The organism is Mycobacterium sp. SP-6446 (genome assembly GCF_001954045.1).
Classification (GTDB): Bacteria; Actinomycetota; Actinomycetes; order Mycobacteriales; family Mycobacteriaceae; genus Mycobacterium.
Window position 1 is genome coordinate 1 of record NZ_MBEM01000234.1, and the last position, 87,231, is coordinate 87,231.

General features: G+C 67.6%; 100 protein-coding genes. 71 read left to right on the top strand and 29 right to left on the bottom strand.

Features of this window, described 5'->3' with window-relative positions; genetic code table 11:
• The 16 genes from A5736_RS20995 to rplO all read left to right on the top strand — a co-directional run.
• A partial coding sequence (locus tag A5736_RS20995) for a DUF4436 domain-containing protein (RefSeq protein WP_076248359.1) occupies positions 1-732 on the top strand: 732 nt, incomplete at its 5' end.
• 36 nt (positions 733-768) lie between these two features.
• Positions 769-1,665 carry a formylglycine-generating enzyme family protein gene (locus A5736_RS21000; RefSeq protein ID WP_076248360.1) on the top strand — a complete coding sequence of 299 codons (897 nt, stop codon included), beginning with the start codon at positions 769-771 and terminating at the stop codon, positions 1,663-1,665.
• 209 nt (positions 1,666-1,874) lie between these two features.
• On the top strand, positions 1,875-2,834 hold the full coding sequence (locus tag A5736_RS21005) for a DUF4436 domain-containing protein (RefSeq protein ID WP_083667622.1): 960 nt from the start codon (positions 1,875-1,877) through the stop codon (positions 2,832-2,834).
• Positions 2,835-3,136: 302 nt separating this feature from the next.
• Positions 3,137-3,976 carry a DUF4436 domain-containing protein gene (locus tag A5736_RS21010; protein ID WP_083667624.1) on the top strand — a complete coding sequence of 280 codons (840 nt, stop codon included), beginning with the start codon at positions 3,137-3,139 and terminating at the stop codon, positions 3,974-3,976.
• 35 nt (positions 3,977-4,011) lie between these two features.
• Positions 4,012-5,484 (top strand): HNH endonuclease signature motif containing protein, encoded by a 1,473-nt coding sequence (locus tag A5736_RS21015; protein ID WP_076248362.1) that lies wholly within the window; start codon positions 4,012-4,014, stop codon positions 5,482-5,484.
• A 15-nt stretch (positions 5,485-5,499) separates the two neighbouring features.
• Positions 5,500-6,036 (top strand): DinB family protein, encoded by a 537-nt coding sequence (locus A5736_RS21020; RefSeq protein WP_076248439.1) that lies wholly within the window; start codon positions 5,500-5,502, stop codon positions 6,034-6,036.
• Between the two features lie 175 nt (positions 6,037-6,211).
• On the top strand, positions 6,212-6,580 hold the full coding sequence (gene rplN / locus A5736_RS21025) for a 50S ribosomal protein L14 (protein ID WP_076061527.1): 369 nt from the start codon (positions 6,212-6,214) through the stop codon (positions 6,578-6,580).
• Positions 6,581-6,898: a 50S ribosomal protein L24 gene (gene rplX, locus A5736_RS21030; RefSeq protein ID WP_076126235.1), complete on the top strand. Its 318-nt coding sequence runs from the start codon at positions 6,581-6,583 to the stop codon at positions 6,896-6,898.
• A complete protein-coding gene (gene rplE / locus A5736_RS21035) occupies positions 6,898-7,461 on the top strand; it encodes a 50S ribosomal protein L5 (protein WP_076126237.1) in 564 nt (187 codons plus the stop codon). The genes rplX and rplE overlap by 1 nt, the downstream gene beginning before the upstream one ends.
• Before the next feature lie 4 nt (positions 7,462-7,465).
• Positions 7,466-7,651, top strand: coding sequence for a type Z 30S ribosomal protein S14 (locus A5736_RS21040; RefSeq protein WP_011739072.1), 186 nt, complete (start codon positions 7,466-7,468; stop codon positions 7,649-7,651).
• Positions 7,652-7,670: 19 nt separating this feature from the next.
• Positions 7,671-8,069, top strand: a complete 399-nt coding sequence (gene rpsH, locus A5736_RS21045) for a 30S ribosomal protein S8 (protein WP_076061534.1) — start codon at positions 7,671-7,673, stop codon at positions 8,067-8,069.
• A gap of 17 nt (positions 8,070-8,086) precedes the next feature.
• Positions 8,087-8,626: a 50S ribosomal protein L6 gene (rplF, locus tag A5736_RS21050; RefSeq protein WP_076061536.1), complete on the top strand. Its 540-nt coding sequence runs from the start codon at positions 8,087-8,089 to the stop codon at positions 8,624-8,626.
• 38 nt (positions 8,627-8,664) lie between these two features.
• Positions 8,665-9,033, top strand: coding sequence for a 50S ribosomal protein L18 (gene rplR, locus A5736_RS21055; protein ID WP_139333486.1), 369 nt, complete (start codon positions 8,665-8,667; stop codon positions 9,031-9,033).
• 22 nt (positions 9,034-9,055) lie between these two features.
• Entirely contained in the window at positions 9,056-9,727 is a 672-nt protein-coding gene (rpsE, locus tag A5736_RS21060; RefSeq protein WP_076126241.1) for a 30S ribosomal protein S5, read from the top strand.
• Positions 9,724-9,930, top strand: a complete 207-nt coding sequence (gene rpmD / locus A5736_RS21065) for a 50S ribosomal protein L30 (protein WP_076126242.1) — start codon at positions 9,724-9,726, stop codon at positions 9,928-9,930. Before rpsE ends, rpmD begins: the two co-directional genes overlap by 4 nt.
• Positions 9,927-10,367, top strand: coding sequence for a 50S ribosomal protein L15 (rplO, locus tag A5736_RS21070; RefSeq protein WP_076126244.1), 441 nt, complete (start codon positions 9,927-9,929; stop codon positions 10,365-10,367). Before rpmD ends, rplO begins: the two co-directional genes overlap by 4 nt.
• Here the strand turns inward: rplO and A5736_RS21075 are convergent, their stop codons facing one another.
• On the bottom strand, positions 10,368-11,294 hold the full coding sequence (locus A5736_RS21075) for an LLM class flavin-dependent oxidoreductase (protein WP_076248364.1): 927 nt from the start codon (positions 11,292-11,294) through the stop codon (positions 10,368-10,370).
• A gap of 38 nt (positions 11,295-11,332) precedes the next feature.
• Here A5736_RS21075 and sppA point away from each other — a divergent pair, with 38 nt between their 5' ends.
• A complete protein-coding gene (gene sppA, locus A5736_RS21080; protein ID WP_076248366.1) occupies positions 11,333-13,138 on the top strand; it encodes a signal peptide peptidase SppA in 1,806 nt (601 codons plus the stop codon).
• Here the strand turns inward: sppA and A5736_RS21085 are convergent.
• From A5736_RS21085 to A5736_RS21095, 3 genes are read right to left on the bottom strand one after another with little or no spacing between them, the layout of a single operon-like run.
• A complete protein-coding gene (locus A5736_RS21085; protein WP_076248368.1) occupies positions 13,135-14,049 on the bottom strand; it encodes a class I SAM-dependent methyltransferase in 915 nt (304 codons plus the stop codon). The genes sppA and A5736_RS21085 overlap by 4 nt on opposite strands.
• A gap of 9 nt (positions 14,050-14,058) precedes the next feature.
• Positions 14,059-14,973, bottom strand: coding sequence for a class I SAM-dependent methyltransferase (locus A5736_RS21090; RefSeq protein WP_076248370.1), 915 nt, complete (start codon positions 14,971-14,973; stop codon positions 14,059-14,061).
• Positions 14,970-15,923: a class I SAM-dependent methyltransferase gene (locus tag A5736_RS21095; protein ID WP_076248371.1), complete on the bottom strand. Its 954-nt coding sequence runs from the start codon at positions 15,921-15,923 to the stop codon at positions 14,970-14,972. Before A5736_RS21095 ends, A5736_RS21090 begins: the two co-directional genes overlap by 4 nt.
• Before the next feature lie 97 nt (positions 15,924-16,020).
• Here A5736_RS21095 and A5736_RS21100 point away from each other — a divergent pair, with 97 nt between their 5' ends.
• Positions 16,021-16,797, top strand: coding sequence for an SDR family oxidoreductase (locus A5736_RS21100; RefSeq protein ID WP_076248372.1), 777 nt, complete (start codon positions 16,021-16,023; stop codon positions 16,795-16,797).
• Positions 16,794-18,008, top strand: a complete 1,215-nt coding sequence (locus A5736_RS21105) for a zinc-binding dehydrogenase (protein WP_076248374.1) — start codon at positions 16,794-16,796, stop codon at positions 18,006-18,008. Before A5736_RS21100 ends, A5736_RS21105 begins: the two co-directional genes overlap by 4 nt.
• Here A5736_RS21105 and A5736_RS21110 read toward each other — a convergent pair.
• Positions 18,005-19,039 (bottom strand): dihydrodipicolinate reductase, encoded by a 1,035-nt coding sequence (locus A5736_RS21110; RefSeq protein WP_076248376.1) that lies wholly within the window; start codon positions 19,037-19,039, stop codon positions 18,005-18,007. The genes A5736_RS21105 and A5736_RS21110 overlap by 4 nt on opposite strands.
• Before the next feature lie 690 nt (positions 19,040-19,729).
• Here A5736_RS21110 and A5736_RS21115 point away from each other — a divergent pair.
• Both A5736_RS21115 and A5736_RS21120 read left to right on the top strand, forming a co-directional pair.
• Complete coding sequence (locus A5736_RS21115; RefSeq protein ID WP_139333480.1) at positions 19,730-20,299, top strand: TetR/AcrR family transcriptional regulator; 570 nt, start codon at positions 19,730-19,732, stop codon at positions 20,297-20,299.
• A gap of 7 nt (positions 20,300-20,306) precedes the next feature.
• A complete protein-coding gene (locus A5736_RS21120; RefSeq protein WP_076248377.1) occupies positions 20,307-21,539 on the top strand; it encodes a cytochrome P450 in 1,233 nt (410 codons plus the stop codon).
• On the opposite strand, the gene A5736_RS21125 is transcribed toward A5736_RS21120, so the two are convergent.
• Positions 21,536-22,174, bottom strand: coding sequence for a class I SAM-dependent methyltransferase (locus A5736_RS21125; protein ID WP_371328400.1), 639 nt, complete (start codon positions 22,172-22,174; stop codon positions 21,536-21,538). The genes A5736_RS21120 and A5736_RS21125 overlap by 4 nt on opposite strands.
• Positions 22,175-22,248: 74 nt before the next feature.
• Between A5736_RS21125 and A5736_RS21130 the strand changes: the two genes are divergently transcribed.
• Positions 22,249-23,115, top strand: coding sequence for an AraC family transcriptional regulator (locus A5736_RS21130; RefSeq protein ID WP_076126266.1), 867 nt, complete (start codon positions 22,249-22,251; stop codon positions 23,113-23,115).
• Here the strand turns inward: A5736_RS21130 and A5736_RS21135 are convergent.
• The 3 genes from A5736_RS21135 to A5736_RS21145 are packed head-to-tail and all read right to left on the bottom strand — an operon-like array spanning position 23,088 to position 25,605.
• Positions 23,088-23,966 carry an MBL fold metallo-hydrolase gene (locus A5736_RS21135; protein WP_076248380.1) on the bottom strand — a complete coding sequence of 293 codons (879 nt, stop codon included), beginning with the start codon at positions 23,964-23,966 and terminating at the stop codon, positions 23,088-23,090. The two genes, A5736_RS21130 and A5736_RS21135, sit on opposite strands and share 28 nt — an antisense overlap.
• On the bottom strand, positions 23,966-24,628 hold the full coding sequence (locus tag A5736_RS21140; protein WP_369805122.1) for an L-fuculose-phosphate aldolase: 663 nt from the start codon (positions 24,626-24,628) through the stop codon (positions 23,966-23,968). Before A5736_RS21140 ends, A5736_RS21135 begins: the two co-directional genes overlap by 1 nt.
• Complete coding sequence (locus A5736_RS21145) at positions 24,625-25,605, bottom strand: NAD(P)-dependent oxidoreductase (RefSeq protein ID WP_076248382.1); 981 nt, start codon at positions 25,603-25,605, stop codon at positions 24,625-24,627. Before A5736_RS21145 ends, A5736_RS21140 begins: the two co-directional genes overlap by 4 nt.
• A 30-nt stretch (positions 25,606-25,635) precedes the next feature.
• Here A5736_RS21145 and A5736_RS21150 point away from each other — a divergent pair, with 30 nt between their 5' ends.
• Both A5736_RS21150 and A5736_RS21155 read left to right on the top strand, forming a co-directional pair.
• Positions 25,636-27,006 (top strand): FGGY-family carbohydrate kinase, encoded by a 1,371-nt coding sequence (locus A5736_RS21150; protein WP_076248442.1) that lies wholly within the window; start codon positions 25,636-25,638, stop codon positions 27,004-27,006.
• Between the two features lie 9 nt (positions 27,007-27,015).
• The gene (locus A5736_RS21155) at positions 27,016-27,681 is read left to right on the top strand and encodes a GNAT family N-acetyltransferase (protein ID WP_076126271.1); all 666 of its coding nucleotides are present in this window, start codon (positions 27,016-27,018) and stop codon (positions 27,679-27,681) included.
• Between the two features lie 16 nt (positions 27,682-27,697).
• Here the strand turns inward: A5736_RS21155 and A5736_RS21160 are convergent, their stop codons facing one another.
• On the bottom strand, positions 27,698-28,615 hold the full coding sequence (locus tag A5736_RS21160; protein WP_076126273.1) for a class I SAM-dependent methyltransferase: 918 nt from the start codon (positions 28,613-28,615) through the stop codon (positions 27,698-27,700).
• A 7-nt stretch (positions 28,616-28,622) separates the two neighbouring features.
• Positions 28,623-29,534, bottom strand: a complete 912-nt coding sequence (locus tag A5736_RS21165) for a class I SAM-dependent methyltransferase (protein ID WP_076248383.1) — start codon at positions 29,532-29,534, stop codon at positions 28,623-28,625.
• 186 nt (positions 29,535-29,720) lie between these two features.
• Between A5736_RS21165 and secY the strand changes: the two genes are divergently transcribed.
• From secY to A5736_RS21220, 11 genes are all read left to right on the top strand, one after another.
• On the top strand, positions 29,721-31,046 hold the full coding sequence (secY, locus tag A5736_RS21170) for a preprotein translocase subunit SecY (RefSeq protein ID WP_076126277.1): 1,326 nt from the start codon (positions 29,721-29,723) through the stop codon (positions 31,044-31,046).
• Positions 31,043-31,588 carry an adenylate kinase gene (locus A5736_RS21175; protein ID WP_076126279.1) on the top strand — a complete coding sequence of 182 codons (546 nt, stop codon included), beginning with the start codon at positions 31,043-31,045 and terminating at the stop codon, positions 31,586-31,588. Before secY ends, A5736_RS21175 begins: the two co-directional genes overlap by 4 nt.
• 2 nt (positions 31,589-31,590) lie before the next feature.
• The gene (gene map / locus A5736_RS21180; protein WP_076248385.1) at positions 31,591-32,394 is read left to right on the top strand and encodes a type I methionyl aminopeptidase; all 804 of its coding nucleotides are present in this window, start codon (positions 31,591-31,593) and stop codon (positions 32,392-32,394) included.
• Positions 32,395-32,457: 63 nt separating this feature from the next.
• The gene (locus A5736_RS21185) at positions 32,458-33,003 is read left to right on the top strand and encodes a sigma-70 family RNA polymerase sigma factor (protein WP_076061581.1); all 546 of its coding nucleotides are present in this window, start codon (positions 32,458-32,460) and stop codon (positions 33,001-33,003) included.
• A gap of 78 nt (positions 33,004-33,081) precedes the next feature.
• Positions 33,082-33,837, top strand: a complete 756-nt coding sequence (locus A5736_RS21190) for an anti-sigma factor (RefSeq protein WP_233148077.1) — start codon at positions 33,082-33,084, stop codon at positions 33,835-33,837.
• Positions 33,838-33,886: 49 nt separating this feature from the next.
• Positions 33,887-35,632: a thiamine pyrophosphate-binding protein gene (locus tag A5736_RS21195; RefSeq protein ID WP_076126287.1), complete on the top strand. Its 1,746-nt coding sequence runs from the start codon at positions 33,887-33,889 to the stop codon at positions 35,630-35,632.
• Positions 35,613-36,260 carry an SRPBCC family protein gene (locus tag A5736_RS21200; RefSeq protein WP_076248386.1) on the top strand — a complete coding sequence of 216 codons (648 nt, stop codon included), beginning with the start codon at positions 35,613-35,615 and terminating at the stop codon, positions 36,258-36,260. The genes A5736_RS21195 and A5736_RS21200 overlap by 20 nt, the downstream gene beginning before the upstream one ends.
• Positions 36,261-36,267: 7 nt before the next feature.
• The gene (locus tag A5736_RS21205) at positions 36,268-37,287 is read left to right on the top strand and encodes a 3-oxoacyl-ACP synthase III family protein (RefSeq protein ID WP_076248388.1); all 1,020 of its coding nucleotides are present in this window, start codon (positions 36,268-36,270) and stop codon (positions 37,285-37,287) included.
• Positions 37,287-38,333: a histidinol-phosphate transaminase gene (locus A5736_RS21210; RefSeq protein ID WP_076126519.1), complete on the top strand. Its 1,047-nt coding sequence runs from the start codon at positions 37,287-37,289 to the stop codon at positions 38,331-38,333. Before A5736_RS21205 ends, A5736_RS21210 begins: the two co-directional genes overlap by 1 nt.
• An 8-nt stretch (positions 38,334-38,341) precedes the next feature.
• A complete protein-coding gene (locus A5736_RS21215; RefSeq protein WP_076126291.1) occupies positions 38,342-38,839 on the top strand; it encodes a MarR family transcriptional regulator in 498 nt (165 codons plus the stop codon).
• A 2-nt stretch (positions 38,840-38,841) separates the two neighbouring features.
• Positions 38,842-39,390, top strand: a complete 549-nt coding sequence (locus tag A5736_RS21220; RefSeq protein WP_076248389.1) for a TIGR03086 family metal-binding protein — start codon at positions 38,842-38,844, stop codon at positions 39,388-39,390.
• Positions 39,391-39,405: 15 nt separating this feature from the next.
• Here A5736_RS21220 and mmsB read toward each other — a convergent pair whose 3' ends face one another.
• The 5 genes from mmsB to A5736_RS21245 all read right to left on the bottom strand — a co-directional run bounded on the left by mmsB (position 39,406) and on the right by A5736_RS21245 (position 44,441).
• Positions 39,406-40,281, bottom strand: coding sequence for a 3-hydroxyisobutyrate dehydrogenase (gene mmsB / locus A5736_RS21225; RefSeq protein ID WP_076126295.1), 876 nt, complete (start codon positions 40,279-40,281; stop codon positions 39,406-39,408).
• 12 nt (positions 40,282-40,293) lie between these two features.
• On the bottom strand, positions 40,294-41,454 hold the full coding sequence (locus A5736_RS21230; protein ID WP_076248391.1) for an acyl-CoA dehydrogenase family protein: 1,161 nt from the start codon (positions 41,452-41,454) through the stop codon (positions 40,294-40,296).
• Between the two features lie 6 nt (positions 41,455-41,460).
• Positions 41,461-42,981 (bottom strand): CoA-acylating methylmalonate-semialdehyde dehydrogenase, encoded by a 1,521-nt coding sequence (locus tag A5736_RS21235; RefSeq protein ID WP_076126300.1) that lies wholly within the window; start codon positions 42,979-42,981, stop codon positions 41,461-41,463.
• A gap of 73 nt (positions 42,982-43,054) precedes the next feature.
• Positions 43,055-43,546 (bottom strand): pyridoxamine 5'-phosphate oxidase family protein, encoded by a 492-nt coding sequence (locus A5736_RS21240; RefSeq protein WP_076248392.1) that lies wholly within the window; start codon positions 43,544-43,546, stop codon positions 43,055-43,057.
• 16 nt (positions 43,547-43,562) lie between these two features.
• The gene (locus tag A5736_RS21245; RefSeq protein ID WP_076248394.1) at positions 43,563-44,441 is read right to left on the bottom strand and encodes an SDR family oxidoreductase; all 879 of its coding nucleotides are present in this window, start codon (positions 44,439-44,441) and stop codon (positions 43,563-43,565) included.
• An 85-nt stretch (positions 44,442-44,526) separates the two neighbouring features.
• Here A5736_RS21245 and A5736_RS21250 point away from each other — a divergent pair, with 85 nt between their 5' ends.
• Genes A5736_RS21250 through A5736_RS21280 form a run of 7 tightly spaced genes read left to right on the top strand, consistent with a single transcriptional unit; the run spans position 44,527 to position 49,624 of the window.
• Positions 44,527-45,099 (top strand): TetR/AcrR family transcriptional regulator, encoded by a 573-nt coding sequence (locus tag A5736_RS21250; protein WP_076248396.1) that lies wholly within the window; start codon positions 44,527-44,529, stop codon positions 45,097-45,099.
• A gap of 32 nt (positions 45,100-45,131) precedes the next feature.
• The gene (locus tag A5736_RS21255; protein WP_076248397.1) at positions 45,132-46,565 is read left to right on the top strand and encodes an FAD/NAD(P)-binding protein; all 1,434 of its coding nucleotides are present in this window, start codon (positions 45,132-45,134) and stop codon (positions 46,563-46,565) included.
• A 32-nt stretch (positions 46,566-46,597) separates the two neighbouring features.
• Positions 46,598-47,137 carry an RNA polymerase sigma factor gene (locus tag A5736_RS21260; protein ID WP_076248399.1) on the top strand — a complete coding sequence of 180 codons (540 nt, stop codon included), beginning with the start codon at positions 46,598-46,600 and terminating at the stop codon, positions 47,135-47,137.
• On the top strand, positions 47,134-47,829 hold the full coding sequence (locus tag A5736_RS21265) for a Rieske (2Fe-2S) protein (protein WP_076126310.1): 696 nt from the start codon (positions 47,134-47,136) through the stop codon (positions 47,827-47,829). The genes A5736_RS21260 and A5736_RS21265 overlap by 4 nt, the downstream gene beginning before the upstream one ends.
• A gap of 21 nt (positions 47,830-47,850) precedes the next feature.
• Positions 47,851-48,318 (top strand): cupredoxin family copper-binding protein, encoded by a 468-nt coding sequence (locus tag A5736_RS21270; protein WP_076248400.1) that lies wholly within the window; start codon positions 47,851-47,853, stop codon positions 48,316-48,318.
• Entirely contained in the window at positions 48,315-49,247 is a 933-nt protein-coding gene (locus A5736_RS21275) for a metallophosphoesterase (RefSeq protein ID WP_076248402.1), read from the top strand. The genes A5736_RS21270 and A5736_RS21275 overlap by 4 nt, the downstream gene beginning before the upstream one ends.
• Positions 49,244-49,624 carry a hypothetical protein gene (locus tag A5736_RS21280; protein ID WP_076248404.1) on the top strand — a complete coding sequence of 127 codons (381 nt, stop codon included), beginning with the start codon at positions 49,244-49,246 and terminating at the stop codon, positions 49,622-49,624. Before A5736_RS21275 ends, A5736_RS21280 begins: the two co-directional genes overlap by 4 nt.
• On the opposite strand, the gene A5736_RS21285 is transcribed toward A5736_RS21280, so the two are convergent.
• The 5 genes from A5736_RS21285 to A5736_RS21305 are packed head-to-tail and all read right to left on the bottom strand — an operon-like array spanning position 49,621 to position 53,480.
• Complete coding sequence (locus A5736_RS21285; protein WP_254848428.1) at positions 49,621-50,082, bottom strand: lipoprotein LpqH; 462 nt, start codon at positions 50,080-50,082, stop codon at positions 49,621-49,623. The genes A5736_RS21280 and A5736_RS21285 overlap by 4 nt on opposite strands.
• 58 nt (positions 50,083-50,140) lie before the next feature.
• Positions 50,141-50,749: a dTDP-4-dehydrorhamnose 3,5-epimerase gene (gene rfbC / locus A5736_RS21290; RefSeq protein WP_076248407.1), complete on the bottom strand. Its 609-nt coding sequence runs from the start codon at positions 50,747-50,749 to the stop codon at positions 50,141-50,143.
• 1 nt (position 50,750) lies between these two features.
• Positions 50,751-51,746 carry a dTDP-glucose 4,6-dehydratase gene (gene rfbB / locus A5736_RS21295; RefSeq protein WP_076126322.1) on the bottom strand — a complete coding sequence of 332 codons (996 nt, stop codon included), beginning with the start codon at positions 51,744-51,746 and terminating at the stop codon, positions 50,751-50,753.
• Positions 51,747-51,755: 9 nt separating this feature from the next.
• Complete coding sequence (locus A5736_RS21300; protein ID WP_076248409.1) at positions 51,756-52,616, bottom strand: LLM class F420-dependent oxidoreductase; 861 nt, start codon at positions 52,614-52,616, stop codon at positions 51,756-51,758.
• A gap of 18 nt (positions 52,617-52,634) precedes the next feature.
• On the bottom strand, positions 52,635-53,480 hold the full coding sequence (locus tag A5736_RS21305; RefSeq protein WP_076248411.1) for an LLM class F420-dependent oxidoreductase: 846 nt from the start codon (positions 53,478-53,480) through the stop codon (positions 52,635-52,637).
• A gap of 225 nt (positions 53,481-53,705) precedes the next feature.
• Between A5736_RS21305 and infA the strand changes: the two genes are divergently transcribed.
• The 8 genes from infA (at position 53,706) to truA (ending at position 58,247) form a co-directional block, all read left to right on the top strand.
• Positions 53,706-53,927, top strand: a complete 222-nt coding sequence (gene infA, locus A5736_RS21310) for a translation initiation factor IF-1 (protein ID WP_003418601.1) — start codon at positions 53,706-53,708, stop codon at positions 53,925-53,927.
• 33 nt (positions 53,928-53,960) lie between these two features.
• Entirely contained in the window at positions 53,961-54,074 is a 114-nt protein-coding gene (gene rpmJ / locus A5736_RS21315; protein WP_003879483.1) for a 50S ribosomal protein L36, read from the top strand.
• Positions 54,075-54,219: 145 nt separating this feature from the next.
• The gene (gene rpsM / locus A5736_RS21320) at positions 54,220-54,594 is read left to right on the top strand and encodes a 30S ribosomal protein S13 (RefSeq protein ID WP_076126328.1); all 375 of its coding nucleotides are present in this window, start codon (positions 54,220-54,222) and stop codon (positions 54,592-54,594) included.
• A gap of 3 nt (positions 54,595-54,597) precedes the next feature.
• Complete coding sequence (gene rpsK / locus A5736_RS21325; RefSeq protein ID WP_076126330.1) at positions 54,598-55,017, top strand: 30S ribosomal protein S11; 420 nt, start codon at positions 54,598-54,600, stop codon at positions 55,015-55,017.
• Between the two features lie 15 nt (positions 55,018-55,032).
• Entirely contained in the window at positions 55,033-55,638 is a 606-nt protein-coding gene (gene rpsD, locus A5736_RS21330) for a 30S ribosomal protein S4 (RefSeq protein ID WP_076061623.1), read from the top strand.
• An 80-nt stretch (positions 55,639-55,718) separates the two neighbouring features.
• The gene (locus tag A5736_RS21335) at positions 55,719-56,762 is read left to right on the top strand and encodes a DNA-directed RNA polymerase subunit alpha (RefSeq protein WP_076126332.1); all 1,044 of its coding nucleotides are present in this window, start codon (positions 55,719-55,721) and stop codon (positions 56,760-56,762) included.
• A gap of 32 nt (positions 56,763-56,794) precedes the next feature.
• Positions 56,795-57,385, top strand: a complete 591-nt coding sequence (rplQ, locus tag A5736_RS21340; protein WP_076248412.1) for a 50S ribosomal protein L17 — start codon at positions 56,795-56,797, stop codon at positions 57,383-57,385.
• Entirely contained in the window at positions 57,357-58,247 is an 891-nt protein-coding gene (truA, locus tag A5736_RS21345) for a tRNA pseudouridine(38-40) synthase TruA (protein ID WP_076248414.1), read from the top strand. The genes rplQ and truA overlap by 29 nt, the downstream gene beginning before the upstream one ends.
• Here the strand turns inward: truA and A5736_RS21350 are convergent.
• Positions 58,244-58,825 carry a cutinase family protein gene (locus tag A5736_RS21350; protein ID WP_076126338.1) on the bottom strand — a complete coding sequence of 194 codons (582 nt, stop codon included), beginning with the start codon at positions 58,823-58,825 and terminating at the stop codon, positions 58,244-58,246. The two genes, truA and A5736_RS21350, sit on opposite strands and share 4 nt — an antisense overlap.
• A gap of 32 nt (positions 58,826-58,857) precedes the next feature.
• Entirely contained in the window at positions 58,858-59,706 is an 849-nt protein-coding gene (locus tag A5736_RS21355; RefSeq protein WP_076126521.1) for a cutinase family protein, read from the bottom strand.
• A gap of 206 nt (positions 59,707-59,912) precedes the next feature.
• Here A5736_RS21355 and eccB point away from each other — a divergent pair, with 206 nt between their 5' ends.
• Positions 59,913-61,304, top strand: a complete 1,392-nt coding sequence (gene eccB, locus A5736_RS21360; protein WP_076248444.1) for a type VII secretion protein EccB — start codon at positions 59,913-59,915, stop codon at positions 61,302-61,304.
• Here eccB and mycP read toward each other — a convergent pair.
• A complete protein-coding gene (mycP, locus tag A5736_RS21365) occupies positions 61,269-62,585 on the bottom strand; it encodes a type VII secretion-associated serine protease mycosin (protein ID WP_076248415.1) in 1,317 nt (438 codons plus the stop codon). The genes eccB and mycP overlap by 36 nt on opposite strands.
• Complete coding sequence (gene eccD, locus A5736_RS21370) at positions 62,576-63,955, bottom strand: type VII secretion integral membrane protein EccD (RefSeq protein ID WP_076248417.1); 1,380 nt, start codon at positions 63,953-63,955, stop codon at positions 62,576-62,578. The genes mycP and eccD overlap by 10 nt, the downstream gene beginning before the upstream one ends.
• 132 nt (positions 63,956-64,087) lie before the next feature.
• Here eccD and eccCa point away from each other — a divergent pair, with 132 nt between their 5' ends.
• The 11 genes from eccCa (at position 64,088) to A5736_RS21425 (ending at position 74,850) form a co-directional block, all read left to right on the top strand.
• Complete coding sequence (gene eccCa / locus A5736_RS21375) at positions 64,088-67,765, top strand: type VII secretion protein EccCa (RefSeq protein WP_076248419.1); 3,678 nt, start codon at positions 64,088-64,090, stop codon at positions 67,763-67,765.
• 7 nt (positions 67,766-67,772) lie between these two features.
• On the top strand, positions 67,773-69,026 hold the full coding sequence (locus tag A5736_RS21380) for a type VII secretion-associated protein (RefSeq protein ID WP_076248421.1): 1,254 nt from the start codon (positions 67,773-67,775) through the stop codon (positions 69,024-69,026).
• Between the two features lie 26 nt (positions 69,027-69,052).
• On the top strand, positions 69,053-69,370 hold the full coding sequence (locus A5736_RS21385) for a WXG100 family type VII secretion target (protein ID WP_076126347.1): 318 nt from the start codon (positions 69,053-69,055) through the stop codon (positions 69,368-69,370).
• Between the two features lie 6 nt (positions 69,371-69,376).
• Positions 69,377-69,679 carry a WXG100 family type VII secretion target gene (locus tag A5736_RS21390; RefSeq protein ID WP_139333481.1) on the top strand — a complete coding sequence of 101 codons (303 nt, stop codon included), beginning with the start codon at positions 69,377-69,379 and terminating at the stop codon, positions 69,677-69,679.
• 177 nt (positions 69,680-69,856) lie between these two features.
• A complete protein-coding gene (locus A5736_RS21395; RefSeq protein WP_076248424.1) occupies positions 69,857-70,063 on the top strand; it encodes a type II toxin-antitoxin system HicA family toxin in 207 nt (68 codons plus the stop codon).
• A 14-nt stretch (positions 70,064-70,077) separates the two neighbouring features.
• Entirely contained in the window at positions 70,078-70,449 is a 372-nt protein-coding gene (locus A5736_RS21400) for a HicB family toxin-antitoxin system (protein WP_139333482.1), read from the top strand.
• 215 nt (positions 70,450-70,664) lie between these two features.
• On the top strand, positions 70,665-71,108 hold the full coding sequence (gene rplM, locus A5736_RS21405; protein ID WP_076248426.1) for a 50S ribosomal protein L13: 444 nt from the start codon (positions 70,665-70,667) through the stop codon (positions 71,106-71,108).
• Entirely contained in the window at positions 71,105-71,602 is a 498-nt protein-coding gene (gene rpsI / locus A5736_RS21410) for a 30S ribosomal protein S9 (protein WP_076126357.1), read from the top strand. The genes rplM and rpsI overlap by 4 nt, the downstream gene beginning before the upstream one ends.
• 140 nt (positions 71,603-71,742) lie before the next feature.
• Complete coding sequence (gene glmM, locus A5736_RS21415; RefSeq protein WP_076248427.1) at positions 71,743-73,080, top strand: phosphoglucosamine mutase; 1,338 nt, start codon at positions 71,743-71,745, stop codon at positions 73,078-73,080.
• Between the two features lie 46 nt (positions 73,081-73,126).
• On the top strand, positions 73,127-73,456 hold the full coding sequence (locus A5736_RS21420; protein WP_076126361.1) for a type VII secretion target: 330 nt from the start codon (positions 73,127-73,129) through the stop codon (positions 73,454-73,456).
• Positions 73,457-73,458: 2 nt separating this feature from the next.
• On the top strand, positions 73,459-74,850 hold the full coding sequence (locus A5736_RS21425; protein WP_139333483.1) for a hypothetical protein: 1,392 nt from the start codon (positions 73,459-73,461) through the stop codon (positions 74,848-74,850).
• 4 nt (positions 74,851-74,854) lie between these two features.
• Here the strand turns inward: A5736_RS21425 and A5736_RS21430 are convergent, their stop codons facing one another.
• The 4 genes from A5736_RS21430 to A5736_RS26480 are packed head-to-tail and all read right to left on the bottom strand — an operon-like array spanning position 74,855 to position 77,329.
• A complete protein-coding gene (locus A5736_RS21430) occupies positions 74,855-75,898 on the bottom strand; it encodes an LLM class F420-dependent oxidoreductase (RefSeq protein WP_076248429.1) in 1,044 nt (347 codons plus the stop codon).
• Between the two features lie 43 nt (positions 75,899-75,941).
• Positions 75,942-76,292, bottom strand: a complete 351-nt coding sequence (locus tag A5736_RS21435; RefSeq protein WP_076126367.1) for a nuclear transport factor 2 family protein — start codon at positions 76,290-76,292, stop codon at positions 75,942-75,944.
• A gap of 32 nt (positions 76,293-76,324) precedes the next feature.
• Complete coding sequence (locus A5736_RS21440; RefSeq protein ID WP_076248430.1) at positions 76,325-77,164, bottom strand: dienelactone hydrolase family protein; 840 nt, start codon at positions 77,162-77,164, stop codon at positions 76,325-76,327.
• A gap of 9 nt (positions 77,165-77,173) precedes the next feature.
• Positions 77,174-77,329, bottom strand: a complete 156-nt coding sequence (locus tag A5736_RS26480) for an Rv1535 family protein (RefSeq protein ID WP_158070280.1) — start codon at positions 77,327-77,329, stop codon at positions 77,174-77,176.
• Between the two features lie 420 nt (positions 77,330-77,749).
• Here A5736_RS26480 and glmS point away from each other — a divergent pair, with 420 nt between their 5' ends.
• The 9 genes from glmS to tsaB all read left to right on the top strand — a co-directional run.
• On the top strand, positions 77,750-79,615 hold the full coding sequence (glmS, locus tag A5736_RS21445; RefSeq protein ID WP_076248432.1) for a glutamine--fructose-6-phosphate transaminase (isomerizing): 1,866 nt from the start codon (positions 77,750-77,752) through the stop codon (positions 79,613-79,615).
• A gap of 63 nt (positions 79,616-79,678) precedes the next feature.
• Positions 79,679-80,617: a DUF4436 domain-containing protein gene (locus A5736_RS21450; RefSeq protein ID WP_083667628.1), complete on the top strand. Its 939-nt coding sequence runs from the start codon at positions 79,679-79,681 to the stop codon at positions 80,615-80,617.
• Between the two features lie 30 nt (positions 80,618-80,647).
• Positions 80,648-81,328: a rhomboid-like protein gene (locus tag A5736_RS21455; RefSeq protein WP_369805126.1), complete on the top strand. Its 681-nt coding sequence runs from the start codon at positions 80,648-80,650 to the stop codon at positions 81,326-81,328.
• 10 nt (positions 81,329-81,338) lie between these two features.
• Positions 81,339-82,763 (top strand): bifunctional ADP-dependent NAD(P)H-hydrate dehydratase/NAD(P)H-hydrate epimerase, encoded by a 1,425-nt coding sequence (locus tag A5736_RS21460; protein WP_076248434.1) that lies wholly within the window; start codon positions 81,339-81,341, stop codon positions 82,761-82,763.
• Between the two features lie 22 nt (positions 82,764-82,785).
• Positions 82,786-84,183 (top strand): glutamate decarboxylase, encoded by a 1,398-nt coding sequence (locus tag A5736_RS21465; RefSeq protein ID WP_076126382.1) that lies wholly within the window; start codon positions 82,786-82,788, stop codon positions 84,181-84,183.
• A gap of 45 nt (positions 84,184-84,228) precedes the next feature.
• Positions 84,229-85,395: an alanine racemase gene (gene alr / locus A5736_RS21470; RefSeq protein ID WP_217695770.1), complete on the top strand. Its 1,167-nt coding sequence runs from the start codon at positions 84,229-84,231 to the stop codon at positions 85,393-85,395.
• Positions 85,396-85,447: 52 nt separating this feature from the next.
• On the top strand, positions 85,448-86,500 hold the full coding sequence (locus A5736_RS21475; RefSeq protein WP_175611352.1) for an alpha/beta fold hydrolase: 1,053 nt from the start codon (positions 85,448-85,450) through the stop codon (positions 86,498-86,500).
• Positions 86,493-86,954, top strand: a complete 462-nt coding sequence (gene tsaE / locus A5736_RS21480; RefSeq protein WP_076126388.1) for a tRNA (adenosine(37)-N6)-threonylcarbamoyltransferase complex ATPase subunit type 1 TsaE — start codon at positions 86,493-86,495, stop codon at positions 86,952-86,954. The genes A5736_RS21475 and tsaE overlap by 8 nt, the downstream gene beginning before the upstream one ends.
• Positions 86,951-87,231: tRNA (adenosine(37)-N6)-threonylcarbamoyltransferase complex dimerization subunit type 1 TsaB (tsaB, locus tag A5736_RS21485; protein WP_076248449.1), on the top strand; the 281-nt coding region annotated here is incomplete at its 3' end. The genes tsaE and tsaB, both read left to right, overlap by 4 nt.

The following is an 87,231-nucleotide window of genomic DNA, read 5'->3' on the forward strand; positions in this document are numbered from 1 at the left end:
AACGCCACCGGCGACACCGTCGTGCTGGTGCGTCTCGAAAAGCTGGAAACCGTCGCGAATCGCCTCACCGTGAAGGTGCTTGTGATCCCCGAGGATTCCATGTTCGACAAGCGCCTCGACGTCCTTAAGACCGACACCGCGGTGCGTATGGACCCCCCTAACGATCTCGGAGACCTCCAATACCCGGCGGGGAAGTCGCCGGCGCAGGTTGCCACCACGATCGAGGCGCATGGCGATCCGAACAACTGGCCGTTCGACTCCTACAGCACCGACACCCTGTCGGCGGAGGTGCTCGTTGGGCAGGGCGACGCCCGCCAGTACATACCCGCCCGGGTGGAAGTGACCGGGGCGTTGGACGGTTGGGACGTCAGCGTCCAGCGCGTGGGTGAAGCCAGCCAGGAGGCGGATCGCCCGGACAACGTCATCATCACGTTGCATCGCGCTAAGGGGCCGCTGATCTTCGACCTGGGCATTTGCCTGGTCCTGTTCGCCCTACCCACGCTGGCTTTTGCCGTGGCCATTCAAATCGCGCTGGGCAGACGGAAATTCGTGCCGCCCTTCGTGACGTGGTTCGCTGCCATGCTGTTCGCCGTGATCCCGATACGCAATTTCCTTCCGGGGTCTCCGCCTCCGGGCGCATGGATCGACCAGGTTCTGGTGATCTGGGTGCTGATGGCGCTCGTCGCGGCGATGGCCCTGTACATGTTCACCTGGTACCGGCAATCGGACTGAAGCGTTTCGCATAGCCAGCAGTCCTACCCTGAAGGGGTGCTCACCGAGCTGGTCGACCTCCCGGGCGGATCGTTCCGCATGGGGTCGACCAGCTTCTACCCCGAAGAGGCGCCGATCCACACCGTGACCGTCGCCGCATTCGCGGTGGAGCGGCACCCGGTGACCAACGCGCAATTCGCCGAATTCGTCGACGCCACAGGCTATGTGACGGTCGCCGAGCAACCGATCGATCCGACTCTGTACCCGGGTGCGGACCCGGCCGACCTGTGCCCGGGAGCGATGGTTTTCCGCCCGACGCGGGGCCCGGTCGATCTTCGCGACTGGCGGCAGTGGTGGGGCTGGGCGCCGGGTGCGACATGGCGTCATCCGTTCGGTCCCGACGGCCCGGACAGCACCGCCGACCGAGCCGACCATCCGGTGGTCCAGGTGGCCTATCCCGACGCCGCGGCCTACGCGCGATGGGCCGGGCGCCGGCTGCCGACCGAGGCCGAGTGGGAGTACGCCGCGCGCGGCGCAACCACGACGACCTACGCGTGGGGTGAGGAGGAGAAGCCCGGCGGCCGGCTGATGGCCAACACCTGGCAGGGCAGCTTCCCGTATCGCAACGACGGTGCGCTCGGCTGGACGGGGACGTCGCCGGTGGGGACGTTCCCCCCCAACGGTTTTGGCCTCGTCGACATGATCGGCAATGTCTGGGAGTGGACCGCCACCGAGTTTTCCGCGCACCACCGGCTCGACCAACCTCCGAAGGCCTGCTGCGCACCCGCGGGACCCGCCGACCCGGCCGTCAGCCAGACGTTGAAGGGCGGGTCGCACCTGTGCGCTCCGGAGTATTGCCATCGCTACCGTCCCGCCGCGCGGTCGCCGCAGTCACAGGACACCGCGACGACCCATATTGGGTTTCGCTGCGTGGCCAATCCGGTGTCCGGCTAGCAACGTCGTGGCCCGTCGCCGGTCGCGCCCGGCTCGGGTCGCCCGTCCGCCAGGTGAACGGTGGATGTCGGGAGGATGACGGAACCGCCATATGCGGACCGACATGCGATTTCGCCGCGCGGGCGGCGCGACCGTTCGCTAGCATCTGAGGCCGTGGCGTCCCGACGAACTGGATCGCTCCGGCCACTTCCAGACCGGCCCCAGCAACGATGACCACGCAAGCGCGGCCGGCACCCCCCGCGGTCCCGTCGACCGCGCCGTCGGGCAACGGGAAGCCACCGCAGAAGCCGAAACCGTCGAAACCCCGCATCGCGATCGGTTTTGGTGTCCTGGTGACGGTCATTGCCGCCTACGCCCTGTCGCTGCTGGGCGTCCACTGGCTGGAAAGGTCGGAGGGCCCGCTGCCGCCGCTGGATCTAAGCCAGGGCGGGGGCGACGCGACCATCGTGCAGCTGCGCGTCGAGGAGCTGAAGCCGGTCGCACACCGTCTCTCGGTGAATGTGCTTGTGTATCCCGGGGTTTCGGCGTACGACAACCGCTACGACGTGCTGGGCACCGATGTCGCCGTGCGTCTGTATCCGACCAGCGACCTCGGGGACCTGCATTACCCGAAGGGAAAGGCGCCCGCACAACTGAGCACCACTGTCGAAGCGCGCGGTGATCCCGGCAACTGGCCGTTCGACTCGTACCAGACCGAGCCGATCTCGGCCGATGCGTTCGTCGGAGCGGGCGACAACCCCAAGAAAGTGCCCGCCCGCGTCGAAGTGACGGGGGAGCTGGACGGTTGGGACATCAGCGTCCACCGCGTCCACGACCCCGCCGCGCTGCCGACCTCTCGCGCCAGCGACAACGGGAACGTCGTCGTCACCCTGCGAAGGGCCAAGGGGCCGTTGATCTTTGACTTAGGCATCTGCTTGGTGTTGATCAGCCTGCCTACCCTGGCGCTGTTGGTGGCCATTCCGATGGCCCTGGGCAGGAGAAAATTCCTGCCGCCGTTCGCGACGTGGTATGCCGCGAACCTGTTCGCCATCGTCCCGCTGCGCAACATCCTCCCCGGCGCCCCACCGCCGGGCTCTTGGATCGACCAAGCCATCGTGCAGTGGGTGCTGATCGCCTTGGTGACGGCGATGAGTCTGTACATCTTCGCCTGGGTCCGGCAAGGGGATTGATTTTCGCTTGCGCCGGTGTCGGTGCTGTTAAATGCTTGTAAGGGCATAGTTCTACGCGCTGCCAGCAAACAGCACCGTTGATAGCGTTTTACTTCGTGTCGGTGCTCAGAGACTTAGCTGCTGCCGCGGATGATCCGCCAGCCGAGGCAGCGCCGAAGTTCCTCGCGCCGGGAACCGTGGCGCCCGCTACGGGCCCCACCAATGGCAGTCAAGCTCCGCCGGCCCCGCGACCCACTGCGACCCAGCAACAGGCACCGTCGCAGTCCGAGAAAACGGCTCACAAACCGCGACGACGACACCTCGTGCTCGATGTCTCCATCATCGTGGGCGTCGTGGTCGTCTACGTCCTATCCCTGCTCGGCTATCACTGGTTGGCCAGCGCCCCCGGTCCGTTGCCCGACCCGGACGTGAGCACCACCGACAACACCGTGGTGTTGGTGCGCTTGGAGAAGTTGGACACCATCGCAAAGCGCGTCGACGTCAAAGTAGAGGTGCTGCCGGACGATTCGATGGTCGACCATCGCCTCAACGTATTGAACACCGACATGTCCGTGCGTTTCCTCCCGCACAACGACCTGGGAGACCTGCAATTCCCGGCCGGCAAGTCGCCGGCGCGGGTGACCACCACGATCGAGGTGCACGGCGACCCCGGTGACTGGCCTTTCGACTCGTACCGGACCGATACCATCCAAGCGGACGTTCTCGTCGGAAGTGGCGAGAACCGTCAGTACATACCCGCCCGGGTCGAAGTGACTGGATCGCTGGAGGGCTGGAATATCTCGGCCAGTCGAGTCGGGCGGGATAGCCACGACTCGGATCGCCCGGACAACGTCGTCGTGACGGTGAAGCGGGCCAAGGGTCCGCTGGTCTTCGACCTCGGTATCTGCCTGGTGCTCATCACGCTGCCGACGTTGGCGCTGTTCGTGGCCATTCAGATGCTTACCGGCAGAAGACAATTCTTGCCGCCCTTTTCCACTTGGTACGCGGCGATGCTGTTTGCGGTCGTGCCGTTGCGAAACATCCTGCCCGGCACCCCGCCTGCTGGTTCGTGGGTCGACCAAGCCGTTGTGATCTGGGTGCTGATCGCGCTGGCCACGGCGCTGGTGCTGTACATCGCCGCCTGGTACCGGCACTCCAGCTAGGGCGGTTGTCGTAAGGACGTGCCATACTCGAACACATGTTCGATGAACGGCTGCACGAGTACTGGCAGCCCCCGCAAACCGAGGGCTCGCGGGCGCTGGTGGACCGCATGTGCGCGTCGTGGCGAGCCGAGGCCCAGGCGGCCGCGGCTCGGCTGGACGCGATTGGCGAACTGTTCGAGATGCGGCGAGCCCAGCGCGGCGAGCGGCCCGACTGGGCAGTGGACACGTGGGCCGCGGTGGGGGCCGAAGTGGCCGCGGCGTTTCGGATCAGCCTGGCGCTGGCCGGCAGCTTCATGCGGCACGCGCTGGCGATGCGCGAGCGACTACCGGAGGTGGCTGCGGTTTTTCGCGCCGGCGACATCGACTATCGGATGTTCCAGACACTGATGTATCGCACCGATCTGATCACCGACGCCGACGTGCTGGCGGCGGTGGACGCGACCCTGGCCGCCAATGTGGTGCGGTGGCCGTCGATGACCCAGGGCCGATTGGCCGGGCAGGTCGACAAGATCGTCGCCAGGGCCGACGCGGATGCGGTGCGCCAGCGCCGAAAGAGCCAGGGCGACCGCGAGATCTGGATCGGCGATCGGGTCGCGGACGGAGTCTCGGAGATCCATGGCAGCATGCTGACCCCAGATGCGCACGCGCTGGACCAGCGGTTGAACGCGTTGGCCGCCACGGTATGCGAGCATGACCCGCGCAGCCAGCAGCAGCGCCGCTCCGATGCCCTCGGGGCGCTGGCCGTCGGGGCCGACCGGCTGGGATGCCGATGCGGGCGGCCTGATTGCGCCGCCGGAAAACGCCGGCCGGCCTCGCCGGTGGTGATCCACGTGATCGCCGAGCAGGCCACCCTCGACGGTCGCGGTAGCGCCCCGGGCTCGGAGCTGGGCGCCGACGTGCTGATTCCACCCGAGCTGGTGGCCGAACTAGCCAAGTCGGCCAAGCTGATGCCGCTCATCCACCCCAGCGATGCCCCACCCGAAAATGGTTATGTGCCCTCGGCCGCGCTGGCCGATTTCGTTCGGTGCCGGGACCTGACGTGCCGGTGGCCCGGCTGTGACCAAGCGGCCGTCGACTGCGATGTGGACCACACCATCCCCTATAGCCAGGGCGGGCCCACCCACGCGAGCAACCTCAAGTGCTATTGCCGCACCCATCATCTGGTTAAGACGTTTTTCGGCTGGACCGAACAGCAGCTGCCCGATGGCACGCTGATTTTGACCTCGCCCGCCGGCCGGACATATGTCACCACCCCGGGCAGCGCGCTGCTGTTCCCCAGCCTGTGTCGCTCGATGGGTGGCATGCCCGCCGCCGAGGTCGACGTGCCCCAGGATTACTGCGCCGAGCGCACCGCGATGATGCCCAAGCGGCGGCGCACCCGCGCCCAGAACCGCGCAAGCGCCGTCGCCATCGAACGCAACCACAACCGCCGGGCCCGCCTGGAGCGCCAGGCGCTGCTGGCCGGACCCGCCCCACCCCCGGAAGACGACGAACCGCCACCGTTCTAGGTGGAGGATGTTCCCATGCCCGCGCCGCTGCCGCCGCTCGCCGAGGAGGATCACGTCTGCGACGTCTGTGGGATCGCATTCGCCGAGACCCGGATCGACGACGCGGTCGGCGTCATCGCCGGCATACCGGACGCGGCGCGCGATGCCGTGCGCGCGATACCGGCGGAGGTTCGCCGGGTTCGGCCCAGTCCCGAGGTGTGGTCGGCCGCCGAGTATCTCTGCCACCTGCGCGACGTCTACGTCGCCTTCACCATCCGGCTTCACCGCGTCCGCACCGAGGACAAGCCCGCCCTGGAGCCGATGTTCAACGATTTGCGGGCCCGCCGTTTCCGGTACAACGAGTGCGACATCGAAGCCACGCTCGAGGAGCTGGCGAGGGCGGCGGCGGGTTTCCGCGACGAAATCGCGCGGGTGCGCGACGACGGCTGGGACCGCGCGGCCAAACGTTTGCCGGGGGAGGTACGCACCGCGCGGTGGCTGGTGCGCCAGGCGATGCACGAAGGCGTTCACCACCTCGGCGACATCCGCAGAATCGGCGAAATCGCCCGCTGACGGCAATTCGCCGACAATTTGGCTCTGAGCTGGCCGTCCCCTAGACTCTAGGGGTTGCCTTGGGCAGACCTCGGCCGGTGCGAATCGGCCCCGCGTGCCCTTCGGCCACACAGACCGCGCACGTCAGGTTTTGGGTTTCCCCTGCCGTGCACACGCAACCAGGTCAGGAGATCGAGTGATTCAGCAGGAATCGCGGCTGAAGGTCGCCGATAACACCGGCGCCAAGGAGATCTTGTGCATCCGGGTGCTCGGCGGTTCGTCGCGACGCTACGCCGGCATCGGCGACGTCATCGTTGCCACCGTCAAGGACGCCATTCCGGGTGGCAACGTCAAACGAGGTGAGGTCGTCAAAGCCGTCGTGGTGCGCACCGTCAAGGAGCGCAGGCGTCCCGACGGCAGTTACATCAAGTTCGACGAGAACGCCGCGGTGATCATCAAGCCCGACAACGACCCGCGCGGGACGCGTATCTTCGGCCCGGTCGGCCGCGAACTGCGCGAGAAGCGATTCATGAAGATCATCTCGCTGGCCCCGGAGGTGCTGTAGATGAAGGTCAAAAAGGACGACACCGTCCTGGTGATCGCCGGTAAGGACAAGGGCGCCAAGGGCAAGGTGCTCAAGGTCTATCCGGAACGCGGCCGGGTGTTGGTCGAGGGCGTCAACCGGATCAAGAAGCACACCGCGGTTTCCACCACTCAGCGCGGGGCCCGGTCGGGCGGCATCGTCACCCAGGAAGCCCCGATCCACGTTTCCAACGTGATGGTGGTCGACTCGGATGGCAAGCCCGCCCGTGTCGGCTACCGGCTCGACGAGGAAACCGGCAAGCGGGTCCGCATTTCCAAGCGCAACGGCAAGGACATCTGATGACAACCGCTGAGAAGGTGCAGCCACGCCTGAAAGAGCGCTACCGCAACGAGATTCGGGATGCGTTGCACAAGCAGTTCGGCTACGGCAACGTCATGCAGATCCCGACGGTGACGAAGGTCGTCGTCAACATGGGGGTCGGTGACGCGGCCCGAGACGCCAAGCTGATCAACGGCGCGGTCAACGACCTTGCGCTGATCACCGGGCAACGCCCCGAAATTCGCAAGGCACGCAAGTCGATCGCCCAGTTCAAGCTGCGCGAGGGCATGCCGATCGGCGTGCGGGTTACCTTGCGTGGCGACCGGATGTGGGAGTTCCTGGACCGCCTCACGTCAATCGCGCTGCCACGAATTCGTGACTTCCGCGGGCTTTCGCCCAAGCAGTTCGACGGCGTCGGCAACTACACCTTCGGGCTGGCCGAGCAGTCGGTGTTCCACGAGATCGACGTGGACAAGATCGACCGGGTCCGCGGCATGGACATCAACGTCGTCACCTCGGCGACAAACGACGACGAAGGACGAGCGCTGTTGCGGGCCCTCGGCTTTCCGTTCAAGGAGAACTGACTAGATGGCTAAGAAGGCACTGGTTAACAAGGCCGCGCGCAAGCCGAAGTTCGCGGTGCGCGGCTACACCCGCTGCAGCAAGTGCGGCCGTCCGCGCGCGGTGTTCCGCAAGTTCGGGCTCTGCAGAATTTGCCTGCGCGAGATGGCGCACGCGGGTGAGTTGCCCGGCGTGCAGAAGAGCAGCTGGTGACGGGACATAGGACGCAACTATGACGATGACCGACCCGATCGCGGACTTCTTGACACGTCTGCGCAACGCCAATTCGGCGTATCACGACGAGGTGAGCTTGCCGCACTCGAAGATCAAGGCCAACATCGCCCAGATCCTCAAGAGCGAGGGCTACATCAGCGACTACCGGACCGAGGATGCTCGGGTCGGCAAGTCGCTGGTCATCCAGCTCAAGTACGGGCCGAGCCGCGAACGCAGCATCGCCGGTTTGCGCCGGGTGTCCAAGCCTGGCCTGCGGGTGTACGCGAAATCCACCAATCTGCCGCGGGTGCTCGGCGGCCTGGGCGTGGCGATCATCTCGACCTCCTCGGGCCTGCTGACCGACCGTCAGGCAGCCAGACAGGGCGTGGGCGGCGAAGTCCTCGCGTACGTGTGGTGAGGGGTTGAGGAAGAGCAATGTCGCGCATTGGTAAGCAGCCGATTCCGGTCCCCTCCGGAGTCGACGTCACGATCGAAGGCCAGAACGTCTCGGTGAAGGGACCCAAGGGCACCCTGGATCTGAAGGTCGCCGAGCCGATCGCCGTGTCGCGCAACGACGACGGTGCCATCGTGGTCACCCGTCCCGACGACGAGCGGCGCAACCGCTCCCTGCACGGGTTGTCCCGCACCCTGGTCTCCAACCTGGTCACCGGTGTCACCGAGGGTTACACCACCAAGATGGAGATCTTCGGTGTCGGTTATCGGGTGCAGCTCAAGGGTTCCAACCTCGAGTTCGCGCTGGGATACAGCCATCCCGTGGTGATCGAGGCCCCCGAGGGCATCACGTTCGCGGTGCAGTCGCCGACGAAATTCACGATCACCGGGATCGACAAGCAAAAAGTCGGCCAGATTTCGGCGAATATCCGCCGCCTGCGCCGCCCCGACCCCTACAAGGGCAAGGGCGTGCGCTACGAGGGCGAGCAGATCCGCCGCAAGGTCGGAAAGACAGGTAAGTAGCCATGGCGAAATCACAAGCTGCCGCCGTGCGAAAGTCGGTGGGGCAGAGCGTGTCCGAAGCGCGGCGGATCTCGCGGGTGCGTAGGCACGCGCGCCTGCGCAAGAAGATCTCGGGCACCGGCGAGCGCCCGCGGCTGGTCGTGCACCGGTCCGCGCGGCACATTCACGTGCAATTGGTCAACGACGAAAACGGCACCACGCTGGCCGCCGCGTCGTCGATCGAGGCCGATGTGCGCGGCGTGGACGGTGACAAGAAAGCCCACAGCGTGCGGGTCGGTCAACTGATCGCCGAGCGCGCCAAGGCCGCCGGCATCGAGAGCGCGGTGTTCGACCGCGGCGGCTACACCTACGGCGGACGGATCGCGGCGCTGGCCGATGCCGCACGCGAGAACGGATTGAGTTTCTGATGACAACTGGAAGGACCGCATAATGGCGGAGCAGCCGGTCGGCGGGCAAGGCGCCCCAGAGGGCCGCGACGCGCGCGGTGACGGCCGCGATTCCCGTGGCAGGCGCGACGGCGGCGGCCGCGGCCGCGACCGTGACGGCGACAAGAGCAATTACCTGGAACGGGTCGTCGCCATCAACCGCGTCTCCAAGGTGGTCAAGGGTGGTCGGCGATTCAGCTTCACCGCCCTGGTCATCGTGGGTGACGGCAACGGGATGGTCGGCGTCGGTTACGGCAAGGCCAAGGAAGTCCCGGCCGCGATCGCCAAGGGTGTGGAAGAGGCACGCAAGGGCTTTTTCCGGGTTCCGTTGATCGGCGGCACCATCACTCATCCGGTCCAGGGTGAGGCGGCCGCCGGCGTGGTGCTGTTGCGCCCCGCCAGTCCGGGTACCGGTGTGATCGCCGGCGGCGCGGCCCGCGCGGTGCTGGAATGTGCTGGGGTGCGCGACATCCTGGCCAAATCGTTGGGCAGCGACAACGCGATCAACGTGGTGCACGCCACCGTCGCCGCGCTCAAGCTGCTGCAGCGTCCCGAAGAGGTGGCCGCCCGCCGCGGACTGCCGATCGAGGACGTCGCCCCGGCCGGGATGCTCAAGGCGCGACGGGAGAGCGAGGCGCTGGCGAGTGCGACCGCGGCCCGGGAGGCGCAGCCATGAGTCAGCTGAAGATCACCCAGGTGCGCAGCACCATCGGGACGCGCTGGAAGCAGCGCGAGAGCCTGCGCACGCTGGGACTGCACCGGATTCGCCATTCGGTGGTCCGCGAAGACAACCCGCAGACGCGCGGCCTGATCGCGGTCGTGAGCCACCTCGTCGAGGTGGAGCCGGCCGAGGCGGGCGCCGGAGGTAAGACCAAATGACACTCAAGCTGCATGACCTACGGCCCGCGCCCGGGTCGAAAACCGCCCGCACCCGCGTGGGTCGCGGTGAGGGCTCCAAGGGCAAGACCGCGGGCCGTGGCACCAAGGGCACCAAGGCCCGCAAGCAGGTGCCGGCGACCTTCGAGGGCGGGCAAATGCCGATCCACATGCGGCTGCCCAAGCTGAAGGGGTTCCGCAACCGGTTCCGCACCGAATACGAGATTGTCAACGTCGGGGACATCAATCGGTTGTTCCCCAAGGGCGGTGCGGTCGGTGTGGACGACCTGGTGGCCAAGGGCGCGGTTCGCAAGAACGCGTTGGTCAAGGTTCTCGGCGACGGCAAGCTGACCGTGAAGGTCGACCTGTCCGCGCACAAGTTCAGCGGCAGCGCACGCGAGAAAATCACCGCCGCCGGCGGTTCGGTCACCGAGCTGTAGTCAGCGCAGCTGCGGAATCACCTCCGCGGCAAGGCGTTCCATCTGCGCGCCGTTCTCCGCGACATCGGTGGCGACGGGGTTGAGTAGCAGCATCTCCGCCCCGGCGTCGATCACCTCGCGCAGTCCGCGTGCCACGTCGTCGGGGGTGCCCGACACCGGAACCGCGTCGATGCCGGACATTTCGCCGTAGATGCGGCGCAGCCCGGCGAGCACCCGTTCACGCGCCCGCGCGGCATCGTCGTCGATCATCAGATAGACCCGTTTGCCGATGGTGAAGCGCGCCGGGTCTTTATGTTGTTCGTCGAGTTCGCGGCGCAGGATGCCGACGGCTTCGGCGAACGCTTCGGTGGTCGAGGAGCCCGCACCCAAAAACGAGTCGCCGTGGCGCACGGCCCGGGCCAGCGCCTTGGGAGCGAGGCCGCCGAACCAGATCGGCGGGTGAGGCCGCTGCACCGGCTTGGGCTGGATGGGAAGGTCGTCGACGTCACGGAACCGGACGTGGAAGCTCACCCGGGGCTCGTCGGACCAGGCCGCCTTCATCAGGTCCAGGCCCTCGGTGAAATAGCTTATGTAGGTTGACTTCTCGACGCCGAACGCGGCGAACCTGCGAAATCCGCCGCCGGGTGCGACGCCGACGTCGAGGCGGCCGTGGCTGAGCCGGTCCACGGCGGTAACGGCCGAGGCCAACTGAAGCGGATCATGCAGCGAGGACACCAGCACCGCGACCCCGAGGCGCAGTCGCTCGGTGCAGGCCGCGCAGTACGCGAGCAGCTCCAGCGGCGCCAGCAGCGGTGCATCGCCGATGATCTGCTCGAGCACCCAGCCTCCCTCGAACCCAAGTTCCTCCGCGCGCGCGAGATACAAGCGCAGCCCGGCGTCATCGAAGCCGTCGAAGTCGAATTGGGGGATGGCGATCGAGAACCTCACCCCACCACCGTACGGCGGCTCATCGGTAGGCTGCGATCATGTTCGGCTTCCTGCCTTCGCTTCCCGGCATCGCACGGTGGGGGGACGAGGTGCGTGCCGTGGCCGGCCGCATCGATACCGCGCGCCACCACGGCGTGCCCAATGGCTGCGTTCTCGAATTGAACTTGCGCACGGTGCCGCCGGAAAGCTCGGGCTTCGACCCGCTGGCGTTCATCACCGGGGGCGGCCGGCCGATGGCGCTGCGTGACGCCGTCGCCGCGATCCATCGGGCCGCCGCAGACTCGCGGGTCGCAGGACTGATTGCCCGCGTGCAGCTTGCTGCGGCGCCGCCGGCGGCGGTTCAGGAGCTGCGGGAAGCCGTCGCGGCCTTCACCGCCCGCAAGCCGTCACTGGCGTGGGCCGAGACCTATCCGGGGACGCTGTCGTACTACCTGGCTTCGGCATTCGGCGAAGTGTGGATGCAGCCGTCGGGCAGCGTCGGCCTGGTCGGCTTCGCCAGCAGCGTTACCTTCCTGCGGGACGCGCTCGACAAGGCCGGCATCGAAGCCGAGTTCGTCGCGCGCGGCGAATACAAGTCGGCGATCAACCGATACACCGAGGGCGGGTTCACCGAGGCTCACCGCGAAGCCGTCACCCGGATGCTCGAAAGCCTGCAGGACCAGGTGTGGCAGGCGGTCGCCGAATCACGCAGCATCGATTCGGGTGCGCTCGACGCCCTGGCCGACCGGGCCCCGCTATTACACGATGACGCCGTCGCCTCCGGTCTGGTCGACCGGATCGGCTTCCGCGACGAGGCCTACGCGCGGATAGCGGAACTGATTGGTGTGGAAGGCATTTCGCCGGAATCCATCGACTCCGATGAGAACGCTCCGCCGCGGCTCTACCTGTCGCGGTACGCCGGCGCGGCCCAGTCCAGGTTGGCCCCGGCCTTGCCGCCGATTCCCGGCCGCCGTCCCAAACCCACGCTCGCCCTGGTCACCGTCGCGGGCCATATCGTAGACGGGCGCGGCGGGCCCCAATTCCTGCCCTTCGGCGCCGCGGCCGTCGGCGGCGACACCATCGCGGCGGCACTGCGCGAGGCGGCCGCCAACGACGCGGTGTCCGCGATTGTGCTGCGAGTGGACAGCCCGGGCGGCTCACTCTTCGCCTCGGAGACCGTCTGGCGCGAGGTGGCACGGGCCCGCGCACGCGGCAAACCGGTGGTGGCGTCCATGGCCTCGGTCGCCGCGTCCGGCGGCTACTACATCTCGATGGGCACCGACGCGATCGTGGCCAGTCCCGGCACGATCACCGGGTCCATCGGTGTGTACAGCGGAAAGTTCGTTGTTCGCGATCTGAAGGGGCGGCTGGGGGTGGCCTCGGATACCGTGCGCACCAACGCAAATGCCGATGCCTGGTCGATCGACGCGCCGTTCACGCCGCAGCAGCGGGCCCATCAGGAGGCCCAGGCCGACGTGGCCTACGCCAACTTCGTGGAGCGGGTGGCGCAGGGGCGCAAGCTGAGCGGCGAAGCCGTGGATGCCGTGGCCCGGGGGCGAGTGTGGACGGGTGCCGACGCCTTGGAGCGCGGGCTGGTCGACGAACTCGGCGGCCTGCGAACCGCCATACGCCGAGCCAAGTTCCTGGCCGGCCTGGACGAGGACACCGACGTCCATATCGTCAGCTACCCGGGCTCGTCGCTGCTGGACTTCGTGCGACCCCGCGCGTCGTCGCAACCTGCCGCGGCGTCGCTGCCCGACGCGCTGGCCGCACTGCTGGGCCGGTCGGTTGCCGGCATACTCGAGGACGCCGGGCGGACGATGACCGGCACCCACGTGCTGTGGCCGGGGGAGTGGCGCTTCTAGCCGATGAGGCCGCCGCTGATGAAGATGATTTCGCCGAGCGGGTCGTCGTTTTCGGGAGGGGGTACGTCGATGCCGTTGCGCTGGAACAGTTCGGTGCGCGTCACGCCCTCGACGTCCCACCCCGACGTCCGCAGATAGTCGACGACATGGTTGCGTTGGCCGGTATACACCAGCGACCCCATGTCGATGTCCACGCCGTGATCCCGGAAGGAACCGGACATCTCCCGGGCCCGCTCGACATCGAAATCGATGATGCCCGGCACGAATTCGGTGGCGATAGTGCTCCCCGGCGCACTGAGCGCCGTGATGTTGTCGAACAACCGGTCCTGGGCCTCCGGCGGCAGGTAGATCAGCAGGCCTTCCGCCAACCAGGCCGTCGGCGCGGTGGTGTCCAGCCCGGCCGCCCGGAGCGCCGCCGGCCAGTCACCGCGCAGGTCGATGGCGACGGTGTGCCGGGTGGCGGTGGGCTGGGCCCCGATGCCGGCCAATGTGGTGGTCTTGAACTCGATCACCTGGGGCTGGTCGATCTCGTAGACGACCGTGCCGCCGGGCCACGGCAGCCGGAAGGCGCGCGAGTCCAATCCGGACGCCAGGATCACCACCTGACGAACGCCTGCGGCGGTGGCGGCGAGGAAGTAGTCGTCGAAGTACTTGGTGCGCACCGCCATTCCGTCGATCATCGCCTGCATGCGCACCGGCGAGGCGTTTTCGATCGCGTCGAAGTCGAGCTCACCGTCCATCATCTTGGTGAACAAGTCCACCCCCACCGCGCGCACCAGTGGTTCGGCGAACGGGTCGTTGATCAAACCGCGCGGATCCTTCGTCGCCATGGCGCGGCCGGCCGCGACCATCGTCGCGGTCACGCCCACGCTGGACGCCAGATCCCAGTGGTCGTCATGAGAGCGTGGCACGACGTAACTCTACTGCAGCGTCGCGGCCACGTAGCTCAAGTCACCGAACGCGGCGGCCATCGCGTCCTCAGGGAACTCAAACCCGTTGCGGGCATACAATTCCCGGGCGGGATGGGCAATCACCTGCCAGCCGTGCGTTGTCAGGTAGTCGACGACGACGTTGCGCTCGCCGCGGTAGAACAGGTCGGCCGCGTTGAGGTTGAAACCGAAGCGCTGCCACCGCTCGGAGATACGCTGCAACCGCTCGTCGGTAAACGCGTTCGGGTCGGGTACGTGTTCGGTGGCCAGCCGGCTGCCCGGCGCGCTCAGCGCGGTGATGCTGTCGAACAGTCGATCCTGGGCCTCCGGGGGCAGATAGGGCAACAGACCTTCGGCGCTCCACGCCGTCGGCTGCCCGACGTCAAAGCCGCTCTCCCGCAACGCCGCCGGCCAGTCGCCCCGCAGGTCGATGCTGACGGTGCGGCGTTCGGCGGTCGGGTCGGCGCCGAGGCCGGCCAGCGTGTCGGTCTTGAAGGCGATGACCTGCGGCTGGTCGATCTCGTAGACCACCGTGCCCGCCGGCCACGGCAGTCGGTAGGCCCTGGTGTCCAGCCCGGACGCCAGGATCACCGCCTGCCGCACACCGTCTTTGGTGGCGCCGATGAAGAAGTCGTCGAAAAACCTGGTGCGCACCGCGATCTGCTCGCGGCGCGCCTTGCGGTTGAACAGCGGGTCGTCCTCAAAATCGAGCTCGCCGTCGATGATGCGGACGAAGGGGTCCAACCCCACGGCGCGGACCAGGGGGTCGGCCAGTGGATCGTCGAGCAGCGCATCGGGTCCCTGCGACGCCACGGCGCGCGACGCGGCGACCATGGTCGCGGTCGCTCCCACGCTCTGCGCAGGTCCCCAGGTGTCGCCGTCGCTGCGTCCCGAGTCGACCGTCATTTCAGGTACCCGCTCACGTAAACCATGTCGCCCATGCGCGTGTCGTCGTCCTCGAAGGGTGGAAGTCCGTTGTCCGCGAACAGCTCTCGAATGGTGATTCCGTTCAGTGCCCAGCCGCGATCGGCCAGATAGGGAGCCGCTTCGTTGCGTTCACCGAAGTAGACCAGCCCCGCCATGTCGAGATCGAAGCCGTGCGCACGCCAGCGCTCGGCGATGCGTTGCATCCGTTCCTTCAACTTGTCCTCGTCACCGGGCTGCGGGTTGGGCGCGCTCTCGGTGGCGAACCGGCTTCCGGGCGCGCTGAGTTCGGTGATGGTGTCCAGCAGGCGGTCCTGCGCCTCCGGCGGCAGGTAGCCAAGCAGACCCTCGGCGCTCCACGCGGTCGGCCGGGCCGGGTCGAATCCGGCGGCGCGCAGTGCGGCGGGCCAGTCGTCGCGCAGATCGACCGCGACCGTTCGCCGCTCGGCGGTGGGCGCGGCCCCCAATTCGGCCAGCGTGCGGGTCTTGAATTCGATGACCTGGGGCTGGTCGACTTCGTAGACGATGGTTCCGGCCGGCCACTGCAGTCGGTACGCGCGGGAATCCAGGCCCGACGCCAGGATCACGACCTGCTCGATGCCCGCGTTCGTCGCGTCGATGAAGAACTCGTCGAAGAACTTGGTGCGCACCGCCATGTTGTCGGCCATCCGCGACATGGCCCCGGGGGACCCCGCGGATTCCGCGGTGCCGTCGTGCACGTCGTTCAGATCGTCGGGGCTCACCTCGCCGGTCGCCAGCCTGGTGAGAAGGTCGACGCCGACCGCTCTGACCAGCGGCTCCGCGTAGGGGTCGTCGATCAGCGGGCGGTCGTCCCGGCTCGCCACCGCCCGCGCCGCCGCGACCATCGTCGCGGTCACGCCGACGCTGGACGCCAGGTCCCAGGTGTCACCCTCATACCTCGTGGAAGTCATCTTCTCCCCCTACCCGGATGTAGTCAGTCTAATATTTAGCCAATATAACAAGCGTCAACCACTGTACGCCTATTCCATTTCGCGGCAACCTTGACTGATGGCATACGCGGCAGCGGGTAAACGGGTGCTCATCACCGGCGCGTCGTCGGGTCTGGGGGCGGCCCTGGCGCGACAGCTCGCGGCCCGCGAAGCGGTGGTGGGACTGATCGCCCGAAGGCGCGCTCGCCTCGACGAGGTGCTGGCCGACTGCCGGCGGAGCACGCCGGACTCGGCGATGTGGGTGGCCGACCTGGCCGACACCGCCGCCCTGCGCGCCCTGGCGCTGCGTGCGTGGGACGACCTCGGCGGCATCGACGTGCTGATCAACAACGCCGCGATGCCGAAGCGTCGGCCCGTCACCGACCTGGATCCGGGCGAGGTGGAGAACGTCATGCGGATCAACTTCTTCGCGCCGATGCGCCTGACGCTGGAGCTGCTGCCGCGGATGCTGGCGCGCGGCTCGGGCCTGATCGTCAACGTGTCCAGCGTCGGCGGCCGGCTCGGCATCATTCACGAAACCGCTTATTGTGCAAGCAAATTCGCGTTGTGCGGCTGGAGCGAGGCGATGGCCGTGGACCTATACGGCACCGGGGTCTCGGTGAAGCTCATCGAGCCCGGGCCGGTCGACACCGAGATCTGGGATCAGCCGGGCAGCGAGGAGCCGCTCTACCAGGGGCCCAAGGTGCCCGCCGACGAGGTGGCCGAAGGGATCATCGACGCCCTGGGCAGCGACACGTTCGAGCACTACGTGCCGGACATGAAGGCCGTGGTGGACGCCAAGAACGCCGACCTCGATGCGTTCATAGCGGGCACGGCCGCGATGGCGCCGCGGTGAAGGCGCTCGTCTACGGCGTCCCGCCGGAGCCGTCGCCGGGACCCGACGACGCACTGACCCACAGCCCGGTCGCACTGCAGGAAGTCGCGGATCCGCAATTGCCGCATCAGGATTGGGTGCTCACCCGCCCCCGCCTGACCGGCATCTGCGGCTCGGATTCCAAGCAGATCCTGATGGACTTCGGCGAGGACGATGTCGACAACGCCATGGCCGCGTTCTGTTCCTTCCCCCAAGTCATGGGCCACGAGGTGGTCGCCGACGTGGTCGCCTTGGGGCCCAAGGCACGCGGGCTGGAGATCGGGCAGCGGGTCGTGCTGAACCCGTGGCTGTCCTGCGGACCGCGCGGCATCGAACCGCCTTGCCCCGCTTGCGAAAGCGGCGACTACAGCCTGTGCTGGAGCTTCACCGACGGCGACATCAAGCCCGGCATCCACACCGGGGTGTCCGCCGATGTCACCGGTGGATACGCCGAGCTGATGCCCGCCCACGACAGCATGCTGTTCGGCGTTCCCGACTCGATTCCCGACGAGCTGGCGGTGTTCGCCGACCCGTTTTCGGTGTCCTTGCACGCGATCACCCGCCACCCGCCGCCGCGCTCGGGGCGGGCGCTGGTGTACGGGGCCGGCTCGCTGGGGCTGTGCGCGGTCGCGATCCTGCGGGCGCTGTATCCCGAGGTGGCCGTCGCCGTGGTGGCGCGCTTCGATGCCCAGGCGGAGTTGGCCCGACGGTTCGGGGCCGCCAAAGTGCTGGCGCACGAACCGCGTCTGGCCGTCGTCGAAGAGCTCGTGGCCTGGGGCGGTGGCCGCCTGCGCCAACCGCTGCAGGGTCTGCCTATGGCCTTCCCCGGACCGATCGACGTCGTGTACGACACCGTCGGCAAGCCCGAGACGTTCGAGGTCGGGGTGCGCGTCCTGCGCTCCCGAGGCACGTTGGTGAAGGCCGGCGTCCACGCGCCCGGCCGGTGGGAGTGGAGTCCGTTGTATTTCAAGGAGATCAGCTGGGTCGGGTCGAACGCGTTCGGGATCGAGGAGGTCGCAGGGCGGCGTCAGCACGCGATCGCCCACTACCTCGACCTGGTCCGCGCCGGCCGGGTGGACCTGGGGCCCATGCTGACCCACACCTTCCGGCTCGAACAGTGGCGCGACGCCTTCCTCGCGATCGCCAACCAGGGCGAGAGCGGCGCCGTCAAGGTCGCGTTCGACCAGCGCTAGACCAGCGCACCCGGGGATCCGGTGATGGGCAAGTCGATCGGGGTGATGACGCCCGGTCGTGCGTCGCACAGGAACGGGATGGCGTTGACGGCCGCGACGGCGGTGCTGTCCATCAGCACGGTCATGACGTCCTCGCCGGGGTGGCCGAACCGGATCGTCGCGTCGACATACGGCTCGCCTTCGATCACCACGCTAAAACCCTTGGGGTCGGTCCATTTTGGCTCGAGCGCGTCGTCGCTCATGGTCCAGCAGATGGCCAGCTCGACCACCGGGCGACCGCCGCGAAGGCCGCGATACGTACGGCGTTGACCCCCGGCGGTGCCCGCGGCGTAGTCCACCCAGCCCAGATTCAGATCCCGGGTGAGCACGGCGGGCTCGACGAACGCCTCCTTGGAATCGAGTTCGGTACCCAGCATTGCGGCGATCATGTCCAGCGTCTCGAAGTAGCCGAGGCCGTAGCGTTGCCTCGCCGGGTCGAGGTGTGTCACCGGCTCGCGGGGCGGTTTGCCGAATCCGAGGACCTTCCACACGTCTTGTACGGGATAGGTGGTGCAGTCCAGCGTTTCGACGAGCTTGACGCTGCGCACCCGCGCGCAGGCGCCGGTGAGGAAGCCGGCGACGACATTGATGAAGCCCGGCTCGAATCCCGTTCCCAGGAACGTCGCTTGGCCCTGTCGCGCCGCCTCTTCGAGCGCCAGGAGTTCGACCGGGTGATGGGTGCCGGTCACGAAGTCGCCCGTGGTGACGACGTTGATGCCGCGGCGCAGCATCGTTTTCACCAAGTCGTAGTCGATGGCACGCGGCATGTAGTTCACGCAGTCCGGCGCGAGGTCGAGCAACGCGTCGACATCGCTGGTCGCGGTGACTCCCGTAGGGGGCCGGTCCGCGAGTGTCCCCGCGTCGCACCCCACTTTGTCCGCACCCAGGGCATGGACGCCCACCACGTCGAAGTCTTCGCGGTCGAGCAGGATGCCGAGCGCTCGCTTGCCGATGTTGCCGGTGGACCACTGAACCACGCGGTAGGGTGCCATGGCTCACCGTAACCGGTGACCACATCCAACCAGCGCGATTTCCCAGTTACAAAGTTGTCGACTCGCCGGGAGGCGCAACTTTCGGACCCAGAAGTTACCCACAAACTTGGCCCATCTGTCCGTCAATGGGGCTCGCCCCCTCGCAATGGCCCAGATGGTACCTGCGCACGGGGTTAGCTTTGTCGATGCAAGCCTGATGGCCTGCGGGTTCGGTGATGCTGGCACAGGGATCGTCGGCGTGTGCTTGTGCTGGTGGCATGCAGAGTGGTGCCAGTGTTATGGCTGCTGCCGCCGACACGCCCGTTATTGCCCTCTTCATCAGTTCTTCCCTTTCTGACCCCCGATGGGCGCAGTGCGACAGTGCATCTGGAGTGGTGACAGTAACGGCGTATTAGTTTCGGCAAGTTGCGTCGATGTGAAGACTTTGGGACGCGCGCGGAGTAATCGCGCCTGGGCGGCGGCTGTCACCGCCTCCCCTGCCGACACCGCTGGTTACCGCGCTGTTGGGCCGCCCCTCTTCGGTGCGCGGCGTTTCGCGCACATCGGGACTAGCACGCCCGCGTCGCAGCCCACTTTGTCCGCGCCGAGTGGCTCAGTGGTCAACCGGGGAGCCGTGCTTGACGAGCGGAGGCGAACATTGTTCTAATCTGAATACTGTTCGAAACCGAACGCTGTTCGAAAGGGGGGCGTGTGGCGGCGGTGTCCAATGCGCCGGTGCTTCGCTACGGGGCCCTGGACCGGGCCCACCTGACGAAGCACTTGCTGCGACTGGCGAAGCGCGTGGGCGTCAGCCGGGTCACGATGCGCGAGCTGGCAGCGGAGGCCGGCACGGCGGCCTCGTCGGTGTACTACCACGTTCGCGACAAGCGGGAACTGCTCGATCTGCTGATCGAAGCGGTGCTCGCACAGATCGAGGTTCCGGAGGAAGGCGACTGGGAAGCACGTTTGATCGCGCTCTATGCCAGGGCGTGGAAGGTGCTGGTCGGCGTGCCCGGGATCGCGGCTCTGCTGCAGGAGCATCCGCACACCACCGCGGCCACCGCGATGGATCTCGCCTCTCGCGAAATTCTGCGCGAATCCGGCTTGACGGCCGAGCATTTCGAGGCGGCGCACGCGGCGTTGTACATCCACCTACTGGGATCCGTGCAACTCGAGCACAGGCGCCGCGCGGGTGGCGCGGCCCGAGGGGTCGACGACAAGGCGTTTATGTACGGATTGCGCCTCATCATGGCGGGCCTGCGCGGCGAGCTCGAAAAGTGAAGCGCACATGACAGACTCGGCAATCGATCTCGCCGAGCCGTCAGTGTGGGCCTCGCGCTTTCCCGACGACATGTTCGCCGAGTTGCGCGCCAGCACGCCGGTGTTTCATCAGCATCTCACCGACCGCGTCAGATCCACTGTGGGCCGCGAGTTTTGGGTGTGCACGAAACATGCCGATGTCGCGCGAGTGCACCGCGATCACGAGTCGTTTACGGCGACCCGCAGACCGCTGATTCAGGACGTAGCGCTGTTCGATTCCTATCCGGCGATCGTGAGCATGGACCCGCCGGATCACACGATTCGGCGCAAGGTCATTGCCCGCGCGTTCACCCGACGCGCGGTGGCCAAGTTGGAGGAAGGCATCCGGGCTCGGGCCAAGACCATGGCCGCTGCCCTGCGCGAGGCCGGCGGTGGTGAGTTCGTCGATCTGGCTGCGGGATTGCCAATCTCGGTGATCGGCGACATCGTCGGGATTCCCGATTCCGACCGCCCGCATGTATTCGGCTTGATCGACCGGGTGTTGAAGACTGCCGGCGCGCAGATGTCCGTGCCCGACGGGGATGACTTGCTCCCGTTCATGGAGCTGTTCCAGTACGCCAGCTCGCTTACCGCTCACAAGCGTGATCATCCCGTGGACGACATATGGAGTGCGTTGTGCACCACGGAGATCACGGAAGAATCGGGCGAGAGCTTCTTGCTGCCCTCCAATGAACTCGAAATCTTCTTCTTCATCCTCGGCTTGGCCGGCGCCGACACGACTCGAAACGCGCTGTGCGACGGCATGCGCGCCTTCGCGGCGAATCCGGACCAGATCGCAGTCTATCGATCCGACCCGGATGCGCGGCGGACGGCGGTCGAGGAGGTGATCCGTTATTCCACGCCGATCATGTTTTGGGTGCGTGGAGCAGCCATGAATGTCATGATCGGCGACGTCCTGATCCCCGAGGGTGCGCGCGTGGTCACGATGTTGCGCTCGGCCAACCGCGACGAAGACGTCTTCGAGGATCCATACCGGTTCGACATTCGCCGCGACCCCAACCCCCACCAGTCCTTCGGCGGGGGCGGCGCTCATCACTGTCTCGGTGCGATGCTTGCGCGGGCGGAAATCCGGGCCGCCCTCGACGAGATCTTGCTCAACACCGGCGCCATCGAAGTCGCGGAGCCGAGGATGACGCTCCCCGATCTCTGCAACAACATGACCGTATACGAATCGCTCCCGGTCAGTCTGGGCCAGCGCTAGGCGGGACGGGTCGCGCGATAGTAGGTGAGCTGTCCGACCACGCGTTGCCGATGCGTGGCGACTTCGGTGCAGTCGAAACCGGCACCGCGCAGCAGGCGCGGAATCGCGTCGCCGAGATTGGCGGCGGCGTGCGGACTACGCCTGATGAGCCGCGCCAGCACGCCGCCCTGGGCGGCCGTGTCGCCGCCGATATCGACCAGGTGCAGCCTGCCGCCCGGGCGCAGAACACGGAAGATCTCCTCCGCCGCAGCGGTTTTCGCGTCGTCACTCACATGGTGCAGCATCATCGACGACAGCACCCGGTCGAATTCCCCGTCGGAGTACGGCAGCCGCTCCGCATAGCCGCGCTCGAAGCGGATCCCGTTCGTCTTTCTCCGCGCCCGGTCAAGCGCCCGCGGGTCGGGGTCGCACCCAACCGCGTCCAAGTGAGGGTAGTCGCGTTTGGCCCGAATGATGAGATTGCCGGTGCCGCAGCCGATTTCCAGGACACGACGGCAGTCGGCGAGCTCGGCGTGCGCGATCAGAGACTCGTGGACCCTTTTCATGCCCAGCAGGCGTGAGATCAGGTCGTAGCAGGGCAGCAGCGCGTCGTGGCCGGCGGCGGGCAGGTAGTCATGTGGATGATGTTTCGTCACAGCATCCATGGTGAACCGGTGTACTGACCGAGAATTGGGCGATCATCGGTGAAAGTAGGACTATCTTTGGCTACATGACGCGGCCGGCTCGGATGGTTCGGCAGCGTGCGGGCGTGCCGATCTATGAGTACCGGACCGATCCGGATACGCCGCCGGTGTCGGTGGTGCGGTCGGGGCCCGAGGATTTCGTCGAGCGCGGTCGCCACATTCACGACTTTCCCGCGCTTTGGTACCTTCCCGCGGCCGGGCTGGTCCATGTGGCGGCCGCGGGTCAGGTGCTCGACCCGGAGCGGCTCGAGCATCGAGACGCCGGGGTCGCCGTGTTCTTCGACCCCGCCGCGCTGGGTGAAGACGCGCGGTCGCCCTGGCCGGCGTGGCGGGCGCACCCGCTGCTGTTTCCGTTCCTGCACGGCCAGGTCGGCGGGATACTGCGCCTGGATGTTCCCGTGGCCCGGCGGGCGGCGTGGGATGCGGCGATCCGCTCGATCGAAGCCGAGCTGCTTGCGCGCCAGGACGGCTATCGGCAGGCGGCGCTGGCACATCTGACCCTGTTGCTTATCGACCTCGCGCGGCTGGCCGGGCCCGTGGTGGCCGAGCTGCGGCGCAGCGGCGAACCGCTGCTGGCCGAGGTGTTCGACGTCATCGACCGGCGTCATGCCGAGCCGTTGTCGCTGCGCGACGTCGCCGACGAACTCGGCATGACCCCGGGACACCTGACCACCGTGGTGCGCCGCCGCACCGGGCGCACGGTCGGGGAGTGGATCACCGAACGCCGGATGGCCACGGCTCGCGCGTTGCTCGCGGAAACCGACCTGCCGGTCGCGGAGGTTGCCAGGAGGGTCGGCCTGCCCGATCCCGGTTACTTCAGCCGGCTATTCGGCCGGGCGCACGGCGCCTCGCCCCGCGAATGGCGTCACAGGGATTCGATGTCCAGCCAGTAGTCGACGTCGAAGCGATCCTCGACGGCGCGAATCGTCGCACCACCGCGGCCGGCATAGTGCGCGGGTATCACGGCGGCGTTCGCGCGGGCGGCCTCGGTGAATATCCGGCGACGGGTGACCGCGGCGGCGGGGGCGTCCACGTCGAAGGCGCAGGCGTCGTCGGGACGGCGCAGCTGCAGCGGGCTGTGGGTGAGATCCCCGACGAAAACCGCGGGCCGACCCGCGTCCAGCCAGAGCACCGACGAACCCGGCGTGTGGCCGGGCGCGGGCCGCAGCCGCATCGACTCGCTGATCCGATAGTCATCCGACCATTGCACGATCTGCCCATCGACGGGCAAGACGCTGTCGGCGAACACGAGTTGATTGCCGGGCTCCTGGCCCGCGGGTCCGTCCGGCGAGAAGTGGTGGTAGTCGGCGGCCGGCACCAGGTACCGGGCGTTGGGAAACGTCGGCACCCAGGCGTCGTTCTCGCGCATGGTGTTCCAGCCGACGTGGTCGGAATGGATATGGGTGTTGACCACCACGTCCACCGCGCTGCGGTCGATGCCCGCCGACCGAAGCGCCGCCAGGAACCCGGTGTTCAGGTGGTCCAGGAACGGCATGTGCGGGCGCTCGCGGTCGTTGCCGACGCCGGTGTCCACGACGACGGTCAGCCCGTCGACCTCGATGACCCAGCTCTGGACCGCGGCGTGCCACTGATCGGTGTCGGGATCGAAGAAGTCCGGCACCAGCAGGTCGGCGTTGTCCCGCCACCCGGACGGCGGGGTCGCGGGGAAGAACCGGATACCCAATTCGAGCGGAAGTTCCAGTACCCGCGCCACGCTCGCGCGGCCGAACCGGACCCGGCCCATCAGGCGTTGGCGCGCAGGTAGCCGTAGACCATCCCAAAGTTGCGGTTCACATCCTCGGGGATATCCACCGGCCCACCGAGAGCCCTTGCGCCCCAGACGATTTGCGCGGTGCGCTCAACCAGCGCGGTGATGTGCATGACCTTGTCGGGGCGCGGTCCCACGGCCACCAGGCCATGATTGGCGATCAGCGCCGCGCCCCGGCCCTCGAGCGCCTTCACCGCATTGAGGCCCACTTCTGGTGTGCCGGACGCGGCGTATTCGCTGCACCGAACGTCGCCGCCGCAATAGACCGCGAACTCGTCGATGCAGGCGGGAATCGGCTCGTGGGCGATGGCGAACATCGTCGCCCAGACGGGATGGCTGTGAATGACGCTGCCGATGTCGTCGAAAGCCCGGTAGCAGGCCAGGTGCAGCTTCATCTCCGACGACGGCGCCCGGCCCTCCGCGGCCTTCAGCACGGCGCCCTCGGGATCGACGAGCACCAGGTCGTCGAGTTGCATGTCCCGGTAGTCGACAGACGACGGCGTGATGACGATGTTGCCGTCGGAGCGCCGGGCCGAGATGTTGCCGGCGGTTCCCTCGACCAGGCCCCGGCGCAGCATGTCCTTGGCGGCGTCCAGCACCGCGGTTTCCGGGTCGGCCACGTATTTCACGGATGTCATGGCCCTAGCACCTCCGGGTTGACGATATTGGCGGGTGTCTTGCCGGACAACAGCGCTTCCAGGTCGTCGGCAACCATCTGCGCCTGCCGAGCCTCAGTGTTCCACGTGGCACCCCCGATGTGCGGGGTCAAGACGACGTTGGGCATGCCCACCAGCGGGTGATCGGTCGGCAGCCATTCGCCGACGAAGTGATCCAGGCCGGCGGCGGCCACCTTGCCGGCGCGCAGGGCGTCGACGAGCGCGTCGGTGTCGTGCAGCTGAGCCCGCGCGGTGTTGAGGAAGACCACGCCGTCGCGCATGGCCGCGAACTGCTGGGCGCCGATCATCCCGGCCGTGTCGTCGGTGACCGGCGCGTGCAGCGAGACGACGTCGGCCTCACCCAGCAGTTCGTCCAGGCCGTGGCGGGCTTCGTCGTTGTACGGGTCGTAGGCGATGACCCGCATGCCCAGCCCGGCCAGCCGCCAGCGCAGCGCGCGGCCGACGGCACCGAGGCCGACCAGCCCGGCGGTGAGCCCGGCGATCTCCCAGCCGCGGAACCGCTGATACGGGATGATGCCGTCGCGAAACATGTTGCCGCCGCGGACATCCGCGTCGGCCGTCAGCAGGTGACGGGTGGCGGCCAGTAGCAGCGCCAGCGTCATCTCGGCGACCGCGTCGGCGTTGCGCGCCGGGGTGTTCAGCACCGGGATCCCGGCGGCGGTGGCGCCGGGGACATCGACGTTGTTGGGGTCGCCGCGGGTGGACGCGACGGCGCGCAAGTCCAAGTCGAACACCGGGCCGCGGACCGAGTCGCTTTCCACCACAACCACATCGGCCGCCTCGGCGGTGATCCGCTCGGCCAGCTGCTCCGGGCCGTAGATGCGCAGCGGGCTCTGGTCGATCCACGGGTCGTACACCACGTCGGCCAGCTCCCGCAGCTTGGCGAACCCCGGTCCACGCAGCGGGGCGGTCACCAAGGCGCGCGGTCTTGACGTCACGAACCCCAATGCTGGCGTACGGTGACGCCCGTGTCACGTGAAGGCCTGACAATCGGCATCGACGTGGGCAGCACCGCGGTCAAGGCGGTGGCCGCGGACGCCGACGGCCGGGTGGGGGCCCGGGTGCGGATTCCGCACGCCTTGCGGGTTCCGGCGCCCAACCGGCTGGAACACGACGCCGACGAGGCGTGGCGCCGGGGGCCTTCGGCCGCCCTTGCGCAGCTGGACCGTCCGGATGCGAGGGCGGTGGCGGTCGCGGCGATGGTCCCCTCGCTGACCGCAGTCGACGCCGCGGGCACGCCGCTGACACCGGGGCTGCTATACGGCGACGAGAGGGGCCGGGTGCCGGGCGCCGACCAACAGCCGCTGCCGGCGCTGGGCGAGGCCGCCGAGTTCCTGCGCTGGACGGCCGCCGAGGCCCCCGGCGCGGCCGGATACTGGCCGGCACCGGCGGTGGCCAACCACGCCCTGGCGGGCGAAGCGCTGATCGACGTCGCCACGGCGGCCACCGCCTTCCCCCTGTTCGACGGGACAGGCTGGGACCCGGCGGCATGCGCCGACCGCGGCGCGACCGTCGAGCAGATGCCCCGGGTGGAGACGATCGGAACGGCCGCCGGGCAGCTCCCCGGGACGGACGCCGTATTGGCGATCGGCGCCATCGACGCGCTGTGTGAACAGATCGTTGCCGGCGCCGACCGCGACGGCGACGTCCTCGTGCTGTGTGGCACCACCCTGATCGTGTGGAACACGATCCCCGAGTCACGGCAGGTGCCCGGCCTGTGGACCATCCCGCACACCGCCCCCGGCTTGAGCAAGATCGGCGGCGCCAGCAATGCCGGCGGGCTGTTTCTCGGCTGGGTCGATCGCCTCCTCGGGCCGGGTGACCCCGAGTCGGTCGACCCGCGCCGGGTGCCGGTGTGGTCGCCGTACATTCGCGGGGAGCGCACGCCGTTCCACGACCCGGACCGGCGCGCCGTGCTCGACGCCCTGGATCTCACCCACGACGCCGCCTCGCTGCGCCGGGCCGCATACGAGGCGTCGGGCTTCGTCGTTCGTCAGCTCATCGAGCTAAGCGGCGCGTCGGTATCGCGCATCGTCGCCACCGGCGGTGGTACCCGGCTACAGCCCTGGATGCAGGCCATCGCCGACGCCACCGGCCGGCCGGTCGAGGTGTCCGCGGTCGCCGAGGGCGCGGCGCTGGGAGCGGCTTTCCTCGCCCGCATCGCCGCCGGCCTGGAGACGACGATCGACGACGCGGCCCGCTGGGCCGCCACCGACCGCGTCGTCGACCCCGACCCCGCCTGGGTGGGGGCGGTCGAGGACCGCTATCGCCGGTTCCTGGAGCTGGGAAATCGGCGATCCGAGGCGATACCCCCGGCGACACCGCCGGGCGCGTTCTAGGCTTGTGCAATGACCGACCACGACCGCAAAGCCGCCCGCCGCGAGATCGCCGACGCCCTGTTGAACGCCCTCGAACGCAGGCACGAAATCGCCGACGTCGTGGTCGAGTCCGAGGACAAGGCGGCCGCGGTCGAGGCGATCGTCAAATTGCTCGACACGTCGCACGTGGCCGCCGAGGCGGTGATGAGCATGTCCTTCGACCAACTCACCATCAACTCGCGCAGGCAGATCCTCGCCGAACTCGAGGACCTGAACAAACAGCTGAGCTTCACGGTGGGCGAGCGGCCGGCCAGCTCGGGCGAGACCCTGCAGCTGCGGCCCTTTTCCGCCAAGCACGACCGCGACATCTTCGCCACCCGAACCGAGGACGTCGGCGCCGCCGGCGACGGCTCCGGCGGACCGGCGGGCAACCTCGACGACGAGATCCGCGCCGCGCTGCGACGTGTCGACGACGAAGAGGCAGCGTGGTTCGTGGCCGTCGATTCGGGGCAGAAGGTCGGCATGGTGTTCGGCGAGCTGGTCAACGGCGAGGTGAACGTGCGGATCTGGATCCACCCCGACCACCGGAAGAAGGGTTACGGCACCGCCGCGCTGCGCAAGTCGCGCTCGGAGATGGCGTGGTGTTTCCCCGCCGTTCCGCTGGTGGTCCGGACCCCGGCGGCCAAACCGGGCTAAGTCAGCCTAAGTCAGCCTAAGTCAGCTCTGCCGACACGTATCGGATATCGCCGAACGCGACCATCGATTGGTCCGGGAATTCAAAACCGTTGGCGGCGTAGAGTTCCTGCGTGCTGTGCACCGTCGCCCGCCAGCCGCGGTCGCCCAGGTAGTCGACCACGTCGTTGCGCTCGCCGGGATAGACCAAGTCGGCCCAGTTGAGGTTCAATCCGAGGCGCCGCCAGCGCTCGCTGATCTCCTGCCCCCGCCTTTCGATGCGTTCGCGAATGTTCGGCACGTAGCCGGTGCCCAGCCTGCTGCCCGCGGCGCTCAGCGCGGTGATGTTGTCGAACAAGCGGTCCTGCGCGTCCGGCGGCAGGTACCCCAGCAGGCCTTCGGCGATCCAGGCCGCGGGCCGCGTGGTGTCAAATCCGGTGTCGCGCAACGCCGCCGGCCAGTCGTCGCGCAGGTCGATCCCGACGGCCCTGCGGTCGGCGGTCGGGGCCGCGCCGAGGTCGGCCAGGGTGCGGGTCTTGAACTCGATCACCTTCGGCTGGTCGATCTCGTAGAGGACGGTGCCGGCCGGCCACGGCAGCCGGTAGGCGCGGGTGTCGAGGCCGGAAGCCAGGATGACGGCCTGGCGTATCCCGGCCTCGGCCGCCTCGATGAAGAAGGAGTCGAAGAACCGGGTGCGAACGGCCATCCCCTCACCGAGGCGGCGCGGGGTGAAGGCCGGATCGTCCTCGGCGACTTCGATTTCCCCGTTCATCATCCGGATGAAGGCGTCCACACCCACCGCGTTCACCAGAGGCTCGGCGAATGGATCGTCGATGAGCGGGTTCGGGCCCTTGGACGCCATCGCCCGCCGGGCTGCCACCGCGGTGGCGGTGGCTCCGACGCTGGACGCCAAATCCCAACTGTCGCCGTCGAATCGCTTGGTGTCGCTCTGTGTCATGGGCGTCCTAACCGAGGGTTGCGGTGACGCAGGTGATGTTGCGCAACTGCGCCAGCTCGTCGTCGTCCGGGAAGACGAGACCGTAATCGGCGAACATCTCCCGCCGTGGCCGCGAGTGCACCTGCCAGCCCCGACCGCTCAGGTACTCGATGACGTTGCTGCGCTCGCCGTCGAAGAACAGCCCGGACAGGTCGATGTCGCAGCCCAAATTGGCCCACCGCTTGTTGAATTCGGCGGCGCGATCGGACATCGCTATACCGGAGTCGGGATGGTATTCGGTGGCCAGCTTGCTTCCCGGCGCGGACATCGAGGTGATGTTGTCGAAGAGCCGGTCCTGGGCTTCGGGCGGCAGGTACATCAGCAGGCCCTCTGCGCTCCAGGAAGTCGGCTGCGTGACGTCAAACCCGCTGGCGCGCAACGCCTCCGGCCAGTCTTCTCGCAGGTCGATGCTGACGGTTCGCCGGTCCGCGGACGGCGCGGCGCCCAGGGCCGCCATCGTGGCGCTCTTGAACTCGATGACCTGGGGCTGATCGACCTCGTACACCACGCTGCCGGGCGGCCAGGACAGCCGATAGGCGCGGGCGTCCAGGCCGGCGGCCAGGATCACCGATTGGCGAACCCCGTCGCGGGCCGCGTTCAGGAAGAAGTCGTCGAAGAAGCGGGTGCGCACCGCGATCGAATCGGTCTCGAGCGCCAGGTCGCGTTCGCCGCCGTCGGGCTTTTCGGTGGAGACGATTTCACCGTCGACCAGGCGGCGGAAGAAATCGAGCCCGACCGCGCGCACCAGCGGCGCGGCGTACGGGTCGTTGATGATCGGGTCGGTTCCGCCACTGGCCAGCGCCCGCGCCGCGGCGACCATCGTCGCGGTGGCACCCACGCTGGAGGCCAGGTCCCAGCTGTCTTGATCGGTCCGTGTCATCGCGCTCCCCACTTATTTAGCAAATGCAACGAGCCACCAGAACTCTACGCCTTGCGGGGCCTACGCAAGTCAGCTGTTAGTCTCGTACACGATTTGACGCGCTGGAGATATAGGACGGCCGTACGTCCTGGCCTGCGGGTGTTGGGCGCGTGACGGAGGGCCACCCACGGCTGCGCAGGAGGAAGAGTGCTTTCGGCTTTCATCTCATCGCTGCGGACAGTCGACCTGAGACGGAAGATTCTCTTCACCCTTGGCATCGTCGTCCTTTATCGGCTCGGCGCCGCACTGCCGTCGCCCGGCGTCAACTTCCCGAACGTGCAGCAGTGCATCAAAGAGGCCAGCGGCGGCGAAGCGGGACAGATCTACTCGCTGATCAACCTGTTCTCCGGCGGCGCGCTGCTCAAACTCACCGTGTTCGCGGTGGGGGTGATGCCGTACATCACGGCCAGCATCATCGTGCAGCTGCTCACCGTGGTCATCCCGCGGTTCGAGGAACTGCGCAAGGAGGGCCAGTCCGGCCAGGCCAAGATGACGCAGTACACCCGCTATCTGGCCATCGCGCTGGCCGTCCTGCAGGCCACCAGCATCGTGGCCCTGGCGGCCAACGGCGGGCTGCTGCAGGGCTGCTCGCTGGACATCATCGCCGATCAGAGCATTTTCACGCTGGTCGTCATCGTGCTGGTGATGACGGGCGGCGCGGCGCTGGTGATGTGGATGGGCGAGCTGATCACCGAACGCGGCATCGGCAACGGCATGTCCCTGCTGATCTTCGTCGGTATCGCCGCGCGCATTCCCTCCGAGGGCAAAACCATCCTGGACAGCCGCGGCGGCGTCATCTTCGCCGCCGTGTGCGTGGCCGCGCTGATCATCATCGTCGGCGTGGTGTTCGTCGAGCAGGGCCAGCGCCGCATCCCGGTGCAATACGCAAAGCGCATGGTGGGGCGGCGCATGTACGGCGGAACGTCGACGTATCTGCCGCTCAAGGTCAACCAGGCCGGCGTCATTCCGGTCATCTTCGCGTCGTCGCTCATCTACATACCGCACCTGATCACCCAGCTGATCCGCAGTGGCAGTGGCGGCATGGGCAATAGCTGGTGGGACAAGTTCGTCGGCAGCTACCTGTCCGACCCGAGCGACCCGGTCTACATCGGCATCTATTTCGGGCTGATCATCTTCTTCACGTACTTCTACGTCTCGGTCACCTTCAATCCCGACGAGCGCGCCGACGAGATGAAGAAATTCGGCGGCTTCATTCCGGGCATCCGGCCGGGCAAGCCGACCGCCGATTACCTGCGTTATGTGCTGAGCCGGATCACCCTGCCCGGCTCGATCTACCTGGGCGCGATCTCGGTGCTGCCGAACCTGTTCCTGCAGATCGGCAATGGCGGAGCGGTCCAGAACTTGCCCTTCGGCGGTACGGCGGTTCTGATCATGATTGGCGTCGGTTTGGATACGGTCAAACAAATCGAGAGTCAACTCATGCAGCGCAACTACGAAGGGTTCCTCAAGTGAGAGTCGTTTTGCTGGGACCGCCGGGCGCGGGCAAGGGGACGCAGGCAGGACGGCTCGCCGAGAAGCTCGGGATCCCGCAAATCTCCACGGGCGAGTTGTTTCGCCGCAACATCGAGGACGGCACCAAACTCGGCCTGGAAGCCAAGCGCTATCTGGACGCCGGTGACCTGGTGCCCTCCGACCTCACGAACCAGCTCGTCGACGATCGGCTGGACGATGCGGATGCGGCCAACGGTTTCATCCTGGACGGGTATCCGCGCTCGCTCGAGCAGGCCAAAGCGCTGCATGAAATGCTCGGACGCCGCGGCACCGACATCGACGCGGTGCTGGAGTTCCGGGTGTCGCAGGAGGAGTTGTTCCAGCGGCTCAAGGGCCGGGGCCGAGCCGACGACACCGACGACGTCATCGTCAATCGGATGAACGTCTACCGCGACGAGACCGCCCCGTTGCTGGAGTACTACAGCGACCAGTTGAAGACCGTCGACGCCGTGGGCTCGATGGACGAGGTGTTCGCCCGCGCGCTGCAAGCGCTGGGCAAGTAGCGATGAGCCCGCTGGCACGGCTGCGGGGTCGCAGGGTCGTGCCGCAGCGCAGTGCGGCGGAACTCGACGCGATGGCCGCCGCAGGCGCCGTGGTCGCGGCCGCGCTGGACGCCGTGCGCGCGGCGGCTGTCGTGGGGGCGTCGACGCTAAGCCTGGACCAGATCGCGGAGTCGGTGATCCGCGAGGCCGGCGCGATCCCGTCGTTCCTGGGCTATCACGGGTACCCGGCGTCGATCTGCGCGTCGGTCAACGATCGGGTGGTGCACGGCATCCCGTCCGCCGCGGAAACGCTGGCGCCCGGGGATCTGGTTTCCATCGACTGCGGCGCGGTCCTGGACGGTTGGCATGGTGACGCGGCGATCACCTTCGGGGTGGGCGCGCTGGATCCGGCCGACGACGCGCTGTGCGCGGCCACCAGGGAATCGCTGGAAGCCGGCATCGCGGCGATGGTGGCGGGGAACCGCCTGACCGACGTCTCGTTTGCCATCGAGACCGGCACGCATGCCGCCGAGGCTCGCTACGGCCGCGCATTCGGGATCGTGGAGGGGTACGGGGGCCACGGCATCGGCCGGCACATGCACATGGACCCGTTCCTGCCCAACGAGGGCTCACCGGGTCGGGGCCCGCTACTGGCCCCCGGATCGGTGCTGGCCATCGAACCCATGCTGACGCTTGGCACGGGCAAAACCTCCGTGTTGGACGACCAATGGACGGTCACTACCACCGACGGCTCACGGGCGGCACATTGGGAACACACCGTCGCGGTGACGGACACCGGGCCGCGCATTCTGACGCTCGCGTCCTGACCCCCGACGCTTTAGTGAACTAAATACCTGCTCGACTCGTTCCAGTTGGCAGGAGGTGATCGAGTGGCTCGGGTTGCCGGCACTTGGAGGGCGTCCGGGGCTGCCGAAGCCGCTCTGATGAAGGCGCTCTACGACGAACATGCCGCAGTCTTGTGGCGCTATGCGCTGCGCCTGACCGGAGACCCGAGCCAATCGGAAGACGTGGTCCAAGAGACATTGTTGCGGGCGTGGCAACACCCCGAAGTCATCGGCGACACCGACAGGTCGGCGCGGGCATGGCTGTTCACCGTGGCCCGCAACATGATCATCGACGACCGGCGCAGTGCGCGGTACCGCAACGTGGTCGGTTCGCTGGACGAGGCGGGCGCGCCGGAGCAATCCACGCCCGACGAGGTGAACGCGGCGCTGGATCGGCTGCTGATCGCCGACGCCATGGTGCAACTATCCGCGGAGCACCGGGCCGTCATCGAGCGTTCCTACTACCGCGGATGGACCACCGCGCAGATTGCTGCGGATCTCGAGATCGCGGAAGGAACAGTGAAGTCGCGACTACACTATGCCGTACGGGCATTGCGGCTCACTCTGCAGGAACTTGGAGTCACGCGATGACGGCCCGGGGGTGTGTTCGAGGATCCATCCGGGCGGTCGTCGGCTCCGAATACTTGAGGGTGACGGGAGATGGATGACATGAGGACGCCGCAATGGGGCATCGGCCCGCCCGGTGACAACGAGGTACTTGGCTTGACTATCGAAGACAGCCACCGTTACGCGATGTGGGATGCCGCATACGTGCTGGGGTCGTTGTCTGCCGTCGACCGCCGCGAATTCGAGGCGCACATGGCCGGCTGCCCGGCGTGCCGCGAGGCGGTCGCCGAACTCAGCGGCGTGCCCGCCCTGCTCTCGCAACTCGACCATGACGAGGTGGCCGCGATCGGCGAATCCGGCCCCGCCCAAGCGGCCCCGCCGGAGATGTCGCCGGAACTGTTGCCGTCGTTGCTGGCAACGGTGCGCTGGCGCCGCCGCCGTACCCGCGTGACCACCTGGGTGGCCTCGTCCGCTGCGGCCGCCGTGTTGGGGGTCGGGGTGCTGGTCGGCGTGCAGGGGCATTTCTCGACGCCGCCGCAACAGGTCGCGTCCGCGCAGGACATGTCGCAGGTCGGCACCACCCTGCTGACCTCCACGGTGTCGCTGTCCAGCCAGCACTGGGGGACATTCATCAACCTGAAGTGCGTCTGCCTCGCACCGATTTATGCGCACCACGACACGCTCGCGATGGTCGTGGTCGGTCGCGACGGCAGCCAGACGCGGCTGGCGACCTGGGTGGCCGAACCGGGCCACACCGCCACGCCCGCGGGCAGCATCTCGACGCCGATCGACCAGATCGCCGCCGTGCAGGTGGTATCCGCCGATACCGGACAGGTCTTGCTGCAGCGCTCGCTCTAAATTTCGCACCCGCGGTGAACTGAAGTTACCCGCCAGTCGTGTTACACACATGCCTCGGGAGCAGCGCGTGGTCGACCACGTCGTCGAGCGTCTCGCGTCCATCGGAGTCGACCACATCTTCGGCGTGGATGGTGCCAACATCGAGGATCTCTACGACGCCGCGCATTTCCGTACAGACATCACGGCGATTTTGGCCAAGCACGAATTCTCCGCGGCCACCATGGCCGATGGCTACAGCCGCAGCGGGGCCGGACTGGGTGTGGTCGCGGCAACCTCGGGCGGCGGCGCGCTGAACCTCGTTGCGGCCCTCGGGGAGTCGCTGACAAGCCGCGTTCCTGTGTTGGCGTTGGTCGGCCAAACCGCCACCACGATGGACGGCCGGGGCAGTTTTCAGGACACCAGCGGCAGCAACGGATCGCTGGACGCCGAGGCGGTGTTTTCCGCGGTGTCGCTGTGGTGCCGGCGGGTGCTCTCGCCGGCCGACATCGCGCCCGCGCTGTCGGAGGCCATTGCCGCGGCACGCACCGGCGGCCCGGCAGTGTTGTTGTTGCCCAAGGATATTCAGCAGGGATACGTCGACATTGATGGTGACGGCGCCAATGCAGCCCGTGAGCTGCGTCCCATCGGCAATCCGGCTCCGATCGTTCCGGTGCTACGCGACGCTGAGGGCCCGGTCACCATCATCGCGGGCGAGCAGGTCGCCCGCGATAACGCCCGCGCCGAGCTCGAAGCGCTGCGTGCGGTGTTGCGGGCGCGGGTGGCCACCGTGCCCGACGCCAAGGACGTCGCGGGCACGCCGGGCCTCGGGTCCTCGTCGTCGCTCGGCGTGACCGGCGTGATGGGCCACCCGGGCGTGGCCGAAGCGGTGGCGGCGAGCGCCGTCTGCCTCGTGGTCGGCACCCGGCTGTCGGTCACCGCGCGGACCGGACTGGACGATGCGCTGGCCGCGGTGCGGACGGTCTCAATCGGGTCCGCGCCGCCGTATGTTTCGTGCACTCACGTGCACACCGAGGACCTGCGCGGCTCGCTGCGCATGCTCACCCAGGCGCTGACGGGGCGGGGACGACCGACGGGCGTGCGGGTGCCCGATGTGGTGCGGCGCACCGAGCTGACGCCGCCTCCCTGCGAGGGCGATGGTGTGCGCTACCGCGACGCCATGGCGGTGCTGGACCATGCGCTGCCCGACGGGACGGACATCGTGGTCGACGCCGGCAACACCGGCGCGGCGGCGATCCATTACCTCGGTGCGCGCCGCGGCGGCAGGTTCGCGGTCGCGCTCGGCATGGGCGGCATGGGATACAGCTTTGGGGCCGGCATCGGGATGGCGTTCGGGCGAGCCACGAGTGGACGGTCCCGGGGCCGCACCGTGGTGATCGCGGGCGATGGGGCGTTCTTCATGCACGGCATGGAGGTGCACACCGCCGTGCAGTACCGGCTGCCCGTGACGTTCGTGCTGTTCAACAACAACGCCCACGCCATGTGCGTGACTCGCGAGCAGCTGTTCTACGACGATCTCTACAGCTACAACCGATTCCGTCCCAGCCGGCTCGGCGCGGGCCTGGCCGCCATGTTCCCGGGCCTGACATCCGTTGACGCCACCGATCTGGGCGGGTTCGCCGCCGCGATGCGCGTGGCCCTGGACGCCGACGGGCCGGCGGTGGTCAGCGTCGAGTGCGCCGCCGACGAAATCCCTCCGTTCGCACCGTTCCTCGCCCAGGCGCCGACCAAAGCCACTGCCCCAGAAAAGATTCCAACCTCGAAGGAGAACCGAACCGATGTCGCTGCCAGCGCTTGAGGACATTCCGACACCCATCGACGGGGTCGTCCGCATCGAAACCAGCCCCAGGGAAAAGGCCACACCGATCATCATGGAGATGATGCGTTCGGTCTACCCGCACGACCAGGTGTTCGGCGAATACTGCACCGTCAACGATTACATCGACTGCCCGCCCGACGAGCTGTTCGAGTACATGTCCGACACGCGCAGTCTCGAGGAGTGGACGTACAGCCTGCGCGGCTTCACCACCACCGACGAGTCGGGCCTGTGGCTGGCCCACGACCGGCTCGGCTCGGAAACCGAGATCTACACCCGCACCGTCGTCAACGAGCAGGCGCGGACCGTCGACTACCACTGCGCCTGGGATCAGGGCAAGCACCTGTGGATGATCTATCTGATGCGCGTCATCGACGCTCAGGTGGTGCTCGACAAGCCGGGTTCGGTTGTGCTGTGGACCAATTGCCACCATCCGTTCTACGACCACAACCCGTATCCGGAGACCGCGCCGCCCGGGCGCCCGGTGTGGGTCGGTGACTTCTGGGACATGTTCGGCGCCGGCCACCTGCTGGAGATGAAGAACCTCAAGGCAATCGCCGAGTACCGCCACCGCAACGGCCTGCCGGTCACCCCGAAATGGATGAGCTGAGGACACCGTGAGCCAGCCCGCCGTCAGCCTGATCGACGTCTCCGCCTATCTGCCGGGTGAGCCGATCGGCGCCGAGTACTACGCGCAATTCGCCGAATCCGATGACCTGCGCGACAACGTCATGTTCCGCGCCCCGAAGTACCGCCATCACGTCGCGCCGGACGAGACCGCGATCGACATGATCGAACGAGCCGCGCAGGGGCTGATCGAACGCCACGGCCACGACGCCGTCGAAGGCGTGGACGTGTTGATCACCCACACCCAGGTGCCGGACATGGCCTTCTACGGCGAAGGGGGCGGCATCGCTCACCGGCTTGGCCTGCGGCCCTCCTGGGTGCTGGACCTGAACAACGGCGGTTGTGCCGCATTTGTGTTGGCGCTCAACGTGGCTCGTAAGCTGTTGTCGACCGGCGAGGGTCACAGCGCGCTGATCGCCATCGCGCAGAACGCGGCCGGTCAGTTCTTCGATCAACCGACGATCAGGCGCAAGGCGCAGTCGGCGGTGCCGGGTGACGGCGCCGCTGTCGGGTTGGTCACGGTCGGTGACGACTCGCCCATCCTTGACGTCGAGTGCCGCACCTACGGCGAATACGCGGGTGAGATGACGCTCTCGTACGACCCGCCCCGCAAGTGGTGGGCGGCCGGGCTCGGCGAGGGCAGCATCGGGTTCACCGAAAACAAGATCACCAAGGTGCTCGCCCGGGGTAACCGGCAGGTTCCCGAGGTCGCGCTGGCGGTCTGCGACCGAATCGGCCTGCCCGCCAAGGAAATCGACCTGCTGGTGACCAACCAACCGAACCGGGCGTTCCTGCGCAACTGGCGCGAAGCGCTCGAGTTGCCCAAGGAACGTCACCGCGACACCTTCGAAGAGTGCGGCAACCTGTTCGGCGCCGGGATCCCGGTGAACCTCGACCGCGCGATATCGGACGGACAGGTCCGGGCGGGCGACGTGGTGATGATGGCGGGCTTCGCGCACGCCGGTGATTTCGCCGGCGCGGCCGCGGTGCGGTGGGGCGGACGAGGCTGATGGTCGCGGGCCCCCTGGCGGTCGAGTTCGACGACGCGTTTCCCGACGCGATCGATCCGCATGCGTTGTCGCTGAACGAAAACCCGTTTCCACCGCTGCCGGCGGTGCGGTCGGTATTGATCCGCTCCATCGATGCGGCCAACCGCTATCCGGAGTTTCTGCCCGAGCGGTTGCGCAACCTGATCGCCGGGCGCATCGGCGTGCCCGCTGACCAGGTGGTGCTGGGCGCCGGGGCGACCGGGGTGGTGCTGCAGGCGTTGCAGGCGCTGACCGCGCCGGGGGACGCGATCGCCATGTCGACGCCGACCTTCGACGGCTATCCGATCATCGCCGAGATGACCCGGCTGCGGTCGGTGACCGTCGCGCTCGATGAGCACGGTCATAACGACCTCGACGGGCTGGCCGACGCCGCCGCGGCCGCGCGGGTGGTGGTGGTGTGCCGGCCGCACAACCCGACGGGCACGCTCGAGCCGGCGGCCCAGCTGTTCCGATTCCTGCGCCGCGTGCCACGCGATACCGCCGTGGTGCTCGACGAGGCGTACATCGAGTTCGCCGCGGCCGAGCACCGCATCGATGTGGCGGCGCTGGTTCGGCGCTTCCCGAACGTCGTGGTGGTACGGACCTTCTCCAAGGCCTACGGGCTGGCCGGCCTGCGGATCGGTTACGGTCTGGCCTCCGGCGAGCTGGCCCGCATGCTGTGGTCCCAGCAGCTGCCGTTCGGCATCGCGATGACCAGCCTGCCCGCGGTCGCGGCGTCCTACCACGCCGAAGGCCAACTGCTGCAACGGATCCGATCGATAACCGCCGAGCGTCGCTACCTCCGGATGCGCCTGAGCGCCCTGGGGATATACACCACCGACGCCCACGCCAACTTCGTGTACCTGCCGTCGAGGGGTCGGCTGTGGCGCGAGGCGTTCGCCGACAGCGGACTGCAGGTTCGCTGTTACGCGGACGGCGGCGCACGCGTCACCGTGGGCAACCGGGCGTCGACACAGGCGGTGCTGTCCGCGGTGGGAAAGTCCACGCCGGGGCTCCAAGTGCGGTAAGAAAGGGCGTGGCCGCCTCCAAACGGGATCCGATCGCGGCGGCACGCGCCAACTGGGAGCGTGCCGGGTGGGGCGATGTTTCGCAGGGGATGGTCGCGGTGACGTCGGTGATGCGCGCCCATCAGATCCTGCTGGCTCGCGTCGAGAGCGCGCTGCGCCCCTATGACTTGAGCTTCTCCCGTTTCGAGTTGCTGCGGTTGCTGGCTTTCAGCCGCACCGGCGCGCTGCCGATCACCAAGGCGTCCGACCGGCTGCAGGTTCACGTCACCAGCGTGACCCATGCCATCCGCCGGCTGGAGGCCGATGGGCTGGTTCAGCGGGTGCCGCACCCCACCGACGGCCGGACGACCCTGGTGCAGATCACCGATCTCGGCCGCTCCACCGTCGAGGACGCCACCGTCACCCTCAACGAGCAGGTGTTCGCCGACATCGGGATGAAGGCCGACGAATCGCAGGCGTTGGTGTCGTCCATTGAAAGTCTGCGGCGCAACGCGGGAGACTTCTAGGCATGGACGCACTCACTGCTCACCAGCGCGCTCAGGACGCGTTCGCCCGCGTCCTCGCCAACGTCAGCCCCGACCAGCTGGGCGCCCCGACGCCCTGCTCGGAGTGGGCGATCGGGGATCTGATCGAACACGTCATCGGCGGTAACGAGCACGTTGGGCTCTGGGCGGAGACCCCCATTGAGCCGCCGGCCCGGCCCGACGACCTCGCGGCGGCGCACCGGGGGTCCGCCGCCGCGGCACAGGCCGTCTTCGCTGGTCCGGACGGGATGTCCATGATGTTCAAGCTGCCATTCGCCGAGATCCCCGGACAAATGTTCATCGGACTGCGCACCAGCGACGTGCTGACCCACGCGTGGGACCTCGCGACCGCCACCGGGCAGCCGACGGATCTCGATCCGGAATTGGCGGCCGAGCAACTCGCCGCGGTGCGGGCGTTCGTCGGGCCCCAGTTCCGCGGGCCGGGCAAGCCCTTCGCCGAGGAGCAGCCGTGTGCACCCGAGCGTGCGACCGCGGATCAACTCGCCGCGTTTTTGGGCCGAAAGGTCCAGTGACGCACCGTTTCTGGCTCAGCCGCCCCGCAGCACCTCGATCACCGCGCTGAAGTCTTCGTCGGCATGGTCGGCGGCGAACTTCGCGTAGATCTCCGCGGCGTGAGTGCCCAGCGGCGCCGACGAGCCGGTTGACGTCACCGCGTCCATCGCCAGGCCCAGGTCCTTGTTCATCAGCGCGGTCGCGAATCCCGGCTTGAAGTCGTTGTTGGCCGGCGATGTCGGAACCGGGCCCGGCACCGGGCAATTGGTGTGCACGGCCCAGCAGTTCCCGGTCGCGCCGGTGATCACGTCGAACAACGCCTGCGCCGACAGCCCGAGCTTCTCGGCCAGCACGAATGCCTCGCCGATCGCGATCTGCTCCACCGCCAGCACCATGTTGTTGCACACCTTGGCCGCCTGCCCGGCCCCGGCCGCACCGCAGTGGATGACCTTGCCCGCCATCGGTTCCAGCACCGGCCGCGCTCGCTCCAGCGCGGACTCGTCGCCCCCGACCATGAACGCCAGCGTCCCGGCGACGGCGCCCTTGACCCCGCCGGAGACCGGTGCGTCCAGCTGCGAAACCCCCTGCGATTCCGCGAGCGAGTGCACCTCGCGGGCGTCGTTGACCGAGATCGTTGAGCTGTCGATGAACAGCGCGCCGGCCCGCGCGGTGGGCAACACGTCGACGTAGCAGCGCTTGACCAACTCGCCGTTGGGCAGCATGGTGATCACCACGTCGGCCGCGGCGACCGCCTCGGCGGCGCTGTCGAATATGGTGACGCCACCCGCGGCTCCGGCTGCTGCCGCCGCCGGCACCGGATCGAACCCGCGCACGATGTGTCCGGCGGCAACCAGATTCGCCGACATCGGCGCGCCCATGTTGCCCAGTCCCAAGAACGCGATCGCCGACATTGGCTCCCTCTCCTACACGCTGGCCCGGAACCGCGCGGCCTCGGCCCGCCCGATGACGACCCGCATTATTTCGTTGGTCCCTTCCAGGATTCGATGCACCCGCAGATCGCGGACGATCTTTTCCAGACCATACTCGCGCAGGTAGCCATAGCCGCCGTGCAGCTGCAGGGCTTTGTCCGCAACCTCGAAGCAGGTATCGGTGACATAGCGTTTGGCCATCGCGCACAGCTCGACCTTGTCGGCGTCGTCGGCGTCCAACGCAGCCGCCGCGCGCCACAACAACATTCGCGAGGTCTCCAGCCCAGTGGCCATGTCGGCCAGGGTGAACCGGATCGTGGGCTCGTCGAGCACGGGAGAGCCGAACGCCTGCCGCTCGCGCACATAGGCTCCCGCTTTGTCGAAGGCGGACTGCGCGCCGCCCAGCGAGCAGGCCGCGATGTTGAGCCGACCACCGTTGAGACCGTTCATCGCGATGCCGAAGCCGGCACCCTCGCCATCCGCGCCGCCCAGCATCGCGTCGGCGGGGACCCGCACACCCTCGAAGATTACCTGCGCGGTGGGTTGCGCGTGCCAGCCCATCTTCTCCTCGGGCGAGCCGAAACTCAGCCCCGGCGTGTCCTTTTCGACGATGAAGGCCGAGATGCCGCGCGGGCCGTCGCCGCCGGTGCGGGCCATCACGACGTACACGTCGGAGGCTCCGGCGCCGGAAATGAACTGCTTGACCCCGTCGAGCACGTAGTCGCCACCCTGCCTGACGGCGCGCGTGCTCAGGGCGCCGGCGTCCGACCCCGCGTTCGGCTCGGTCAGGCAGTAGCTGGCGATGACGTCCATCGGCGCCAACCGCGGAATCCATTCCTTCCGTTGCTCGTCGGTGCCGAACGTGTCGATCATCCACGCGCACATGTTGTGGATGGACATGAACGCGGCCGTCGTAGGGTCGGCAATCGCCAACTGCTCGAAGATCCGAACCCCGTCGAGCCGGCGCAGCCCGCTGCCGCCGACGTCATCGCGGCAATAGATCGCCGCCATGCCGAGCTCGGCGGCCTCGCGCAACACGTCCGTCGGAAAATGCTTGGTGGTATCCCATTCCAGAGCGTGCGGGGCGAGGCATTTGGCGGCGAACGCGGCCGCCGTCTCGGTGATGACGCGTTCGTCATCGTTCAGAGTGAACATGATGCCCTAATTCATTGTGGGGATGACGAATTCGGCGCCGTCCTTGATGCCGGACGGCCAGCGCGACGTGACCGTCTTGACCTTCGTGTAGAACTGGATCGATGCCGGCCCGTGCTGGTTGAGGTCGCCGAAGCCGGAGCGCTTCCAGCCGCCGAAAGTGTGATAGGCCACCGGGACCGGGATCGGCACGTTGACACCGACCATGCCGACCTGAACCCGGGAGACGAAGTCACGGGCGGCGTCGCCGTCGCGGGTGAAAACCGCCACGCCGTTGCCGTACTCGTGCTCCGACGGCAGCCGCAAGGCCTCCTCGTAGTCGTGCGCGCGCACGATGCACAGGACCGGCCCGAAGATCTCGTCGGTGTAGATCGACATGTCGGGGGTGACGTGGTCGAAGAGCGTGGGGCCGATGAAGAATCCGCCCTCGAGGTTGGCGTCCCCGAAGGTCAGGTCGTCGCTGGTCCGCTCGCGGCCGTCGATCACCAGCTCGGCGCCGGCGTCGACGCCCTGGCCGATGTAGTCGCGCACCCGCGTCAGCGCGGCGTCGGTGACCAGCGGACCGTAGTCGGCCTTGGGGTCCAGGCTGTGCCCGACGCGCAGGTTGTTGATTCGCTCAATGAGCCTGGCGCGCAACCGTTCCGCGGTTTGTTCACCGACCGGCACCGCGACGCTGATCGCCATGCAGCGTTCGCCGGCGCTGCCGTAGCCGGCGCCGATGAGCGCGTCGACGGCCTGGTCGAGGTCGGCGTCGGGCATCACGATCATGTGGTTCTTGGCGCCGCCGAAGCACTGTGACCGCTTGCCGGTCGCCGCGGCGGTCGAATAGATGTAGTGGGCGATGTCGGAGCTGCCGACGAAGCCCACGGCCTTGATGTCGGGATGGTGCAGGATGGCGTCGACAGCTTCCTTGTCGCCGTGCACCACCTGGAACACGCCGGGCGGCAGGCCGGCCTCCAAGAACAGCTCGGCCAGACGCACGGGGACAGACGGGTCACGTTCGCTGGGCTTGAGCACGAACGCGTTGCCACACGCGAGGGCCGGTCCGGCCTTCCACAGCGGGATCATTGCCGGGAAGTTGAACGGCGTGATGCCCGCGACCACACCCAGGGGCTGACGCAACGAATAGACGTCGATGCCCGGGCCGGCGCCCTCGCTGTACTCGCCCTTGAGCAGATGCGGGATCCCGATGCAGAACTCGATCACCTCGATGCCGCGCTGGATGTCGCCCTTGGCGTCGGCGACCGTCTTGCCGTGCTCGAGGGACAGCAGCTCGGCCAGCTCGTCGCTGTTGGCGTTGACCAGCTCGATGAAGCGCATCATCACCCGGGCGCGGCGCTGCGGATTCCATGCTGCCCAATCCTTTTGGGCCTCGACGGCCGAGGCCACCGCCGCGTCGATGTCGGCCTTACCGGCCATCGGCACCTTCGCCTGCACCGCGCCGGTGCTGGGGTTGAAAACATCGGCCGTGCGGCTGGATTGGCCGGCGGTGCGCTTCCCATCGATGAAGTGCGGGATCTGTGTGGTCATGGTGGCCTCGAGTCGTCGTTACGCAGCGAATACTTGGATATCCTAGTAACTTGGCTCGGGCGTAGCAAGGCGCTCAGTGCTTGCGCACGACGCGCTCGGCTTCGCCGTCCTTCCAGATCGTGATGTCCAGGTGGCCATCGGTCACCTCGACCGCGGACCCACCGATCAGGTCGGCCCGATAAAGGTGATCGAAATCCTGCCCTCGAATGTCGAAGCCGGTCTGTTCGTAGAGCGCTTCGGCGTACCGCTGATGCAAGTCCTTGTCCTGGACGTCCTCAACAACGCCGAACAGCTTTGCGTCGCCGTCCTTGACCTCGGTGTCGACGGTGGCGGTGTGCAGGCAGAAGCGCGGATCGCGCGACAGGTCATGGAATTTCGTCGTCCCCGGCATCCCGGCGATCCAGAGCCGATCTTCGAAGAACCTCGGCTCGATGGGGCTGATCCGGGGAAACCCGTCCGAGCGAAGCGTGCCCAACATGCAGAGGTTGCCGGTCGCGGCGTGGCGGCGGAGGAATATGGTCGCGATTCGCGGGGCTGCTGCCGTGAACTCTCTCCAGCTGATCATGGTCGCGACCGTAGCCTCAGAGGGGGTAGTTCCCCGCCTCCAGGTCCTCGAGCAGGCTCGGATGGGTGGGCCGCCAGCCGAATCTGTCCCGGGTCAACTCGCTCGAGGACGGCTGATCACGGGCGAATATGGCGCCGAGGAACCCGAAATGCTCGGCGGGCACCGAGGCCGCGGGGAGATCGAGCTGGCGCCCGATGGCCTCGGCGAGCGCGCGCATAGGGTCGCCCTCGTCGCCGACGGCGTGCGCCACCGTCCCGGGCGTCGCCTCCTCGAGGACCAGGCGGAAGAGCCGGGCCGCGTCGAGAACGTGCACAGCCGGCCAGCGCTGGGCGCCGTCGCCGACGTATCCGGAGACCCCGGTCCGTCGGGCCGCCTCGACGAGCAGGGAGGCGAACCCGCAGGGGCCGCCCGCCCGGTGGACCGAGCGGGGGAGGCGGACCACCGCCGAGCGGACTCCTTGGGCCGCCAGTTCCAGTGCGGCGTGGGCGTTTCGGCCGCGCCCGCCGATTAGCCCCTCGGTCGGCGCGGGGTCCCGCTCGGTGGAGGCGCGGCCGGCGATGGGGGGCGTGCCCGAGGCCATGACGAACGGCTTGCCGCTCCCCGCGAGGGCCGCGCCGAAGGTCTCGACGGCGACCGCCTCCTGCGCGACGGCCCTATCGAAATCGTCGAAGTGGAGGAAGGCGAGGTGGACGACCCCGTCGGCGTCCTTGGCGCCGGCGCGCAGGCTCTCGGGGTCGTCGAGGTCGCCGTGCAGCACGTCGGCCCCCATGGCTTTGGCGGCCTGGGCCGACGCGTCGGAGCGGGCCAGCGCCAGAACCTCGTGGCCCGCGCGGATGAGCTCGGGAACGACGGCCGAGCCGACCCCGCCGGTGGCGCCCGTGACGAAAACTCGCATGACACACTCCTCAAAGTGATGGGACCGATGTCCCATCACACTACCATCGTGATGGGACAAAAGTCTCATCACCTACCATGACGGCATGCCCCGATGGGAACCCGATGCGCGTGCGCGGCTGGTCGAGGCGGCGCTGCACCTCTTCTCCGAGCGGGGCTACGACCGAACCACCGTCGCCGAGATCGCCGATCGGGCCGGCCTGACGAAAAGCACCTTCTTCCGGTATTTCCCCGATAAGCGCGAGGTGCTGGCGGCCGGGCAGGAGACGTTGTCCCAACTCCTGACCGAGGGCATCGCCTCGGCGCCCGCGGACGCCACCCCGCTCGTCGCGGTCGCCGCCGGGCTGGAGCGCGCGGCCGGGGCGATGACCCCGCTCAATCGCGAGCTTGCTCCCCAGGTGAAGGCCGTCATTGCCACCAGCACCGAACTTCAGGAGCGCGATGCGCTCAAACAGGTCGGCCTCGCTGCGGCCATGGTGCAGGCGCTGCGAGCGCGGGGCGTGCCGGAACGGGCGGCCGCCCTGGCTGCCGAGCTGGGCGCGTTGGCTTTCAAAGAGGCGTTCGCCGAATGGATTACGGCAAACGGCGACCAGAGCCTGGCTGAACTCGCACTCAAGGCCTTGGACGAGCTGCGCACCGCGGCCGCCGAAATCCGCTGAAGCGAGCCCGGGCCGACTAGCCTTTACCCCGTATGCACACCATCGAGGCCGACTACCTCGTCGTCGGGGCCGGCGCCATGGGCATGGCGTTCATCGACACGCTGATCTCTGAGACAGAGGCACGCGTGGTGGTGGTCGATCGCTACCACCAGCCGGGCGGGCATTGGACTACGGCCTACCCGTTCGTGCGGCTGCATCAGCCCTCCGCGTTCTACGGCGTTAACTCGTTGCGCCTCGGCAGCGACACCATCGACCAAGTCGGCTGGAACAAAGGGCTCTACGAGCTCGCGACGGCCGGGGAAGTCTGCGCCTACTACGACCACGTGATGCGTCAGCGGCTCTTGCCGACGGGCCGGGTCAGCTACTTCCCGATGAGCGAATACGTCGGCCTGCATGACGGTGAGGGCCGCTTTGTCACGATGGCGGGGACCGACTACACCGTCAACGTGGCGCGGCGCGTCGTCGATGCCACCTACATGCGCGTCATGGTTCCCTCGATGCGCCCGCCCCCATACCAGGTCGCGCCCGGTGTCGAATGCATCGCGCCCAACGGCTTGCCGCGGCGCCGGGCCCGCGAGCGCTACGTCGTCGTCGGGGCCGGCAAGACCGGAATCGACACCTGCCTATGGCTGCTGGGCCAGGGCATCGCGCCGGACCGGCTGACGTGGATCATGCCGCGCGATTCGTGGCTATTGGATCGCGCGACGATCCAGCCCGGCTCGTTGCTCGCCGATCAGATCAAGGCCGCCTTCACCGCGCAACTGCGGGCCGTCCGCGACGCCGAGTCCGTCGAGGACCTGTTCGCGCGTCTCGAGGACGCCGGCGCGCTGCTGCGGATCGATCCCGCGGTTCGCCCCACCATGTACCGCTGCGCGACCGTCACCCGGCTCGAACTCGAGCAGCTGCGGCGCATCTCCGACATCGTGCGGATGGGCCACGTGCTGCGTATCGACGCCGACGAAATGGTCCTCGACGACGGATCGGTCGCGATGGACGGCCGTGCGCTGTACATCGACTGCAGCGCTGACGGGGCCGAAAAACGGCCCGCCACACCCATTTTCGATACCGGCCGCATCACGCTACAAAGCGTGCGCGGGTGCCAACAAATATTCAGCGCCGCACTGGTCGGCCACGTCGAGACCGCTTACCCCGATGACGCCGTGAAAAACCGGCTGTGCGTGCCACTGCCGCATCCGGACACCGACCTCGACTGGCTGCGCATCGCCTTGGCCGACTACGGAAACCAGCTGCGCTGGATGGAGGACCCGGACCTGACCGCGTGGCTCGCCGGCGCGCGCCTGGACCTTTTCGGTCACCTGATGGGCCACCTCCTGGCGCCGGCGTCGGCGAAGCCCCGAGTGCAGGACCGGATACTGGGCATGGCCAAGTCGGCGCTGTCCGCCACCGCCACCAAACTCGACCAGCTGATGGTCCAGGAAGCCTCGCTCAGCGCGCCGTCGGTGTAACCCGAGCTGATATTGGTCGGTAAAGGAGGCACGTGGCGGCGCAAAACGAACCCGTCGGCCCGCGACCATTGCGCGCGGTGCCGGACGATGGCTATACCGACTGGAACGCGGTGTATCAGGACAACGCGGCCTGGGTGTACCGGACGCTGTTTGCTCGCGTCGGCAACCGGGCCGATGCCGAAGACCTCACCGCCGAGGTCTTCCTTGCCGCGCTGCGGCCGCTGCGCCTGACCGCGAGCGTCGGCGAGGTGCGCGCGTACCTGCGGGCGACGGCCCGAACGGTGCTGGCCGCGCATTGGCGCGAGACCATGGGCCGCGAAATCACCGCGATCGAGGACATCGAACAACCGCCCGAGAGCGAGGAAGCGATCAGCACCGCACCCCAGCGCGTCGCGCAGGTGCTCGACAATCTGCCGGACCGCTACCGCCGAATTTTGGAACTGCGTTTCCTGCAAGGCAATTCGATCAAGGAGTCCGCGACCGAACTTGGGATCAGCGTCGCCAACGCCAAAGTTCTCCAACACCGCGCTCTGCGACTGGCAGCGCAAGTCAACGATGGGGGCCAGCCATGAACGCGCGCGGACTACGCCGCTACGTCGACGACCTGCTGCGGGGCCGCCGGCCAAAGCCGTTCGCGCCGGACGACTTCGAGGCGGCGCAGATCCGCACGGCGATCGAATTGCGGGCGGCCCGCCAGGGTTCCGAGGTTGACGACGCTCCCCGCCCCGAATTCCTGGCCGACCTGCACGGTCGCCTCGCGGAGCAGATGTCCGGCACGCCGCCGGCCGCCGCGCCGAAGGCCAACACCACGCGCCGGCAGGTCATCGTCGGCACCTCGGCGGCCGCCGCGGCCGCCGCGGCCGCCGTCTCCATCGATCGGGCGGTGACGGGCGGCCCCGCCGAAGCCCCCGCCGTCGCGGGCCAACTCACGCCCAACGACGGAAGCTGGCAGCGGGTCGCGGCCAGCTCGGACGTGCCGGACGGGCGCATGCATCCCTTCGATCTGGGCTCAGTCAGCGGATTCGTTCGCCGTGTCGACGGCAAACTCGAGGCCATCTCCGGGGTGTGCACGCATCAGGGGTGCCGGCTGTGGTTCGACGCGCCCGACGACCGGCTGCGCTGTCCCTGCCACACCACGTCGTTCTCGCCCACCGGGCAGGTGCTCACCCACCAGCTTCCGATCGCACCAAAGCCGTTGCCCACGCTGATGGTTCGCGAGGTCAACGGGGTGATCGAGGTATTCGCTCCGGCACGACCCGTGTAACCCGCTGCCCTATCTCTTGGCATGGATATCCCCATACTTCGAAAACAAGTGGTCGCGGCGGTCGCCGCCGGTGTGGTGCTGGCCGGATGCTCGTCTTCGCCGCGGGCAGCCCAACCGTCGGTCACCTTCGGCTCCGGTGCGAGCGCCACCCCCGGGATGCCGGGAATGAGCGGGATGCCGCCGGCCTCGGCCGCACCGACGGGCTCGGCGTCGGCAACCGGATCGCCGGCGGCGGCCGCGGGTGACGAGGTCAGCATCGACAACTTCGCCTTCGCGCCGGCGACGCTGACCGTCAAGGCGGGCAGCACTGTCACCTGGACCAACCGCGACGAAGAACCGCACACGGTGGCCGCCAGCGACGGTTCGTTTCACTCGCCGGGGATGGGGACGGGCGCCACCTTCAGCCACACCTTTCCGACCGCCGGAAAGTTCGACTACGTCTGCTCGATCCACCCGATGATGCACGGCACCGTGGTGGTGACGGAATGACCAAGCAAGACCCGAACACCATGACTCGCCGCCAGCTCATCCGGCACTCCGCGTGGTTCGGCGCGGCGGTCGGATTCGCCGTCGTTGGCGGCGAGGTGATCTCGCATGTCGCGGGTACGGCTTCGGCCTCGCACGCTCAAGCCCGGCCCACCCTGCGGTTCGCCCAAGTCAGCGACAGCCACATCGGTTTCTCCGGTCCGCCCAACCCGGACGTCACCGGCACGTTCGGCCATGCGATCGATCAGATCAACAGCCTCGGCTACACACCGGATTTCGTCATTCACACCGGCGACCTCACCCACCTGTCGACTCCCGACCAGTTCGACCAGGTGAAGCAGATGCTGGGCAAGCTGCAGACTCCGCACGTGTTCACGGTGCCGGGCGAACACGATTCGGTCGACGACGCGGGTCAGAAGTACCGGAGCGCCTTCGGTGCGGGAACCCGCGGCGACGGCTGGTACAGCTTCGACATCGCCGGCGTGCACGTGATCGCCCTAGTGAACACCTTGAACCTGAAGAAGCTCGGGCATTTGGGCACCGATCAGCTCGAGTTCGTCGAGAAGGACGTCGCGGGGCTGTCGAACGACACGCCCATCATCGTTTTCAGTCATATCCCGCTGTTCGCGATGTACCCGGATTGGGGCTGGGGCACCGACGATGCCACCCAGGCGCTGAGCTATCTGGGGCGCTTCTCGTCGGTGACGTGCCTCAACGGCCATGTGCACCAACTGTTTTCCAAGACGGAAGGCAACGTGACCTTCTACAGCGGGACGACGACGGCCTATCCGCTGCCGCATCCCGGGGATGGGCCCGCGCCCAAGCCGGTCACGCTGCCGGCCGGCAGGCTGCACGACGCCCTGGGCATTCGCGAGGTCAACTACACCAAGGGGCGGACCGCCCTGGCGCTGAAAGAGGCTAAGCTGCAATGACATTCCTGCTTCGGATCGGTCTGGCCCTGTCCCTGGCCGTCAGCGCCACCAGCCATGCCTACCTTTATATCCACGGGTATCAACACATTCCGATGATCGGCACCGCCTTTCTGGTCCAGGCCAGCGCCTTGTTCGCCCTGGCTCTGCTGATCAGCATCGGCGGTCCGCCATGGCTGCAATGGGTCGCCGCCGCGGTGGCCGGCGGGTCGCTGGTGGCGTTCGCCCTCTCGAGGACCGTCGGGCTGTTCGGCTTTTCCGAACGCGGCTGGGACCCAGCTCCCCATGCCGTCATCAGCGTGGCGGCCGAACTGCTGACGGTGCTGCTGTGGGCGGGAACCCTGGTGAGGTGGCGTCGGCTTAAGGCCGTTCAGCCTTAGGGGCAGGTGGCGTCGATCGTGAAGGCCTTACTGACCTGCAGGCCGACGTTGTTCACACCGGTGGCAGTACCGGTGATGTGATAGCTGTTGCCGTTCTTGGTGGCGCCGGCGCTGTTACCGGGCGCGCCCTCGGTGAAGCTCAGCACCACGTCGTTGATCGACCCGAGTCCGACGTCGTGGACCACCGATGCGTCGGGCTCCAGCCCGACGATCACGCCGGTGACCGCCTCGCCGATCGCGATGGAGAACTTGCCGTTGCTCGTCGCGCACACCACCGGGCCGCTGACATTCAGGGGCTCACCGCCCACGCTGACCTTCGCTTCCCCCGGCGCCGTCGCGACCGTGCTGCTCGCGGGGGCGGCGCTGGAGCTTGTGTTGGACGGCGCCGCCGAGGTGGACGACGGGCCGGAGGCCTTCTTGCCGCCGGAACAGCCGGCCGCGCCGGCAACGATCGTCACGGCTGCAACGGCGACTGACAACTGACGCTTCACACAAGCAGTATGTATCGCCGTTCGATTATTTGCTCGGCAAGCTGGCGATGAATCGCTGCGTGTCCTGCCAGGCGGGCAGGACACCGGATTTGCGCACTTCATCGAAGCTGGGGGCCGCCGCGTCGCGATCCGACAAGCTTGGTGCGGCACCGCCGACCAAAGGCCAGTCGATTGCCAGCTCCGGATCCGTCGCACAGATCGTGTGCTCGCGTTGCGGGTTGTATTCCGACGAGCACAAGTACATCACCGTCGAATTGTCTTGCAGCGCAAGGAATCCGTGGGCGAGGCCTTCGGAGATATAGATCGTCCTGCGGTCGGAGTCGTTGAGCAGCACGGAATCCCATCGGCCGAATGTCGGTGAGCCCAAACGGATATCGACGACGACGTCGAATACGGAGCCCGCCACGCAGGTGACGTACTTGGCTTGGCTCGGTGGCAGCTCGGCGAAGTGCAGGCCGCGCAACACTCCGGCGGCAGAAACCGAGCAGTTGGCTTGCCGGACGTCCAACGAATGACCGGCGAAGGCGCTGAACCCGCGATCGGTGAGCCATTCGAAGAACAGGCCACGCGAGTCGCCGTGGATCTCGGGAGTGATTTCCCAGGCGCCGGGGATGTCGAGCTCGCGAACCTTCATCTCACTGACCGCGCGCTTCGTAGCGGGCCTCGGCATCGTCCTTCAGCGGACGCCACCAGGATTCGTTGTTCCGGTACCAGTCAATGGTGGACCGGAGACCCTCGTCGAAGTCGGTGTGCTTTGGCGCCCAATACAATTCGTCGCACAACGCCGATGAGTCGATGGCGTATCGGAGGTCATGACCAATGCGGTCGGGGACAGTGTCGAAGTCGTCGGGGTCGCGGCCCAGCATCTGCAGCAGCGTGCGCAGCACCGTCAGGTTGTCGCGCTCGCCGTCGGCGCTGATCAGATAGGTCCGGCCGATCTCGCCCTTCTCCAGGATCCGCCAGACCGCGCTGTTGTGATCGTCGACGTGGATCCAGTCGCGAATGTTGGCACCGCTGCCGTACAACTTGGGTCGCCGGCCGGTGAGGACGTTGGTGATCTGACGCGGGATGAATTTCTCGACGTGCTGATACGGCCCATAGTTGTTGGAACAGTTGGAGATTGTCGCGCGCACCCCATACGACCGCACCCAGGCCCGGACCAGCATGTCGGCGGCGGCCTTGGTCGCCGAGTACGGGCTGGACGGGTTGTAGGGCGTCGACTCGGTGAACCGCTGCGGGTCGTCGAGCGCCAGGTCGCCGTAGACCTCATCGGTCGAGACGTGGTGCAGCCGCACACCGTAGCGCCGCACCGCTTCCAGGATGGTGTACGTCCCGATCACATTGGTGTGCAGAAACGGCTCCGGGTCGTACAGCGCGTTGTCGACGTGGCTTTCGGCCGCAAGATGCACGACCGCGTCGGACTCGCCGACCAGCGTGGAAACCAGCGCGCCGTCGGTGATATCGCCCTCCACCAGCCTGATCGCATCGCCCAGATCCGCCAGCGACTCGCGTCGCCCGGCGTAGGTCATGGCGTCGAGCACCGTCACCGCGACATCGGGACGCTCGCGGACGGTGCTGTGCACGAAATTGGTGCCGATGAAACCGGCACCCCCGGTGACCAATAGCCGCATGGTCAAACCCTAACGGGTGAGGCCCAGCGGTCCCGCCAGTTCTCCCAGGACGCGCACCACTTCGTCGTCGGGCGTCGCGTCGAGCGGCTGGACCGCGACGTGGTCTGCGCCGGCATCCAGGTGTTCGGTGAGGCGTTGCGCGATGGCCTCCGGGGTGCCGTAGGCCACCACCGCGTCGATCAGCTTGTCGCTGCCCGGCTTGCGCACGTCGTCGTGGGTGAATCCCGACCGCAGCCAGTTGTTCACGTAGTTGCTGAGGTCCAGGTAGAAGTTCGCATACCGGCGACCGATGGCGCGGGCTTCGGAGGCATCGGTGCTGAGCACGACCTTGTGTTCGGGCGCCAGGAACACCGAGCTTCCGACGAGTTCGCGCGCCTTGGCCGTGTGTTGGGGTGTGGTGAGGTACGGGTGCGCGCCGGCGCTGCGTTCGGCCGCCAACTGCAACACCCGCGGGCCGAGCGCCGCCAGCACTCGCCGGCTGGTCGGCACCATCGCCGCGTCGAGTTCGTCGAGGTAACCGACCAACGCGTCGTAGGGCCTGACGTACTCCTCGGTGTGCTCGCGGTGGCCCACCCCGATGCCGAGCAAAAACCTTCCGGGATAGGCGCTTTCGATGCGTTCGTAAGACCGCGCGACCGGCGTGGCCGGCGCGGACCAGATGTTGACGATCCCGGTGGCCAGTTGTAGCGAGTCGGTTGCGGCGAGGGCAGGTTCGACCCAGGCCAGGTCGGCGTCCGGTGATCCGCCAATCCACACCGCGCCATAGCCCAGCGATTCGATTCGGCTGGCCAGCTGCGGCGTGATGGACCGTGATCCCAGCCATACGCCGAACCGTCCCAGGTCGGGTTTCAGTGCTGCTCCCCCGGTCATTTAGGTCCCCCTGGTGTGCTAGGTCAGCCCGAGCGGTCCCGCGAGCTCGGCCAGCGCCGAAACCAGGTTTTCATCTTTGGTCAGGACCTGCACGGGCACGTGGTCGGCCCCGGCGTCGAGGTGCTCCTTCAGCCGAGCCGCGATCTGGTCCACCGTGCCATAGGCCACCACCGCGTCCACCAGGCGGTCACTGCCCGGCCGGGTGACCTCGTCGTCGGAGTAGCCCAGCCGTTTCCAGCTGTTGCGGTAGTTGGCCAGGTTGAAATAGATGTCGAGCGCCTTGCGGCCGACCGCGCGTGCCTTGTCCGCGTCGGTGGTCAGCACCACCTTGTGTTCGGGCGCCAAGAACGCCGACGGGCCGATCAGTTCACGCGCCCGCGCGGTGTGCTCGGGGGTGGTGAGGTAGGGATGCGCTCCCGCGCTGCGCTCCGCCGAAAGCTTCAGCACCCGCGGTCCGAGCGCGGCCACGACCCGGCGGTGTGCGGGCACGCCGTGCTCGTCGAGCTTGTCCAGGTACTCCGCCAGCGCGTCATACGGCTTGCGGTATTCGGTGTGGGCCTCGGGATGGCCGACGCCGATGCCGAGGAGGAAGCGGCCCGGGTAGGCCTTGTCGATCCGGTGGAACGATTCGGCGACCGGCGCGGCGGGCGCCGTCCAGATGTTGACGATCCCGGTGGCCACCTGCAGCGTGGTCGTGGCCTCGAGGAGGGGTTCTACCCAGGCCAGCTCGGCGGGAGGTGAACCGCCCACCCAGACCGCCCCGTATCCCAGGGCTTCGATCTCCTTGGCTTGCTGGGGAGTGACGCCGCGCCCGAACGATCCGAACCGGCCGAGATTGGGCTTGCTAGCTGCAGAATCAGTCATGGTGGCTGCAACCGGCGGTGTGCGGGCGCTATTCCGCGGAGGGATTTTGGCCGGGGCCGAATAACCAGGTATCCTGGACCAACGGTGCGTCATCGCGCCGGCTTTTGCGTGCCCAGTCCCTAGGAACTTTCCTGTCACCGGCTCACGTTTCAAGTCGGTGTGAATGCTGCGCCGATGTGGGCGCAGATGAAACGAAACTAAACGACGAGGATTTGACGAGAGGTTATGGCCAAGAAGGACGGCGCCATAGAGGTCGAGGGTCGCGTGGTCGAGCCCCTGCCCAATGCGATGTTCCGCATTGAGCTGGAGAACGGTCACAAGGTGCTCGCCCATATCAGCGGCAAGATGCGGCAGCACTACATCCGCATCCTGCCCGAGGACCGGGTGGTGGTGGAGTTGTCTCCCTACGACCTGTCCCGGGGCCGCATCGTGTACCGATACAAGTAACCCACCAATAGACGAGAACAGGATCGAAAAGCCGTGAAGGTCAACCCCAGCGTGAAGCCGATTTGCGACAAGTGCAGGGTGATCCGTCGGCATGGGCGGGTCATGGTGATCTGCTCAGATCCGCGCCACAAGCAGCGACAGGGCTAGGCCCACCCGACAACTAAATGATGACCTCCCAGCACCAATAGGCGGATACGCCGCCTACCTACGCCCGGACGGAGGCCGGGCCCCGATCAAGATCGGGAACGGACTGGGACAAGACCTCCGCATGAGATAAGAGGAAACGCCACCTATGGCTCGACTAGTAGGCGTCGATCTACCGCGGGACAAGCGGATGGAGATCGCGCTGACCTACATCTTCGGCATCGGCCGTACCCGTGCCAACGAAATTTTGGCCGCCACCGGCATCGACAAGGATCTGCGGACCAAGGATCTGACCGATGACCAGGTGACCCACCTGCGTGACTACATCGAAGCCAACTTGAAGGTGGAGGGCGATCTGCGCCGCGAGGTGCAGGGCGACATCCGCCGCAAGATCGAGATCGGCTGCTACCAGGGCCTGCGGCATCGCCGCGGCATGCCGGTGCGCGGCCAGCGGACCAAGACCAACGCGCGGACCCGCAAGGGACCCAAGCGCACCATCGCAGGCAAGAAGAAGGCCAGGTAACCGATGCCACCGAAGAAGGCAAGTGGTGCCGCGGCGCCCAAGAAGGGTCAAAAGACCCGCAGACGGGAAAAGAAGAACGTCCCGCACGGCGCCGCGCACATCAAAAGCACGTTCAACAACACGATCGTGACGATCACCGACCCGCAGGGCAACGTCATCGCCTGGGCGTCGTCGGGCCATGTCGGCTTCAAGGGTTCGCGGAAATCGACACCGTTCGCCGCGCAGCTGGCCGCCGAGAACGCCGCCCGCAAGGCTCAGGAGCACGGCGTGAAGAAGGTCGACGTGTTCGTGAAGGGCCCCGGCTCGGGCCGGGAGACCGCGATCCGCTCGCTGCAGGCCGCGGGCCTGGAGGTCGGCGCGATCTCTGACGTCACGCCCCAGCCGCACAACGGCGTCCGCCCGCCGAAGCGACGCAGGGTCTAGGAGGAGAAACAACCGATGGCTCGTTACACCGGACCCGTCACCCGCAAGTCGCGCCGGTTCCGCACCGACCTCGTCGGCGGCGACCAGGCGTTCGAGAAGCGTCCCTACCCGCCCGGCCAGCACGGCCGCGCGCGGATCAAGGAGAGCGAATACCTGCTGCAGCTGCAGGAGAAGCAGAAGGCCCGCTTCACCTACGGCGTCATGGAAAAGCAGTTCCGCCGCTACTACGAGGAGGCCGCGGGCCGTCCCGGCAAGACCGGTGACGAGCTGCTGCAGATCCTGGAGAGCCGGCTGGACAACGTGATCTACCGCGCGGGCATCGCGCGCACCCGGCGGATGGCCCGTCAGCTGGTCACGCACGGCCACTTCACGGTCAACGGCGTGCGCGTCGACGTCCCCAGCTATCGGGTGTCGCAGTACGACATCATCGACGTGCGCGACAAGTCGGTGAACTCGGTGCCGTTCCAGATCGCGCGGGAGACCGCCGGCGAGCGCCCGATCCCGAGCTGGCTGCAGGTCGTGGGGGAGCGCCAGCGCATCCTGATCCACCAATTGCCCGAGCGTGCGCAGATCGAGGTGCCGCTCACCGAGCAGCTGATCGTCGAGTACTACTCGAAGTAACAAGACCCCCCGCGCCGACCGGTGCGGGACACCTGAGCGGCATCAAATAGCGGGTGCCGAGAAGGAGAAGAAGAAACACCATGCTGATCTCACAGCGACCCACACTGTCGGAGGAGATCCTCACCGACAACCGGTCCCAGTTCGTCATCGAACCGCTGGAGCCGGGATTCGGTTACACGCTGGGCAATTCGCTGCGGCGGACCCTGCTGTCGTCCATCCCCGGTGCGGCGGTCACCAGCATCCGCATCGACGGCGTGCTGCACGAGTTCACCACCGTGCCCGGCGTCAAGGAAGACGTCACCGCCATCATCCTGAATCTCAAGGGCCTCGTCGTGTCCTCGGAGGAGGACGAGCCGGTCACCATGTACTTGCGCAAGCAGGGTCCGGGTGCGGTCACCGCGGGTGACATCGTGCCGCCCGCCGGTGTCACGGTGCACAACCCGGGCATGCACATCGCGACGCTGAACGACAAGGGCAAGCTCGAGGTCGAGCTAGTGGTCGAGCGCGGCCGCGGCTACGTCCCGGCGGTGCAGAACCGGGCGTCCGGCGCCGAAATCGGCCGTATTCCAGTCGATTCCATCTACTCGCCGGTGCTCAAGGTCACCTACAAGGTCGACGCCACCCGCGTCGAGCAGCGCACCGACTTCGACAAGCTGATCCTGGACGTGGAGACCAAGAGTTCGATCACCCCCCGCGACGCGCTGGCGTCGGCGGGTAAGACCCTGGTCGAATTGTTCGGTCTGGCACGCGAACTCAACGTCGAGGCCGAGGGCATCGAGATCGGGCCGTCGCCGGCCGAGGCCGACCACATCGCGTCGTTCGCGCTGCCGATCGACGACCTGGACCTGACCGTGCGGTCGTACAACTGCCTCAAGCGCGAGGGTGTGCACACCGTCGGCGAGCTGGTCTCGCGCACCGAGTCCGACCTGCTCGACATCCGCAACTTCGGCCAGAAGTCCATCGATGAAGTGAAGGTCAAGCTGCACCAGCTGGGTCTGTCGCTCAAGGACAGCCCGCCGAGCTTCGACCCGTCGGAGGTTGCGGGTTACGACGTCGCGACCGGCACCTGGTCCACCGAGGGCGCCTACGACGACCAGGACTACGCGGAAACCGAACAGCTCTAAAGGCCAGAATCATCTAGACAGGAGCGACAGCAATGCCCAAGCCCACCAAGGGCCCTCGCCTCGGCGGGTCGTCTTCGCACCAGAAGGCCCTTCTGGCCAACCTGGCCACGTCGCTGTTCGAGCACGGTCGGATCAAGACGACCGAGCCGAAGGCCCGTGCGCTGCGGCCGTATGCGGAGAAGCTGATCACGCACGCGAAAAAGGGCACGCTGCACAACCGTCGAGAGGTTCTCAAGAAGATCCGCGACAAGGACATCGTGCACGCGTTGTTCGAGGAGATCGGGCCGTTCTACAGCGACCGCAACGGTGGCTACACCCGCATCATCAAGGTCGAGGCGCGAAAGGGTGACAACGCCCCGATGGCCGTGATCGAGCTGGTGCGGGAGAAGACGGTGACGTCGGAGGCCGACCGCGCGCGCCGGGTTAAAGCCTCGAAGAAGGCTGACGCTCCTGTCGCGGCTGCTGCGGCGCCGCAGGCCGCCGTCGAGCCCGAGGCCGCGGAGGGTCCGACGGCCGAGGAGGTCGAGGCCGAGACGGCTGAAGAAGTCGAGGCCGAGACGGCCGAGCCCGAAGAGGCCAAGGCTGAGGCCACCGATGAAGGCGACGGAGCCAGCGACAGTTAGCGAGGACGTCCGTCTGCGGCTCGATATCGCCTACGACGGAACGGATTTCGCGGGCTGGGCAACCCAGGCCGGGCAGCGAACCGTCGCCGGCGTTCTCGACGAGGCGCTGACGACGGTTTTCCGCACCCCGGTGCGGCTCCGCGCCGCCGGGCGCACCGACACCGGCGTGCACGCCACCGGGCAGGTGGCACACGTCGACGTCCCGGACGACGCGCTGCCGAACGCCTACCCGCGCGCACGCCCCCGCAAGCGGGAGGTACCCCCACACACAGGCGAGCCCGAGTTTTTGCCGCTGCTGCGGCGCCTGGGCCGGTTCCTGCCCACCGACGTCCGGGTCATCCGGATCGCCCGCGCCCCAGCGGGTTTCGACGCCCGCTTCTCGGCGCTGCGCCGCCATTACGCCTACCGGTTGTCCACGGCGCCCTACGGCGTGGAGCCGCAGCAGGCGCGCTACGTCACCGCGTGGCCACGCGCACTCGACCTGGACGCGATGAGCGCCGCGTCACGAGACCTGTTGGGGCTGCACGACTTTGCGGCGTTCTGCCGTCAGCGCGACGGCGCCACCACGATCCGGGATCTGCAGCGGTTGGACTGGTCGCGCGACGGCGAGCTGATCACCGCGCACGTGACCGCCGACGCGTTCTGCTGGTCGATGGTGCGCTCACTGATCGGGGCGCTGCTGGCCGTCGGCGAGCATCGGCGTCCGGTCACCTGGTGTCGCGACCTGCTCACCGCGACGGACCGGTCCAGCGACTTCGCGGCCGCGCCCCCGCACGGTTTGACGCTGATCGGCGTGGACTACCCGCCCGATGGCGAGCTCGCGTCGCGGATCCTTATCACCCGCGATCTGCGCACGCGCTAGAGCCGGGCGGCGGCGAAGCTGGCGGCCTGATCCACCAGTCCGGAGTTGAGATACGACGGCTGCAGATGCGACGGCCAATTCATGCCATTACGACAGATCGGGTCCCCCTGTGCGCACTGGTCGATCGTCTTACCCGCAAAGGCGGGGGCGACCTGCCGGGTGCCATTACCGAACAACGCGACCGCCGCGACGTGCTGATCCGCCCCCGGCGGAATACGGCCCCAGGTCGCGAGATCAACCACCTCGGCGCCCAGGGAATAGCCGCCGAGCACCTCGCGGGTGTTCGGGCACTGCTTGGCCATGGCCTGAACGTGGGCGCTGATGTCGTTGGCGCCGGCGTCGACGCTGATGTTTGCGGGATAGTTGACCCCATATGCTCCGACCGGCATAGCCGTCTTGCCGCGCAGCGAATTGAGGAACGCGTCGCCGATGGCGCCGAGCCCGGGTGGCTCCTCCCGGCCCCGGGCGAACACCACTTCGGCGCCCGGGCACGCCGCCGATGCAATCGGCGCCGTGGCGGGGGCAATCACCAATGCCGCGGCGAGCAATGTCGCGGCCGCGAAACCGCGCAGCCTCATGGGCCGATATATTAACCGGCCAGCCTATGCGGTCAGTGGATCGCCGAGACCAGATCAGGCGAAGGCGTCGGCGCCGCGGGCGCGGGCCCGGGGGCCGTTGGAGGAACCGACGGGCCGGGCCCCGGCGCCTGCGGGACGGAACCCGGTGACTGCGGCACGGAACCCGGCGACTGCGGGCCGGATCCCGGCGTCTGCGGGCCGTATCCCGGTGACGTGGGGCCGTAGCCGGGTACCTGTTGACCGGTTCCGGCCAGCAGCTTCGACGCGACGAACGCCGCTGCCTGAGTGGTGTACACCGGCACATACCCCTCCGTGTGCCCGGTCCACTCGTTGCCCTGGCCCGCATGACAGATCGGGTCTTGCGGATTGCACAGGTCGATCGCCTTCGAACCCAGCAGCGTGCTCTGGGCCGGCAGCGTTCCGCCCGCGCGGTCGGCCACGTCGCCGAAGGTGGCGACGGCCGCGATGTTGTTCGCGTATTGCGGTGGGAGCGAGTTGCCCCAGTTGATGCCCCCGATGGGGACGCCGGCCACGATGTCCATCACCGAGGCGCCCTGGGAGTAACCGCCAAGCACGATCTTGGTGCTCGGGCACTTTTCCACGCTCTTCTTGACGCGGTCGATCGTGTCGTTGGCGCCGTCACCGCCGTGCAGCTGCAGTTTGCTGGCCGCGTAGTTCACCCCGTAAGGCAGGATGTTCAGGCCGGTCTGCTGGCGCAGCGAGTCGACGAAGGCGTCGCCGACGCGGCCCAGGCCGGGGGGCTCGTTGGTGCCGCGGGCGAAGATCACCTCGACATCCGGGCAGTCGTCGGCGGAGGCGCTCGGCGCCGCGCTTGGGAGGGCGAGCAGGCCGGTCGCGGTGACCAGCGCGGAAGCGCTCAGGCCGACCCAGCGGCCTGCGGACCGCGCGGCGCCCGCCCGAGGGCTACGTATGCGGTGAGTAAACACCCGGAAATTTTACCCGTATCCGGCAAAGCCGAAACTCGGCCGACCTGTGGATAAACCTGCGCAGGGCGCTCGGCGTGCGGTTTACCGTGAAGCGGAAATCCGGATTCGACAAATTTCGCGGGGGAATTTTGGACCGATCCTTGCCCCCACAATCACCGACCCGCGTGCAAATCGGCGCGTACCGATTTCTGCTGCGTCGCATCGAGTGCGCGTTGCTGAGCGGGGACACCGGCGCCGCTGCCCGACACCTGCGGGCGCGGAGGGTATCGCTTACGGCCGGATGTGCGCTCGCGGCCGTCGTTGTCGCCGGATCCGCGCTACTTGCTTTGCTGCGGCCACAGGTCGCGTTCGATCGCACATCGATCGTGATGGGCCAACAATCCGGAGCGCTGTACGTACGGGTGGGTGACATTTGGCATCCGGTGCTGAATCTGGCCTCGGCGCGGTTGATCGCAAGAACCAATGCCAACCCGCAACCGGTACGCGAGTCCGACCTTGCGCGCACCAAACGCGGTCCGCTGCTGGGCATTCCGGGTGCGCCGCAAATTCTCGGCCCGCCGCTGTCGGCGGACGAATCAGTGTGGACGATCTGCGATACGGCCGGCAACGCGCCGACGACGATCCTCGTCGGACCCGCGGGGGGGCCGGCGGTCCGCCGACTGAGACCGGAGGACGCCGTCGTGGTGGCTCCCAGCTCGGGTTCGCCGGCCTACCTGCTCTACAACGGACAGCGGGCGATCGTCGATCTCGCCGACAGCGCAGTGGTGCGTGCGTTGAGGTTGGAGGGCCGCACGCCGCGAGTCGTCGCCACGTCATTGCTCAGCGCCATTCCCGAGGCGCCGCCGATCACGCCGCCGCGAATTCGCGACGCAGGCGCGAAGGCCGCTGGACTGCCCGGATTTTCGGTCGGCGACGTGTTGCGCATCACACGAGCCGGTGGTGACGAGTATTACGTCGTTTTGGCAGCCGGCGCGCAACGAATCGGTCAGGTCACTGCAGACATGTTGCGTCTCAGCAATTCGCACGGCAACGCGAACATCATCCCGGCGGCGCCGGACGCGATCCGCGCCGCGCCGATCGTTACGACGCTGCCGGTGGCGAGTTTCCCCGACCACGCGCCCCGCGACGGCGCCTTGAGCGATGCCGATACCACCGTGTGCGCGTCGTGGACTGCCGCTTCCGGGCGTTCCGACATCGCTTTCCTGGCGGGCAGCGGGCTGCCGTTGCCGGTTGGCCAAGTGCCGGTGACCTTGGCACAGGCAGACGGCCTCGGCCCCGCGCTGGACGCGGTATACCTCCCGCCCGGCCGCGTCGCCTACGTGCGGGGCAACGCCCAAGGCGGTGCACGCTATCTCGTCACCGACACCGGGGTGCGTTTCGCGATTCACGACGACGACGCGGCACACGACCTTGGGCTGCCGACTGCGGCGCTAACGGTGTTCTGGCCGATGGTCGCGGTCCTGCCGTCCGGGCCCGAACTGAGCAGGCAAAGCGCGTCAGTCGCTCGAGACACTGTTGCGGGTCCGCCTTAACCGACTCTTGGCCGGGCCGGCGATCAGGGCTGCCGCCAGCGCGGCCAAGCAGATCGCCGCGCCACCCAGGGCGGTGTTGCGGCCTTGACGATCAAGCGGCGCCGGTGCCAGAGGGGGAGGGATCGGCACCGGCGCCGGGCCTGGTTGGGACGTGTTGATCGGTGGAATCGAGTCGGTGCTGACCGCGGCAAGGGCATCGATGGTGCCGTTGCCGACGAGCGGATCCCATCCGGCCGCCGGGTGATGGGCGGTCGATTCGATGCGCTGCATCACCTGTCGCGCGGTCATCGTCGGGAATCGCGCTCGGATGAGCGCAGCCAACCCGCTGACGACTGGCGCCGCGTAGCTCGTGCCGGAAAGCGATGCTGAGCCAAGCGAATTCACTGCCTCACCGACGGCGGCGACGTCCACCCAGGGGCCGGCAAGGGTAAAGGCCGATGGCGCGCCGTCGGCGTTGACCGACCCGACGGCCAGCACGTAGTCGTCATACCAGGCCGGACTGACCGCGACGGTAACGCTGTCCCATGTCGCATCCGGCCGTTGCGGCGGGCACTGTGCGCCGCCGCCGGTGTTGCCGGCCGCGGCGACTATTACCGCGTTCTTGACGTCGACCGCATACGCCAGTGCGGCGCCCAGCGAGCGGTCGTCGAGCGGCGAAGCGACCGAAACGCACGCGACCGACGAAATGTTGATCACCGACGCGCCGAGATCGGCGGCCGTCCGGACGGCTCGCGCCATCGTGTCGACATCACCCACCCCGGCGCTGGATCGGTCGTTGGCCGGAGCGAACTTGGCGCTGGACTGGCGGATGCCGATCAGGGTGACGTCGGGCGCCACCCCGGCGAAGCTGTCGGCCCGGGAATCGGGTGTCGCAGCGATGATTCCGGCCACCAATGTGCCGTGCGCATCGCAATCCTGCGTGCCGTCGCCGGTGGATACATAGTCACCCCCGGGCACCACGTCGGGTAGCCGGCCGTGTTGCGAGACACCAGTGTCGATTACCGCGACCCGCTGGCCGGCACCGCGGGTGAGCTGCCAGACCCGCGGTAGGTCGAGGTGTGCAAGCTGGTTGCCGCCCGCGCTTGAATCCGACGCCATCGTCGTGCAAGCCTCGCGTTGCACGGTCGGCCGCGGTGGTGCGGGCAGGGCGGGCTTCGGCAACCACGTGTCGTCGATCTTCGGCGGCGAAACCGCGTGTGCCGACGGCGTTCCGAACTGGGCGAGCGCCGTCAACGCCGATACCGCCAGCAGCCGCAGGACGCGTGACGGGATCAACTCCATGTCGGATTGATGGCACGAACGGCGCGATAGACGCCGCATATCCAACAGGTCAGGGGCACCATAGCGATTATGGCCAGATACTCCATCAGCTCAACGCCTCGCCGCGCTAGGGGCGACGTCGGCATCACCGTAGCGACGGAGCCCAGGTAGAGCGCCGCGGCGACGAGCATCGCCGTCATTGCGGCAATCCACGGTCCGCGATCCGGGATGCCCGCCGCCGTAATTGCGAATGTTGTTCCAGTAGTGACGATTCCGCCGACGACAAAAATCAAAGCCCGTCTCCTGTCAACGCCATGCGCGTGCAGCAGCAGGACTGCGCCGGTGGCAGTGGCAAGAGCTACGCAGCCGAGCCTCGGTGCGCCGGTGACAACGGTGACGATGGCGCCCAGGGCGGCCGAACACGAAAATGCGGCGAGCAGGCTGGTCAGCCAGCTATCGGCACGGGTCGCCTTGGCGGCCAGACGATCCGGGGTGTCCAGGCCCGGTGTGGGCGGTAACCGCGGCGACAGCCCGCCCAGCATGATCGACACTCGTGCCGCCATTTCGAGCAGTCCGAGCGAGGCCAACGCGGATACCGACGCGATGACGTGCAGGGGTGCGGTTGTGATGACACCCGCCAACGCGGCGATCGCGACGACCATCGCGAAGCACGACACCGCGGTCAACGTGACACGACCACACCCCGATAGGCGCATCGCCGACACCGACATCACGGCAGCCGCCATCGCGGCCAGGAGCACACCGGGGATGCCAGGCGCTCCAGGTACAGCCAGAAAGCCCGCGAGCGCAGCAAATACGGTAGCGATCAGGCCGAGCGTGAGTCCCGCCATCGGGTCGCCGTGCGCCCGGTGCGCAAACACGGCAAACAGTAGAGCAAGGAAGCCGGCGAACACCGCGACGCCGGCGGTGGTGTAGCGGGCGGCGTTGCCCCCGACGGCGTTTCGAACGAGCGTGGCAGCCCCAATGCCAGTCAGGCAGATCGCCGCCACCGCGCCCATGAGGCGACTCGTCAGCCGGTCCTGGGACTGTTCCGAACCGCGGGCTGCAGCACCCAGCGTCGCCGACACCGCCTCCGCCACATCGTCGCAGCGAGCAACGGGAAGCGACGGCCGCGCTTGGCTCAGCACCATGACGGTCCCGTCGCGGATGCCGTTCTGTGCCAACGTCGTCGACGCATCCAACGCGGACGAACCGGGCAGGGACAGGTGATAACGCTCCCCAGGCTGGCAATCGATGTCGAGGGCCGCCAGGCTGTCGAGGATCGACGGGATCAGGGTGGCGACGGGCAACGCGGCGGGCAGCGACAAATCGACGAGCGCATTGCCGGCATGAACCGACACGCGGCGCAGTCCCGGATCGGATGCGGACAAGGGCGACCCCTTCAGAATTGAATTGTCGGCACGGTAACTCGTTTTCGATCGCCCGGTTTCCGGCTATCCACAGGCGAGTTGCGCCCGATCCGGGTGCTCCTTACCGTTCGTCGAACGGTGGGAGGGGTCAGGATGACTGAGGTTTTCGGGCCTGCGGTGTGCCATCCGCCGCCGCCCGTCGAGACGGCGGACGTCAACATCGCCGCGCCACCCGAGCTCGCGCGCTCCCCGTCGTCCGGCTTGCTGGTGCACCTGGTGCCGGTTCTCATATCCCTCGTGAGTCTTGGGGTTATGGCAACGGCCTTCTTCTCGGGGTCGACCGTAACCCGCAATCCCACGTTCTTGGCATTTCCCGTGATGATGCTGGGTTCGATGATTGCTACGACGGTCGCCGGACGAGGCCGTCGGCAGAGCGGAGGCATGGACGCCGATCGAGTCGAATATCTCGCATATCTAAGCCGCCTGCGCGCGACGGTCGCGGAAACCGCTGCGGCACAGCATTCATCACTCAGATGGAGGCATCCAGATCCCGAGACGTTGTGGACGATGATCGGCGGATCGCGAATGTGGGAGCGGCAAGCGAGGGACGGCGACTTCTGCGTCATCCGAGTCGGCGTCGGAACCCAGCCGCTCGCCACGCGTTTGGTGGCCCCGGAAATCCCGCCCGCGGAGCTCGCGGACCCGGTCACCGCAACGGCGTTGGACCGGTTTGTCCGCGCGCACTCGACGATCGAGGAAGCGCCGATTGCGATTAGCCTGCGGGCGGCTACGACGGTAACGATCGATGGCGATGCTGGCGAAGCGCGCGGAGTGCTGCGTGCGATGGTATGTCAACTCGCGGTACTGCATCCTCCGGACCAGTTGCTCATCATCGCCGTGATCAGCGAGCGGAACAGATGTCACTGGGATTGGCTGAAATGGCTGCCGCACAACCAACATCCGGCCGCGCTCGATAGGTTGGGATCGGCGCGCATGGTGTATCAAAGCCCGGAAGAAGCACAGCAAGCCCTGGCCGGTACGAGTGGACCGCACGCGGTGGTGATCAGCGACCGTGGCGCCCGCGTCGCGGCCGGTGTGATCGCGGACGCGATCATCCTCGAGGTCGGCGCTGGCGGCACGTCGTTGGCAATCAAGCATGCCGGCGAAACTTTGGCGCTGGAACGCCCCGACCAAATGGATGCCCTCGATGCGCTGATCTGTGCGCGGCGGCTGGCAGCCTATCCTGCCGAAGCGGCCTTTCGCCGGAGCGAAGGCCCGGGCTGGGCGGATCTGATGGGGCTCGGCGACCTCTCCCGTTTCGACCCGGTCCGACTGTGGCACAGCCAGGACCGCCACCATCGCCTCCGCGTTCAAATCGGGACGACGGTCGATGGAAAGCCGCTGGAGCTCGATATCAAAGAGCCCGCGGAAAACGGCATAGGCCCACACGGCCTCTGCGTGGGCGCCACCGGCTCGGGCAAGTCGGAGCTGCTGCGCACCGTCGCATTGGGCATGATGGCGCGAAACTCGCCCGAGGTGCTCAATCTGCTCCTCATCGACTTCAAGGGCGGCGCAACGTTTCTCGATCTGGCTCGTGCTCCGCACGTGGCCGCGGTCATCACCAACCTCTCGGACGACGTGCCGCTGGTGGCCCGCATGAGGGACGCCCTGGCCGGTGAGATGAACCGGCGGCAACAATTGCTGCGGGCGGCGGGCCATGGCAGCGTCGCAGCCTACGACGAGGCACGCCGGGCCGGCATGCAATCGTCGGCGCTGCCGACATTGTTCATCGTCGTCGACGAGTTCTCCGAACTGCTCAGCCATCATCCCGATTTCGCCGACATGTTCGTGGCAATTGGCCGGCTCGGCCGGTCGTTGGGCATGCATCTGCTCCTGGCCAGCCAGCGCCTCGACGAAGGCCGGCTGCGAGGCCTGGAACCCCATCTTTCTTATCGCGTATGCCTGAAGACTTTGTCTGCGAGCGAATCGCGAATCGTCCTCGGAACAATCGACGCGTATCAACTACCGAATATCCCCGGTGCCGGTTACCTGCGCTGCGGTGGCGACGAGCCGATTCGTTTCCAGACCGCATTCGTCTCGGGACCGCTGTCCGCTCCACGCGTGGATGTCAGCACCGCGACGAGATCGCCTTCCGTGCAGCCGTTCAGCACACGGGCCCTCGGCCCAATCACACGCGACGCCGGGACAGGCCGGCCACCCGCACCAACCGTCCTGGGTGCGGTGCTGGACCGGCTGTCAGTGCACGGGCCGCCCGCGCACCAAGTCTGGCTGCCACCGCTCGGTCCGGCCCCTCCGTTGGGGAGCCTATTGCGCGACAGCGGATTTCCGAGAGGCAGCCTGATCGCACCCGTCGGCGTCGTCGACCGCCCTTTCGAGCAGTCCCGGACGCCGCTAATGGTCGACTTATCCGGGGCCGCAGGCAATGTCGCGATCGTCGGAGCGCCTCAGTCGGGAAAATCAACCGCACTGCGCACACTGATCACTGCGTTGGCGGCCACTCACGATCCGCGCCGGGCGCAGTTCTATTGCCTCGATTTCGGCGGCGGAACGTTGGCGCCGCTGCGTTCATTGCCCCACGTGGGCACGGTCGCCGGCAGGGCCGAGCCGGCGCTGGTCGCGCGCATGGTCGCCGAAATGGAATCGATCGTCCGCTCTCGGGACTTGGATCGAACCGATGCGGCATCCGATTCCGCCCCGCCGGGCGACGTTTTCCTCGTCGTCGACGGCTGGGCGACCCTGCGCCATGAATTCGAGGCGCTCGAGGAAGCGATCACTTCGCTGGCGACGCAGGGGCTTTCATTCGGCGTACACGTAGTCTTGTCGGCGTCGCGCTGGGCGGAGATCAGGCCGTCGCTGAAGGATCAGATCGGGACCCGCATCGAGTTGCGGTTGGGTGACCCCGCCGACTCCGAAATCGACCGCAAACGCGCGCAGCAGGTGCCGCGCGACAAACCCGGCCGCGGCCTTTCCCACGAGGGGCTGCACATGCTGATCGCGCTGCCGACGGACCCGAGCGAGCTGGCATGCCGTGACGGCGAGGCGGCCGCGCCCCCGATACAGCTGCTGCCGGCGCACGTGGACCGCGAGGCTGCCGTCCACCGAGCGGGTGACGAATTCGCGGGGCGCATCCTGCTCGGGCTCGAGGAGCGCCGACTGCAGCCGGTCACGTTGGATTTCGATCAGCATTCGCATCTGCTGATCCTCGGAGACAACGAGTGCGGGAAGACAGCGACGCTGCGGACCCTGTGCCGCGAGATCGTACGTACCAATAGCGCCGCGGAAGCGCAACTGTTGATAGTCGACTATCGGCGCTCCTTGCTCGGTGTCATCGAGTCGGAACACCTTGGCGGGTATGCCATGTCGTCGGCAGCACTGGGCGCATTGCTGCCGGGCGTCCTCGACATGTTGAGACAGCGGGTGCCCCCTCCGGAGGTGAGCCAGGCGCAGTTGCGAACCAGATCTTGGTGGTCCGGTCCGGATATCTTTGTCGTAGTCGACGACTATGACCTGGTCGCCGCTCCGGCCGAGAATCCGCTAGTGGCCGTCACCGAGTTTCTACCGCATGCAAGGGATCTGGGACTGCACCTCATCGTGGCGCGGCGCAGTGGTGGCGCGGCGCGCTCCCTGTTCGAGCCTCTGCTGGCCGGTCTCCGCGACCTCGGTTGCATGACACTCGTGATGAGCGGACGTCCGGACGAGGGTGCGCTGTTAGGCTGCCGCCCCGCCCGGCTGCCACCGGGTCGTGGCGTTCTGGACGCACGTGCCGGTGACGAACAGCTTGTACAGGTGTTTTGGAGCCCGCCGGCATGAGCCTGTCGTGAGCGGTCATTGCGCAATCATTGAGGCCGGCCCGGGTGCGATCCGCCGATTGTGTTGCGGCTCAACCGCTGTCACCGACGCCGAGATGGCTGAGATCACCAGGACGGCGCTGGAATCGATAGACGATCCGGTGGCCATGGTGGACGGGCGGCCGGTCGCCGTCGATTCGGTGTGGCGGACCGCGCTGCGGTCGGTGGACTGCCCGAGGCGGCGGCCACACAAGGCCATGGTCGTGGTGCACCCATCGTGGTGGTCATCGTCGCGCGTCGGCCTGGTGACCTCGGCCGCCAAGGGCCTTGCCGACGATGTGTCGGCACGCCCGCGATCGTGGCTGCTGAGGCAGTCGTCCGAGGCCGAACCGAACGCTGCGGTGGTGGTGGAGATCGACGAACGGGTGGTGTCGATCGCCGGTGTCGACATCGTCGCCGTGCCCCGCCGGACGGAACCCGGCGCAGTCGCCGAGCAGGTAGCCCGTGCTGTCGACGAGATCGCATGCGGGACAACGGAGGTCACGCTGATCGATGGGCCGGCCACGGTGGCCGGGGCAGCGGCGCTTTCGACATTGATCGTCGGTGCGCTGCGCAATAGTGGCCGGACGGCGGTGGAGATCGGTGACTCCGCGCTGCCAAGTCTCGCCGCGTCGGCGCAGTCGTCGTTGTCGGCCCTCGACGAGCTGGCCTCACCGCCGTCGAACCCGAAGGCCGGTTCGCGCGCCTGGATGCTCAGGGGAATCGCGGCAGCCGGCGTCGTCCTGGCCGCGGCGGTACCGGCGGTGGCCTCAACGGGCCGTCACGGCGTCACGCGCGCCGAGACTGCGGCGACGACCGTTCTAGTGGAAGGCCGGGTAGCGCTAAGGGTGCCCGCGAATTGGCCCACGCAGCGTGTGATTGCCGGACCCGGTTCGGCACGGGTGCAAGTCACGTCGCCATCAGATCCCGAAGTAGCGTTGCACGTCACACAGTCGCCGGTGCCCGAGGAGACGCTGGGTGACACCGCTGAGCGGTTGAAACACGCGATCGATGCCGAGCCCGCCGGGGTGTTCGTCGACTTCAACCCCTCGGGAAGCAGCGGGGGCCGGCCGGCGGTGACCTACCGCGAAGTGCGCGCCGTCCACCATGTGCGCTGGGCCGTGCTGCTGGACGGAACGGTCCGGATCAGTATCGGATGCCAGAGCCGGCCCGGCGGTGAGGATGCCGTCCGGGACGCGTGCGAGGAGGCGGTCCGGTCCGCGCACGCGATCAATGGAACCTAGCGGGCGTCCGCAGGGTCGTATTTGGTATGGGAACACCGAACACACTGAGCGCAGACTTCGACCTGATGCGCTCCGTCGCGGCGACCACCGATGCCCGCAACGAAGAAATCCGGGTGATGCTGCAGGCATTCATCGGCCGCATGAGCAGTGTGCCGCAGTCGGTGTGGGGTGGGCTCGCCGCCGCGCGGTTCAAGGATGTGGTCGATCGTTGGAACGCCGAGTCGACGAGGCTCTACCACGTCCTGCACGCGATCGCCGAGACGATTCGGCACAACGAGGCCGTTCTGCAGGAGGCCGGTCAGATCCATGCCGACCACATCGCCGCTGCCGGCGGAAACCTCTGATCGGAGTTGTCCGTGGATCCCGTGTTGTCGTACAGCTTTAGCGAAATCGAATTCTCCGTGCGCCAGGAGATTCACGCCACCTCGGCACGTTTCAATGCCGCGCTGGACGAGCTGAGATCGCAAATCGCTCCGTTGCAGCAGTTGTGGACTCGCGAAGCCGCGGCCGCATATCAGGCCGAGCAGCTCAGATGGCATCAGGCTGCGACGGCGCTTAACGAGATATTGGTCGACCTTGGAAATGCCGTACGCGACGGCGCGGATGAGGTGGCAGACGCCGACCGACGAGCGGCCGGGGCCTGGGGAAGGTAGCCCGATGCACGAGACTCTGTGCGGTCCTGGCGGAGGAGAGCCGCCAGGACCGCACAGTCATTTCTAATGCTTATATTGACTGATCCTCACACGTCTTCTGCGGAGAAATGACGTTCTACCTGGGCGATTAACTGTCTATCTAGCTTGACTAGAAACCGTCTAGCATACTGGACTAAAATGGTTACAGATGAGCCAGCGCGAGAAGTCGCTAAGCGGCTCAAGGATGCGGGTTTTATCCGGGTCAGCACCGATGGGCGTCATTCCAAGTGGCGACACCCGTCCGGCGTGTGGGTGCCCGTGTCCGAGAGCCATCGAATGATCAGTGCGGGCGTTGTCCGCAAGATCAACAGGGCCATCGAGGAGAGCCAGGGGAAACGCCAGTGAGTCACGAGTACAAGGTGAAGGTCGTCCGCGATGGGCGGTGGTGGATGATCCACGTTCCCGAAATCGACCAAGTCACTCAAGGACGCCGCGTCAGCGAAATCGTCCCTATGGCCGAGTCCCTAATTGCAGTCAGCACCGATCAGCCGCTGACCGACATTACGGTGCGGGTCGTCAGCATTGAGGTTCCGGGACTTGGTGATGTTGCTGCGCGCGCCACCGCGATCGCGGATGCGCGTAATACCGCCGCGCAGGCGGCCGAAGCCGCACAGCACGACGCCGCCGAGTATGCGCGCGCACTCGCCGAGGCTGGCGTTCCGGTGCGCGACACTGCCGACTTACTGCACGTGTCGCCGCAGCGCGTCAGTCAACTTGCCACAGCGCGTTAAACCGGCGTCTCGGATCGGCTGATTGAAACTGACCCGCTACCGACCGTTCAGACGATTTTGACCTGCGGGGATGCGGGTCGGTAAGCTGCTCGGTTGGCGTGCGGTATGCCGGGGCCTCGGGTCAATGTCGGTCGCCGAGATCCACCCCACCGTCAACGCCTGACCGATACCCGGGTCACACCGGGATCCACCTCGAGAAGAAGAAGGTAAGCGCTGTGCCCACATACGCGCCCAAGGCGGGTGACACCACGCGGTCGTGGTACGTCATCGACGCCACGGACGTGGTGCTTGGCCGCCTTGCCGTCGCGGCAGCCACCCTGCTGCGCGGTAAGCACAAGCCCACGTTCGCTCCCAATGTCGATGGCGGTGACTACGTCATCGTCATCAACGCCGACAAGGTCGCCATCAGCGGCGACAAGCTGCAGAGCAAGCTGGCCTTCACCCACTCGGGGTATCCCGGCGGCCTGCACAAGCGCACGATCGGCGAACTGATGGAAAAGCACCCGACCCGCGTGGTGGAAAACGCGATCGTCGGCATGCTGCCCAAGAACAAGCTCAGCCGTCAGATTCAGCGCAAGCTCCATGTCTACGCGGGCCCGGAGCATCCTCACATCGCACAAAAGCCGGTTCCGTACGAGATCAAGCAGGTGGCCCAGTGACCGAAACAACCGAGGCCGTCGAGACCCCGGCCACCCCAGAAACCCCGGAAACCCCGGCCGCTCCGGCCGAGGCCCCGGCGGCCAAGCCGAGCGAGCCGTTCGTGTTCGAGCGGCCCATCCAGACCGTCGGCCGCCGCAAGGAGGCCGTGGTGCGGGTGCGCATCGTGCCCGGTACCGGCAAGTTCGACCTCAACGGCCGCAGCCTCGAGGACTACTTCCCCAACAAGGTGCACCAGCAGCTGATCAAGGCCCCGCTGGTCACCGTCGACCGGGTGGAGAGCTTTGACATCTTCGCGTTGCTGCACGGCGGGGGCCCCTCGGGTCAGGCCGGAGCGCTTCGCCTGGGCATCGCCCGGGCGTTGATCCTGGCGTCGCCGGACGACCGGCCGGCTTTGAAGAAGGCCGGGTTCCTCACCCGTGATCCGCGTGCCACCGAGCGCAAGAAGTACGGCTTGAAGAAGGCGCGCAAGGCGCCGCAGTACAGCAAGCGCTGATCGCCGATCACTTTCTGGCCGCAACCGTGCATCTACTGCACCTTTAGCGGCGTGTCCGCGCACAAACACGCACGGTTTCGTCCAGAAATGAACGGGCATGTGTTAGGTGCACGACCGTCAACTGTGAGAGGTTTATCCGCATGGGTCGACTATTCGGCACCGACGGCGTTCGCGGGGTCGCCAATCGTGAGTTGACCGCCGAGCTGGCGTTGGCGCTGGGCTCGGCGGCCGCGCGGCGGCTGGCGAGCGCGGGGGGACCGGGCCGCCGAGTCGCCGTGATCGGTCGCGACCCGCGAGCCAGCGGCGAGATGTTGGAGGCGGCGGTGATCGCCGGCCTGACCAGCGAGGGAGTGGACGCGCTGCGCGTCGGCGTGCTGCCAACCCCCGCGGTGGCCTACCTGACGGGCGCCTACGACGCCGACTTCGGGGTGATGATCTCGGCGTCGCACAACCCGATGCCCGACAACGGCATCAAGATCTTCGGCCCGGGCGGCCACAAGCTGGACGACGACACCGAGGATCAGATCGAAGAACTCGTCGCGGGCGGGCCCGGGCTGCGCCAGGTCGGCGCCGGAATCGGCCGTGTTCTCGACGCCGAGGATGCGGCCGACCGCTACCTGCGCCACGTCGGCAAGGTCAGCACTGCACCGCTCGACGGCCTGACCGTGGTCGTCGACTGCGCCCACGGCGCGGCGTCGGTGGCCGCCCCGCGCGCCTATCGCGCGGCCGGCGCCCGGGTCATCCCGATCCACGCCGAGCCCAACGGGCTCAACATCAACGACGGCTGCGGCTCGACGCACCTGGATTCGCTGCGGGCGGCCGTGATCGACCACCGCGCCGATCTGGGCCTGGCGCACGACGGCGACGCCGACCGGTGCCTGGCCATCGACGCCAACGGCGAACTGGTCGACGGCGACGCGATCATGGTGGTGCTGGCGCGCGCGATGCAGGAGGCCGGCGAGCTGGCCTCCAACACCTTGGTGACCACGGTGATGAGCAATCTCGGCCTCCACCTGGCCATGCGCGCGGCCGGGATCACGGTGCACACTACCGCCGTCGGCGACCGCTACGTCTTGGAGGCTTTACGGGCCGGTGAGTACAGCCTCGGCGGTGAGCAATCCGGTCACATCGTGATGCCCGCACTGGGCTCGACCGGCGATGGGATCGTCACCGGCCTGCGGCTGATGACGCGCATGGTGCAGACCGGCTCGTCGCTGGCCGATCTTGCCTCGCAGATGCAGACATTGCCGCAGGTGCTGATCAACGTGGAGGTCGCCGACAAGGCCGCCGCCGCCGCGGCGCCCGCAGTGCAGGCCGCCGTCGAGCAAGCCGAAGCGGAGCTCGGTGATACCGGACGAATTCTGTTGCGCCCCTCGGGAACTGAACCGATGATCCGGGTGATGGTGGAAGCGCCCGAAGCCGACGTGGCTCGGCACGTCGCCACGCGAGTCGCCGAAGCGGTGAGCGCTCAGGGCTGATCCGCGATCCTGGAACCCCGACGGGGGATCCGGCGTCGGATTAGGCATGAGATTCGATAGTCCAGTACGACACAACGCTTTTACCCGCACCGGGGTCGACGTCGCGGCGGTGCATAGGGTCGCCGACCAATTGCGTGGCGCCGCCGAGCTCGTCGACGCCGCGGTGAGTGACCACCTGGCCGGGCTGGCTTTCAGCGGCGCCACCGCAGGTCGGGCGCACAGCGCGCGCGGCGACGCGTTGCGCGGCCAGTTGGAGCAACTTGTGGCGCAGTTGTCGCAGTGGTCGCGGGCGTCCGTCGCGATCGCTGTCGCCCTGCGGTCCGGCGCCGAACGCTATGCCGATGCCGAGCTGTACGCCGCGGCGCGGATTGCCTGATAGTGGGCGGTCGTTTGGACGTCGCCGAGCGCCTCGCCGAGGGCCGGCTCGCCGTAGAGCACACTCAGGCATACGTGCGGGCTTGCCAGGCGCTGGGTTACGAACAGTCCGACCTCACGTCGAACCCCAGCCAGATCCGCGACTGGTACGGAAGCGAAGACGGCCTGGATCTTCACGCGCTCGACCGTGATTGCGCGGAGCTGCGGGCCGCGGGCGACGCGGTGACGGAAAGCCTGCGCATCCAGCGTGCCCAGGCCGGTGAGCTGGCGGCGGCCTGGACAGGACCTGGGGCTGACGCGGCGCTTGCGTTCCTGCAGCGTCACTGCGATGAAGCCGGCGCCCTTGCGACCGAAGTGCGCGCTGCGGCCCAGCGATGCGAGTCGTTGCGCGACAACTTGTGGTGTCTGGTCGACGCAAAGGCCGCAACTGCCATCGCCATCGACGATCGCACACAGGCGCAGCGCCCGACTTGGTTGGCCGCCGCCGCTTCCGTCACGACGGGGGCCGGGGATCGGTGGACGGCCGCGGAGATCGTCCAGGAACAGCTGAAACCATACGTGGACAACGACATTCGCAACGAGTGGGTGAGCGCGATGCGTTCATCGCTCGCCGGGGTCGCCGCGTCGTACGACATGGTCATCGACAGGATGGCCGCCACGCCGGTCGTGTACTTCGAGCTTCCCGGCGAGCTCGGGCCCGGCTGGCAACCAGTTGAGCCGGTCCCACCGGGCGCGCCGGCTCCGCCCGCGGCGACTGTGGTAACGCCAGCCGCTGCGGTACCGCCCGCGGTCGCTCCCGCCGCTGCGGCACCGGCGGCGGCCCCCGCCGCGGCCGTGCCGCCCACGAATCCCGCTCCGTTACCGGATTTGGGAACCGCGCTTGGTAGTGGTTCGGGGATGCCCAGCGGCGCGGGAGATCTGGGCGGCGGACTAAGCGGTCTTGGCGGCCTGGGCGGACTTGCCAGCCGAATCGTCGATGCGATGGGTGGGCTATTGGGTTCGGCGGGCGACGCGCTCGGGGGCGACGACCCCTTCGACAAGGATGCGTTCGGCGGGGATCCGTTCCACCCGGACGACGAGCGCGAAGATTCCGACGACCGGACCGATGACGACGGGGACGAATCCGAGCAGCCCGAAAATGGTGACAAGGCCGCCGGGGATAAACCGGTTGACGGTCCGCCACCACCGTTCGAAGCGCCGCCGCCGGTGGGTGCGCCGCCGGTTGCAGCGACGCCACCGGCGGACGCGCCCCCGACGGCCGAAGCGCCGCCGGATGAACCGCCGCCGGATGAACCGCCGCCGGCGGCCACGCCCGCACCGGCCGCTGCACCGCCGACCGACGGATCAATACCGTGCGAGATTGCCGCGGATCAGCTTCCGCAGGCGGGGCAGTGAGGGCTCAGGCGGGTCGCAGTTGGAGCGCTTCCTCGACGAAGCGCACGGACTCTTCGGCGTCGGTCGCCATCGGGCTTACCAACAGCGTCGTGACGCCGGACTCGGCGAAGGCGGCCAGGCGCTCGGCGATGAAGCCGCGCGGTCCGACGAGTGACATTCCGCGCACCAATTCGTCGGGTACTAAGTCGATCGCCTCACGCTTGCGGCCGGACAGGTACAGCTCCTGGATCTTGTCCGCGACCTCGCCGTACCCGTAGCGCGTCGCGAGGTTGTGGTAGAAGTTGCGGCCCTTGGCACCCATTCCGCCGAGATAGAGGGCCAGCTGCGGCTTGGCCCACGCCAGCCGATCCTCGACGTTGTCGCCGATGGCCAACGACGCGTGCACCATGATGTCCAGCGGTCCCAGCGCCGGATCCCGTTTCGCGGCACCGGCTTTCAGCGCCTCGCCCCAGACCGTGTCGGCCTTTTCCGGAAGATAGAAGACCGGCTGCCAGCCCTCGGCGATCTCGGCGGTGAGCTCGACGTTCTTGGGTCCCAGCGCCGCGATCGTTATCGGAATGCGTTCGCGCACAGGATGATTGATCAGCTGCAAGGGTTTGCCCAACCCCGTTCCGCGATCCGCGGACAGCGGGAGCTGGTAGTACTTGCCGTCGTATTGCACCCGTTCGCGGCGCCACACCTTCCGGCAGATCTCGACGACCTCGCGGGTACGGCCAAGCGGGGCGTCGAACGGGACGCCGTGGAACCCCTCCATCACCTGGGGCCCCGACGTGCCGATGCCAAGACGGAATCGGCCGTCGGAGACGAAGTCCAGGCCCGCGGCGGTCATCGCCAGCAGCGACGGCGTGCGGATGTAGATGGGAACCACGCCCGTGGCCAATTCGACGGTGTTGGTCTTGGCGGCCAGATACCCGAGTTGGCTGATGGCGTCGTAGGAATACGCCTCGGCCACCACCGCGATGTCGATACCTTGTTTCTCCAGTTCGACGACGCGGTCGACGGCCTCTTTAAAGCCACCCGAATAATCCAGAGCGATCCCGATTCGCATCAACGATGCATATCACGCCGTGCGATTGTCTTCGCCGCTGACCTCAGCCTGCCGACGTGCCCGTCCAGTATTCGGCGAACCGCTGACCGTCACCCGTGAGACGGAGGATGTCATTGCCGGTGAACGAGACCGGGCCGTCCGGGCCGCGACCCGTACCGACCCAGCGGCCAGCGACGAATGCGCCGTCGGAAAACGGGCCGATTTCAACTGAAAAATCCAAGTCGTCCAGCATGTTTCGGGTCTGCTCGACGATCTGCTGAAGCTCGTCCGGGCCGTGTACGTCGCGGTCGGGCCAATGGCCTACGAAGTCCTCGGTGACGAGCTCGGCAGCGATCGATTGGCCCGCCCACAGGCCGGTGATCCAGCGGTCGTACAGCGCTTCGACGGTAGCCATTGCGCGCGACTACCCATTCGGCGTGAGCGCAATCACTTCAGCAGCGCGACGATCTTTTCTTCGGGCGTGACCGGCTCGGCATCGGGATCCACCGGGACCGTCTTGGGCAGGTGCGCGTCCGGGTCGGCGAAGGCGCGATAGGTCTTGTCGCCACCGAGCGTGGCGAGCAGGTACCCGGTCAGCAGCGCCCGAACCGATCTCTGCGTGCCGCGATGCGCGCCGGGCAGTCCGACCGCTTTCGTCAGCCGCCGGCCCTCGACCAGGCCACCGGGTTGGGCCTTGCTGACGATGCGCAGCGTGGCCGCACTCCACGCCCGGGAAAGCGCCAAGGCGTTGGAGTTCAATGTCTTTGGGTCTCCGGGCGCGGTCAGGATCAAACCCGGGACCGCTAGCGTCGCGGCCGGCTGCTCGGCCGGGGGACTGGTGACGGTCGGGAACAGCGCTGCCACGGCCGCGGGCTTGGCCGGCATGCCGGCCGCCGCGAAGACCGCGGCCGAGCCGCCGAAACCGTGGCCCACCACGCCGAGCTTGGCGGGGTGCACGCTGATCTTGCCCGGCCCGAGCCGCACTCCGGCCACGATGTCGAGGGCCGTGCCGAGATCGAAGGCCAGGTTGAGCACCGAGGGCGCCAGGCCGCGTTCGGTGTCGGGGGCGGCGGCCACGATGCCCCACGACGCCAGGTGCTCCAACAAACCCGAATAGCGGGCGGCACCGGCCAGCCACGTGTGACCGAACGCGACACCGGGCAGGTTCAATCCGGCTTCCGGGGTGTAGACCACCCCCGGCAAACCGGCAAAGGCCAGGTCACCGCGCAAAACCCGGTGTGGGCCGCGCCGGCCGAGAGCTTTGACGAGCTTGCGGGTTCGGGCCACGCGTCGACGTTAGCGCACCTCGATCAGCCCGAGCCGCCAGAGCGCCGCGTACACCTGGCGCAGCGGAACGCTCAGCAAACGAGCCGCCGCGTCCAGCACCGGGTCACCCCGACCGGTCGGTGGCCGAGGCCTCGCCACCACCTCGTCGTACGGAACAGCGGTCATGATCCGCTCCTAAAGATTGTGTGGGGAATTCCGAGACAAATTGGCGAATATCGGCATTAATGTCTACTTGAAGCGCAACTGATCGATTGGGCGGGGAAGCCGTGTTGCAGCACAACTGTTGTGCTGCAACATTGTTCGTCGTAGTGACGTTCCTTTCACTAGCCGATATTCCGAAGTTTAAGTGCGCGTCGCGGTGGAGCAATGAAAGTATAGAAAACGTCAGAAATACATTAGATGACAAACACGCATTGTTTAGGAATATGATTTCAACCGAAAAGTAGCGGCCGCCGCCGCCCGCGGAGTGCGCTTCGCCGGCAACCGCGCCCGGCGCGGCCACCCCCCTACCGCATTTACGCAGGTCAGCGCGCCGCAAGTCCGTGCTGCTGGGACCGCCAGGGCCGCTCCACTACCCTGTGCAGGATGTGCGGAATTGTCGGCTACGTCGGGCAGCGCCCTGCCTTCGATGTCGTCATGGACGCGCTGCGCCGGATGGAGTACCGCGGCTACGACTCGTCGGGAATCGCGCTGCTGGACGGCAAGGGCAAACTCACCGTGCGACGCCGCGCCGGCCGCCTGGCCAACTTGGACAAGACGACGGCCGAGATGCCGCCGGACGCGCTGACCGGAACCACCGGACTGGGCCACACCCGCTGGGCGACCCACGGCCGGCCCACCGACCGCAACGCGCACCCGCACCGCGACGCCGCCGGCAAGATCGCCGTCGTCCACAACGGCATCATCGAGAACTACGCCGCCCTGCGCCACGAACTGGAGGCCGACGGCGTCGAGTTTTCCAGCGACACCGACACCGAAGTCGCGGTGCATCTGGTGTCGCACGCCTACCGCCATGGTGAAACGGCCGGTGATTTCGTGGCCTCGGTGCTCGCGGTGCTGCGCCGACTGGAGGGCCACTTCACCCTGGTGTTCGCCAACGCCGACGAACCCGACACGATCGTCGCCGCCCGCCGGTCGACGCCGTTGGTGCTGGGCGTCGGGGACGGCGAGATGTTCGTCGGCTCAGACGTGGCCGCGTTCATCACCTACACCCGCAACGCCGTCGAACTCGGCCAGGACCAGGCCGTGGTGCTCACCGCCGACGGCTACCGGATCACCGACTTCCACGGCAACGAAGACGTGGAATACCGCGAGTTCTACATCGACTGGGACCTGTCCGCCGCCGAGAAGGGCGGCTACGAGTTCTTCATGCTCAAGGAGATCGCCGAGCAGCCCACCGCGGTGGCCGACACCCTGCTCGGCCATTTCGTCAACGGCCGGATCGTGCTCGACGAGCAGCGACTGTCCGACCAGGAACTACGCGAGATCGACAAGGTATTCGTGGTCGCCTGCGGTACCGCGTATCACTCGGGCCTGTTGGCGAAATACGCGATCGAGCACTGGACGCGGCTGCCCGTCGAAGTGGAACTCGCCAGCGAATTCCGTTACCGGGACCCGGTTTTGGACCGCAGCACGCTGGTGGTCGCCATCTCGCAGTCGGGCGAGACCGCGGACACCCTGGAAGCGGTCCGGCACGCCAAGGATCAGAAGGCGAAGGTGCTGGCGATCTGTAACACCAACGGTTCGCAGATCCCGCGCGAGTGCGACGCGGTGCTCTACACCCGCGCCGGCCCGGAGATCGGCGTCGCCTCGACCAAGACATTCCTGGCGCAGATAGCCGCCAACTATCTCGTCGGCCTCGCGCTGGCGCAGGCCCGCGGCACCAAATATCCCGACGAGGTCGAAAGCGAGTACCGCGAGCTCGAGGCGATGCCGGACCTGGTGGCGCGGGTGCTCGCGACGGTCGAACCCGTGGCCGCCCTTGCCCATCGGTTCGCCCAATCCTCGACCATCCTCTTCCTCGGTCGCCATGTCGGCTACCCGGTGGCGCTGGAAGGCGCGCTGAAGCTCAAAGAGCTGGCCTACATGCACGCCGAGGGTTTCGCGGCCGGCGAACTCAAGCACGGCCCGATCGCGTTGATCGAGGACGACCTGCCCGTCATCGTCGTCATGCCCTCGCCGAAGGGGTCGGCCACGCTGCACGCCAAGCTGCTGTCCAACATCCGCGAGATCCAGTCCCGCGGCGCGGTGACGATCGTGATCGCCGAAGAGGGCGATGACACCGTGCGGCCCTACGCCGATCACTTGTTCGAAATCCCGTCGGTGTCAACGCTTTTGCAGCCGCTGCTGTCGACCATCCCGCTTCAGGTGTTCGCGGCGTCGGTGGCGCAGGCCCGCGGTTACGACGTGGACAAGCCCCGAAACCTCGCCAAATCCGTCACCGTCGAATAGTCGTTGAACTAGATTTCCCCATGCGGGCAAGCAGTTTCTGAAACCTGGGGGGAGTCGTCGCTGATGAAATTGGGCATCGCCGGCCTGCTGCTCTTCATCGCGGCCTACATTGCGTCGACCACGTTGTACGGCAGCGCCGGTAAGGGCCCGCATGACCTGACTCGAGCGCAGCCGACCTCCGACGGCACCACGGTGACGATCGACCTGCAGGACGTCGCGCAGAGCAACACCGTGCTGATGACCAACATGTCGATCGCGCCCGGACCCGCGCTGCTGGATCCGCGCACGCACGGGCTCACCGAAGACCTCAGCGTGGTGGTCACCTCCACGGCAACGCCCACCAAGCGCACGTGGTCGAAAGACGTGCTGCCCGGCACGTTTCCGGTTCCGCTCACCCTCAGCGGTGACGTGACCAACTGGCCGTTCGACCACTACGTTTCGGGGCCGGTCACCGTCGAGCTCTTCCGCGGTCCCGAGCAAAGGCCCGAACGGGCCGCGGTGAGGTTCGTGGACCGGCTGGCCGGCTGGCAGATCGACATTCCCGCCCCCGCGGCCGACGGCCTGGCGCCCTACCAGGTGAAGCTGCAGCGGTCGGCGGGCACTGTGGCGTTCGCCATCGTCATCGTCGGGGTACTCGTCGGGCTGGCCGCCCTCGGCCTCGTCGTTGCGGTTCTGACGGCGCGCGACAAACGGCAGTTCCAGCCGCCGATGACGACGTGGTATGCGGCGATGCTCTTCGCGGTGGTTCCGCTGCGCAACGCGCTGCCCAACGCGCCGCCGTTCGGCTCCTGGATCGACGTCCGGGTCGTGCTCTGGGTGGTCGTCGTGCTGGTGCTCTCGATGATGGTGTACATCACCTGCTGGTGGCGGCACTTGCCGCCCGACTTCGTCAAACCTGCAAAGCCGGCCGAGAAACCCCCCGAGAAACCAGCCGGGGAAGCAGCGGAGTCGCCGCCGGACGAGTCAGCGACGCCGGCCGCGTCGCCGACGTGCAACAGTTGAGCCGTGGCCAATGCATCGGTGGGGACCCGACTGCGCGGCATGGCGCTCGCGGTCTGGCGCTTCATCATCGGGGCGCCCCTGACATACAGCTGGCTGCTGGTGCTGCTGATCACGACGATCGTGCAAAACCAACTTCCCGGGCGCGAATTGCACTCCGTGCTGCTGCACCGCTCCACCAACATCCACGAGCTGGGCACCAACCCGCTGGGTGTGTTGTTCTCCAGCCTGCTGTGGATCGACGGCAAGAACCTGGAGCCGTTCCTGCTGCTGTTCACCCTGTTCCTGGCGCCGGCCGAACACTGGCTGGGCCAGCTGCGCTGGCTCACCGTGGGATTGACGTCGCACATCCTTGCCACCTATATCAGCGAAGGCATCCTCTACTACGCGATCGAGGAACACGAAGCGCCGGAACGGCTGGTGCACGCGCGCGACATCGGCGTCAGCTATTTCCTTGTCGGCGTGATGGCCGTGCTGACCTATCACATTGCGCGGCCGTGGCGCTGGGGCTACCTCGGGGTGCTGTTCGTCATCTTCGGTTTTCCGCTGCTCACGATGAACCATCACGCGCTGAACTTCACCGCGATCGGCCACTTCGCGTCGATCCTGATCGGGCTGTGCTTTTTCCCGATGGCGCGAGAGCGCAAGCGCCCGCCACTGAACCCGGCGAAACTCGGAACCGCTTTCCGCCGCTTCCGGTCCGGGGAAACCTAGGCTGGCTTCGATGCGGCATTACTACTCCGTAGACGCAATCCGCGACGCCGAAGCGCCGCTGCTGGCCAGCCTGCCCGACGGGGCCCTGATGAGACGGGCCGCCTTCGGGCTGGCCACCGAGATCATCGCGGAACTGACCGCCCGAACCGGCGGGGTCGCCGGCCGCCGGGTGTGCGCGGTCGTCGGCTCGGGCGACAACGGCGGCGACGCGCTGTGGGCGGCGACCTTCCTGCGCCGTCGCGGCGCGGGCGCCGACGCGGTGCTGCTCAAGCCGGATCGCACCCACCGCAAGGGCCTGGCGGCCTTCCTGAAGGCCGGCGGGCGCGTCGTCGAAAGTATCTCGGCCACAACCGATCTCGTCATCGACGGAGTCGTGGGCATCTCCGGCTCGGGGCCGCTGCGGCCGGCGGCGGCCGAGGTGTTCGCGGCCGCGGAGGGAATCCCGGTCGTCGCCGTCGACACCCCCAGCGGGATCGACGTCGAGACCGGGGCGATCACCGGCCCCGCCGTGCGCGCGGCGCTGACGGTCACATTCGGGGGGCTCAAGCCGGTGCACGCGCTGGCCGACTGCGGGCGCGTCGTGCTGGTCGACATCGGGCTCGACCTGCCGGAGACCTCAAAAACATCAGTGCTGAGTTTCGAAGCCGCCGATGTGGCCGCGCGCTGGCCGGTGCCCGGCCCCCACGACGACAAGTACACCCAAGGCGTGACGGGGGTGATGGCCGGCTCGTCGACCTACCCGGGCGCGGCGGTGCTGTGCACCGGGGCCGCCGTCGCCGCCACCTCCGGCATGGTCCGCTATGCGGGCAGCGCGCACGCCGAGGTGCTTGCGCGGTGGCCCGAGGTGATCGCGTCGCCCACCCCGGCGGCCGCGGGGCGGGTGCAGTCCTGGGTTGTCGGGCCGGGCTTGGGCACCGACGACGTCGGGGCCGCCGCGCTGTGGTTCGCGCTGGAGACCGACCTGCCGGTGATCGTCGACGCCGACGGGCTGACCATCCTGGCCGCCCACCCCGATCTCGTCGCCAACCGCGCGGCGCCGACCGTGCTGACCCCGCACGCGGGCGAATTCGCGCGGCTCGCGGGTAGCCCGCCCGGCGACGATCGCGTGGGCGCCGCCCGCAAGCTGGCCGACACGTTCGGCGCCACCGTGCTGCTCAAGGGGAACGTCACGATCGTCGCCGACCCCGGCGGCCCGGTCTATCTGAATCCCGCCGGGCAGTCCTGGGCGGCGACGGCGGGCTCCGGCGACGTGCTCTCGGGGATGATCGGCGCGCTGCTGGCCTCCGGGCTGCCGGCCGGTGAGGCGGCCGCGGCCGCGGCGTTCGTGCATGCCCGCGCGGCGGCACTGTCGGCCGCCGACCCCGGACCCGGCGAGGCGCCGACGTCGTCGTCGCGGATGGTCACGCACATCCGGGCCGCCCTGGGCGCCCTCTAGCCGCACAACGAAAGGATTCGCCATGACCGGCAGCCACCCGTCGGTGCCCGCGCACTCGATCGCCCCCGCCTACACCGGCCGCCTGTTCACCGCGCCCGTGCCCGCGCTGCGGTTGCCCGAGGAGTCGATGGACCCGGAGGCCGCGTATCGCTTCATCCACGACGAGCTGATGCTCGACGGCAGCTCGCGGCTGAACCTGGCCACCTTCGTCACCACGTGGATGGACCCCGAGGCCGGCAAGCTGATGGCCGAGACGTTCGACAAGAACATGATCGACAAGGACGAATATCCCGCGACCGCGGCCATCGAACAGCGCTGCGTCTGCATGGTCGCCGACCTGTTCCACGCCGACGGCCTGAGCGACGACGACCCGGGCAGCGCCTGCGGGGTGTCCACCATCGGCTCCAGCGAGGCGGTGATGCTGGGCGGCCTGGCCATGAAATGGCGCTGGCGGCAGAAGGTCGGCAAGGGGTGGGAGGGCCGCACTCCCAACCTGGTGATGGGCTCCAACGTCCAAGTGGTCTGGGAGAAATTCTGCCGCTACTTCGACGTCGAACCCCGCTATCTGCCCATGGAGGAGGGGCGCTACGTCATCACTCCCGAGCAGGTCGTCGACGCCGTCGACGAGGACACCATCGGCGTGGTGGCGATCCTGGGCACCACCTACACCGGCGAACTCGAGCCCATCGCCGAGATCTGCGCGGCGCTGGACAAGTTGGCCGGCAAGCCCCTTTCAGAAGGCGGCGTGGATGTTCCGGTGCATGTCGACGCCGCCAGCGGCGGCTTTGTGGTGCCGTTCCTGCATCCCGAGCTCAAATGGGATTTCCGGCTGCCCCGAGTGGTGTCGATCAACGTCAGCGGCCACAAGTACGGGCTGACCTACCCCGGTGTCGGGTTCGTGGTCTGGCGGAGCAAGGAGTACCTGCCCGAGGACCTGGTGTTCCACGTGAATTATCTGGGCGGCGACATGCCGACCTTCACCCTGAACTTCTCCCGCCCCGGCAATCAGGTCGTTGGCCAGTACTACAACTTTCTGCGGCTGGGCCGCGAGGGCTACACCCAGGTCATGCAGACGCTGTCGTCGACCGCGCGCTGGCTGGGTGAGCAACTGCGTGTCGGAGACCACTGCGAGCTGATCTCGGACGGCTCGGCGATCCCGGTGGTCAGCTTCCGGCTTGCCCGCGGTCTGGGCTACACCGAGTTCGACGTCTCCCACGAGCTGCGCGGCTACGGGTGGCAGGTGCCCGCCTACACCATGCCGGAGAACGCGACGGACATCTCGGTGCTGCGCATCGTGGTTCGCGAGGGCCTCTCCGCCGACCTGGCCCGGGCGCTGCACGACGACGCCCGCACCGCGCTGGCCTCGCTCGACAAGCTCAAGCCGGGCGGGCACTACGAGGCGCAGCACTTCGCACACTGACGCTCGCGGGCAGCCCGCGGAGCCGGTTCTGGGACAATGGCGGCCGTGGCCGTTACGCCGATATCCCTGAGCCCTGGGGTCCTCGCCGAGGCCGTCGTGGACCTGGGCGCGATCGAGCACAACGTGCGGGTCCTGCGCGAGCACGCCGGTCCCGCGCGGCTGATGGCTGTCGTCAAGGCCGACGGTTACGGCCACGGGGCCACCCGGGTCGCCCGCGCCGCGTTGGCCGCCGGGGCGGCCGAGCTGGGTGTCGCCACCGTCGACGAGGCGCTGGCGCTGCGCGCCGACGGGATCACCGCGCCGGTGCTGGCCTGGCTGCACCCGCCAGGCCTCGACTTCGGCCCCGCGCTGCTCGCCGACATCGAGATCGCCGTGTCCTCGGTCCGCCAGCTCGACGAGCTGCTGGACGCGGTGCGCCGCACCGGCCGCACCGCGACCGTGACCGTCAAGGTCGACACCGGACTGAACCGTAATGGCGTCGCCCCCGCCTCATACCCGTCGATGCTGACCGCGCTGCGCCAGGCCGTCGCCGAGGACGCCATCCGGCTGCGCGGGCTGATGTCGCACATGGTCTACGCCGACCAGCCCGACAATTCGATCAACGACGTTCAGGCGCAACGGCTCAGCGACATGCTGGCGCAGGCGCACCAGGCGGGGGTGACCTTCGAGCTTGCGCACCTGGCGAATTCGGCGGCAACCATGGCCCGTCCCGACCTGGCCTTCGATATGGTGCGCCCGGGCATCGCCGTGTACGGCCTGAGTCCCGTGCCGCAGCTCGGCGACCTGGGATTGATACCCGCGATGACGGTGAAATGCGCTGTCGCGCTGGTGAAATCGATCAACGCCGGCGACGGCGTGTCCTACGGACACACCTGGATCGCCGAGCAAGACACCACCGTGGCACTGATGCCGATCGGCTACGCGGACGGTGTTTTCCGATCGCTGGGCGGCCGGCTTGACGTGTTGATCAACGGGCGGCGACGCCCCGGCGTCGGGCGGATCTGCATGGACCAATTCCTCGTCGACCTAGGTCCCGGCCCGATCGACGTCGCCGAGGGCGACGAGGCCATCCTGTTCGGGCCCGGCACCAGCGGCGAATCCACCGCCCAGGACTGGGCCGACCTGCTCGGCACCATCCACTACGAAGTGGTCACCAGCCCACGCGGGCGCATCGCCAGGACCTATCGCGAGGCCGGAACCGTTGAGCGATAAGAGAACCCGCAGGCGCCGCCGGGAAAGGGCTTGGCTTGCGGGGGGAACCGGGCTGACTGCGGTCGCCACCATCGTCGGGGCCTCCGCCCGCCGCTCGATGATCCAACGGGCCACGGATATCGAAGACCCTTACGCCGACGAGGATTTCGAGAGAGTAGACAGCGACCGCAGCTACGTGGTGATGACGGCCGACGGCGTGCCGCTGGCCGTCCGCGAAGTCGGCCCGGTCGACGCGCCCGTGACCATGGTCTTCGCCCATGGCTTCTGTCTGCGCATGGGCGCCTTCTACTTCCAGCGCACCCGGCTCGCCGAGAAATGGGGGCCGCGGGTGCGGATGGTCTTCTACGACCAGCGCGGGCACGGGCTCTCCGGCGAAGCCGAGCCCGAGACGTACACGCTGACCCAGCTGGGCCAGGACCTGGAAGCCGTGCTGACCGAGGCCGCGCCGCAGGGGGTCGTCGTGCTGGTCGGCCATTCGATGGGCGGCATGACGGTGTTGTCGCACGCCCGGCAGTACCCCGAACAGTACGGGCGCATGATCGTCGGCGCGGCGTTGATTTCCTCTGCCGCCGAAGGCGTTACCCGTTCGCCGTTGGGGGAGGTCCTGAAAAACCCTGCGGTGGAAGCGCTTCGGTTCACCGCCCGCTCCGCCCCGAAGCTGACGCACCGCGGCCGCAACGTGTCGCGGTCGCTGATCGCGCCGGTGCTGCGGGCCGCGTCCTACAGCGACCTGCACGTCAGCCGAAGCCTGGACGCCTTCTCCCAGCGCATGATGAACGGCACGCCGATCGCCACCCTGGTGGGATTCTTGCGGGCACTGGAAGTGCACGACGAAACCGCCGGGCTGTGGACGTTGCTGCGCATTCCGACGCTGATCGCCTGCGGTGACCACGACCTGATCACCCCCGACGAGTACTCCAGGAAGATGGCGGCCTCCCTGCCGCAGTCCGAGCTGGTCATCGTGACCGGGGCGAGTCACCTGGCCCTGCTGGACAAACACGAAGCCATCAACGACGGTCTGGTCCGGCTGGTCAACCGCGCCACACCGAGCAAGGTGGTCCTGCGCTACCGACGTTTGCGGGAACGGTTCCGGCGTCATGCCTGAGCAGGGCACCGCGACGTGTGAGCGTGTCGAGGACACCGTGGCGCTGGGTTCCCGGCTGGGCCAGCAGCTGCGTGCCGGTGACGTGGTGGTGCTCTCCGGTCCGCTCGGCGCAGGAAAGACGGTGCTGGCCAAGGGTATTGCCGCGGCGATGGATGTCGACGGCCCGGTCACCTCACCGACGTACGTGCTGGCGCGGGTGCATCCGGCGCGACGGCCCGGCGCGCCGGCGATGATTCACGTCGACGTCTACCGGCTGCTGGACCACCGGGGGACCGACCTGCTCGGCGAGCTCGACTCGCTGGACCTCGACACCGAGCTCGACGACGCTGTCGTCGTCGTGGAGTGGGGCGAGGGCCTGGCCGAACGCCTCTCCGAGCGACACCTGGACGTCCGCCTCGAGCGGGTCAGCCACTCCGACGCGCGGATCGCGACCTGGGAGTGGAACCGCCCGTGAATGTTGTTCTCGCCCTGGATACTTCGACGCCTGCGGTCACGGCCGGCGTCGTGCGTCTGTCCGATCACGCCGTCCTGGCCGAGCGGGTCACCGTCGACGCCCGCGCGCACGCCGAACGGCTCACCCCCAACGCGCTGGCCGCCCTGGACGAGGCCGGGCTGACGATGGCCGATCTCGACGCCGTCGTGGTGGGCTGCGGTCCCGGCCCGTTCACCGGCCTGCGGGCCGGGATGGCGACCGCCGCCGCATATGGGCACGCGCTGGGCATCCCGGTACA

Bases quoted from the DNA above. Each gene is read 5' to 3' on its own strand.
- A5736_RS21005 (WP_083667622.1), top strand. From the start codon at position 1,875: ATGACCACGCAAGCGCGGCCGGCACCCCCCGCGGTCCCGTCGACCGCG.
- A5736_RS21015 (WP_076248362.1), top strand. From the start codon at position 4,012: ATGTTCGATGAACGGCTGCACGAGTACTGGCAGCCCCCGCAAACCGAG.
- A5736_RS21020 (WP_076248439.1), top strand. From the start codon at position 5,500: ATGCCCGCGCCGCTGCCGCCGCTCGCCGAGGAGGATCACGTCTGCGAC.
- rplX (WP_076126235.1), top strand. From the start codon at position 6,581: ATGAAGGTCAAAAAGGACGACACCGTCCTGGTGATCGCCGGTAAGGAC.
- rplE (WP_076126237.1), top strand. From the start codon at position 6,898: ATGACAACCGCTGAGAAGGTGCAGCCACGCCTGAAAGAGCGCTACCGC.
- A5736_RS21040 (WP_011739072.1), top strand. From the start codon at position 7,466: ATGGCTAAGAAGGCACTGGTTAACAAGGCCGCGCGCAAGCCGAAGTTC.
- rpsH (WP_076061534.1), top strand. From the start codon at position 7,671: ATGACGATGACCGACCCGATCGCGGACTTCTTGACACGTCTGCGCAAC.
- rplF (WP_076061536.1), top strand. From the start codon at position 8,087: ATGTCGCGCATTGGTAAGCAGCCGATTCCGGTCCCCTCCGGAGTCGAC.
- rpsE (WP_076126241.1), top strand. From the start codon at position 9,056: ATGGCGGAGCAGCCGGTCGGCGGGCAAGGCGCCCCAGAGGGCCGCGAC.
- rpmD (WP_076126242.1), top strand. From the start codon at position 9,724: ATGAGTCAGCTGAAGATCACCCAGGTGCGCAGCACCATCGGGACGCGC.
- rplO (WP_076126244.1), top strand. From the start codon at position 9,927: ATGACACTCAAGCTGCATGACCTACGGCCCGCGCCCGGGTCGAAAACC.
- sppA (WP_076248366.1), top strand. From the start codon at position 11,333: ATGTTCGGCTTCCTGCCTTCGCTTCCCGGCATCGCACGGTGGGGGGAC.
- A5736_RS21090 (WP_076248370.1), bottom strand. From the start codon at position 14,973: ATGACGGTCGACTCGGGACGCAGCGACGGCGACACCTGGGGACCTGCG.
- A5736_RS21095 (WP_076248371.1), bottom strand. From the start codon at position 15,923: ATGACTTCCACGAGGTATGAGGGTGACACCTGGGACCTGGCGTCCAGC.
- A5736_RS21100 (WP_076248372.1), top strand. From the start codon at position 16,021: ATGGCATACGCGGCAGCGGGTAAACGGGTGCTCATCACCGGCGCGTCG.
- A5736_RS21110 (WP_076248376.1), bottom strand. From the start codon at position 19,039: ATGGCACCCTACCGCGTGGTTCAGTGGTCCACCGGCAACATCGGCAAG.
- A5736_RS21120 (WP_076248377.1), top strand. From the start codon at position 20,307: ATGACAGACTCGGCAATCGATCTCGCCGAGCCGTCAGTGTGGGCCTCG.
- A5736_RS21130 (WP_076126266.1), top strand. From the start codon at position 22,249: ATGACGCGGCCGGCTCGGATGGTTCGGCAGCGTGCGGGCGTGCCGATC.
- A5736_RS21135 (WP_076248380.1), bottom strand. From the start codon at position 23,966: ATGGGCCGGGTCCGGTTCGGCCGCGCGAGCGTGGCGCGGGTACTGGAA.
- A5736_RS21140 (WP_369805122.1), bottom strand. From the start codon at position 24,628: ATGACATCCGTGAAATACGTGGCCGACCCGGAAACCGCGGTGCTGGAC.
- A5736_RS21155 (WP_076126271.1), top strand. From the start codon at position 27,016: ATGACCGACCACGACCGCAAAGCCGCCCGCCGCGAGATCGCCGACGCC.
- A5736_RS21160 (WP_076126273.1), bottom strand. From the start codon at position 28,615: ATGACACAGAGCGACACCAAGCGATTCGACGGCGACAGTTGGGATTTG.
- A5736_RS21165 (WP_076248383.1), bottom strand. From the start codon at position 29,534: ATGACACGGACCGATCAAGACAGCTGGGACCTGGCCTCCAGCGTGGGT.
- map (WP_076248385.1), top strand. From the start codon at position 31,591: ATGAGCCCGCTGGCACGGCTGCGGGGTCGCAGGGTCGTGCCGCAGCGC.
- A5736_RS21190 (WP_233148077.1), top strand. From the start codon at position 33,082: ATGAGGACGCCGCAATGGGGCATCGGCCCGCCCGGTGACAACGAGGTA.
- A5736_RS21195 (WP_076126287.1), top strand. From the start codon at position 33,887: ATGCCTCGGGAGCAGCGCGTGGTCGACCACGTCGTCGAGCGTCTCGCG.
- A5736_RS21200 (WP_076248386.1), top strand. From the start codon at position 35,613: ATGTCGCTGCCAGCGCTTGAGGACATTCCGACACCCATCGACGGGGTC.
- A5736_RS21210 (WP_076126519.1), top strand. From the start codon at position 37,287: ATGGTCGCGGGCCCCCTGGCGGTCGAGTTCGACGACGCGTTTCCCGAC.
- A5736_RS21220 (WP_076248389.1), top strand. From the start codon at position 38,842: ATGGACGCACTCACTGCTCACCAGCGCGCTCAGGACGCGTTCGCCCGC.
- mmsB (WP_076126295.1), bottom strand. From the start codon at position 40,281: ATGTCGGCGATCGCGTTCTTGGGACTGGGCAACATGGGCGCGCCGATG.
- A5736_RS21230 (WP_076248391.1), bottom strand. From the start codon at position 41,454: ATGTTCACTCTGAACGATGACGAACGCGTCATCACCGAGACGGCGGCC.
- A5736_RS21235 (WP_076126300.1), bottom strand. From the start codon at position 42,981: ATGACCACACAGATCCCGCACTTCATCGATGGGAAGCGCACCGCCGGC.
- A5736_RS21240 (WP_076248392.1), bottom strand. From the start codon at position 43,546: ATGATCAGCTGGAGAGAGTTCACGGCAGCAGCCCCGCGAATCGCGACC.
- A5736_RS21245 (WP_076248394.1), bottom strand. From the start codon at position 44,441: ATGCGAGTTTTCGTCACGGGCGCCACCGGCGGGGTCGGCTCGGCCGTC.
- A5736_RS21250 (WP_076248396.1), top strand. From the start codon at position 44,527: ATGCCCCGATGGGAACCCGATGCGCGTGCGCGGCTGGTCGAGGCGGCG.
- A5736_RS21255 (WP_076248397.1), top strand. From the start codon at position 45,132: ATGCACACCATCGAGGCCGACTACCTCGTCGTCGGGGCCGGCGCCATG.
- A5736_RS21265 (WP_076126310.1), top strand. From the start codon at position 47,134: ATGAACGCGCGCGGACTACGCCGCTACGTCGACGACCTGCTGCGGGGC.
- A5736_RS21270 (WP_076248400.1), top strand. From the start codon at position 47,851: ATGGATATCCCCATACTTCGAAAACAAGTGGTCGCGGCGGTCGCCGCC.
- A5736_RS21275 (WP_076248402.1), top strand. From the start codon at position 48,315: ATGACCAAGCAAGACCCGAACACCATGACTCGCCGCCAGCTCATCCGG.
- A5736_RS21280 (WP_076248404.1), top strand. From the start codon at position 49,244: ATGACATTCCTGCTTCGGATCGGTCTGGCCCTGTCCCTGGCCGTCAGC.
- rfbC (WP_076248407.1), bottom strand. From the start codon at position 50,749: ATGAAGGTTCGCGAGCTCGACATCCCCGGCGCCTGGGAAATCACTCCC.
- rfbB (WP_076126322.1), bottom strand. From the start codon at position 51,746: ATGCGGCTATTGGTCACCGGGGGTGCCGGTTTCATCGGCACCAATTTC.
- A5736_RS21300 (WP_076248409.1), bottom strand. From the start codon at position 52,616: ATGACCGGGGGAGCAGCACTGAAACCCGACCTGGGACGGTTCGGCGTA.
- A5736_RS21305 (WP_076248411.1), bottom strand. From the start codon at position 53,480: ATGACTGATTCTGCAGCTAGCAAGCCCAATCTCGGCCGGTTCGGATCG.
- infA (WP_003418601.1), top strand. From the start codon at position 53,706: ATGGCCAAGAAGGACGGCGCCATAGAGGTCGAGGGTCGCGTGGTCGAG.
- rpsM (WP_076126328.1), top strand. From the start codon at position 54,220: ATGGCTCGACTAGTAGGCGTCGATCTACCGCGGGACAAGCGGATGGAG.
- rpsK (WP_076126330.1), top strand. From the start codon at position 54,598: ATGCCACCGAAGAAGGCAAGTGGTGCCGCGGCGCCCAAGAAGGGTCAA.
- rpsD (WP_076061623.1), top strand. From the start codon at position 55,033: ATGGCTCGTTACACCGGACCCGTCACCCGCAAGTCGCGCCGGTTCCGC.
- A5736_RS21335 (WP_076126332.1), top strand. From the start codon at position 55,719: ATGCTGATCTCACAGCGACCCACACTGTCGGAGGAGATCCTCACCGAC.
- rplQ (WP_076248412.1), top strand. From the start codon at position 56,795: ATGCCCAAGCCCACCAAGGGCCCTCGCCTCGGCGGGTCGTCTTCGCAC.
- truA (WP_076248414.1), top strand. From the start codon at position 57,357: ATGAAGGCGACGGAGCCAGCGACAGTTAGCGAGGACGTCCGTCTGCGG.
- A5736_RS21350 (WP_076126338.1), bottom strand. From the start codon at position 58,825: ATGAGGCTGCGCGGTTTCGCGGCCGCGACATTGCTCGCCGCGGCATTG.
- mycP (WP_076248415.1), bottom strand. From the start codon at position 62,585: ATGGAGTTGATCCCGTCACGCGTCCTGCGGCTGCTGGCGGTATCGGCG.
- eccCa (WP_076248419.1), top strand. From the start codon at position 64,088: ATGACTGAGGTTTTCGGGCCTGCGGTGTGCCATCCGCCGCCGCCCGTC.
- A5736_RS21385 (WP_076126347.1), top strand. From the start codon at position 69,053: ATGGGAACACCGAACACACTGAGCGCAGACTTCGACCTGATGCGCTCC.
- A5736_RS21395 (WP_076248424.1), top strand. From the start codon at position 69,857: ATGGTTACAGATGAGCCAGCGCGAGAAGTCGCTAAGCGGCTCAAGGAT.
- glmM (WP_076248427.1), top strand. From the start codon at position 71,743: ATGGGTCGACTATTCGGCACCGACGGCGTTCGCGGGGTCGCCAATCGT.
- A5736_RS21420 (WP_076126361.1), top strand. From the start codon at position 73,127: ATGAGATTCGATAGTCCAGTACGACACAACGCTTTTACCCGCACCGGG.
- A5736_RS21430 (WP_076248429.1), bottom strand. From the start codon at position 75,898: ATGCGAATCGGGATCGCTCTGGATTATTCGGGTGGCTTTAAAGAGGCC.
- A5736_RS21435 (WP_076126367.1), bottom strand. From the start codon at position 76,292: ATGGCTACCGTCGAAGCGCTGTACGACCGCTGGATCACCGGCCTGTGG.
- A5736_RS26480 (WP_158070280.1), bottom strand. From the start codon at position 77,329: ATGACCGCTGTTCCGTACGACGAGGTGGTGGCGAGGCCTCGGCCACCG.
- glmS (WP_076248432.1), top strand. From the start codon at position 77,750: ATGTGCGGAATTGTCGGCTACGTCGGGCAGCGCCCTGCCTTCGATGTC.
- A5736_RS21450 (WP_083667628.1), top strand. From the start codon at position 79,679: ATGAAATTGGGCATCGCCGGCCTGCTGCTCTTCATCGCGGCCTACATT.
- A5736_RS21460 (WP_076248434.1), top strand. From the start codon at position 81,339: ATGCGGCATTACTACTCCGTAGACGCAATCCGCGACGCCGAAGCGCCG.
- A5736_RS21465 (WP_076126382.1), top strand. From the start codon at position 82,786: ATGACCGGCAGCCACCCGTCGGTGCCCGCGCACTCGATCGCCCCCGCC.
- tsaE (WP_076126388.1), top strand. From the start codon at position 86,493: ATGCCTGAGCAGGGCACCGCGACGTGTGAGCGTGTCGAGGACACCGTG.